Here is a 115,343-nt window from a genome sequence, read left to right as displayed (position 1 = left end):
CAACGCCCATCGCTTGACGTTGCATTCACCTGCGAGACGAATATTGCCCTGAATAGGTACTTCGTTTATTGACCTGCCTCAATTTATGTGGTGTTTTTATGTTCAATTTTTGTTAAAAACGTTAATTTTTACAGCCAGTTACTGCGCCGCAACCACCAGGTTACACCACCGATAAGAACGACCAACATGATACAAAAGAGAGAGAAGCCCAGGTGCCAGCCGCCACCGGGGATGCCGCCGAGGTTGACACCAAACAGGCCGGTCAAAAATGTGCTGGGCAAAAAGACCATCGCCATCAGCGACATGGTGTAGGTTCTGCGCGCCAGCGACTCCTGCATCACCTGCGTGATTTCATCGGTCATCACCGCCGTGCGGGCAATACAGGAGTCGATTTCATCCAGCCCGCGCCCGAGCCTGTCGGCAATATCCTGCATCCGTCTGCGCTGGTCATCAGTCATCCAGGGCAATCTTTCGCTGGCAAGACGGGCAAACACATCGCGCTGCGGCGCCATATAGCGGCGCATAACGATAAGCTGTTTACGCAGCAGCGCCAGAGTGCCGCGCGGGGGGATTTGCTGATCGAGCAGGTTGTCTTCCAGATCGATAATCTTGTCATGCAATGATTCGATAAATTCGCTGGCGTGATCGGTCAGCGCATCGCACACATCCACCAGCCAGCTCCCGCTATCGACCGGGCCGCTGCCCTCTTCCAGTTCGCTGACCACATCATCAAGCGCCAGTACCTTGCGCTGCCGGGTGGTGACAATCATGCGCTCATTCATATATAAGCGCACCGCTACCAGTTGATCCGGGCGCTCATCGGTGCTGCCGTTGATACAGCGTAACGTAATGAATGTCCCCTCACCCAGGCGGCTGACGCGCGGGCGCAGGCTCTCGCCTGCAAGGGCGTTACGCACGCTATTGGGCAATACGGGCGTGGAGGACAACCACTGCGCGCTCTCCTGATTTGCATAGTTAAGATGCACCCAGCAAGGTGTTTGTTGCGTGATAACATCACTGTCTTCCAGCGGCTTGACGCCCCCTTTACCATCCAGAAGCCACGCAAATACCGCGTCCGGTACATTGACGTCCGTTCCTTTAATTGCTTCCACAGCGCCTCCACAATCTGTTTTTCTCCTGGTCAGTCTAGCTGTATAGAAGCGTTAATCAATCATCGCGCTGAATTGGTTAAAAAAAAGGCCCGTTTCCGGGCCTGAAAAATTCGAAGAAGAGGATCAAAACGAGTGCCAGTAATTCTCCTGATTGCGCAAACCGGGGCGCGGCGCACGTTCGCGCACTCTGCCTGGTTGCCCTTCCGCCAGCGGCCCTCTGGCAACACTCCTTTCTGCCAGGCGAAACTTGATGGTACGTTTTTGCAACTCTTCAACCTGATGCTTCAGGATATCTGAAGAGCCAGCCAGTTCATCTACCGTCGTCACGTTGCTCTGGGTCACTTTCTCCAGCTCTGCCAGCGCGAGCGTTATCTGTGAGATCCCTTTCTCTTGCTGCAGGGTGGCAACGGCGATTTCATCCATTAATTTACTCATTACGCTGGCGCCCGAAACGATATCGTGCATGTTTTGCTCCGCTTCGCTAACCACCGTCGCGCCCTGATTCACATTGTCGGTGGTGACGGCTATCAGCGTTTTGATATTTTTAGCCGCTTCCGCGCTGCGATGCGCAAGGTTTCTCACCTCTCCGGCAACCACAGAAAACCCTTTGCCGTGCTCGCCTGCGCGCGCTGCTTCTACCGCTGCGTTGAGTGCAAGAATGTTGGTCTGAAAAGCGATGCCATCAATGATTGAGATAATCTCAGTCATCTTGTTCGCACACTCGGTGATGGACACCATGTTCTGCGCCACCTGCCCCATTAAATCGCCACCTTTACGCGCACAGACGGTGGCATCGCTGGCTCGGCTACTGGCCAGGCGTGTATTGTCGGCATTGTTTTTCGTACTTGCCGCCATCTGTTCCATGCTCGATGCGGTCTGTACCAGCGCAGCAGATTGCTCTTCGGTTTTGAGCGACAGGTCAGCGCTACGTTCGGCCAGCTGTGCGGAGAGGTCAAGCGCGGTATCTGAAGATGCGCGGATCTCGCGCACCAGCGTGGCGATACTGCCTGATAAACTGTTAATACCCGGGATCAAACGCCCAGCACAGTTGTTACCAAACTCCGGGATAACGATGGATAAATTTCCCGCAGTGACATCTTCAATACTTTTTTTCACCGTGTTGATAGGCGTCACTAAATAGTGAGTCATATATAACCAGAGCAGCCCCAGCGAGATAACACAAACAATCGCCGTCGAGGCAATCAACACATTATTTTGCGAAAGTACGCTAACCATACCTTGCAAAATAATAAAGGTGATTAACAGGAAAAAAGTAATAAATGTACGAACGCTTGTATTTCTAAACATAAAGACACCAACAGCAGGCAGGAATATCCTGAAGTTTATAGCATCCGAAATACATTTTTACACGGCTAAAATCACAGACAAAAATATTTATCGTTAAACGCTGTTGATTTACATTAGGTCAGATGATAAGTGCTGATATGGCGCATAAAACCAGTGCTTATCGCTATTTTCTGCTGAAAAAAGTTATATCTTGCATTTAATATATCATATAAAGAAAGCAGAGTAATCTTTCCGGACGTTAATACCCTGTTTTTAATAAAATGCACTTAAGTATAACTTAAGTATTCAGGCTTTTTTTAACTAACCCGACAGAATCGTTTATTTCTTCGTTGATCAAAAAGCCTGTGATATATTCTATTTCCGCCTGTTAATTAAATAATCGTAGCAACAAAAGAAAAACCACAATATATTATGCATTGCTCAATTAACAGGCATTTTTTAGCCATTTAACAATGCTGATCGGTAATATATCCGCAAACAGAGCAAAAAAAACGCCCGTGATTAACGGGCGTGGGAGTCAGTAGTGATGCGCCGGGTTAATGGATACCCAGCCGCCAGGCAAAATCGATCTCTTCTTTCAGCTCAGCGTGTGAAAGCGTCAACAAATCAGCAAACTCCAGCCTGAGTTGTCGGAATTTTTTTAAGTACTCGGCAGGCGTCAGCTCACTCTTATCACGACGCAGAAATTCGATTGCCAGTTGAGTCGGGTCTAAGTCACGCTCCATAACATCCTCTTCGCTGATTAAAACATCACCATAATAACACAAAAAACTGGTTAGTTTTTGACCATTCGCAGAAAAGCGGGCTTTTTTGTTAGCATCGTGATCGATGAAGTTACAGAAACCGCGACGACGCCGGAAAAAATGTTGCATGGGCAAATGAGACGTATTACCTTTTTCCTTGCTGAGTAGTTGAGTGAATCAGTCAACTATTTGGTATGACATTGCTCACATTGCTTCCAGTATTTATGCCCGCTCACGCAGCGGGCTTTTTTTGCTTTATGAACAAGCCGTTGAGGAGCGTCTCCTCAATTCCTCCATTGTCTCTGCACATTCCTTAAGTAAAATTCTCCCACTCCTGCTGAGACAGGAACTATCCCGTAATCAATGAGTTGCCCCTTACTACCCGTGTGGTAAGGGGATTTTTTGCGTTCTATTCAATGCTTAAGCAAATACATGGTGCGGGTATAGGCCACATCTTCCGGGTTATTAATGGGGTAACCTTTTAACCACGGTTTGATCAGGCGTCCGTTCGTGTACTGATAAATAGGCGCTATCGGCGCTTTCTCGGCAATAATATGCTCCGCTTCGTTATAATCAGCGTTACGCGCTTTTGCACTGGTTTCAAGCGTGGCCTGATTAATCACTTTGTCGTATGCATCATCCTTAAACCGCGCAATATTTCCGCTATGCGAGGAGCCAAGCAAGGACAGGAAAGTGGACGGTTCATTGTAATCCCCTACCCATGACGCGCGGATCACATCAAAATTGCCGCTGTTTCGGCTGTCGATATACGTTTTCCATTCCTGATTTTGCAGCTTAACGTCCACGCCAAGATTTTTCTTCCACATGGATGCCACGGCGATAGCGATTTTTTGATGGTTTTCCGACGTGTTGTACAACAAGGTCAGTTTGAGCGGGCGCTGCGGACCGTATCCTGCCGCCTGCAGCAGTGTTTTCGCCTGCGCATTCAGCTCTGCCTGGCTCATCTGTTCCATTTGCGAAGGCTGCGGTTCAAAACCTGCGGTAACGTCCGGCGTAAAACGCCATGCGGGTTTCTCCCCGGTGCCCAGCACTTTTTCGGCGATCACGCGACGATCGATGGTCATGCTGAGTGCCTGACGTACACGCGTATCCGCCGTTGGCCCTTTTTGCGTATTGAACGCGTAGTAATAGGTTCCCAGCTGGGGCGGTGTGTACACCTGGCCCGGAATATCTTTCAGTAACTTTTGATAGAGGTTTTTCGGGAAGGATTCAGTGATATCAATATTATTTGCCAGATAACGTTTGGTTGCGGCCGACTCCTGATTGATTGGCACAAACGTGACCTTGTTAATAACCGTTTTGCCATTGTCCCAGTAGTGCTTATTACGTTCCAGAACCAGTTTTTCATTCACTACTCGCCCGGTCAGAACATACGCCCCGTTACCGACGAGGTTGCCTGGCCGCGTCCACAGATCGCCGCTTTCGGCATTTTTCTGCGAAACCGGATAGAACGCAAAACTGGCCGCCAGACTCGGGAACCACGGCAACGGTTTGTCCAGCTGCACGCGCAGCGTACGGGCATCGACCGCACTGACGCCAAGTTTTTCCGGCGCGAGTTTGCCATCCACGATTTGCTGCGCATTGGTTATCCCTGCGAGTGCGGCAAAATTTGCGAAAGGTGACGTGGTTTTCGGCGACACCAGGCGCTGCCAGCTGTACACGAAATCCTGTGCCGTCACCGGGCTGCCATCAGACCATTTTGCGTTATCACGCAGGCTAAATGTCCACACACGGTTATCGCTGCTCTGCCATTTCGTCGCCACACCCGGCACAATTTCACCCTTCTCGTTCTGGTTGACCAGCCCTTCGAAGAGATCGCGGATCACCTGAATTTCCGGTAAACCCACGGCTTTGGCCGGATCTAAGGTTGCCGGTTCATCTTTAATATGACGGACAAGCTCCTGTTTTTCAGCCAGCGCGGTTCCCGGCGGCACTTCTGCGGCAAACGCAGCAGAGGAGACTCCGCACAGCCAAAGCGCGCAGCAAAGGCGTGACACTCGACGTTCCATAGGTTTCCCTCAAGAAATAAATATTTTGCATAATTCTGCGTTAATTATTTGTTTTGCATGCAAGGAATGCAAACACCGGCTGGTGGAAAATTGACGTGCATGGCATGATTTGTGACGCCCTGCTTTACTTACTACAAACAACAAATAAGGAAGCATATGCCTTTCTCACGTCCACGCGCGCAACGGGGCGCATTTTCTGCCGCTTATGAAGAGTTTGGCCGTTCAGCACTGGGCGCGCCGCTGCTCTGGTTTCCGGCAACAAACGCCACGCGCGACAGTGGCCTGGTGCTGGCGGGCACACATGGCGATGAGAACGCCTCTGTCGTCACCCTTTCCTGCGCGCTGCGCACACTGACCGCTTCGCTGCGTCGCCACCACGTCGTGCTGGCGTTAAATCCGGACGGTTGCCAGCTTGGTTTACGCGCGAATGCCAACGGAGTCGATCTCAACCGAAACTTTCCCGCCGCAAACTGGAAATCAGGCGACTCGGTGTATCGCTGGAACAGTGCCGCAACCGCACGCGATGTGGTGCTGCAAACCGGTGACGCGCCGGGTTCAGAACCAGAAACCCAGGCGCTGTGTCAGTTGATCCATCGTATTCGCCCGGCCTGGGTGGTCAGTTTTCACGATCCGCTCGCCTGCGTGGAAGACCCGCGTGAAAGCGAGCTTGGGCAGTGGTTGGCAGACGCGTTTTTGCTACCGCGGGTGAAAAGTGTCGGCTATGAGACGCCAGGCTCTTTTGGCAGCTGGTGCGCAGATCTCGACCTGCACTGTATTACCGTCGAGTTTCCGCCCATATCCGCTGATGAAGCGAGCGAAAAATACCTTGCGGCGATGACCGACCTGCTGCGTCGTGACACTCAAAGGTGAAGCGTACCGCTGGTAAACTGTAAAGGCGGCTCGACATCAACAGCAAGCCAGGTCGGGCCATCAAGATCGGCAAATCGGGCGCTGTTAACCAACGGCAGCGCCGCCGCAATCCCCCGCGATGTGCAGATCATACAGCCCAGCATCACCTCAAAGCCTTGCTCACGGGCGTCCTGCGCCAGCGCGAGCGCCTCCGTCAACCCGCCGGTTTTATCCAGCTTGATATTGACCATTTCGTAGCGCCCACGCAGTGTGGCAAGATCGGCCCGCGTGTGGCAGCTCTCATCGGCACAAATCGGCAGCGGATGGATAAAGTTTTCCAGCCCTTCATCTGCGCTTGCCGGCAAAGGCTGTTCCAGCATCACAACGCCTAAATCCGCCAGCAGCTGGCAGCGCGCGGCCAGTCCTTCGATATGCCATGATTCGTTGGCATCGACAATCAGTGTCGCATCCGGCACGGCGCTGCGAATAGCGACCAGACGCTCGCTAATCAGATGGTCGTCGAGTTTCACTTTCAACAACCTTGCCCCGCTGGCATAAAGCGCTGCGGCGCTGAGCGCCATTTGTTCCGGTGTGCCAATCACCAGCGTTTGCGCTGTTGTTACGGTTTCCGGTAACGTCACCCCGACATAGTGCGCCAGCGTCATGCCAACTTTACGGGCGGCCAGATCCCACAATGCGCTGTCCACCGCATTGCGCGCTGCGCCTGCCGGTAGCAAGGTTTGTAGCGTTTCGCGGGAGAGACGGTTTTCCAGTTGCGGCGCGACAGTCATTATCTGCGCGATGACGGATGCTTCGCTTTCGCCATAGCGCGGGTACGGCGTGCACTCCCCCACGCCTTTGATGCCGTCTTCTTCCAGCTCAACGACCACGACCCGCGCTTCGTTACGCGAGCCACGCGCGATGACAAACGGCGTGTGCAGCGGCCAGGTTTCCTCATAGACTTTGACGCTTCGCATGCTTTTCTCCTCTGCCGCGTTGTTACCAGTATAGATTCGAAAATTGTTTTGCCGCTTTAAAGCTGAATGGCATACACTAGCGGCGACGTTAACTATATGTAAACAGGAAGATATACATGTCACAACTCGTTCATTTCCAGGGCAACCCGGTCGCCGTCGCAGGCACGATTGCACAGGTTGGCAGCAAAGCTAAGCCGTTCACGCTGGTCGCCAAAGATCTCTCTGACGTCACGCTGGCGCAGTTCGCAGGCAAACGTAAAGTACTGAACATTTTTCCAAGCGTTGATACCGGCGTTTGCGCTGCATCCGTGCGCAAATTTAACCAGCTGGCAACCGAACTGAATAACACGGTCGTGCTGTGTATCTCTGCGGACCTGCCGTTTGCCCAGTCGCGCTTTTGCGGTGCAGAAGGTCTGAGCAATGTGATTACGCTTTCCACGCTGCGCAACGCTGATTTTCTGGAAAACTACGGCGTCGCGATTGCAGACGGCGCGCTGAAAGGGTTAGCCGCCCGTGCAGTGGTCGTAATTGATGAAAACGACAACGTTGTATTCGGTGAGCTGGTGAATGAAATCACTAACGAGCCGGATTACACTGCCGCGCTGGACGCGCTGAAAGGCTAAGCCTCCTACGAAAAGCCTCCATGTCGGAGGCTTTTTGCACTATTCCTCACCTTTTCGCTGACTCAACCCGTATTCACGCAATTTATTTGCAATCGCCGTGTGCGACACGCCCAGGCGTTTCGCCAGCTTGCGCGTGCTGGGATAGCTGCGATAAAGCTGCGTCAGCACCGAACGCTCAAAACGGCTGGTGATATCATCCAGCGATCCTTGCATCGCGTCTTCGCCAACCGGCAGCGTTGCGGCGTCATAATCCGGCAACTGGATATCCTGCGCCCGCAGCTCGTAACCTTCCAGCTGAGTCAATGCGCGATAGATTGCGTTTTTAAGCTGACGCACGTTACCTGGCCAGCTATAGCGGCTCAACAACTGATGAACGTCATGGGTCAGTTTCGGGCGCGGTATGCCCTGCTCATCAGCAAAGCGGGCGACAAAAAGTTCGGTCAGGGGAATAATATCTTGCGGGCGTTCACGTAGCGGAGGAAGGTTCAGCGTCAGCACATTCAGGCGATAATAGAGATCTTCACGAAATAGCCCTTTTTGCACCAGCTCCACCAGATTGCGCTGCGTTGCGCAAATCACGCGCACATCGACATGCACTTCACTGTCTTCACCGACGCGGCGAAACGTCCCGTCGTTAAGAAAACGTAGCAGTTTAACCTGCATACGCGGCGACATTTCACCGATTTCATCCAGCAAAACCGAGCCGCCATTGGCCTGCTCGAAAAACCCTTTTTTCCCTTCCGGCGCATGTCCAAAAAGTTCGCTTTCGACGGATTCTTCCGGAATAGATGCGCAGTTCAGCGCAAGGTAAGGTTTTGCCGCACGAGGGCTGGCAAGGTGGCAGGCATGTGCCAGCAGATCTTTGCCGGTACCGGTATCGCCGGTGATCAGCAGCGGAGCCGTCAGGGTTGCCAGTTTACGCGCCTGCTCAAGCAGATGGCGCATTTTCGGGCTTACGGCAACAATCTGGCTAAAGGCGCTGACATCCTGCTGGCTGAGGTTCTGCAATTGCCGCCCCATACGCACGGTTGAGCGCAACATAACCACTGCGCCGGTCAGCATCGGTTCGCCGGTTTCGCCTTCAATATGCACCGGAGTGATTTCCATCAGGAAATCCTGCCCGTTAATGACGACGTGCTCATTGTGTGAATTTTGCGGGTTGCTCTCCAGCCAGCGCTGGAAATTAAAACCCGTGATAAGCTGCAACGCCTGGCTGTTACGTAACTTTTCCACGCTCTGGGCGAAAAGCTGGCAGCTTGCCGGGTTCGCCAGCTCGATTTTGCTCTTCATATCCAGCGACAGCACAGGTTCCGGAAGCGCTTCAAGCAGCGCACTCATTGCCCGGTGCTCGCGCTCGGATGGCATCCACAGCACGGTGCGGACGTCAGTAACGCCAGGGATACGCCGGATTTCAGCCATCAAATTGCTGAATGTGTCGAACTCCAGCGCGGCAAAATTAAGGTAAATCCGCCCGATGGGGTCAATCTCGATGCCGCGTAAATCGATACTGCGTAAGACCAGGAGATCGAGTAATTCGCGAGTCAGACCAAGCCGGTCTTCACAAAAAACTTCAAGACGCATGGGATTATCAACCTTATTCATCCACGTAATACAAGGATAATAAGCCACTTCAGCGCTGGCAGGAAGATGTCTGTCAACAAATATTGACAGCATGGCGGAAAAACAGGCGCTGCGGCGTAAAGTTAACCGCGCAGCGCCTGGTGATTACCCGACGGGGCGTGATGATTTATTGCGTTGCAGCGTCTCTTTAAGCTGGCCAATCAGCTGGCGGCGGAAATCTCCCAGCCGTGGCTTGTCATCCTCCAGCCACGGAAGCGGCCGGCACAGCTCCATCGCCTTGATGCCGAGCCTGGCGGTTAATAACCCGGCACCGATGCCCTGCGCTGCACGGGTTGAAAGCCGGGCGGCCAGATCCTGCGACACCCAATCCATGCCGACTTCCCGCACCAGCTCGCTGGCACCGGCGAAGGCGATATTGAGCAGCACGAGGCGAAACAGACGCAGGCGACTGTAATAACCAAGCTCAATACCATACAGCGCAGCAATTCGGTTAATCAGCCGCAGATTGCGCCAGGCGATAAACGCCATGTCCACTAACGCCAGCGGACTGACGGCAATCATTAAGGTCGATTCGGCGGCCGAGCGGCTAATTTCACGCCGCGCCTGGGTATCCAGCACGGGCTGGACCAGGTGGGCGTAGAGGCTCACGACTTCACGATCGTTATGGGTTTCGTGAATGGCCGCATACCAGCGTTGCAGCGCCGGGTGCGCCTTATCAAGCCCCGCCTGGCTGGCCAGCTTTTCGCAAAACGCCCGCCCTTTTCCGGTGCCGTGGCTATGCAACAACTCGCGCGCTTCATCACGCTCATGCGCCCGCTGGCGCAAGCGCCACAAACGCCGCCACTCGCTGGCAACCGACCCCACGCCCGCGCCGATAATGAGCGCACCGGCGGCACACCCGCCAAGCGCGACCCAGTCCTGAGCCTGCCATGCGCTGGCAGCCCACTGCCCCCCCTGACCCACCACGCTAATGCCAAACAGCGCCAGCCCGGCACCGACCATTTTACGCCACAGGCTGCGTTTCGGGCGCAGCGCCGCTTCAACCGCACCCTCAGCGGCCCCTTCCTCCAGTACCTCGTCGGTAAGTGCCGGGGCGAATGTTTCCGCCTGCGAATCATCAAAAGTTTGCGCGCGTTTAAACTGCACGCTGCTTTCTTCTTCCAGCGGCCCGGCGAAATCTATTCTGGGTTTTAGCGGCTCGGTCATCGCAATTTATCTCCTATTAAAAACTCCAGGGCGGCATCCAGCCGGATATGCGGAAGCGGTGTATCTACATCTAACTGCTGCGGGCGGAAATCTTCAAAGCTGAACCCTTGCTTATCCCAGAACGCCTGCCCCGGCAGTCGCGCCGGAACTTCGCCCGGATAAAACGTGAGCGGCGCGCCATCGCTTAAGCGATGCCCGCGTAACGCCGGAATTTTTTCACCATTGACCTCAATCAAGCCGCTCTGCGTCGCCTGCACCGAGGCCAGACCCATGCAATCCATGCTGATGCCTTCAAACGCCGCGTTTTGCCATGCATCCTGAATCAATTGTTGCAGCAAGGAGACCATATTGGCGTGCTGGTCGGTGGTGATATGGTCAGCTTTGGTGGCAGCAAAAAGCAGCTTGTCGATGACGGGAGAAAAGAGGCGGCGAAAAAGCGTACGCTGCCCGTAGTGGAAGCTTTGCATCAGTTGCGTCAATGCCAGGCGCATATCGTTAAATGCCTGCGGCCCGCTGTTGAGCGGTTGCAGGCAGTCGACCAGCACAATTTGCCGGTCAAACTTTAAAAAATGGTGCTTATAAAAGCCCTGCACAACATGTTCGCAATAGTAGTTATAGCGCTCGCGCAACATCCCGGCATTGGTCTGTTTGCCCGCCTGCGCCAGTTTCGCTTCGCCAATGCTGTCCACATCCGGCCAGGGGAAGAATTGCAGCGCTGGCGCACCAGCCATGTCGCCTGGCAGTACAAACCGCCCCGGCTGGATAAAATGCAGCCCTTCGCGCTTGCATTGATGCAGGTATTGCGTCCATGCGCTGGCTATCTCCGCCAGCCGGTTTTCATCTGCGGGCGCCAGCGGATCAAGGCCCGCGCACAGCTCGCGCCATGCTGCGGACCACTGGTGGCGCGCCCCTTGCAGCAGACCGGTCATCTGCCGCGACCAGCTCAGGTAATCCTGCGCCAGCATCGGTAAATCGAGCAGCCATTCACCAGGGTAATCAACAATTTCGAGATATAAAGTAGATGTATCTTTGAAGTGACGCAGCAGCGAGTCGTTCGAGCGAAAGCGCAGCGCCAGGCGAATTTCACTCACGCCGCGCGTCGGCGTTGGCCACACCGGAGGCGTGCCGTAAAGTTGCGCCAGACCTTCGTCGTAAGTAAAGCGTGGGATGCCGAAATCACGCTGCGGCACGCGCTTCACGCCGAGCAGACGCTCTTCGCGAACCGCGCTCAGTAACGGCAAGCGCGCACCGGCGTGAAGATTAAGAAGTTGATTGACCAGCGCGGTGATGAATGCTGTCTTCCCGCTGCGGCTAAGCCCGGTGACCGCGAGGCGTAAGTGCCGATCCATACCACGGTTCACCAGGGCATTGAGTTCATTTTTAAATCGATCCATCGCCATTCTGTTTCGCCCTGAAAATAATTTATAGCGGTGAGACTAGCGTTTTCCTGGATGTTGAGCCATAAAACGGCGGGAAAACTTCGAAGCCGCCCGCCGCAGTAACGGTTCCAGCGCAAAAGCCAGCAACAGTTTAACCGGTCGCCGGGTCACGGATTTTACCGCCCAACCAGCCACGCCTGCCGGGCCATAGTTTAACGCACCGAGCAAAACCATTTTCCCCGCGAATTTAAGACCCGGTTTCACTTTACGACCTGCCTGTTGCCAGTGACGATTCATACATTACCTCTTAAAGCTGACGAAAACGGCTGCGCAGCGAGAATGTGTCGGACGTAACGTAACGCTCCATCTGGCGCAGGCGGGTTTCCCCTTCGGCCAGTTGCGCATCAACAGCATCCAGCAGCTCACTGCTGCTCGGGACATCGGCCCCGTGTTCGTAATTCTCCGGCAAAGGGTCCAGCACGAAGAACAGTACAATATAGGCGGCGACGACCAGGAAAAAGAGGCCAAAACACATCGCCAGGATGGTCAGTATGCGGACATACTTAACGCGGATGTCCAGATATTCAGCAATACCCGCGCAGACGCCGCCAAGTTTACCGCGCTGGGGAATGCGCCAGAGTTTTTTGTTCAAATTAAGCGTAGCCATCAGCTTTCTCTCCAGTTCGGGTGCTCAGCGTCAAGGATTGCTTCCAGCGCCTGGATCCGTTCGCGCATGCGCGCCGCATCTTCTGAAAGCTGAGCTAAACGTTGCTGTTCGCTCTGATTAAGCTCACCGCGCGCAGTCCGGTTGTTGTAATGCAGCCATAACCAGACAGGCAGAACGAATAAAATAAACAGTGTCAGGGGAATAGCCAAAAAAAGCGTGCTCATGTGTACTCCTTACAGGGATGACGAGCGGCATCTTCTGATGCCGCTACTTATTATTGAATGTCCTGTTTCATTTTGGCTTTCAATTGCGCCAGTTGCTCGCTGATTTCGTCATCCGCTTGCAGGTCGGCAAACTGCTGATCCAGCGTTTTCTGTTTACCGAAACCGTGGCTTTCCGCTTCTGCTTCCATCTGATCAATACGGCGCTCAAAGGATTCAAAACGCGCCATTGCTTCATCAATTTTGCCGCTATCAAGCTGGCGACGCACATCGCGTGAAGAGCTGGCCGCCTGGTGACGCAAGGTCAGCGCCTGCTGGCGAGCGCGGGTTTCGCTGAGTTTATTCTCCAGCTCACCAATCTCTTTTTTCATCCGCGCCAGACTCTCGTCAACCAGCGTCACTTCCTGCTCAAGGGTCTCGATAACCGTTGTCACTTTTTGTTTTTCAATCAGCGCAGCACGGGCCAGATCGTCTTTATCTTTACGCAGCGCCAGTTCGGCTTTTTCCTGCCATTCGGCCTGCTGAGCCGTTGCCTGTTCAATGCGACGCGACAACTGTTTCTTTTCAGCCAGCGCCCGCGCACTTGTAGAGCGCACCTCAACCAGCGTATCTTCCATCTCCTGAATCATCAGACGCACCAGCTTTTGCGGATCTTCTGCTTTCTCCAGCAGTGAGTTGATGTTGGCGTTCACGATGTCGGCAAAACGAGAAAAAATACCCATAATCTGTTCCTCTTAAGTTCTGTAATCGGGCGTTGCCCTGCTGAACGAATAATACAATCTTCGTGCCAACTTTTTATCTGATTGATTTTATGAGAAATCATTAATTTTACCACCGCGCCGTTTTGGTCTAGAGTGGTTAAACACACCAACGAGTGGCGAATTTCATCATGGCAGAATATAAGGATAATCTGCTCGGCGAAGCAGAAAGTTTTATCGAGGTACTGGAACAAGTCTCCCGCCTTGCGCCAATTGATAAACCGGTGCTGATTATCGGCGAACGCGGCACCGGCAAGGAGCTTATCGCTAACCGCCTGCACTATCTCTCCAGCCGCTGGCAAGGGCCGTTTATCTCGCTTAATTGTGCGGCGCTGAATGAAAACTTGCTTGATACCGAGCTGTTTGGTCATGAGGCTGGCGCGTTTACCGGCGCGCAAAGGCGCCATCCCGGGCGTTTTGAGCGCGCGGATGGCGGCACGCTGTTCCTTGATGAGCTGGCAACCGCGCCGATGCTGGTGCAGGAAAAATTGCTGCGGGTGATTGAATACGGCGAACTGGAACGCGTCGGCGGCAGTCAGCCGCTACAGGTGAATGTCCGGCTGGTGTGCGCCACCAATGCCGACCTGCCGCAAATGGTGCGCGACGGTACGTTTCGCGCCGACTTACTCGACCGGCTGGCGTTTGACGTGGTGCTGTTGCCGCCGTTGCGCCGCCGCCAGAGCGATATCATGCTGATGGCCGATCATTTTGCTATCCAGATGTGTCGCGAACTCAAACTGCCGCTGTTTCCTGGTTTTACCGAACGCGCACGCGACACGCTAATGTCGTACGCCTGGCCGGGCAATATTCGTGAGCTAAAGAATGTCGTTGAGCGTTCAGTTTACCGCCACGCCAGCAGTGAAACGCCACTGGATGATATTATCATCGACCCTTTCAGGCGTGACACTGTCACAGAAACGCCCGCTGAAACCACACCGCCAGCTCTGCCTGCGTTGCCGCTGGATTTACGCCAGTTTCAATACAACCAGGAGAGAGAATTGCTACAGGCGAGTCTGCAACAGGCAAAATTCAACCAGAAGCGGGCCGCTGAGTTTCTAGGTTTAACCTATCATCAGCTGCGCGCCCTGATGAAAAAGCATCAAATTAGCTAAAATCGCCGACAATAACAGCAGTCGCGTGCAGACATTTGTACGAAGCCATAGCAAGTGCGATACACTTTATCCATGTTTGTAAAATCGTTGATAAACACATGCGTCAGGTTTTCTCTTCCCTGTTATTGACTGCGAGCCTGGCAACAGGCGCTGCGCAGGCGGCCACCACGCCGCCTTTGCCTGCGGATATCCGCGACAGCGGCTTTGTTTACTGCGTTAATGGCCAGGTGAGCACTTTTAACCCGCAAAAAGCCAGCAGCGGCCTGATAGTTGATACGCTGGCCGCGCAGCTCTACGATCGCCTGCTCGATGTTGACCCCTATACCTATCGCCTGGTGCCGGAACTGGCTGAAAGCTGGGAAGTTCTGGATAATGGCGCGACCTACCGCTTCCATCTGCGCAGCGGCGTCGCTTTTCAGAAAACACCGTGGTTCACCCCTGGCCGCCCGTTAAATGCAGACGATGTGGTCTTTACTTTTCAGCGCATCTTCAACCGCAACCATCCCTGGCATAACGTAAACGGTGACAGTTTCCCTTATTTCGACAGCCTGCAATTTGCCGACTCTGTTGAGAGCGTGCGCAAAATTGATAACCGTACCGTTGAGTTTCGCCTGAACAAACCGGACGCCTCATTTTTATGGCATCTCGCCACCCATTATGCCTCGGTGATGTCTGCCGAGTACGCCGCGCAACTGGAAAAGAGCGGGCATCAGGAGCGGCTTGACAGGCAGCCCGTCGGCACCGGGCCTTATCAACTCAATGAGTACCGCGCCGGGCAATATGTTCGGTTACAACGTCACGATAAGTTCTGGCGGGGCAATCCGCTAACCCAGCAGGTGGTTGTGGATTTAGGTTCCGGCGGAACCGGGCGTCTGTCCAAGTTACTGACCGGCGAGTGTGACGTGCTGGCGTGGCCAGCGGCCAGCCAGCTGACTATTTTGCGCGACGACCCGCGCCTGCGGCTGACACTGCGTCCGGGCATGAATATCGCCTACCTGGCTTTTAATACCGACAAACCGCCGCTCAATAACCCGGAGGTTCGCCACGCGCTGGCGCTCGCTATCAATAATCAGCGTCTGATGCAGTCTATTTATTACGGCACAGCCGAGACGGCGGCTTCTATTCTGCCGCGCGCGTCGTGGGCCTATGACCGTGACGCGAAAATTACCGAATACAATCCAGAAAAAGCCCGTGAGCGCTTAAAGGCGCTGGGACTGGAAAATTTAACCCTGCACCTGTGGGTGCCGACCAGCTCGCAGGCCTGGAACCCAAGCCCGCTTAAAACGGCGGAACTGATCCAGGCGGATATGGCGCAGGTTGGCGTGAAAGTCGTGATCGTGCCGGTTGAAGGTCGCTTTCAGGAAGCCCGGTTGATGGATATGAACCATGACCTGACGCTGGCGGGCTGGGCCACGGACAGTAACGATCCGGACAGCTTCTTTCGCCCGTTGCTGAGCTGTGCTGCCATCAATTCGCAAACGAATTTTGCCCACTGGTGCAACCGGGAGTTTGATGACGTGCTGCAAAAAGCGCTCGCCTCGCAACAACTTGCCGCACGCATTGACGCTTACGATGAAGCGCAACAGATCCTCGCCCGCGAATTACCGGTCTTACCGCTGGCCTCCTCCCTGCGCTTGCAGGCTTATCGTTACGATATTAAAGGGCTGGTGCTAAGCCCGTTCGGCAGTGCCTCATTTGCCGGTGTCTCGCGGGAAAAACAAGAGGTATCGCCGCCATGATAATCTTTACGTTACGACGCCTGTTGCTGCTGATTGTGACCCTTTTTCTGTTAACCTTTGTCGGCTTCAGCCTGAGCTATTTCACCCCGCACGCTCCACTCCAGGGGGCATCGTTATGGAACGCCTGGGTGTTCTGGTTTAACGGCCTGCTGCACTGGGATTTTGGCGTTTCCAGTATTAACGGCCAGCTGATTTCCGAGCAGTTGAAAGAAGTCTTTCCGGCCACGATGGAGCTGTGCATCCTTGCCTTTGGCTTCGCGCTGATTATTGGTATCCCGGTGGGTATGCTGGCGGGCGTGATGCGTAACAAATGGCAGGATTCGCTCATCAGCGCGATCGCCCTGCTCGGCTTCTCCATTCCGGTGTTCTGGCTGGCGTTGCTGCTGACACTCTTTTTCTCGCTGAATATCGGCTGGCTGCCGGTTTCCGGGCGTTTTGATTTGCTCTATGAAGTCAAAACTGTGACCGGTTTTGCCTTGATTGATGCCTGGCTTTCCGATGCCAATGGCAGCGATGCGATGATGGTAAGCGCGTTGCGGCATATTGTGCTGCCTGTACTGACGCTCTGCGTCGCGCCGACCACAGAGGTTATCCGCCTGATGCGCCAGAGCACGATTGATGTGTTTGATAAAAACTACATCAAAGCGGCGGCGACGCGCGGCCTGTCGAAGTTCACGATCCTGCGCCGCCATGTGCTGCATAACGCGCTACCGCCGGTGATCCCGCGCCTCGGGCTGCAGTTTTCTACCATGTTAACGCTGGCGATGATCACCGAGATGGTGTTTAGCTGGCCGGGGCTTGGCCGCTGGCTTATCAATGCTATTCGCCAACAGGATTACGCGGCCATCTCTGCGGGCGTCATGGTCGTTGGCTCGCTGGTCATTATTGTTAATGTGTTGTCTGATATCCTGGGCGCGCTGGCGAACCCACTGAAACATAAGGAATGGTATGCCTTACGATAGCGTCTACAGCGAAAAACGCCTGCCCGGCGCGCTGCGTAACGTCTGGCGCAAGTTCTACAGCGATACCACGGCGATGATTGGCCTGTACGGCTGCGCCGCGCTGTTGCTGCTGTGTGTTTTTGGTAATTTGTTTGCGCCTTATGGCATCAATCAGCAATTTCTGGGCTTCCAGTTGCTGCCGCCGTCATGGTCGCGCTATGGCGAGGTTTCATTTTTCCTCGGCACCGATGATCTTGGCCGCGATGTGTTAAGCCGCCTGCTCAGCGGCGCGGCACCAACCGTTGGCGGCGCTTTTGTTGTGACGCTGGCCGCTACGCTGTTCGGCCTTGGGCTGGGCGTGTTTGCCGGGGCGACTCACGGTCTGCGTTCAGCGGTGCTCAATCATATCCTCGATACGCTGCTCTCTTTGCCCTCGCTGTTGCTGGCTATCATCGTGGTCGCCTTTGCTGGCCCCGGTCTTTTTCATGCGATGTTTGCAGTCTGGCTGGCGCTTCTCCCGCGTATGGTTCGCTCGGTCTACAGCCTGGTGCATGACGAACTGGAAAAAGAGTATGTCATTGCAGCTCGTCTTGATGGCGCATCCACAGGCAATATTTTATGGTTTGCCGTGTTGCCAAACATCACTTCCGGTATGGTGACCGAAGTGACCCGCGCCCTGTCGATGGCCATTCTGGATATTGCCGCGCTCGGTTTTCTCGACCTCGGCGCACAGCTTCCCTCCCCGGAATGGGGCGCGATGCTCGGCGATGCGCTGGAGCTGATTTATGTTGCGCCGTGGACAGTGATGCTCCCTGGCGCCGCCATCATGATCAGCGTGTTGCTGATTAATCTGTTAGGCGACGGTGTCCGCCGCGCAATCAATGCGGTGGTGGAGTAATGCCGCTGCTGGATATCCGTAATCTCACCATCGAAGTGAAAGCCGGCGACGAGTGGGTTAAAGCGGTCGATCGCGTCAGTCTGACGCTCGCCGAAGGTGAAATCCGCGGCCTGGTGGGCGAGTCCGGGTCGGGAAAAAGCCTGATTGCCAAAGCTATTTGCGGTGTGTCAAAAGATAACTGGCGCGTGACGGCCGACCGTATGCGTTTTGATGATATCGACCTGATGCGCTTGTCGGCGCGGGAGCGGCGTAAACTGCTGGGTCATAACGTATCAATGATTTTTCAGGAACCGCAATCCTGTCTCGATCCATCCGAGCGCGTCGGCAAGCAACTGATGCAAAATATCCCCGGCTGGACGTGGAAAGGCGTGTGGTGGCAACGCATCGGCTGGCGCAAACGCCGCGCCATAGAGTTGCTGCACCGCGTCGGGATCAAAGATCATAAAGACGCCATGCGCAGCTTCCCTTATGAGCTGACGGAGGGCGAATGCCAGAAAGTGATGATTGCGATTGCGCTGGCGAACCAGCCGCGCCTGTTGATTGCAGACGAGCCAACCAACGCAATGGAACCCACCACGCAGGCGCAAATTTTCCGCCTGCTCAGTCGGCTTAATCAAAACAACAACACCACCATTATGCTTATCAGCCACGATTTACAAATGTTGAGCAAATGGGCCGATCGTATTGATGTCATGTATTGCGGCCAGACCGTCGAAACCGCACCCAGCGAGGAACTTATCAGCACGCCGCATCATCCTTATACCCAGGCGCTGATCCGTGCTATCCCGGACTTTGGCAGCGCGATGCCGCATAAAAGCCGGCTGAACACGCTCCCCGGCGCAATCCCGCTGCTGGAACAGCTGCCGATTGGCTGCCGGCTGGGGCCGCGCTGCCCTTATGCACAACGTAAGTGCATTGAAACACCGCGCCTGACCGGTGGCAAAAATCATCAGTTTGCCTGCCATTTCCCGTTAAATATGGAGAGAGAGTGAAATGGTCGAGACGTTGCTGGAAGTGCGTAACCTGAGCAAAACGTTCCGCTATCGCACCGGCTGGTTCCGCCGCCAGACCGTGGATGCGGTGAAACCGTTGAGCTTTACCCTGCGGGAAAGGCAGACGCTGGCGATTATTGGCGAGAACGGCTCGGGCAAATCGACGCTGGCGAAAATGCTGGCGGGGATGGTTGAGCCAAGCTCAGGAGAGCTGCTGATTGACGATCAGCCGCTGCATTACGGCGATTACACCTTTCGCAGTCAGCATATCCGCATGATTTTTCAGGACCCCTCAACCTCCCTGAACCCACGCCAGCGAATCTCGCAGATTCTCGATTTCCCGCTGCGACTAAACACTGACCTGGAACCCCAGGCTCGCCGCAAACGGGTGCTGGAAACTCTGCGGATGGTTGGATTGCTGCCAGATCATGTCAGTTACTACCCGCATATGCTGGCACCGGGGCAAAAACAGCGTCTGGCGCTGGCGCGTGCGCTGATTTTACGCCCAAAGGTCATTATTGCTGACGAAGCGCTGGCCTCGCTGGACATGTCGATGCGCTCACAATTGATAAACCTGATGCTGGAATTACAGGAAAAACAGGGTATCGCTTATATTTATGTCACACAGCATATTGGCATGATGAAACATATCAGCGATCAGGTGCTGGTGATGCATCAGGGAGAAGTCGTTGAGCGTGGCAGTACAGCCGATGTGCTGGCTTCTCCGCTGCATGAGTTAACAAAACGTCTGATTGCCGGTCATTTTGGTGAAGCGTTAACGGCTGATGCCTGGCGAAAAGATCGCTGAACCAATAGTTTCAGTGGTCGGATTAACGGATTCGGCGACTCATGATAGAATCGCCGCGTTTTAACGACGGTCGTTACATAAAGATGACGATCGCCACAACAATGAATATAAGGATTAGAGCTATGGGTTTTCTTTCCGGTAAGCGCATTCTGGTGACTGGCGTTGCCAGCAAACTGTCTATCGCCTACGGCATCGCACAGGCTATGCATCGCGAAGGCGCTGAGCTGGCATTCACCTATCAGAACGACAAGCTGAAAGGCCGCGTAGAAGAATTTGCTGCGCAGCTGGGTTCCAGCATTGTTCTGGAATGCGACGTTGCTAAAGATGAAAGCATCGATGCCCTGTTCACCGACCTGGCGAAAGTCTGGCCAAAATTTGACGGTTTCGTTCACTCCATCGGCTTCGCACCGGGCGATCAGCTCGATGGCGACTATGTTAACGCCGTAACCCGTGATGGCTTCAAAATCGCCCACGACATTAGCTCTTACAGCTTTGTGGCGCTGGCGAAAGCCTGCCGCGAAATGCTGAACCCGGATTCTGCGCTGCTGACCCTCTCCTACCTGGGCGCTGAGCGTGCTATTCCGAACTACAACGTAATGGGCCTGGCAAAAGCCTCTCTGGAAGCCAACGTGCGCTACATGGCGAACGCGATGGGTCCGGAAGGCGTGCGTGTTAACGCTATCTCCGCAGGCCCCATCCGTACGCTTGCTGCGTCCGGTATCAAAGATTTCCGTAAAATGCTGGCGCATTGCGAAGCAGTTACCCCGATCCGTCGCACTGTCACCATCGAAGATGTCGGTAACACCGCGGCTTTCCTGTGCTCTAACCTCTCTGCCGGTATCTCTGGCGAAGTGGTTCACGTTGACGGTGGTTTCAACATCGCTGCGATGAACGAGCTGGAAATTAAATAATTCCCGCCGCCCCTTCTTCAGCCGAAGGGGCGTTTCACATATGCCATTCTGATATTTATTATCACTTAACAATCTTTTATCCCTTTCCTTCCTTGCGCCAGGATAAAGCTGCAAAACAGATCCGGCGTTCAGACCTTACGTCGTATCCGGATCGCAACTTTCTGACCAAGGAACGACTATGGAACAACGCCGTTTTTCTGGCAAAAGTCACTGGTACCATGAGACCCAGTCGAGTGCCAGCCGCTCGCCTGCGCTACCGTTAGTTCCCGAAGCGGCGACCGTCAATAACCCCTTTCTGCTCGACCTCAGTTTACCGGATGAACTGCTCTGTGATATTGACGATATTGTCACGCCTGCGCGTAAGTTCTACGCCCTTTTGTTTCCGCAACGCGTTACCCTCAATCGGTTACATACTTTTAGTGCCTACGATCGACTGAGCACCGCACTCACCGCCGCCCAGGTTTTTGGCGTACAACGCCTGTGTAACCATTACGCCGCCAGGCTGGCGCCTCTGCCAGGCCCGGACTCGTCGCGGGAAAGCAACCACCGGCTGGCACAGATAACCCAGTACGCCAGGCAGCTTGCTGCATCGCCATCAGTCATCGATGCGCGCGCCCGTCAGCAACTGGAAGATGTGGGTCTGACATTGTTTGATTTGATAGTGATCAATCAGATAATTGGCTTTATCGCTTTTCAGGCGCGTGTGATGGCGTCACTTCAGGCCTTGCTTGCGCTCCCGGTGCGTATTGTTCCCGGTCTGGATACGCAACAAGAGGCTGACGCCGCGCGCTTTACAAGCCAGGCAACGCCCTGGCAGCCAGGCTTTGATGGCGTGGATATCCGTAGCGCCAGCACACCTCAACTGGCGTCGCTCGCGCACTGGCAGATATTACCTGAGCTGCGCCTCCTTGCTCCGCAACTGGCGCATGAGCATCTGCTGCTGAATACGCTGGGGGAGATTGTCATGCAACTGACTAATGTTGGCGCCGAGTCGCTACATACTCGCCTGGTTGCACTTTATACGGCGCGAATTAACGGCAGCTATCACTGCTTTGCGGAGCAACAGTTGCGCTGGCGTGGCGATATGGCTCTGTTACACGCCGTGCGTGGCGGTGGGCGGGAATTGATTCGTTTGGCGCAGGCAAAAGAAAATGCCGTGGTGCAGGCGGTACATTTACTGACCTGCGCGCCGGACAGGTTCAGCGCTCTGCAATTTACACAATTGACAGAGACGGGTTTTAATGTGCCGCAAGCGCTACGGCTGCTGTTTGATTGCGCCCTGCACGGCTGGCTAAATCGCCTGAAGATAGGTCTGGGGCAAAGCGTATAAAAAACGCCTGGCCATGCGGTAACGTCTTCTGATTTGCGCAAACAGCGCTTGCCGCAAATGGCAGAATCGCGTAAAACTGTCAGCCGCTCTTTTAGCCACGAAAAAACTTAACTATGTTCCAGGACAACCCGCTGCTTGCGCAGCTTAAACAGCAACTTCATTCCCAGACGCCACGTGCGGAAGGTGTCGTTAAAGGCACTGAAAAAGGCTTCGGATTTCTGGAAGTCGACGCGCAAAAAAGTTACTTCATTCCGCCACCGCAAATGAAGAAAGTGATGCATGGCGACCGTATTGTTGCCGTGATCCACAGCGATAAAGACCGCGAAAGCGCAGAGCCGGAAGAGCTGGTTGAGCCATTTCTGAGCCGTTTTGTCGGCCGAGTGCAGAAAAAAGATGACCGCCTCTCTATCGTGCCGGACCATCCGTTGCTGAAAGATGCTATTCCCTGCCGCGCGGCGCGTGGCGTGGAGCATGATTTTAAAGAGGGTGACTGGGCTGTCGCCGAGATGCGCCGCCACCCGCTGAAAGGCGACCGCGGTTTCTATGCTGAGCTGACAACATTTATCACTTTCGGTGATGATCACTTTGTCCCCTGGTGGGTCACGCTCGCACGCCATAATCTTGAAAAAGAAGCGCCGAACGGCGTCGTCACTGAAATGCTGGACGACGGCTTAACGCGCATTGATTTAACCGCGCTGGATTTCGTCACCATCGACAGCGCCAGCACCGAAGATATGGATGATGCGCTGTACGTTGAAAAAACCGCCGAAGGTAAACTTCAACTGACGGTGGCGATTGCCGATCCGACCGCATGGATTGCTGAAGGCAGCAAGCTGGATGATATTGCTCGTGTTCGCGCGTTCACCAACTACCTGCCGGGCTTTAACATCCCCATGTTGCCGCGCGAACTGTCTGACGATCTTTGCTCCCTGCGCGCCAGGGAAGTCCGTCCGGCGCTGGTGTGCCGCATGACGCTGGATGACGAAGGCGCAATTGAAGAGAATATTGAGTTCTTCGCCGCGACCATCGAATCCAAAGCGAAGCTGGCTTATGACGAGGTTTCTGACTGGCTGGAAGGCACCGGTGAGTGGACGCCTGATAACGAGGCCATTGCCGCGCAGATTCGTCTGCTGCATCGCGTCAGCCTGCTGCGCGCCCGGTGGCGTGAAACCCATGCGCTGGTGTTTAAAGACCGTCCGGATTACCGCTTCGTGCTTGGCGAAAAAGGCGAAGTGCTGGATATCGTCGCCGAGCCGCGTCGCACCGCAAACCGTATCGTGGAAGAGTCCATGATTGCCGCTAACATCTGCGCCGCCCGCGTGCTGCGCGACAAGCTTGGTTTCGGTATTTATAACGTGCATATGGGCTTTGATCCGGCAAATAGCGAGCAGCTGGCCGCGATGCTGAAAACGCATGGTATGCACGTAGACGCCGAAGAAGTGCTGACGCTTGAAGGCTTTTGTAAGCTGCGTCGTGAGCTGGATGCGCAGCCTTCCGGTTTCCTCGACAGTCGCATCCGCCGCTTCCAGTCTTTTGCTGAAATCAGTGTTGATCCGGGTCCGCATTTTGGTCTGGGTCTCGAAGCGTATGCGACCTGGACATCGCCTATCCGTAAGTATGGCGATATGGTTAACCACCGTTTACTGAAAGCAATCATCAAAGGCGAGACGCCGCAGCGCCCGCAAACCGATACGACCGAGCAGATGGCTGAACGCCGTCGCCTCAACCGTATGGCCGAACGCGATGTTGGCGACTGGCTGTATGCGCGCTTCCTGCAAAACAAAGCGGGCAGCGATACCCGTTTTGCGGCAGAAGTTATTGATGTCAGCCGCGGCGGTATGCGCGTACGTCTGGTGGACAACGGCGCAGTGGCCTTTATCCCGGCACCGTTTATTCATGCCGTGCGTGATGAACTGGCATGCAGCCAGGAGAATGGCACAGTGCAGATTAAAGGCGAGACCGCCTTTAAAGTCACAGATGTGATTGACGTGACTATTGCGGAAGTCCGTATGGAAACCCGCAGTATTATTGCCCGCCCCGCTCTCTGATTGACTTTATTTATGGCTCCTTCTGCCGGAGGAGCCATTTTCCTTCGGCTTCGCCTGTCATTTTTTTGTAATTCCTCCCATATTGCTGCAAAAAAGACCACAATATAAAATCATACAACTGCTTATTTAACTCAGGCTTATGCAAAGCGATTTGCAGGGTCGGGAGAGAGCATGAAAGAGGCGCTGGAAATTAACCCGCTGTACCGTCACCTGGGCTGCAACAGCTCATTCTGGCGTCTTTCTGCCGACAGCGATGCACTCTGTTTTTCCCCGGAAGAAGACTCCGATGTTTGCCAGCCAGTTCCTTTAACGGCGGAACAGGCGGCTTCTATTCGCACAATGACGGTCATCACCTCCAGCCTGACCCTGCAAGTCACACTGGGTGAGGAAGAAGCGACCATCCATCTTGTCGGACGAAAAGTTAACCGCAAAGAGTGGGCTGGCACTGCATCTGCCTGGCATGATACACAGTCCGTCGCCCGTGACCTGATGCAGGGCCTTTCCTTCGCCGAGCAGGTCGTTTCCGAAGCCAATTCAGTCATAGTAATTTTGGATCGCCACGGAAATATTCAGCGGTTTAATCGTTTGAGTGAAGAATATACCGGCATGAGCGAGCAGGAAGTGATCGGGCAAAATGTTTTTTCCCTGTTTATGAGCCGTAGCGAAGCCGCCGCATCAAAACGCAACATTGAAAACCTGTTTCGCGGTGGTACGCCGTATGAAGTCGAGCGCTGGATCAAAACCTGCAAAGGGCAGCGTTTGTTTTTATTTCGCAACCGATTCGTCCACAGCGGTAGCGGTAAAAATGAAATATTTCTTATTTGCTCCGGCACAGATATTACTGAAGAGCGCCACGCGCAGGAGCGTTTACGCGTGCTGGCCAATACGGATACGGTGACAGGTTTTCCGAATCGCAATGCTATTCATGAAGCCATTAGCAACGCCATCTCCCGGCGCGGTAACACACAAGTGGGCGTGGTTTACCTTGATCTGGACAATTTTAAAAAAATAAACGATGCCTATGGCCATATGTTTGGCGATCAGCTACTGCAAGCGGTGTCGCTGGCGATTGTGAGCTGTCTTGAAGAAGGCCAGATTTTGGCACGACTCGGCGGCGATGAATTTATGGTCTTAGCAACGGACACCTCGCAAAGCCAGCTCGAAGCTATGGCCTCCCGGATCCTGACACGCCTGCGCCAGCCTTTTCGAATCGGTTTAATCGAAATTTATACCGGCTGCTCGCTCGGTATTTCTCTCGCGCCGCAGCATGGACTGGATCGGGAAAGTTTGATCCGTAATGCCGACACCGCCATGTATACCGCCAAAGAGAATGGCCGCGGAACCTTTTGCGTATTTTCCCCCGAAATGAATCAACGCGTTTTCGAGTATTTATGGCTCGATACTAACCTGCGTAAGGCGCTCGATAATAACCAACTGCTTATTCATTATCAGCCCAAAGTGACCTGGCGCGGTGAAGTGCGTAGCCTGGAAGCGCTGGTGCGCTGGCAGTCCCCAGAACGTGGGCTTATCTCACCGGCTGATTTTATCTCTTATGCCGAAGAGTCCGGGTTGATTGTTCCGCTGGGGCGCTGGGTGATGCTGGACGTGATGCGCCAGGTGGCAAAGTGGCGCACGAAAGGCATTAATTTGCGTGTTGCGGTGAACGTCTCCGCGCGTCAGCTCGCAGACCAGACGCTGCTCAGTTGCCTGAAACAAGCGCTGGATGATTTACATTTTGAATATTGCCCGATTGATGTCGAGCTGACAGAGAGCTGCCTGATAGAAAATGCGGCGCTGTCGCTGTCCGTTATCCAGCAGTTCAGCGCCCTCGGCGCACAAGTCCATCTTGATGATTTTGGTACGGGTTATTCATCATTATCACAACTGGCGCGCTTTCCCCTGGATGCCATCAAACTCGATCAGAGTTTTGTGCGCAACATCCATAAACAGCCGGTGTCGCAATCGCTGGTACGCGCAATTGTTGCCGTTGCACAGGCGCTAAATTTGCAGGTTATCGCTGAAGGGGTGGAGAGCGCGAAAGAGGATGCTTTTCTCACCAAAAATGGCGTCACCGAGCGTCAGGGGTATTTATTCGCCAAACCAATGCCTGCGGCGGCATTCGAGAGCTGGTTTAAGCGCTACCAGGCGCGCAGAGCCCGGTAATTCTGCGGAAATCACCGCTTCGTTCAGAATAAATGGCCGATATCCGGAGGATGCAATCATTATTCGAATTTATATAAATTTGAGATTTCGTTTTTGCTCTGATTTTTATTAAACTGTTTTTTATAATTTTGAATCCATTTTTCGACAAGCAGGTGAAGATATGGCAGATATCGATGTAAAGGAGCTTGCCAGCCGAATTGATACCGTAGTGGATATTCTGGTTGCAGGAGACGTACAGTCTGCCCTGCGTAACCTGGAAATTCTGAAAGCGGAATTATTAGCTCCCGAACACAGTGACAAGGTGTCTTCTTCCGGCGTATCCAAAACGCCCTGGGAAATTTAATCAATAAAACAGCAGGCTATGAATTCCCGACAACAACTTATTTTACAGACGGTCATTGATAAAGGCCGCATGAGCGTTGCAGATCTTGCACGCATGACTGGCGTTTCTGAAGTCACTATCCGCCAGGATCTAAATACCCTGGAAAAGCACAGCTATTTACACCGAATGCATGGTTTCGCAGTGCCGCTGGACAGCGACGACGTTGAAACACGGATGATGAACAATTACACCGTAAAGCGCTCGCTGGCAGAATTTGCCGCAGGTCTCGTCAATCCCGGTGAAACGGTATTTATTGAAAATGGCAGCAGTAATGCCCTGCTGGCACGCAAACTGGGCGAACAGCGGGAAATTACCATCATCACCGTGAGTAGCTATATCGCCCATCTGCTTAAAGACGCGCAGTGTGAGGTTATCCTGCTTGGCGGTGTGTATCAGAAAAAAAGCGAAAGCATGGTCGGGCCGCTAACCCATAAGTGCATTCAGCAGGTGGATTTTAGTAAAGCATTTATCGGTATCGATGGCTGGCAGCCAGAAACCGGGTTTACCGGGCGCGACAAACTGCGCACCGACGTGGTTAAAGCGGTCCTGGAGAAAGGCAGCGAAGCTATCGTCCTGACGGACAGTAGCAAGTTTGGCGTGGCACACCCGTGGTCGCTTGGCCCTGCTGAACGTTTTCAGCGCGTAATTACGGACAGTAACCTTAGCGCCGAAGCCCATCTCCAGTTGCAACATGCCGGTACGCTTGTCGACATCGTCGACGCTGGATCGATTCGTTAACGTCACACTCTTCTGCATTGCCCGTGGCCACGGGCATCCTGACCGCTATCTGAGATTTTTCCTGGCTTTGTATTAAGACAATTTACCTGTCGAATAACGAACCGCGGGATACACTAAATAATAGCGTTATAACAGGAAGTGACTATCACCTACGTGCGTGATTGCATGACACCTGTGCAGCATGGTTTCACGGAAATTCTTTGAGGCGGCACGTAGAGGCTATACTTAAAAGGAACATCTTTCCGTGAATCAATTATTCAGGAGAAAGTATAATGATGTTAACAACGAAGAAAACAGCTGCGGCCCTGCTGGCAGTAACCATCGCAATGTCTCTGAGTGCATGTGGTCACTGGGATAAACGTGACCGTAACACAGCCATTGGTGCGGGCGCGGGTGCGCTAGGTGGCGCAGTATTAACAGATGGTAGCGGTCTGGGCACCCTCGGCGGTGCAGCAGTCGGTGGTATTATTGGCCATCAGGTTGGTAAATAAAACGGCGACGACAATAAAGTAATATTTTACTTTCTTACCAGGTCCAGTCTAAGCAAGGCCGCAGATATCTGCGGCCTTTCTGCTTTTTAACCGCCAGCAAGTTTGACCTTCATGCCTTTGGCCTCAAGCAATGACTTGAGGAGATCGCGCTTATCGCCCTGGATTTCGATAACGCCCTCTTTAACCGACCCGCCGCAGCCACACTTTTTCTTCAGCTCTGCCGCGAGTTTTGCCAGCGTTTCATCATCTTCGTCAATACCCGAAATCAGACATACGCCCTTCCCTTTACGACCGCTGGTCTGACGCTGGATACGCACTATGCCATCGCCTTTTGGCCGCTGTGCGACGGCTTTCGGCTCGTCTATGCGCCCGGTCCCGGTAGAGTAAACCAGGCGACTGTTATCATCAGCCATTACGCCCCCTTGTGCAGTGATGCATTAATTGCTTTCAGCGTCTGTGCCGGGTCAGCGGATTGCGTCACCGGACGTCCTATCACCATATAGTCTACACCGGCCGCCAGCGCCTGCTCAGGCCTCATAATACGGCGCTGATCACCCGCATCGCTTCCGGCAGGACGGATACCCGGCGTGACCAGTCGGAAATCTGCCCCGAGCTCACGTTTAAAATGCACGGCTTCCTGAGCCGAGCAAACCACCCCATCCAGCCCGCACTGCTGCGTCAGTCGGGCAAGACGCTCAGCATGTTCGGCGGGCGTGGCGGTAATCCCGAGATCGAGTAAGTCGCTGGCCTCCATACTGGTCAGCACAGTGACGGCAATCAACAACGGTGCGTCTTTACCAAAACTGTGCAGAGCTTCTTTTGCCGCAACCATCATGCGGGCACCACCGGACGCGTGCACATTGACCATCCACACGCCGAGATCTGCGGCAGCCTTCACTGCATGCGCCGTGGTGTTAGGAATGTCGTGGAATTTCAGATCGAGGAAGATATCGAAACCTCGCTGTTGCAGGTCGCGCACAAACTGCGGGCCAAACAGCGTGAACATCTCTTTGCCCACTTTCAGGCGGCATTCGCGCGGATCGATGCGGTCGACAAACGACAAGGCTTTATCACGGTTATCGTAATCAAGTGCAACAACCACAGGGGAAGAAGTAACGGCGCGGGAAGTCGTTAATGCAGTAGACGTCATGATCAGACCTTCTGAAATGAGGCTCGTGAATAAACGGCGAGCATTCTACCTGCCAGCGCAGGGAAATAACAGACTGCATTTCTTTTCTGCCAGGCGATGTAGTGGCGCAGATTCCGCATTCTGAATGCAAAAATCTATAAGTATGTTGTAACTAAAATAAAGGCTTTTTTAAAAATTACTCGCCGTCCAGACCACGGATTGGTTTAACCGTTGACCAGGCGCGGCAGGAAGGACAGTGCCAGTAGAGCGTAAAGGCCGTAAAACCACACTTATGGCAACGATAGCGCGGTTTGCTGCGCATCTGCTCCCCCACCATCTCGCGCAGCGCCATCAGGCTCTCTTTCGCGCGCCCTTCTTCTGCTTCATTGAGATGGTAATCCATCAGCTTATGAAACACACGCATTGTCGGATGCCGCTGGAGCTGGCGCGTAACATAAGTTTGCGCAACGTCCGGCCCATCCCGCTGCTCAATAATTTCTGCCAGCATTAGCTCGGCTGTTGCGCCGGTATTCTCTTCCACACAACGTTGCAGAAAAGCGGCCCACTCTTGGTTTTTACCGAGTTGCTGATAGCAGATTTGCAGCATGCTCAGCGTTTCGCTGACCAGCTCACGATCCTGATCGATAACGCGCAGCAAGGACTCTGCCGCTTTTGCATAATCACCTTTGGCCATATAAACACGGCCCATCATAATTGAGATGCGAGGGCTGTCACGATCGACGGCTGCGCCTTTTTTCAACAGCGCCATCGCCTTGTCCATCTCTTCATTGCTCATATGCTGTAATGCAAGCTCGCAATAAAAATGGGCAATCTCACCGCGCTGCTTGTCTTTACCAAGTTTTACTAGCCGTTCGGCCACATCGATGGCTTTTTGCCAGTCACTCGTCGCCTGATAGATTTGCAACAACTGTTGCAAAGCGCCGACGCGGAAATCCGTTTCGTCGACCAGCTGGCTGAACATATCTTCCGCCCGGTCGTACATACCGGCGGCCATATAGTCACGCCCAAGCTGCTGAACCGCGAGCAAGCGCTGATCGTACGATAAGGAGGCGCTTTCCATTAGCGTCTGATGAATACGAATGGCGCGGTCAACCTCGCCGCGCGAGCGGAACAGGTTACCCAGCGTAAGATGTGCCTCAACGGTACCGGTGTCCTCTTTTAACATCTCAAGGAACAGGTCAACCGCCTTGTCCTGCTGGTTACTCAGGAGCAGGTTTACCCCGGCAACGTAATCACGTGACAGCCGGTTAGCCTCTTCCTGCTTTGTCTGTTGAGCATTTCTGCGCCCCATATACCAGCCGTAGGCAGCCGCAACGGGCAACAACAGAAACAACAACTCCAGCATAGAATATTATTCCTTCACCATCGGCGTACCGGGCGTAGCAGGAACCTCTGCGGCAGGTGCGAGTTGATGCTCAAGGCGTTTGATTTTACGCTCTGCGCGTACCAGAGAAACACGCACACGCAGCCAGAAAAGACCGCAAATCAGCCAGCCGATAAGGAAACCGGCGGCAAACAGCACGGCTAACAGCGTAGAGATACGAAACTCACCCTGCGCGAGCAGATAATTGAACGTTACTTGCTGATCGTTTTGCGCGCCAAGGGTAATCGACACCACAAATATCGCTAACACCAGTAAGAAAATGAGTAAATATTTCACATTACATCCCGTTATGTGGTTCTGCGCGATGAAATTATACGCAACTGCCTGTATCCAGTCTTATAACCTACCATTTTAGCGCCCCACGTGAAATCTAAATACATGCAGTTAGTCTCTGATTTGAGGGCGAAACGGTGAAAATCAAGTTTCATGCTCACGTTCCGTTATCTCTTTACGCTCGGCAACGGGCGGCGCTAACGAACCGCAAAGACGTTGCGCCAGCCAACACGCCAGCGTGACCAGCACCCAGGAGATCAATGTCGCGACGACCAAATCGCGCGGCCAGTGCATCCCCAGCAGCAACCGGCTGCCCATCACGCCGGTCGCCCAGACCAGCAAAATAGCAATTGTCCAGCTACGACGGCGTGGCCATAACAGGCCGACACCCAGCAATGCCCAGCTGGCAGCAAACATGGTATGCCCGGACGGAAAGGCAAAACCGGTCTCATGCTGCCAGTGCTTGCGCAAAAACAGCGGGATATCCTGCTGGCGAGTCAGCGTGTCTGCAACCAGTTCGCCGCGCGCCTTACGCTTTAAAGTGTAGAACTCATCCGCCTGAATATGGTGCGTTTTTTCCAGCCACAAAACATAGGGGCGCGGTTCCTGCACATGTTCCTTCACCAGCGATTTGACGACCTGCCCGCCAATGATAGCGCAACCCAGGATAGCAAAAAGCATTAAGGCAGGCTTCAGGCGAAAGCGCAGGCACCAGAGGAACCACCCACACAGCACGACGTGAGTAATAATCCCCCAGGGTTGGGTCACCGTTTCGGTTAACCAGAATAGTGCATGCAACCACCAGGATGTGTGCCCCGGTTCCCAGCTCCAGCCGGAAACCCAGACAGAAAGCGGCATAATCAGTAAAATCGCCGCGCCAGCGGTAGTTCGTTTTGCGATCGACAGCATGTCTTCTCCTTCCAGATACGCGACACAATGATAACTGAAAAAACAGTTTCTCGCGCAAAGGCGCAATTTTGTGCGTTTAACCCGCAGAGCGTTGGCGATGATTAGGCGATGCAAAGTGCATTGTGGCAAAATAGACTTATTCTTGCGGCCAATGAGCCAAAGTGCGCAATGCGCAACGATAAATCCGGAGATTCACATGCAGCTTAAACGTGTGGCAGAAGCCAAACTGCCAACGCCATGGGGCGACTTCCTGATGGTGGGTTTTGAAGAACTGGCGACCGGGCAGGATCATGTTGCCCTTGTTTTTGGTGATATTTCCGGGCAGCTACCCGTGCTGGCACGCGTGCATTCCGAGTGTTTGACGGGCGATGCCCTTTTTAGCCTGCGTTGTGACTGTGGTTTTCAGCTTGAAGCGGCTCTGAATCATATTGCCGAAGAAGGCCGTGGCGTATTGCTTTATCATCGCCAGGAGGGGCGAAACATAGGCCTGCTAAATAAGATTCGTGCCTATGCGCTTCAGGACCAGGGGTATGACACGGTCGAAGCCAACCATCAGCTCGGTTTTGCCGCCGATGAGCGCGACTTCACTCTCTGCGCCGATATGTTTAAATTACTGGGTATCGATGAAGTTCGCTTGTTAACCAATAACCCGAAAAAAGTCGAAATTCTGACGGAAGCCGGGATCAATATCGTTGAGCGCGTGCCGTTAATTGTCGGACGTAATCCGAACAATGCACACTATCTTGATACCAAAGCCGAAAAGATGGGGCATTTGCTGAAGTGAAAAAAGGCCTGCGATTGCAGGCCTTGTTGTTTAGTTAAGCATGTTGCGGATAACGTAATGCAATATGCCATCGTTGCGGTAGTAGGTTAGCTCTGTTGCGGTATCGATACGGCAGCGGCATTGCAGGATCTCCTGCGTGCCATCTGCGCGCGTGAGCATTACCGGCAGGACACCGCCAGGTTTAATCGTTTCAAGCCCTGTCACATCCAGCCTCTCCACACCTGTCAGCCCTAAGGTTTTACGCGTCACGCCTTGTGGAAATTCCAGCGGCAGGATCCCCATCCCAATCAGATTGGAGCGGTGAATACGTTCGAAGGATTCAGCAATCACCACACGCACGCCCAGTAAACGCGGTCCTTTCGCCGCCCAGTCGCGGCTGGAGCCGGAACCGTACTCTTTACCGGCGACAACCGCCAGCGGCGTGCCTTCCTGCTGGTAGCGCATTGCAGCATCGTAAATTGAGATAACTTCAGTGCCCGGCAGATGGCGAGTCATTCCGCCTTCAATACCTGGTACCATCTCATTACGTATACGAATGTTGGCAAAGGTCCCACGCATCATCACTTCATGGTTACCGCGCCGCGAACCGTAGGAGTTAAAGTCGCGACGCTCCACGCCGTGGCTTTGCAGGTAACGCCCTGCCGGACTGTCGGCCTTGATACTCCCTGCCGGTGAGATATGGTCCGTTGTGACCGAATCACCCAGCATCGCCAGGATCCGCGCGCCGTGAATATCCTCGACCGCTTTCGGTTCGGTTTCCATATCTTCGAAGAATGGAGAAAGGCGAATATAGGTAGAATCATTCTGCCAGCTGTATGTATCGGAACGCTCGACCTGAATCGACTTCCACTCCTCGGTGCCTTCGAACACCTCGGCATACTCCTTACGGAACATATCTGTCGAGACTTGCTCGACCGCGCGCGCGATTTCCGCGCTGGACGGCCAGATATCTTTCAGATACACCGGATCGCCTTTACGATCGTGACCGAGCGGATCGGTGGCAAGGTTAATATTCATGTTCCCTGCCAGCGCATAAGCCACAACCAGCGGCGGCGATGCCAGCCAGTTTGTTTTCACCAGCGGGTGGATGCGCCCTTCAAAGTTACGGTTACCGGAAAGCACCGCACCAACGGTGAGATCGCCCTGGCGGATAGCCTGCTCAATCGGCTCAGGAAGCGGCCCGGAGTTACCGATACAGGTGGTACAACCGTAACCCACAAGATTGAAACCCAGCTCATCGAGAAACGGCGTCAGGCGAGCCTGAGCCAGGTAGTCTGAAACCACCTTCGAGCCCGGTGCCAGCGAAGCTTTTACCCACGGCTGGCGTTTAAGCCCCTTCTCCACTGCTTTTTTGGCCAGCAACCCGGCAGCCATGAGCACGCTCGGATTGGAGGTGTTAGTACAGGAAGTGATGGCGGAGATAACCACCGCGCCGTCAGGTAGCTGATACTGCTGCCCTTTGAGCGTGTAATCGACCGGTTTGCGATCTTTTTGTGCGGTGTTCAGTTCGAGTTCAGTACTTGCGGCGAATGCTTTTGGTACATCGCTGAGCGCAACGCGATCCTGCGGGCGCTTCGGCCCGGCGATACTGGCTTCGACCTCGTCCATATTCAGCGCAAGCGTACTGGTAAAGACCGGCTCATCGCCAGGATTACGCCACATACCTTGTGCTTTCACGTAAGCTTCAACCAGCGCCACCTGCTCTTCGCTGCGACCACTCAGACGCATATAGTCCAGCGTTACTGCATCGATCGGGAAAAAGCCGCAGGTCGCGCCATATTCCGGCGCCATATTGGCGATGGTCGCGCGATCGGCAAGCGGTAACGAATCCAGACCGTCACCATAGAATTCAACGAATTTTCCGACAACGCCATGTTTACGCAGCATCTGCGTCACGGTCAACACCAGGTCGGTCGCGGTGATACCTTCCCGCAGCTTACCGCTGAGCCTGAAGCCCACCACATCCGGGATCAGCATCGATACCGGCTGCCCCAGCATCGCGGCTTCTGCTTCGATACCGCCGACGCCCCACCCCAGCACACCGAGGCCGTTTATCATTGTGGTATGTGAATCGGTTCCCACCAGCGTGTCCGGGTAAGCGACCCACTCTTTGCCTTGCAGTTCGCTCCATACCGCTTTGCCGAGGTATTCAAGGTTTACCTGGTGACAGATCCCCGTACCCGGCGGCACAACGCTAAAGCGGCTGAAAGCCTGCTGGCCCCAGCGTAAAAACGCATAACGCTCGTGGTTACGTTCCATTTCGAGGCGGACGTTCTCTTCAAAAGCGTCGTCGTCGCCAAAATGGTCGACGGTTACCGAGTGGTCGATAACTAAATCTACAGGGGAAAGGGGGTTAACTTTTGCGGTGTCTCCGCCAAGGCGTTTTACCGCTTCGCGCATCGCCGCCAAATCGACGACGGCGGGAACACCGGTAAAATCCTGCATCAGCACCCTGGCCGGGCGATAGGCTATTTCACGGTCGGCATGGGCTTTTTCCAGCCAGCCCGCCAGCGCGCGAATATCTTCTTCGGTAACGGAGTCTCCATCCTGCCAGCGCAGCAGATTCTCCAGTAAAACTTTTAGCGACTTGGGTAAACGCCCGATATCCCCAAGTTCCTTTGCGGCCAGCGGCAGACTGTAATAATGGTAGGTTTTGTTCTCAGCCTGCAACGTGTCCTTACTGGCTTCGCGTAGGGTCGACGACATATGCTCCTCCTTAATGACAAAGCTTGCGATACCCTGATTGACTTCAGGGTCTGTATTAAAGATAACACAAACATATGATAACGTTTTGATAACAACCCAAATTGCTACAAGAGGTGAAACCAGAGGGAGAGCAGAAAATAAAAAACCTTGCACAGGCAAGGTTTTTCAGCACGTTACCGGAGCAACATCCAGACCAGTTGTCCCCAGAACAGGATAGAAACAGTAAAAGCTCCCATCCACGACCAATATTTCATTCCACAATCGTTAATCATAATTATTACCAGAAAGCTTATTCATAAAAACTGAGTCTTTACTCAATTCATTTATGCCGTGTATTAATTAAAGAGTACAAAAGACCAAATCAATGAATAGCGCACAAAATTGCCCGCAATTATTCTGATGATAAATTTATTGTTTCTTTACGCCGTCTTCTGCGAATGCATCAATAAAAGCGCGCTGCTGCGGCGTCAGATTCCAGGAGGCCGGAATCACGGTCTGCGCGCGCTTTTTTGCTTTGAGGTGGGTGTCATGAGGCTGACACACACTCTTTGCCGGTTCAAACCTGCCCGCTGTTGCCATTTTTAACCCCAGAATGTCCAGATCAATAACGCAACCACTGCCCAAAACACGGCAGAGCCAAGAAAAACTGCCAGCCAGGCTTTACGCTTGAGCTCAGGATCCCTTTGTGGCTCTTCACTTCCTGATGGCATTGCTAACCTCGTACAATCGACATCACTTATCATTTTAGGCACCATCAATCGGTACAAATAATCATGCGTTGAGACAAATCCTAAAATAACTTTAGCCTAAAATCCAGTGAATTTACTCATACTGAAGTAAGAAATATTTAATCTTTTGACCAGAAATAAATTATTGAAGGGAGAAATTTGCGATAAAGCATTTTATTTTCTATTTTGCTCACAAAATATGAGCGTCGGGCGGGAAAACTGTGAGTGCAATCACTTCCGGTGGGCGGTCTGAATTTAGATGATGATAATTCTAATTTAGGTTTAGGGTGATTTCAGGGTATCTTTTCACGGGCAAAGATACCCTGCTGCTATTATTTCTGCGGCAATTTAATATCTTTAAACATGGCCTCAATATCGTCGTTCGAGCGTAATGCCACGGCGGCATCGACCACATCACGAGTCAAATGCGGCGCAAAGCGCTGAATAAAATCATACATATAGCTGCGCAAAAACGTGCTACGGCGAAAACCGATTTTGGTGGTGCTGTGGCTGAAAACCCCATCGGCATCCAGCTTCACCAGGTCCGGATCGGAGACCGGATCGACCGCCATACTGGCAATCACTCCCACGCCTAACCCCAGTCTGACATAGGTTTTTATTACGTCTGCATCGGTTGCGGTAAAAACAATGCGCGGCGTTAACCCGGCGCGGTTAAAGGCGGTGTCCAGCTCAGAACGGCCGGTAAAACCGAAGGTATACGTCACCAGCGGGTACTGAGCCAGTTCTTCGATAGTGACCGACTGTTTGGCCGCTAATGGATGATCGGGCGTCACAACGATGGAGCGGTTCCAGTGGTAGCAGGGTAACATCACCAAATCGTCGTACAGATGCAGCGCTTCGGTTGCAATAGCAAAGTCCGCATTGCCTTTCGATACGGCCTCAGCAATTTGCGTAGGCGACCCCTGATGCATATGCAACGAAACGCGTGGATAGCGTTCGATAAATCCTTTGATAACGTTTGGCAGCGCATAGCGTGCCTGGGTGTGCGTGGTTGCCACGTACAGCGAGCCTTTGTCCGGCCAGGTATGCTCGCCGGCTACCGATTTGATGGCGTCGACTTTCGACAGCACTTCGCGGGCGATACGAATAATCTCCTGCCCTGCTGGCGTCACTTGCGTCAGATGCTTGCCGCTACGGGCGAAAATTTGTACGCCAAGTTCATCTTCCAGCATACGAACTTGCTTACTGATGCCAGGCTGAGAGGTGTAAAGTCCTTCCGCAGTGGAGGAGACGTTGAGATTATGATTAACCACCTCAACGATATAGCGAAGCTGCTGTAGTTTCATGACAGACCATCCGAGTACGCATACGGGTAATTGCTAATACGATTTCATAATAAAAAAGCCAGTAGCTATAACCACTATATCATTTATAGCTTCTGTGTATAGCTTTGAACAAAGAATAATAACGCGGCAAGAAAAAGGGCCGGAAGTCCGGCCCTGAGGTATTACGTTACTGAATAGCTTACTTTTTAGACTCGACCCACTGGTTATCGACATAAAAAGCCGACCAGCCTGTGGCTTTGCCGTCTTTCTCTGAAGCAACGTACTGTTGCTTCGTTTTCCGGCTAAAGCGCACGATGGTTTTATTGCCCTGAGGATCCTGCTGCGGGGCATCAGCCAGGTAGCGCAGTTTCTCCGGCAGCCTTTCGCGGAAGCGGTACAGCTCTTCCACCAGCGGCGCACGTGTTTCGCGTGATTTCGGGAAAGTATTGGCTGCGAGGAACACCCCGGCAGCACCATCGCGCAGTACAAAATACGCATCCGATTTTTCACAAGGCAGCTCCGGCAGCGGTACCGGATCTTCCTTCGGCGGCGCGACTTCCCCGTTACGCAGGATCTTACGGGTGTTTTTGCACTCATCGTTAGTACAAGCCATGTACTTACCGAAACGCCCCATTTTCAGGTGCATTTCAGAACCACACTTCTCGCACTCAACAACAGGGCCGTCGTAACCTTTGATGCGGAACTCACCCTCTTCGATTTCATAGCCATCGCAGGTCGGGTTGTTACCACAAACGTGCAGTTTACGCTTCGGATCGATCAGATAGCTGTCCATCGCCGTGCCGCATTTCTGGCAACGACGTTTTGCGCGCAGCGCATTGGTTTCAGCGTCGTCACCTTCCAGCACGTTCAGCACTTCATTTTCCGGCACCAGATTGATGGTGGTTTTGCAGCGCTCTTTTGGCGGCAATGCATAACCGGAACAGCCAAGGAACACGCCGGTGCTGGCGGTACGAATGCCCATCTTACGGCCACAGGTCGGGCAGTCGATACTGGTCAGTACCATCTGGTTCGGGCGCATGCCGCCCTCTTCCGGGTCCTGCTCCGCCTGTTCAAGCTGGCGGGAAAAATCACCAAAGAAGCTGTCCAGCACCTTCTTCCACTCGGCTTCATGGTTTGCCACCCGATCGAGTGTGTCTTCCATTTGCGCGGTAAAATCGTAATTCATCAACTCGCGGAAATTCTCTTCCAGACGATCGGTAACGATTTCACCCATTTTTTCTGCGTAGAAACGGCGGTTTTCTACCCGCACATAGCCACGATCCTGAATGGTCGAAATAATTGATGCGTAGGTAGACGGACGACCGATACCGCGTTTTTCCAGCTCTTTAACCAGCGATGCTTCGCTAAAACGCGCGGGCGGTTTGGTAAAGTGTTGCGCCGGAGTCAGTTCAATAAGGGTGAGGTCATCACCTTTGTTGACCGCCGGTAGCGTGCGGTCTTCATCGCCCTTACGCAGCGCGGGCATCACTTTGGTCCAGCCGTCGAAACGCAAAATACGGCCACGGGCTTTCAGACGGAAATCCCCTGCGCCCACGGTCAGCGTCGTTGAATCGTACTGCGCAGGCGTCATCTGACAGGCAACAAACTGGCGCCAGATCAGCTGATAGAGTTTTTGCGCGTCCGCTTCCATATCTTTGAGCGACTCCGCCAGCACATTTACATCAGAAGGACGAATCGCTTCGTGCGCTTCCTGAGAGTTTTCTTTGCTGGCATATTGATTGGCATCTTTCGGCAGGTATTTGTTGCCGAACTTATCGGTAATATAGTCGCGAACCATATTCACCGCGTCCTGGCTCAGGTTGGTCGAGTCGGTACGCATGTAAGTGATATAACCCGCTTCGTACAGCCGCTGAGCCATCATCATGGTCTTTTTCACGCCAAAGCCGAGGCGCGTGCTGGCAGCCTGTTGCAGCGTAGAGGTAATAAAAGGCGCGCCGGGTTTGCTGCTGGTCGGCTTATCTTCGCGCTCAAGCACGGTGTAGCGCGCTTTCTCAAGCAGGCTAACCGCGGCCATCGTCTGCTCACGATTAACCGGACGGAACGGTTTATCACCCTGATGCGTTACCTGCAACGGCAGAGAATCGCCGCCCGGCGTCGCGGTTGCCGCGTCAATCTCCCAGTACTCTTCCGGGACAAATGCTTTGATTTCGCGCTCGCGCTCAACCACCAGACGCACAGCAACGGACTGGACACGCCCGGCGGAAAGACCGCGGGCGATTTTTTTCCACAACAGCGGAGAGACCATATAGCCCACAACGCGGTCCATAAAACGACGCGCCTGCTGGGCATTAACACGGTCAATATTCAGCTCGCCAGGCTGTTCAAACGCCTGACGAATCGCATTTTTGGTTATTTCGTTGAACACGACACGGCTGTAGCGATTTTCATCGCCGCCAATGACTTCCCGCAGGTGCCAGGCGATGGCTTCCCCTTCGCGGTCAAGGTCGGTTGCGAGATAGATGTGGTCGGCTTTTTCCGCGAGCGATTTAAGCTCGGAGACGACCTTTTCTTTACCGGGCAGCACTTCATAATGCGCTTTCCAGTTATGCCACGGGTCAATGCCCATGCGGTTGACAAGAGCGCCACGTTCATCCTTTTTAGGCTTCTTAGCCGTTTTGGCGGAAGAGGCGTCTGCGCTCTTTTTCGATGCTGATCCACTGGTCGGCAAATCACGGATGTGCCCTACGCTGGATTTCACCACGTAGTCACTACCCAGATATTTATTGATCGTTTTGGCTTTTGCCGGGGACTCAACGATAACGAGAGCTTTGCCCATATTCACCTTTACCTATTAAATTCTTCCAGGAATACGCCGCACTTTGCTGCCTGCTCCAGGACGACCAGCCTTCTATATTGCAGTAGTGCCCGGGGATATGAACCCTTTATTCAGCAAGGCGCGACGAATTCAACGCTCAGGTGACTGATTTTACAGGCTCAATCGTGTCAGGTTGATAGTGTGCGACGTTGTTACGGTCGAATGTCAAGCAATTCTGTTGCCAGATTGACGAAAGCGTCACACTGTACCTGATAAAATTTGTTACGCAACTTTATTAGCATGCATTAGCAAATCTCGCCAGCATAACCACGGCCCAAAACCTTGCTGCGGGCAGGGAAAATTTGCCCCTGCGCAGTACCCGGCGTAGACTAAAGCAATTTTTAAGGAGTGGTAAAATGCAAGCGACATCTCAGCCTATCGATCGCCAGTCTTTGCTTGAGCTGGCTAATAAACTGATCCGCGAACATGATGACACGCTGGCCGGTATTGAAGCCACGGATGTGACCCAGCGTAACGGCGTGCTGGTGTTCAGCGGTGACTACTTTTTAGATGAGCAAGGTCTGCCGACACCGAAAAGCACTGCGGTGTTCAATATGTTCAAATACCTTGCCCATCATTTATCAGAGAAATACCATCTGATTGACTAAACAAAAACGCGAGGCTCTGGCCTCGCGTCATGTTTACATCAGCGGTTTCTGCCCACGCTGCCACCAGCGCATCAGCAAATGATCAACGCTCTCGGTCGCGCTACCGGTAAAGCGTTCAATCAGTTTTTTACGCCGCTGATAACGTATTCCGATGACTTCATTCTCTTCTATCAGCCCGAGTAATAACTCATCGCTGGTGCCGATCGCATCAACCAGCCCTTTTTCCAGCGCCTGGGTACCGTACCAGTATTCACCGGTAGCGACTTTTTCGATATCCAGCGCGGGACGCATCTCGCTGACAAAGCCTTTAAACAGGTCGTGGGTTTCGTTCAGGCTTTCGCGAAACTTCTGTCGCCCCTCTTCGGTGTTTTCACCAAGCAATGTCAGCGTGCGTTTAAACTGACCGGCAGTATGCAGCTCGATATCGATGTCTTTGCTTTTCAGGAAGCGGTTAAAGTTAGGCAACTGGGCAACCACCCCGATCGAGCCAACAATCGCAAACGGCGCGGCAACAATTTTATTGGCAACGCAAGCCATCATGTAACCGCCGCTGGCGGCAACTTTATCCACCGCGATGGTCAGCGGAATATTGCGTGCGCGCAGACGCTGCAACTGTGACGCAGCAAGACCGTAGCCCGGTACGATTCCGCCAGGGCTTTCAAGGCGCACGACAACCTGGTCTTCCGGTTTCGCCACGGCCAGTACCGCGGTCACTTCTTCTCGCAGAGAGCTTACTTCACCGGCATCCATGCTGCCTTTAAAGTCCAGCACATAAACACGCGGCTTGCCCGTTGGCTCCAGCGCACCAGACTTCGCTTTCGCTTTGGCAGCTTTAGCCTCCTGTTTATGCTTTTTCTTTTGCGCCTTGTGCCACTGTTTTTGCTGATGACTGTCTAATAAAGAAACCGCCATCTCTTCTTTCAGCTCTTTATACTGCTCGCTCAGACGGGAGATTTTCAGCTCTCCGCGCTGGCGCTTACGCTGTGACAGATTAACGATAAGTACCGCGACAATGATTATCGCCACCACAACGGTGGCTATTTTGGCTAAAAAAAGACCATATTCAGACAGTAATTCCACGCATACCACCCTGATTTAATGAATAAACAATCACTCCAGTGTACATGAGCCGCCGGGGCGCGTCTCGCGCAAGCCGTGCGCCGTGCGAGCCACGCCGTAATTTTTGTGCCTGACGGCGAGTCTCTGACCAACTCTCCAGTTGGCCGATTGAAATAGCCCGCGGTTTGAGGCATAAACCCCTTATGTAAAGCGAAATACAGGCCGGGCCTGAGGAGACAGTGTGCACTACCAGCCGCAGCGCAATCTTTTAGATAACCATATAATCCTTGTCACCGGTGCCAGCGATGGCATCGGTAAAGAAGCCGCCCTGACCTATGCCCGCTATGGTGCGCGCGTGATTTTGCTGGGGCGCAATGAGGAAAAATTGCGTCAGGTATCACAAGCGATCCTTGAGGAACATGGCGAGGCGGCTCAATGGTTCACGCTTGACCTGGCAACCTGCACCCCGCAGGATTGCCGACAGCTTGCCGATGCCATTGCCGCCACGACTCCGCGCCTTGACGGCGTGTTGCACAATGCCGGGTTGCTGGGAGATGTTGTGCCGATGAGCGAACAGAACCCTGCGACCTGGGATGCGGTAATGCAGGTGAACGTCAACGCCACATTTTATCTGACTCAGGCGCTTCTTCCTTTATTACTCAAGTCGGATTGCGGCTCGCTGGTCTTTACCTCATCGAGCGTCGGGCGTGAAGGCCGGGCGAACTGGGGAGCGTATGCCACCTCGAAGTTCGCAACCGAAGGGATGATGCAGGTCCTGGCGCAAGAGTATCAAAATCGCCTGCGGGTAAACTGCATCAATCCGGGCGGTACGCGCACCAAAATGCGCGCCAGCGCCTTCCCCGACGAAGATCCGGCAAAACTGAAAACGCCGGAAGATATTATGCCACTCTATTTATGGCTGATGGGCGACGACAGCCGTCGCAAAACGGGTATGACATTTGATGCGCAGCCAGGGCGTAAACCGGGGATTGCACAATGAGCGAAGAGCGTCACCAGCAGCGCCAGCAGCGCGTAAAAGAGCGCGTCGATGCGCGAGTGGCCGCCGCCCAGGACGAGCGCGGGATAGTGATTGTATTCACCGGCAATGGTAAAGGAAAAACGACCGCCGCCTTTGGAACAGCAACCCGCGCCGTGGGCCACGGCAAAAAGGTGGGTGTTATCCAGTTTATTAAAGGCACCTGGCCAAATGGCGAGCGCAACTTGCTCGAACCGCTGGGGGTTGAGTTTCAGGTGATGGCGACCGGTTTTACCTGGGAGACCCAAAACCGTGAGACAGATACGGCGGCCTGCGTGGAGGTGTGGCAGTATGCACAGCGAATGCTTCGCGATCCATCGCTTGATATGGTGTTGCTCGATGAGCTGACCTATATGGTGGCTTACGATTATCTGCCGCTGGCGAGCGTGCTGGAAGCGTTACGCAACCGTCCGGTTTCGCAAACGGTAATCATCACCGGTCGGGGCTGCCACCGGGATATTATGGAACTGGCGGATACGGTCAGCGAGCTTAGGCCGGTTAAACATGCATTTGAAGCAGGGGTAAAAGCCCAGATGGGTATCGACTACTGATGCGCAGAAAAGCCAGAGACGACAAAGGGGCTTGCGCCCCTTTTTGTTAATCGTTTTTACCGCGGCTACCGGCTGCGCGGCGATTACCGGCAGGCTGGCTATGGCGTTTTACGGCCCGGCGGATTTGATTCGCTTTCAGGCGGCGGCGATCTTTCTCAACCGCGACTTTTGACTGCGTTTCCGGTTTCAGGCCCACCAGCTCACGCAGGTAGTTAGTTTGCGACAGATCAAGCTCCGTCCAGCCACCGCGCGGCAGCCCTTTCGGCAGTGGAATATCACCGTAGCGCACGCGGATCAGTCGGCTCACCTGCACGCCAACGGCTTCCCACAGGCGACGCACTTCGCGGTTACGCCCTTCGGTCAGGGTGACGTTATACCACTGGTTGATCCCTTCACCACCGCTGAATTTAATGGTTTTGAATGCCGCCGGGCCATCTTCCAGCTGCACGCCGCGCGCCAGTTCACGCAGTTTGGCGTCATCCACTTCGCCAAACACGCGTACCGCGTACTCACGCTCAACTTCACGGCTCGGATGCATCAACCGGTTAGCCAGCTCGCCATCGGTCGTGAACAGCAGCAGACCGCAAGTATTTACGTCAAGACGGCCAACCGCAATCCAGCGCGCGCCGCGCAGTTTCGGCAAGCGGTCAAACACCGTCGGGCGGCCTTCCGGGTCGTTACGGGTGCATAGCTCGCCCTCAGGTTTGTAATACGCCAGCACGCGGCAGATCTGCTCAACGGACTCTTTCACCGAGATAAGATGACCGTCGATACGGATCCGAAGCCCAGGCGTAACCTCAACACGGTCGCCCAGTTTGGCTATTTTGCCGTCCACACTTACGCGGCCAGCTTCAATAATCGTTTCGATTTCACGGCGTGAACCGTGGCCAGCTCGTGCCAGCACTTTCTGTAATTTCTCGCTCATAGAGCTTCCTTAGCTGTCGCCTTCACAGACGTCATTGTATTCATGTACAACAAACGCAAAGTTAATGCCTTGTTATACGTAAATTTTTTAACCACAGATGCCGGTGCTCGTATGGCAATCCCGGCGCACCTGTTTATGTGGCCGGCAATGGTACACTAATTTCAAATTAATTGCCTCTGCTACTGACGCGCGAAACGGCGTTGCGAATGCAACGCGTATTGAGGCAGGACGCGGGAACTTTACGCTCAGGGCCATGCAGTGCATGCAGGCCCTTTTACACCGTTATAAAAAAGGCGTAACGTCGCCGACGCCTTCGCGGATAACGTTCGGCGAATCATCGGTTAAATCAACGACCGTTGTCGGTTGCTGACCCAGATAGCCACCGTGAATAATCAAATCCACCAGCTTTTCCAGCCGGTCTTTGATTTCATCCGGGTCGGACTCGGTAAAATCGCTGCCTGGCAGCATCAACGATGTTGAGAGCATTGGCTCACCCAGAGTTTCTAGCAAAGCTAGCGCAATCGGGTTCGAAGGCACCCGCAGGCCAATGGTTTTGCGCTTCTCCTGAAGCAAACGGCGCGGCACCTCTTTGGTGCCCTTGAGGATAAACGTGTAGTTGCCCGGCGTGTTGTTTTTGATAAGACGAAAGGCAATGTTATCCACATAAGCGTAAGTCGACAGCTCCGACAGATCGCGGCACATTAGCGTAAAGTTATGGCCATCAGGCAGGTGGCGAATGCGGCAAATACGCTCCATCGCGCCTTTATCTTCGATTTTACATCCCAACGCATAACCAGAGTCGGTGGGATAAACAATCACCCCGCCCTTACGCACAATTTCCACCGCCTGGTTAATCAGACGCGGCTGAGGATTATCCGGATGTATATAAAAAAATTGACTCATGCTTCCCTCTCTGTTTGATTCCGCGGCTGCTCCCACTGAAGCCACACCCCCTCGACACCTGCCGGAAGCCAGAGTTTGCGCCCCAGTTCAATCCATGGACAAGGCTGATGGAAATCCGATCCTTGTGAGGCCAGCAAACCATAGTGCTGCGCATACGCGGCAAGCTGCGTACGTTCATTGGGAGCCTGCTGGCACTGGGCGACTTCCATCGCCTCGCCGCCGCTTTGAGCAAAATGCGCCAGCAATCTTTTTAGCCATTTCGCGGACAGGTTATAGCGCCCCGGATGGGCCAGCACCGCCGCTCCGCCAGAATGATGAATCACATCAATGGCTTGTTCTATTGTACACCACTGTGGCGGAACATAACCTGTTTTGCCGCGCGCAAGGTACTTTTTAAAGACATCCGCCATATTGCTGGCTTTACCTTGTTCAACCAGAAAACGGGCAAAATGACCACGGGTGATCATCGCGCCGTTTGCATGCCGCAGCGCCCCTTCCCACGCGCCGGTGATATGCGCTTTTTCCAGCCGCTCTGCAATCAGTCGCGCACGCGCCATACGCCTTTCACTTTGCTGCTGTAAAAACGCGCGCATCGCCGGGTGGTCGATATCAATATTCAGGCCAACAATATGGATTTCATGGTTTTCCCAGAGCGTAGAGATTTCCACGCCAGGGATCAGTTTCAGGGTCAGCCCTGCTTTGTCGATTTCCGCCTGCGCCGCCGGGATAGCATCGGTTGTGTCGTGATCGGTGATAGCCAGCGTCCCTACGCGCATTTCCAGCGCGCGGTGAACCAGTTGTTCCGGGGTAAGAAGACCGTCAGAAGCCGTGGTATGGCTGTGCAGGTCGTAAATTGTGGCGTAATTCGTGTCGCTCAAAGCGGCTCCGCTCATTTAACTGAAATATCCAGCGCATAGCCTAACACACCGCAGAGTTAACATTTTCTAAATTAGCGTGTTGACTTTTTATCAACGAACCAGTTAACTAGTACACAAGTTCACACAAGAAAGGTATCGAAAAATGCACGCTTCTGCTCATCTCATCCGCTGGTGGCGCACTCCCTTAGCCGGGCTGTGATCACATGCGTATTCAGCATACCGATACCAGGCCCGCTTAAAACGCGGGCTTTTTTATGAACATAATAATGAGAATCTCCATGCAAACGCAAAAACCAGCACTCGAACTTCTTACCTGCAACGCCAGCTACCGGGGTAGCCCGACGGCGCTGTTTCACCAATTATGCAGCGACAGACCCGCCACGCTGCTGCTTGAGTCAGCGGATATCGACAGCAAAAATGATTTAAAAAGCCTGCTGCTGATTGATAGCGCGTTGCGTATTACCGCTCTCGGTGACACTGTCACGATAAAAGCACTCACTGCAAACGGCGCGTCGCTGCTGGCATTACTGGATGCCGCGCTGCCCGCCGGAGTCGAAAACACACGGCTTGAAAATGGCCGCATGCTGCGTTTCCCTGCGGTGAGCGCGCTGCTGGATGAAGACGCCCGCCTCTGTTCATTATCTGTTTTTGATGCGTTTCGTCTGTTGCAGGGTCTGCTGGATGTGCCCGCTGATGAGCGCGAAGCGATGTTTTTCGGCGGCCTGTTTGCCTATGACCTGGTCGCGGGTTTTGAAGCGCTTCCGCCGCTTGAGCAAGATCGCCGTTGCCCGGATTACTGCTTTTATCTCGCCGAAACGCTTTTAGTTATCGATCATCAGAAACAGCAAACCCGCATTCAGGCGAGCCTGTTTAGCGACGACGCCGAAGAAAAAGCCCGCCTGCTGGCGCGTATCGATTCGTTACAGCATGAGATGGAAAACGACGCCCCCCCACTGCCTGTGCAGAGCGTGCCGCATATGCGCTGTGAATGTAATCAGAGCGATGAAGAGTTTGGCGCCGTGGTGCGTGAGATGCAAAAAGCCATCCGCGCCGGGGAAATTTTCCAGGTTGTACCTTCGCGCCGCTTTACCTTGCCCTGCCCCTCGCCGCTCGCCGCTTACGATGTGCTGAAAAAGAGCAATCCCAGCCCGTATATGTTCTTTATGCAGGATGAAGATTTCACGCTGTTCGGCGCATCGCCGGAAAGTTCGCTGAAGTATGACGCCTGCAGCCGCCAGATTGAGATCTACCCGATTGCTGGCACCCGCCCGCGCGGTCGCCGCCCTGATGGTTCGCTCGACAGAGATCTCGACAGCCGCATAGAGCTTGATATGCGTACCGATCACAAAGAGCTGTCTGAGCACCTGATGCTGGTGGATCTGGCGCGTAACGACCTGGCGCGCATCTGCACGCCGGGCAGCCGTTATGTCGCGGATTTAACAAAAGTCGATCGTTATTCCTACGTGATGCACCTGGTGTCCCGCGTCGTTGGCGAGCTGCGCCAGGATCTGGACGTTCTGCACGCTTACCGCGCTTGCATGAACATGGGCACACTCAGCGGTGCGCCGAAAGTGCGCGCCATGCAGCTTATTGCCAGCGCCGAAGGAACGCGGCGCGGCAGCTATGGCGGCGCAGTGGGTTACTTCACCGCCAGCGGCGATCTGGATACCTGCATCGTTATTCGCTCAGCCTGGGTGGAGGACGGCATTGCCACCGTTCAGGCCGGCGCGGGGATCGTGCTGGATTCTGTGCCGCAATCCGAAGCGGATGAAACACGCAACAAAGCCCGCGCAGTTCTGCGCGCTATCGCGACCGCACATCACGCACAGGAGACTTTCTGATGGCTGACATTCTGCTGCTCGATAATATCGATTCCTTTACTTATAACCTGGCGGATCAGCTGCGTACGGGCGGGCACAATGTGGTGATTTATCGCAACCATGTTCCGGCACAAACCTTAATTGACCGTCTGGCAACGATGCAAAACCCGGTGCTGATGCTCTCCCCTGGTCCCGGTGCGCCTTCCGAAGCTGGCTGCATGCCGGAGCTGTTGACGCGGATGCGCGGCAAGTTGCCGATTATTGGTATCTGTCTTGGTCATCAGGCCATTGTTGAAGCCTATGGCGGCTACGTAGGCCAGGGGGGTGAAATCCTGCACGGCAAGGCCTCCAGCATTGAGCACGACGGCCAGGCCATGTTTGCGGGGTTAAGCAATCCGCTACCGGTCGCGCGCTATCATTCACTGGTTGGCAGCAATATCCCGGCGGGTCTGACGATTAACGCACACTTCGACGGGATGGTGATGGCGGTGCGCCACGACGCCGACCGGGTGTGCGGCTTCCAGTTTCATCCTGAGTCTATTCTTACCACCCAGGGCGCTCGCCTGCTGGAGCAAACGCTGGCATGGGCGCTGCAAAAACTGGAGCAAACCAACACCCTGCAACCGATTCTGGAAAAACTCTATCAAGCGCAAACCCTGACGCAGCAGGAGAGCCACCAGCTTTTTTCCGCCGTTGTGCGCGGCGAAATAAAACCCGAACAACTGGCCGCAGCACTGGTGAGCATGAAAATCCGTGGCGAGCACCCGAACGAGATAGCGGGCGCGGCCACTGCGCTACTGGAAAATGCCGCGCCGTTCCCGCGCCCGGAGTACGCCTTCGCTGATATCGTGGGAACCGGGGGAGATGGCAGCAACAGTATTAATATCTCCACCGCCAGCGCCTTTGTCGCGGCAGCGTGCGGACTGAAAGTCGCCAAACACGGCAATCGCAGCGTATCGAGCCGTTCAGGCTCATCTGACCTGCTGGCCGCGTTCGGCATCAACCTGGACATGAGTGCCGACAAGTCGCGCGCTGCGCTGGATGACCTGGGCGTGTGTTTTCTGTTCGCCCCGAAATACCACACCGGTTTTCGCCATGCGATGCCGGTCCGCCAGCAGCTGAAGACCCGCACGCTGTTTAACGTGCTGGGGCCGCTTATCAACCCGGCGCATCCTCCGCTGGCGCTGATTGGTGTCTATAGTTCAGAACTGGTGCTGCCGATTGCGGAAACCCTGCGCGTGCTCGGTTATCAGCGCGCGGCGGTGGTGCACAGCGGCGGTATGGATGAAGTGTCGCTGCATGCACCGACGCTGGTCGCAGAGCTGCACGACGGCGAAATCAAAAGCTACCAACTGACGGCGGCAGATTTTGGCCTGACGCCCTACCATCAGGAGGCGCTGGCAGGCGGCACGCCGGAAGAAAACCGTGACATTTTGACACGCTTGCTCCAGGGTAAAGGTGAGCCTGCCCATGAAGCCGCAGTGGCCGCCAACGTCGCCATGTTGATGCGTCTGCATGGCGAAGAGGATTTACAGGTTAACGCGCAAAAAGTTATTGATGTGCTGCGCAGTGGTGCAGCTTATGACAAAGTCACCGCGCTCGCGGCAAGAGGGTAAACATGCAGACCGTTTTAGCAAAAATTGTTGCCGATAAAGCCTTATGGGTAACCGCGCGCAAAGCGCAACAGCCGCTGGCTGATTTCCAGAATGAGGTGGTTCCCAGCACCCGGCGTTTTTATGATGCGCTGCAAGGAACGCGCACCGCATTTATCCTGGAGTGTAAAAAAGCCTCACCCTCTAAAGGTGTCATTCGCGACGATTTTGACCCGGCGCGCATCGCCGGTGTGTATAAGCATCACGCCTCCGCTATCTCGGTACTGACCGATGAGAAATACTTTCAGGGCAGCTTTGACTTTTTGCCGGTGGTCAGTGCTATCGCGCCGCAGCCGATATTGTGCAAAGACTTTATTATCGACGCTTACCAGATCTGGCTTGCGCGCTATTATCAGGCCGATGCCTGCCTGTTAATGCTTTCCGTACTTAACGACGAGCAGTACCGCCAGCTCGCCGCGGTTGCGCATAGCCTGGACATGGGGGTGCTGACCGAGGTCAGTAACGAAGCAGAACTTGAGCGGGCGATTGCGCTGGAGGCAAAAGTCGTCGGCATCAATAACCGCGATCTGCGCGATCTCTCCATCGATCTGAACCGGACCCGCCAGCTTGCGCCTCGTCTCGGCGCGGGCGTAACGGTTATCAGCGAGTCGGGGATCAATACCTATGCTCAGGTGCGAGAACTGAGCCACTTTGCCAATGGGTTTTTGATTGGCTCAGCGCTGATGGCGCACGACGATCTGGACTTAGCGGTGAAGCGCGTGCTGCTGGGCGAGAACAAAGTGTGCGGACTAACCCGCCCCGAAGATGCCCGCGCCGCTTACGATGCAGGTGCTATTTACGGTGGGCTGATTTTTGTCCCCACATCGCCTCGTGTCGTTGATGAAACACAGGCCCGCGAGGTGATGAAGGGTGCGCCGCTGCACTATGTCGGCGTCTTTCGCGATGCCCCGCCTGAAGAGGTAGCGGCAATCGCTGAGAAACTGTCGCTGCATGCCGTGCAGTTGCACGGGGAGGAAGATCAGACCTATATCGATGCGTTGCGCGAGCAGCTTGGCGCGACAACACAAATCTGGAAAGCGCTCAGCGTTGGCGAAAGCCTGCCGCCGCGTAATCTTCAGCAGGTGGATAAATACGTGCTTGATAACGGCCAGGGCGGTAGCGGCCAGCGTTTCGACTGGTCATTGCTGGCGGGAGAAGCTCTGGATAATGTGCTGCTCGCTGGTGGTCTTGGGGCAGATAATTGCGTGCAGGCGGCAGTGTCCGGCTGCGCCGGTCTTGATTTTAATTCTGGCGTCGAGTCGCAACCGGGTATTAAAGACGCCAGCAAACTGGCCTCGGTGTTTCGCACGCTACGAGCTTATTAAGGAAACCAAATGACAACACTACTGAACCCTTATTTCGGCGAATTTGGCGGCATGTATGTTCCGCAGATCCTGATGCCCGCCCTGCGCCAGCTGGAAGAAGCGTTTGTAAGCGCGCAAAGTGATAGCGAATTTCAGCACCAGTTTAACGATCTGCTGAAAAATTACGCCGGGCGTCCGACCGCCCTGACCCGCTGTCAGAATATCACTGCGGGTACCCGTACCACGCTCTATCTGAAACGTGAAGATCTGTTGCACGGTGGCGCGCACAAGACGAACCAGGTTCTTGGCCAGGCGTTGCTCGCTAAACGAATGGGTAAAACAGAGATAATCGCTGAAACCGGCGCAGGCCAGCACGGTGTTGCCTCTGCGCTCGCCAGCGCCCTGCTCGGGCTGAAATGCCGCATCTATATGGGCGCGAAAGATGTGGAGCGCCAGTCGCCAAACGTCTTTCGTATGCGTCTTATGGGCGCGGAAGTTATCCCGGTACACAGCGGGTCGGCGACCCTGAAAGATGCCTGTAACGAAGCGTTGCGCGACTGGTCTGGCAGTTACGAAAAAGCGCACTATATGCTGGGCACCGCGGCTGGCCCTCATCCGTTCCCGACTATCGTGCGTGAGTTCCAGCGCATGATTGGCGAAGAGACCAAAGCGCAAATTCTCGAAAAAGAAGGTCGTCTGCCGGATGCGGTGATCGCCTGTGTCGGCGGCGGTTCTAACGCTATCGGTATGTTTGCTGATTTTATTGATGAGGCCGGGGTCGGTTTGATTGGCGTAGAGCCTGCCGGGCACGGTATCGAAACCGGCGAGCACGGCGCGCCGCTGAAACATGGTCGCGTTGGCATCTATTTCGGCATGAAATCGCCGATGATGCAGACCGATGATGGCCAGATTGAAGAATCTTACTCCATTTCTGCCGGGCTGGATTTCCCGTCCGTAGGGCCGCAACATGCATGGCTCAACAGCACCGGCCGCGCGGAGTATGTCTCAATTACGGATGATGAAGCGCTGGATGCGTTTAAAACGCTGTGTCGGCACGAAGGGATTATCCCGGCGCTGGAATCATCGCATGCCCTCGCCCACGCGCTTAAAATGATGCGCGAGTACCCGGAAAAAGAACAACTGCTGGTGGTGAATCTCTCCGGGCGTGGCGACAAAGATATTTTTACCGTACATGATATTCTGAAAGCGCGAGGGGAAATCTAATGGAACGCTATGAGACGCTGTTTAAGACGCTGCATGCTCGCAAGGAAGGTGCTTTCGTCCCCTTTGTTACGCTTGGCGATCCGTCGCCCGCGCAGTCGCTGAAAATTATTGATACGCTTATCGAAGCCGGCGCGGATGCGCTGGAGCTGGGCATCCCGTTTTCCGATCCGCTGGCGGATGGCCCGACTATCCAGAACGCGACGCTGCGTGCTTTTGCCGCTGGCGTTACGCCTGACCAGTGCTTCGAAATGCTCGCCGCTATCCGCCAGAAGCATCCGACTATCCCGATTGGTCTGCTGATGTATGCCAATCTTGTATTCAGCAGGGGTATTGATGAGTTTTACGCACGCTGCGCGCAAGCCGGGGTTGATTCGGTACTGGTCGCGGATGTGCCGGTAGAAGAGTCGGCGCCGTTTCGCCAGGCCGCGATGCGCCACAATATCGCGCCGATATTTATCTGCCCGCCGAATGCCGACGATGAGTTGCTGCGCCAGATAGCCTCGTATGGCCGTGGCTACACTTATTTGTTATCGCGCGCAGGCGTGACCGGCGCGGAAAACCGGGCTGCGCTGCCGCTGCATCATCTGGTGGAAAAGCTGACCGAATACCACGCGGCACCACCGCTGCAGGGCTTTGGCATTTCAGCGCCCGAGCAGGTCACCGCGGCTATCGACGCCGGGGCTGCCGGGGCGATTTCAGGCTCAGCGATTGTAAAAATTATCGAGAAAAACCTGGAGAAGCCCGAGGCGATGCTGGCAGAGCTTAAACGTTTCGTGCAGGGACTAAAAGCGGCAACGCTGGCGCGTTAAGTGAAAACGCCGCCTGAAAAAGGCGGCGTTGGTTTAACCTTTGGGCACGGTTATAGCGATGCCACCGCCATTAGGTGCCTGCAGACCCGTCGGACCATAAAACCGAATTCTTATATACCGCCGGAAAAGCGGGATATTTCTATATTATTCTCCGTTACCCGCAGGCAAGACGAAAGCATAGGCGTAATTTGATGCTTCCAGGCCTGTCGGTCCATAAAACCGAAGGTAACCTATCCCTGCATAATTTTCCGGCGCATCGCTGCTTAACGTTGCAGTGATCGTCCTGTTTCTTTCCCAGGGGCCGTCGCCCTCGACGGCTATCACATCTGCGCTTCTGCCATCGGCTGCAATAGATAGTACTTCATAGTCACTGTGGGACATGTCCACAATTCTTACATATTCCGGAACGGTAATATGAATTCTTGAACCCGGTGTTGCAGGATTATCTGAAGTAATCAACCCAACTGTCATGGTACTGGTTCCCCCCGGATCCATTAAAAAGGCTGGGGTTCCGCTATCTGCTTCAACAAAACCTTCTGAGGCAGTATGCAAGGTCACTATATCCGAGTCCCCTGCACTACCATTAACAGGGATATGGGTAACGTACACCGGCAGCTCTACGTCCATCGGCGCATCATTCTCTACTTTTATTAGCACCAGGGCATTGAAATACACACCTTCAATCCAGGCTTGCAGCGTTAATGTTGTTGCACCCCACGGGAAGCTGGCCAAAATAAAATTGTCGGAGGCAATAACATCCGCAATGGTTGTATGGGGTGGCAATTCTAATGTAACCCTGGTTTTTGCCGGCGGGGAAACGTTGGTTGGCTCCAGGCTGACTTCAAGCTGGACCGTATCGCCCGGCATTACTTTAAAATACGTTTGTGAGAGGCTGAGCGTATGGGACAGTGTGGCGACGCTCAGTTCACACTGTGCACCCGGAACCCCTTCGGCGGTAAAGTACTGAATGGATCCCGTTAATAGTTTGCCCACATCCGCGTCACTGTGTACAGCCAAAACAACCGAACGATCCGCTGTCCAGGAAGTATTATCGTCCGGGGCATACACATCCGCCGTCTTACCATCGCCGGAAATCGTCAGCCGTTCCGGTGGCTGGTAAGAGACCGCATAAATATGTGTGCCCGGAGGGGCCACGAAATGCAGCCGTGAGTCCGGCACCGCACCTCGATTATCCGTGGTAAAGGTAAAGTTTATCGTGACGGTGCTGGGCGTGCCCACCCGCGGGATTTTTTTCTGCCTGAGCGAATAAAAGTTTTCATTTACCAGCCGGAAGTTCGAATTAATAATGACCTGTATAGCCCCACCCGTACGGTTGGGGAAATCCATTGCAATAATGCCGATACCTATGGCAACCGGTGCTTTCTTTTCACCCAATAACGTCAGAAAGGCCGGGTTTAATTTCGAGGCGGCCTGATTAATTGTCTGTACCAGCGGCTCGCCCTGCTTACTGATAAAGTTTAGATACAGCCTGTCACCACCTTTAGAATGATCGGTGATGGCGGCAGAGAGGTTGTCTGAAATAGAATCTCTCTTCTCAGCGATACCGCCAGACGGGTTATAATTGTCCTGCACCACCATGGAATTCCACTGTATGCCGGGCAGCCCCCCGACATTAGAAATAATAACGTTTTTTTTCCTTACCTCGCCCAGCGTGGGCACCTGTGATCCGGTATATAAATAACCTGAGTACGAAGAATGGTAGTTATCAAAAATAGCGTTAAATTCTGCATTGCTGGCTGTGGAATATTCCTGCTTAATTCGCATCAGTATGGTTTCGGATGGATGCGCCGACAAAAAACCCACGCAGGCATTCAGCACATCCCCAAAGTTTATATTCTGATAGACGAGGTCATGATGAATGGTAAATACGCCGTTTACCACCCGGCAGCGGATATCCAGAAAGCGAATACCGCTGTTTAATTGCTGGGTGATGGTTTGATCCTGAGCAATAATAACGCCAATAATATCGCCGTCCGGCGAGTAGGTTGCTCCGGAGTCATGCGTTCCGGGGATGGATAAATTGCCTAATGATCGGCTGTCCTCGATGCCTTTCATCCATGAGGAAGCGCTCCATTGTTGCACCTTCTCATAGACACTGTAGACCACACTGGAGGCGTTTCCGGCTGTGCCTGCATCCGATATGCTCCAGACCTCTGCATTACCATTTTTCATTGTACTGCCGTAGGAGTTCGACCCCACCGCCGGATTATTCCAGTACAGTTCAAACTCCGTGATGCCGTCTTCCGGCACATACCATGTGTAGCCTTCTGTTCCGGTTGCAAAACCTGCTGACTCGGCCTGCCAGCTCGCCGAGGTGCCTGCATAAATCGTTTCCGGCGGGCCTGGATTAAAGATACCGTGCGATACACTGGAACCACGCAGATGTAATACTGAGCTGGAAAAGTTATTTAGCGTAATGGAAACCTGCCGCGCCGCAGCAGGAGCCGGTGGTGCAGGTTGCTGGCCCGTATCGGGAGTTTCATAATCTGATTCGCTCATTATATTATCCTTCCGGCAAGATTGAATATCAGCAAATATTTTCGCTGCCGTGCTTAACGGTATAGCAAAGTCCTGTCACTGATATTTCCGAAAAGGATGTTTATTAATAAAAAACAAAATTTAACTCTACGCAATTCAATGCACATTTATGATCTTGATAATGAATAATAATATTTATTAATTACTTTTTAAAAGACGCAATCAGAATATTAAAATAACCATGCCGGAATAAAAAACTGGCCGCAAGCGACCAGTTTAATTGAAATTATATATTTTAAATCAGAAACGATAACCTGCGGAAAACATAAACACCCAGGGATCAAGACGGACATTATTACTGTAACTGCCCGCCGCCAGTACCGTACCATCAGATTTAAATTTCGTTTTGCTGTCAATATCCATATACCAGACGGACATATTCAGCAGCCAGTCACGGTTGATGAGATAATCAAGGCCAACCTGCCCGGCAGCACCCCAGGAAGATTTCATGCTCAAATCTGAAAGCCCGGCGGATTTACCGGTATCGTTGAATTTCTCGTCAAAGAACGTGGTGTAGTTAACCCCAACACCAACATAGGGACGCGCTTTACTGTTGGCATCACCAAAATACCACTGTGCCATCAGGGTTGGCGGCAAATGATGCACGGTCGCGATATCGCCGGTCTTTTCTGTTCCAACGCGATGGCGGAACGGTGTCGCTGCCAGTAGCTCAATACCGACGTTTTCGGTCGCCATATACGTCATCGTCAAGCCTAACTGCGTATTGTTGCTGACATTCACACCCAGACTGCCAAGAACGCCATCGGAGCCTTCTGTAGGACGTACGGTGGCGCTCCCCGCGCGGAGGAAAAATTCGCCAGCATCATGCGCATAAGCACCACCGGAGAAACTACCCAGGATCAACGCTGCCACAGCTAATTTCTTCATATCCACTCCATCGTTAAGTTTTTTATGTTTATCGCGCCGTGAATATACCCACAACTAAGTACAAAGTGATCCAGCAGAGATCACACTTAATGCGGTAATTTAACATTCATTGATCTGAGATAATTTTTACTCGCGAGTGCGATTTTTATATTTTGGACTTACATCAATTTTCAGGCCGTGAGCAATATAAAAAATTCCCACACTGGCCACTTGCGCACCACCCCCGGCAGGGATAGTTTAGTGACCTTATTATTCGTGTTGATACGTAATGAATTGCAGGTGCACTATGAGCGATCTCAATCCGTGCATGTCGTGCGGAGCCTGTTGTGCTTATTTTCGTGTCTCTTTCTACTGGGCCGAAGCCGATGATGCGGGCGGTCCTGTTCCTGCTCATCTTACCGAGCAGCTCAGCCCTTTTTTGCGCTGTATGTCCGGCACCAACCAAAAACAGTGCCGCTGCGAGGCGCTCGAAGGTACGCCGGGTGAATCGGCTCGCTGCACTATCTACACAAATCGCCCGTCGCCCTGCCGGGAATTTCCGATGTCGGGTGAGAACGGGCAAATCAACGAAGCCTGCGATCGCGCCCGCGCCCGTTACGGTTTAGCGCCTCTTTACAAAGATATGCTTTTCCATACAAGCACGGATGCTGCCACTGGGGATGTATCCAGGGTACAATTACCTGATATTTAACATCGCAATACTCAAGGAGAGTGCATGTCTATCACGGCGAAGTCCGTTTACCGTGACACGGGAAATTTTTTTCGTAATCAGTTTATAACGATTTTGCTGATCGCGCTTTTGTGTGCCTTTATTACGGCTGTACTTGGGCACGCCTTTTCACCCGGTAAAGAGCAGCTTGCCATCCTGAGCGAAGGAGACAATCTGACCGCAAGCGTTGGCCTGTTCGAGCTGGTACAGAACATGACACCGGAGCAGCAACGTGTTCTGTTGCGCGCATCGGCAGCCTCTACCTTTTCCGGGCTTATTGGTAACGCGATTCTGGTTGGCGGCGTGCTGTTATTGATCCAGATGGTTTCTGCAGGCCATCGCGTCAGCGCCCTGCGTGCAATTGGCGCCAGCGCCCCACTGCTGCCAAAACTGCTGCTGTTGATTTTGCTAAGTACCTTTATCGTGCAGATAGGCATTATGTTTATTATTGTGCCCGGCGTTATTATGGCCATTCTGCTCGCGTTCGCCCCGGTGATGCTGGTGCAAGGCAAGATGGGTATTTTCGCCGCTATGCGCAACAGTATGCGCATGGGCTGGTCTAATATGCGTGTCGTTGCCCCGGCTGTGATGGGCTGGCTGCTGGCGAAAACACTGCTTTTGATGTCTGCGCATCATCTGGCTGTTTTTACCCCGGAAGTTGGCGCAGTTATCGCGAATACCATCAGTAACTTAATCTCGGCGGCGCTGCTTATTTATATGTATCGCCTTTATATGCTGATGCGCCCATGAACATTCCGGCTGCCCCGCACGGGCGGCCCTCTTTTGATGGAATCGTAGAATGAAGCAGTTTCTTGATTTTCTCCCGCTGGTCATTTTTTTCGCTTTTTACAAACTGTATGACATTTATGCGGCCACCTCTGCCCTGATAGTGGCAACGGCTGTCGTGCTGATTTACAGCTGGGTGCGCTATCGCAAAGTGGAAAAAATGGCGCTGATTACCTTTGTCCTGGTCGCCGTTTTCGGTGGGCTGACTATTTTCTTCCATAATGATGAGTTTATTAAATGGAAGGTAACGGTGATTTATGGTTTGTTTGCTGGCGCTCTGCTGTTCAGCCAGTGGATCATGAAAAAACCGTTGATCCAGCGGATGCTCGGTAAAGAGCTGACGCTGCCTGATGCCGTCTGGTCGAAGCTGAATATTGCGTGGGCGCTGTTTTTCATCCTTTGCGGGCTGGCTAATATCTATATCGCGTTTTGGTTACCGCAAAATATCTGGGTGAATTTTAAAGTCTTCGGCTTAACCGCATTGACACTTATCTTTACGCTGCTGAGCGGTGTTTATATCTACCGCCATATGCCACAACAGGAAGACAAATCCTGATCGTGAAGCCAGGCCGCACAGCCTGGCTTTTTTCTTCCCGCCTGTGCAGTTTCGTAGTAGCATCCCGCTAAAATCCCTCATCACAGAAGAGATAGAAATGAGCACCATTCAGGAGACTCCTCAGGGAGAGCTTGTTTTACGCACATTAGCAATGCCTGCGGACACTAACGCTAACGGCGATATTTTTGGCGGCTGGTTGATGTCGCAAATGGATATCGGTGGCGCAATCCAGGCCAAAGAAATTGCACATGGCCGCGTGGTCACGGTTCGCGTTGATGGTATGACCTTTCTGCGCCCTGTCGCGGTTGGTGATGTGGTGTGCTGTTACGCACGCTGCGTAAAGCGTGGCAATACGTCAATGACCATTAATGTCGAAGTATGGGTCAAAAAAGTGATGTCTGAACCCATTGGTCAGCGTTATAAAGCAACCGAAGCGCTATTTATTTATGTGGCGGTTGATAACGAAGGTAAACCACGCCCTTTGCCTGCCCAACAGGCATAATATTAAATAATGTTTGTCGGCGATGCGCATTTACCCGCCGCCGACTCTCCAGCTATTTCTCGTACAAGTCATAAAAATTTTATTCCCTAAAAAAGCAGACTCTGGTAGCAACCAATATTGTTGTGATGGCACAGAAGCGTAACGCAGGGGATTCAGGTAAAAAAAACGGGCCTTTCGGCCCGCTTTGTTATTCCATCGACGCCCCGCCATTAAGGCGGAAGACAATATTTACCACCAGGCCTGAACCCGGCTTACCCGCTTCATAGCGCCATCTGCGCATCGCGGCTTTTACTTCGCGCTCAAACATATTTGCTGGCTGAGCGGAGAGGATCTGCACATTCTCAACGCGGCCATCAGACGTCACGTCAAATTTCACTCTTACACGACCTTCAATGCGCAATGCCTGCGCCCGCGCCGGGTATTGCGGCTGGTTACGGCTCAGAGCGCGAGGCCCCGCCGGAACAGACGGTGCCGGTTTGCTGGCAGCTGATGATGTCGGCGTCGCTGCCGGGCGGGCCGGTGCGTTGCTCTCAAAAGGCGATGCCGGACGCGGCTGCGCCGGTTTCGCTTCCCGCTTCGGCTGCTCGACCTTTTTCTCCGGTTTGGGCTTCGGTTTAGGCTTCGGCTTGGGCTTTTCTATCACCACCGGCGCTTCTTTGGGTGGTTCCGGAAGCGTTTCTGGTTCCGGCTCTGGTTCAGGCTCCACCACGGGCGCAGGCGGTTCGACGGCCTTCGGTGGTTCCAGTTCAGCCGGTGCCACCATTGTCACAGAGATAGGCTGCGCCGGGGCGGGCAATTCAACAACCTGATGTACCGAGGTATAAAGCAGCCCTGCCACAACAGCTCCATGAATACCAACTGACAACAGCGTTGGCCAGGGAAAGCGGCGGGGAAAATCAAGGGTCATTGAAGTCATAATCGTGTCAGTTAAAAAACCAGGCCCCGATTTTAAATGCAAATAGCAATCATATTCAACAACGCATCACCTTTGTGGATAATTTAATCGTTTGAACGGATAAAAAAACCGCATACTTCGCAGGGCTTTCAGCGAAGAGCACATCTTTACATTGCAGTCAGCACACCTTTCACATACCGTTAAAGCTTTCCGACTGGCAAGGAGTATTCTGTGCTTTACGTTATTTTTGCTGAAGATAATGCTGACTCTCTCGAAAAACGCACGTCAGTGCGCCCTGCACATCTGGCTCGCCTGCAATTGCTGCGTGATGAAGGTCGCCTGCTGACCGCCGGGCCTATGCCCGCTGTTGACAGTAACGATCCGGGTGCCGCAGGTTTTACCGGCTCCACGGTGATTGCTGAGTTTGAGTCGCTGGATGCCGCCAAAGCCTGGGCAGAAGCAGACCCGTACGTTGCAGCAGGCGTTTACGCAAATGTTATTGTGAAGCCGTTCAAGAAAGTTTTCTGAGGATAATAAGGCCCGCCAGGCTGGACGCGGGCCTTTCAAAACAGCAGCAAAGGTTAATGGGCCACGCTTTTTGAAAACAGATTAATGATGAGTACGCCAGCAATAATAAGCCCGATGCCCGCAATCGCCGCGATATCCAGCTTCTGCCCCTGCAGTAACCAGGCCACCGCCGCAATCAGCACAATACCCGCACCAGACCAAATCGCATAAATAACGCCTGTCGGCATAGTGCGCATAGGGATAGTCAGGCACCAGAACGCCACGCAATAACCTGCCACGCTGACCGCCGCCGGAAGCAGGCGCGTAAAACTCTCCGACGCTTTCAGCGCCGTGGTCGCAATGACTTCACTGATAATCGCAATGCCGAGAAAAATTAGCGCTTCTTTATTCATGTTAGTCATTCCCCGTAGACACCAGGCGCAGCACCGACTCCCAAAGCGCCCTCACGCTTTATAAAGTCGCGAGCGCCCAAAATAACAGTGGGCACCTTAAAAGGTGCCCAGAGAGATCAGAAATCATAGATGGCGAACAGTAACACATTGCGGTGGCGGTTCAATCCACATTTTCTGATGGCGTGGATGCGCATATTGCGACGCGACTGAGCTTCCAGCCAGCGTGCTTTACGGCGGCCCGCCTGGCGAACCATGCGCCAGCGCCCCACTTCCGTACGACTACGCTTCATTTTTACAACTCTATTCTGAAGAGAGCGCTCATTATAGATCGTCCCTTACGGCAAACCAGCGCTTTTCGGCGTTTTTATTTGCCAGATGGAACCGTATGCGTAAACTCATTGCACGAAGTTTTAAAAAGGATTTTTTGTCTATGAGCACCTTCTATGCCGTGCTAAGTTGGCTAATCGTTCTGGGATACTGGCTGTTGATTGCCGGCGTCACCCTGCGCATCCTGATGAAACGTCGGGCGGTGACCTCCTCCATGGCGTGGCTACTGGTCATTTATATCCTGCCGCTGGTGGGGATTATTGCCTATCTCTCGCTGGGAGAACTGCACCTGGGCAAGCGCCGGGCCGAGCGCGCACGCGCCATGTGGCCATCGACGGCAAAATGGCTAAAAGATTTAAAAAATTTCAAACGCATTTTTGCTGAAGAAAACAGCAGCGTCGCCTCTTCATTATTTCGCCTGTGCGAGCGCCGCCAGGGCATTGCCGGTGTCAAAGGAAATCAGCTACAGCTGCTCACCTCGTCTGATGATGTTATGCAGGCATTGATTCGTGATATTCAGCTTGCCCGTCACAATATCGAGATGGTGTTTTATATCTGGCAGCCCGGCGGTATGGCGGATCAGGTGGCGGAGTCGTTAATGGCCGCAGCACGACGTGGCGTCCACTGTCGCCTGCTGCTGGACTCCGCCGGTAGCGTGGCGTTTTTTCGTAGCCCCTGGGCTGGCATGATGCGCAACGCCGGAATCGAAGTGGTGGAAGCGCTGAAAGTGAATCTGATGCGTGTATTCCTGCGCCGTATGGATTTACGCCAGCATCGCAAAATCGTGCTGATTGATAACTATATTGCCTACACCGGCAGCATGAATATGGTCGATCCGCGCTATTTCAAACAGGACGCGGGGGTCGGGCAATGGGTGGATTTGATGGCGCGCATGGAAGGCCCTGTCGCGACCTCAATGGGTATTGTCTACTCCTGCGACTGGGAAATCGAAACCGGTAAACGCATCCTGCCGCCGCCGCCGGATGTGAACGTTATGCCTTTCGAGGAAGCCAGCGGCCACACTATTCACACCATCGCCTCAGGGCCGGGCTTCCCGGAAGATCTTATTCATCAGGCGCTGTTGACCGCCGTTTATGCCTCGCGTGAATACTTGATCATGACGACGCCCTATTTCGTGCCCAGTGACGATCTGCTGCACGCAATTTGTACCGCTGCCCAGCGAGGCGTGGATGTCAGCATTATTCTGCCGAGGAAAAATGATTCCGTGCTCGTTGGCTGGGCGAGCCGGGCCTTCTTTACCGAGCTGCTGGCCGCTGGCGTGAAGATTTACCAGTTCGAAGGCGGGCTTTTGCACACCAAAAGCGTGCTGGTCGATGGCGAGCTGAGTTTAATCGGAACAGTCAATCTTGATATGCGCAGTTTGTGGCTAAACTTTGAGATAACGTTAGTTATCGATGATGCCGGTTTTGGTGGTGATCTGGCGGCAGTGCAGGATGATTACATCTCCCGCTCCCGCTTACTGGACGCGCGGTTGTGGGTAAAACGGCCTTTCTGGCACCGTATTGCTGAACGACTGTTTTACTTCTTTAGCCCGTTGCTGTAAAACGTGCCCATCAAGTGAAGAGGTAATCATGGAAATGGATCTGAATAACCGCCTGACTGAAGATGAAACGCTCGAACAGGCTTACGATATCTTCCTCGAACTGGCAGCGGACAATCTCGACCCGGCAGACATCATTCTGTTTAATTTGCAGTTTGAAGAACGTGGCGGCGCAGAGCTGTTTGATCCCGGCGAAGACTGGCAGGAACATGTGGATTACGATTTAAATCCGGACTTCTTCGCCGAAGTGGTGATTGGGCTTGCGGATACTGATGGCGGCGAAATCAATGATGTGTTTGCCCGCGTGTTACTGTGTCGGGAAAAAGACCACAAACTTTGCCATATTCTCTGGCGCGAATAATCGCCGAAAACAGCAAGGGCTGACCGTTGTCAGCCCTTTTTTTATGTCTGAATCAGAGCGGGTCAACCTTCAGGCAGGAAACCGCATGGCGGAAACTGCCTTCCAGTACTGGCCTGGTTTTCGCGCATTCCGGCCCAGCGATGGGGCAACGGGTGCGAAAAACGCAACCTGACGGCGGATTGATTGGCGAGGGTAGCTCCCCTTCCAGCAACTGTATGGTCTTATTTTTCTCCAGATCAGGGTCCGGTACCGGCACCGCTGACATCAGCGCTTTGGTGTACGGATGTAACGGGTTCTGATACACCTCATCATAGGTGCCCAGTTCCACCGCGTGGCCGAGATACATCACCAGCACGCGGTCGGAGATATGCTTCACCACCGCCAGGTCATGGGCGATAAAGATCAGCGACAGCCCCATTTCACGCTGTAATTTTTGCAGCAGGTTCACCACCTGCGCCTGGATAGAAACATCCAGTGCCGAAACCGGCTCGTCGCAAATAATCAGTTTCGGCTCAAGGATCAGCGCACGGGCAATACCAATTCGCTGGCACTGCCCGCCGGAGAACTCATGCGGGTAGCGGTTAATCAGGTTTGGCAACAGACCGACTTTCATCATCATCGCTTTGACACGGTCGCGTACTTCCTGGCGCGCCATTTTCGGATGATAAGTACGCAGCGGCTCGGCAATAATTTCCCCAATCGTCATGCGCGGGTTCAGCGATGCCAGCGGGTCCTGGAAAATCATCTGGATATCGCTGCGCACATCGCGCCACTCGTCAGGTTTCATCCCCAGAAGATCTTTACCCAGCCACGCCACTTTACCGTCGGTGGCTTTTACAAGACCGATAATTGCCCGTGCAAACGTGGACTTCCCGCAGCCGGATTCCCCCACCACGCCCAGGGTTTCGCCCTCGTACAAACGCAGGGTCACGCCATCGACCGCTTTCAAGGTTTTAGGCGGCTGCCAGAACCACTGTTTACCGTCTTTGATGTCAAAATGCACTTTGAGATCGGCAATTTCCAGCAGGACTTTTCTCTCTTCGATTATGGCGTTCATACTAACTCCTCCACCGGCTTAAAGCAGGCGCGCAAGCGGCCCGGGGCAAACTCCTCCAGCGGTGGAGCATTGGTACAAATATCCATGGCATGCGGGCAGCGCGGCTGAAACGGGCAGCCTTTTGGCAGACGCAGCAGGTTCGGCGGGTTGCCAGGAATGGTCAGCAGCGCTTCGCCCTCCGCGTCCAGGCGCGGCACCGCGTTGAGCAGGCCGATGGAGTACGGGTGCGCTGGCTGGTAAAACACATCACGCGCCTTGCCGTATTCCATCGTGCGTCCGGCATACATCACCAGCACTTTATCGCAGATCCCCGCCACCACGCCGAGGTCATGGGTGATCATGATAATGGCGGTGTTAAATTCACGCTTCAGTTCATTAAGTAACGTCATGATCTGCGCCTGAACCGTCACGTCGAGCGCCGTGGTTGGCTCATCAGCAATCAGCAGTTTTGGTCGACACAAAAGCGCCATGGCAATCATCACACGCTGGCGCATCCCGCCGGAAAATTCATGCGGATACATGCGCATACGCTTTCGCGCTTCGGGCATTTTTACCGCATCCAGCATGCGCACTGACTCTTCGAACGCTTCGGCTTTATTCATGCCTTTATGCAGCATCAGCACTTCCATTAGCTGCTCGCCAACGCGCATATACGGGTTAAGCGACGTCATCGGATCCTGAAAGATCATCGAAATCTGTTCCGCGCGCAGCGTGTTAAGCTTCGACTCCGGCAGATTCAGGATCTCTTTACCGTTAAAGGTTGCGGAGCCGCCAATGCGCCCGTTGGAGGCTAAAAGCCCCATCAGCGCAAAAGCGGTCTGGGATTTGCCCGACCCGGACTCCCCCACAATACCCAACGTTTCACCGGCGCGCAGGGAGAAATTCAAATCATTCACCGCGGTGACATCACCGTCCGGCGTCTGGAAAGTCACGCGTAAATCTTTAACATCCAGCAGAAGATTCGATTGCTGGGGCGCCGTTGACGCTAATGAGGATTCAGTCATGCTCATAACAGCGCTCCTTAACGATCTTTCGGGTCGAGGGCATCACGCAGGCCATCGCCGATAAAGTTGAAACAAAACAGGGTGACCACGAGGAAACCCGCCGGGAAAAGCAGCAGCCACGGGGAGACTTCCATCGAATTGGCACCATCGCTGAGCAGCGCCCCCCAGCTACTGAGCGGCTCCTGTGTCCCCAGGCCAAGGAAGCTCAGAAAGGACTCAAACAGGATCATGCTCGGCACCAGCAGCGATGCATACACCACCACCACGCCCAGCACGTTCGGTACAATGTGGCGCACCACAATGTTCGCCGTGGAGACCCCGCCCACCTGTGCAGCTTCAATAAACTCTTTGCGCTTCAGACTCAGCGTCTGGCCACGCACAATACGCGCCATGTCCAGCCAGGACACCATCCCGATCGCCACAAAAATAAGCAGGATGTTTTGCCCAAAAAAGGTGACCAGCAGGATCACGAAAAACATAAACGGGAACGAGTTGAGGATTTCTAAAAGGCGCATCATCACCGAGTCGGTTTTGCCGCCCAGGTAACCTGAGAGCGAACCGTAAAGCGTGCCGACGATAACCGCAACCAGCGCAGCGGCAATCCCCACCATCAAAGAAATACGCCCGCCAATTGCGACACGCACCAGCAGGTCGCGCCCGGATGAGTCGGTACCAAAATAGTGACCGGACTCGGTATCCGGCGCGCTGGACATCATGCCCCAGTCGGTGTCGAAATAGGCAAACGGCGACAGCATCGGTGCCAGCGTCACAAACAGGGCAATCAGCACCAGAACCGCAAGGCTTGCGACCGCAGCGCGGTTATGCATAAAGCGACGGCGCGCGTCCTGCCACAGGCTGCGCCCTTCGACGTCGAGTTTCTCACTGAAGTTCTCCAGCGCCTCGCTGTTTTTCTTACTTAACATCATGGCGTGCTCCAGTGTTAATAACGGATCTTCGGATCGATAACGGCATACAGCACATCAACGATCGCGTTAAACATAATGGTCAGTGCGCCGACCAGGATGGTCAGGCTCAGCACCAGCGAATAGTCACGGTTAAGCGCACCGTTAACGAACAGCTGGCCGATCCCCGGCAAACCATAGATAGTTTCGATAACCATTGACCCGGTAATAATGCCGACAAATGCAGGGCCGAGATAAGAGAGCACCGGCAGCAGCGCGGGTTTCAGCGCGTGGCGGAAAATAATCCGCCGCATCGGCAGCCCTTTTGCACGGGCGGTACGGATAAAATTCGAATGGAGAATTTCAATCATCGAGCCGCGGGTAATACGCGCGATACTGGCGATATAGGCCAGTGACAGCGCAACCATGGGCAGGATCATAAATTTCAACGCCCCGCCGTTCCAGCCGCCTGCGGGTAACCATTTAAGTATAATGGCGAAGATCATTACCAGTAATGGCGCCACGACAAAGCTCGGAATGACCACGCCGGTCATCGCCAGCCCCATCACCGAATAGTCCCATTTGGTGTTTTGGTTGAGTGCCGCGACCACGCCGGCCGTCACACCACAAATCACGGCCAGTAAGAATGCCGCCGCGCCTAATTTCGCAGAAACCGGGAAGCTCGCCGCCACCAGGTCGTTCACCGTATAGTCTTTGTATTTAAAGGACGGCCCGAAATCAAAATGCGCCAGCTGTTTTAAATAGCTGAAATACTGCGTCAGGATAGGATCATTTAAGTGGTATTTCGCTTCGATATTCGCCATCACCTCTGGCGAAAGCGCACGCTCACCGGTAAAAGGGCTTCCCGGCGCAAGGCGCATCATAAAAAACGAAATCGTAATCAGAATAAAAAGTGTTGGGATCGCTTCAAGACAGCGACGTAGGATAAATTTCAACATTGCCCGTACCTTCTGGCCTGTGCCTTTTACACATCTTCTACCGGGCGGCGCTGCGCCAACCCGCAAAGAGTGTTTACTGGTGCGAAAAAATAAGACACTGTGGGGCGAGACAACCCGCCCCACTGATTGCCATTAATGCTTGATAATATATAGGTTTTTAACGTAGATATTATCCATAGGGTCTTTACCGGTATAACCACCCACCCACGGTTTAACCAGACGGGCGTTCACGTAGTAGTAAACCGGAACAATCGCCGAGTCTTTATCCAGCTGCTGCTCTGCTTTGGAATAAAGTTCGCTGCGCTGTGCTTCGTCAGTCACCTGCAACGTATCAGCAATGATCTTATCGAATGCCGGGCTCTTATAATGCGGGGTATTGTTTGAGCTGTCGGACAGCATCATGTTCAGGAAGGACGTCGGTTCGTTGTAGTCCGCACACCAGCCCGCACGGGAAACGTCATAGTTACCCTGATGACGCGTGTCGAGGAAGGTTTTCCACTCCTGGTTTTCAAGCTTAACGTTCACACCGAGGTTTTTCTTCCAGATGGAAGAAGCTGCGATCGCCAGTTTTTTGTGCAGATCGGAGGTGTTATACAGCAGGTTAAAGGTCAGCGGTTTGTCCGCAGTATACCCTGCTTCTGCCAGCAGCTTTTTCGCTTCGGCGTTACGCTGTTCCTGGGTCATTTTGAACCATTCTGGTTCGGTCAGTTTTGCACCATCCGCGTACGGAGGGGTAAAGCTATATGCCGGGAGATCGCCCTGGTTTTTCACTTTATTAACGATGATGTCGCGATCGAGCGCCAGCTTCAGCGCAGTACGCACGCGCACATCCGTAAACGGCGCTTTTTGGTTGTTGATTTCGTAATAGTAAGTGCACAGATACGGGTCAACGTGAACTTCTTTCGGGATCTCTTTTTTCAGCTTCTGGAACAATTCAATCGGCATATTGTTATACGTCATGTCGATTTCTCCGCTGCGATAGCGGTTCACATCGGTGACTTCAGATGCGATTGGCAGATACGTAACCTGGTTAATAACAGTTTTCGCGTTATCCCAGTAGTTAGTATTACGCTCCAGAACGATACGCTCGTTCACTACCCAGTCTTTCAGTTTGTAAGCACCGTTGGTGATAATGTTCGCAGGCTGCGTCCATTTTTCGCCGAATTTTTCAATCGCGGCTTTTGGTACCGGAGAGACTGACGGGTGAACCAGCAGTTTATAGAAATACGGAACCGGCTCGCTCAGAGTGACTTCAAACGTATTGTCATCGATGGCTTTTACGCCCAGCTCGCTGGTCGGTTTTTTTCCACCGATAATGTCATCGATGTTAGCAATATGACCGTATTGCAGATAGCTTGCATACGGAGAGGCCGTCTTCGGATCGGCCAGGCGCTGCCAGCTGTAAACGAAATCCTGAGCGGTCACAGGCGTGCCGTCGGACCATTTGGCGTCTTTACGCAGATGGAACGTCCAGACTTTAAAATCTTTGTTTTCCCACTTCTCGGCAACACCGGCAGACGGGTGGCCGTCAACGTCGGAAATTAACAAACCTTCGAACAGATCGCGGTTAACGTTAGATTCCGGTACACCCTCAATTTTATGCGGGTCGAGCGATTGCACTTCTGAGGCATTGTTACGAACCAGCGTTTGCTTCTCTGCCAGTTGAACTCCCGCCGGAACGTCAGCTGCTATAGCCGCGTTACCGGTAATTAGCGCCGTCAGAATACCCGCAGCGACCAGACTTTTTTTTGTGATGATGGACATTGTGTTGATACTCCACTCATTATAATTACTGACGAAACCGCCAGCGTGTTTCATCCCCTGATGGGGGTCCGTAAAGCGCAGGAGCTTTGGCGCTTTCAGACTTCTTTTTTTACTGCTGCTATCACCGACTTTTTTATTACTGATTGCTCATGCGGCAATCTTGCGTCGATTAGTTAACCCGCCTCCCCTGTCGAGGCGCGTTTTATTTCTGTTGATGGTCATTATTATTGAAAATGATTCTCATCAACGCTGTTTATCCTGCAACACTCAGGCTGTAAAGATAATGGCCGGAAAGTATCAAATGGCTGGTCGTGCCGCCAATACATTTTGCAAATTTGTTAACCGTTTCTCTTTTACAGCCAAAAGAATCCTGCGAAGAACTGTCTTCACAGTCTCCCTGAAAATGCTTATACCTATTATTTTCAATAAGATAAATGCACATTACGGCCATGTAATGCGTTTTTGCAGACGGTGTGTTAATTTGCACAAAAAAGCAACAATTGACTACTTTTTAGCACATTCATCTGCGATAAGAATGAAAATACTAATATCATCTCAATTATGTCACGGCAAGCCCAATAGTATTATGTGAGAGAAATAACAGCGCCGATCGCGCAAAATAGCGCCGTCAGTAATTCACAAAACTTATAATTATCTGATGCGCAACAGATTTCCTGATGATGTGAATTTATTATACCTGCAGCCATTTTCTGTATTTATCATATGTTTTGCTAATTTTTGCGCGAACAATCACACCCCGCACCACCGTTGAGTATGTATCAGGTTTAACCATTCGTTATATAACCAGGAATTTGCATAAACAAATGCGGGTAATAAGCAAAAATAATTAATGCATCAGTCCGGGGAAAAGCGATTTCACGCCAGCCACGATAAATTCGATCCCAAGCGCCATCAGTAACAGACCCATAATACGCGTGACCACATTGATACCGGTCTGCTTAAGCAAGCGAACCAGCCAGGGTGCGATCCGAAATAGTCCCCATGAACAAAGCGCAAACAGCGCGATCGCCACCGAAAAGCCAATAAAATATTCAATGCTGTGATAACGCGTACCCCAGACAATTGTCGAACTGATAGCACCAGGCCCGGCCATCAACGGCAGCGCCAGCGGCACAACGCCAATACTTTCCCGGATAGCGGTTTCTGACTGCTCCTGCTTATTCTGCTTATCTTCGCCCAGTTTCCCGCTGATCATTGACATGGCGATGGTGACCACCAGGATGCCCCCGGCAATGCGAAATGAATCAATGGAGATACCGAAGAGTTGCAGGATGGTGTTGCCTAAAAACAGCGAGGTCCAGAGGATAATGGCAACGGACAGATTGGCCGTCAGGTTGGTTTTATTGCGCGCTCCCGCCGTCTGGTTGCTGGTCATGCTAATAAAGACGGGAATGATCCCGACAGGGTTCACCAGCGCGAATAAGCCAATAAAAAACTTAAACCAGGTGGGAAAATCAAACAGTGTCAGCACCGCTATAGGCTCCTGAATTATCGGACGAAATCTCAACCATTATTGACAAAAAAATCCATGCAGAAGATACGTGTTTTCCCCGCGCACTGCACCTTTATTTCATGCCACATGGGACATGCTGCAGTATGTTATTCACTTGTGGGAATTGTGATAATCTTAGAGGACGCTTAGTCAGATGCCATTAACATTTGCTACAAATGCCCTAATTACGGGGTGCTGAATGGAGTCAGCCTCGCTGAAATTTGACACGGATCACGTAATTGCTACTCAGAAGTAGGTAACCTTGAAGTCATTAAAAGAGAGCAATAAACCTGAATCATGTATAGCTATCCGTTGAGGCTCTTTCAGTAAATCAGTGGCATGTACTTTGACGTAACTCTTTGTATTAATGATGTTTACGCAAGCAACAGCTGGTCTGTCTATACTGTCGTACTGGGCAGCTGGTTTACTAAAAGAGTTTAACTTTATCAGGAGAGCATTATGGCTGTTACTAATGTCGCTGAACTTAACGCACTCGTAGAACGCGTGAAAAAAGCTCAGCGTGAATATGCCAACTTTACTCAAGAGCAAGTCGATAAAATCTTCCGTGCTGCCGCTCTGGCCGCCGCTGATGCCCGAATCCCTCTCGCCAAAATGGCGGTTGCTGAATCCGGTATGGGTATTGTTGAAGATAAAGTGATTAAAAACCACTTTGCTTCTGAATATATTTACAATGCCTATAAAGATGAAAAAACCTGCGGAATTCTCGAAGAAGATGACACCTTCGGCACCATCACTATTGCTGAGCCAACCGGTATTATCTGCGGGATTGTTCCTACCACCAACCCGACTTCAACCGCAATTTTTAAAGCCTTAATTAGCCTTAAAACCCGCAACGGTATTATTTTCTCCCCACACCCACGTGCGAAAAACGCAACCAATAAGGCAGCGGATATTGTGCTGCAGGCGGCTATCGCTGCCGGTGCGCCGCGCGACATTATTGGCTGGATTGACGAGCCGTCTGTTGAGCTTTCTAACCAGTTGATGCATCACCCGGATATCAACCTGATCCTCGCCACCGGCGGGCCGGGAATGGTGAAAGCCGCTTACAGCTCCGGTAAACCGGCAATCGGCGTGGGTGCAGGTAACACGCCTGTAGTTATTGACGAAACGGCGGATATCAAACGCGCTGTCGCTTCTATCCTGATGTCCAAAACCTTCGATAACGGGGTTATCTGTGCTTCTGAACAGTCTGTCGTGGTGGTTGATTCCGCTTATGAGGCTGTACGCGAGCGCTTTGCCACCCACGGGGGCTACCTGTTACAGGGCCAGGAATTGAAAGCCGTCCAGGATATCATCCTGAAAAATGGCGCGCTGAATGCGGCTATCGTCGGTCAACCGGCAACCAAAATTGCCGAAATGGCAGGTATTTCTGTTCCGGCAAATACCAAGATACTGATCGGCGAAGTGAAAAACGTGGATGAGAGCGAGCCGTTTGCCCACGAAAAACTCTCTCCGACGCTGGCAATGTACCGCGCGAAAGATTTTGAAGATGCCGTGGTCAAAGCCGAAAAACTGGTGGCGATGGGTGGTATCGGTCATACCTCCTGCCTCTATACGGACCAGGACAACCAGCAGGATCGCGTTGCCTTCTTCGGCGATAAGATGAAAACCGCGCGTATTCTTATCAATACGCCGGCTTCTCAGGGTGGTATCGGCGACCTGTATAACTTCAAGCTTGCACCTTCCCTGACGCTGGGTTGTGGTTCCTGGGGTGGTAACTCCATCTCCGAAAACGTTGGTCCGAAACACCTGATCAACAAGAAAACCGTTGCTAAGCGAGCTGAGAACATGTTGTGGCATAAACTTCCTAAGTCTATCTACTTCCGTCGTGGTTCTCTGCCAATCGCGCTGGATGAAGTGATTACCGATGGTCACAAACGCGCCATGATCGTGACTGACCGCTTCCTGTTCAACAATGGTTATGCCGACCAGATAACGTCTGTGCTGAAGGCTGCCGGTGTGGAAACTGAAGTCTTCTTTGAAGTCGAAGCGGACCCGACCCTGAGCATCGTGCGCAAAGGTGCTGAACTGGCAAACTCCTTTAAACCGGACGTTATCATCGCTCTCGGCGGTGGTTCTCCAATGGACGCCGCGAAAATCATGTGGGTGATGTATGAGCATCCGGAAACCCACTTCGAAGAACTGGCGCTGCGCTTTATGGATATCCGTAAACGTATCTACAAGTTCCCGAAAATGGGCGTGAAAGCGAAAATGATCGCGGTCACCACAACCTCCGGTACCGGTTCTGAAGTCACACCGTTTGCGGTCGTAACCGATGACGCAACCGGCCAGAAATACCCGCTGGCGGATTATGCCCTGACCCCGGATATGGCGATTGTTGATGCCAACCTGGTGATGGATATGCCGAAGTCACTGTGCGCCTTCGGTGGTCTGGATGCGGTAACCCACGCGCTGGAAGCCTACGTATCTGTGCTGGCATCTGAGTTCTCTGACGGCCAGGCACTGCAGGCGCTGAAACTGCTGAAAGAAAACCTGCCGGCCTCCTATAATGAAGGCGCGAAAAACCCGGTTGCCCGTGAGCGCGTGCACAGTGCAGCGACCATCGCCGGTATCGCGTTTGCGAACGCCTTCCTCGGCGTGTGTCACTCCATGGCGCACAAACTGGGTTCCCAGTTCCATATTCCGCACGGTCTGGCGAACGCCCTGCTTATTTGTAACGTTATTCGCTACAACGCGAACGACAACCCGACTAAGCAAACTGCGTTCAGCCAGTATGACCGTCCGCAGGCGCGCCGTCGTTATGCTGAAATCGCCGATCACCTCGGCCTGACAGCACCTGGCGATCGCACTGCCGCGAAAATCGAGAAGTTACTGGCATGGCTGGAAACCCTGAAAGCTGAGCTGGGTATTCCGAAGTCTATTCGCGAAGCGGGCGTGCAGGAAGCTGACTTCCTGGCGCATGTTGATAAACTGTCTGAAGATGCGTTTGATGACCAGTGCACCGGTGCTAACCCACGTTACCCGCTGATCTCCGAACTGAAACAGATCCTGATGGATACCTACTACGGCCGTGAGTTCAAAGAAGGTGAAGTGGCTGTTGCTAAAGTCGAAACGCCGGTAAAAGCAGAGAAGAAAGCGAAGAAAACCGCTTAATTCTTTAACCGCTAAAAAGCCCGTCAGATTTCTGGCGGGCTTTCTTTTTGCATTGAGCTAAACGCTTATCCCCGTAAACGTGCCTGTATCGCGCTCAGTGAGCCTTCTGCCAGCGCTTCTTTATAATGCTTACGGCAGACTGACACATAGCGCTCATTGCCCCCTATCACCACCTGCTCACCCTCGTTATAAGGTCGCCCGGCCTGATCAAGACGCAAAACCATGCTGGCTTTGCGGCCGCAAAAACAGACAGTTTTCAATTCAACCAGTTTATCTGACCATGCCAATAAATATTGGCTACCAACAAATAACTCGCCACGAAAGTCGGTACGCAGGCCATAACAGAGCACCGGAATATCCAGACTGTCGACAACTTCAGAAAGTGCATAGACCTGTTCACGTGTTAAAAACTGGCACTCATCTATCAGCACACAATCTATGTTTTCCCGGCTGTGCTGAGCTTTTATTTCATCCAATAATGATGTGTTCGTATTAAACAGTCGCGCGGGCGAGGATAAACCAATACGGGAAGTGACCTTGCCCGTGCCAAAACGATCGTCAATTTCTGCGGTGTAAACAACGGTCCGCATACCTCTTTCCTGGTAATTGTAAGAGGATTGTAGTAAAGCCGTAGATTTCCCTGCATTCATTGCAGAATAGTAGAAATAAAGTTGTGCCATTGCGCGCAAAACCTCAATCAAAGTGTGATATTACTGCGCAGATAGTATCATATTTTATCCGTATCACCTGATTGTCGCTGCCGCGTTGTGCATTTCCCGCTAACCTAAACCCCTTCTGATATATCACTTGCTAATCAATAACGGTCGTTACCGCATAAGAAACAGCAATAAGAAATCCATCATTTTAGTAAAGTTTCTAATCAGAACATTCTCATCAACCGATTCTGAAATTATTAATAATTCCTGCTTTACCCCTCACTTTACGAAGAATCTTGCAAGGTCGTTATTTATCCAGCGTGACTATATCCATAGCTGGATTAATCGGACGGACACGCGTAAAACGCTGCAACGGTGAGGATCTCAAATTTGCGTATTAGTGCTTTTTTGCAGCCGTAATCACGAGAAATTTAAGTTAGCGATATTTAAAAATCGACAAAATAAAGCTGAATTTTTTGTTTCCTTACATTCACAGCTATTGCGCTGGATAAATTAACGCTCTATTATTAGCTCAACAAACCACCCCAATATAAGTTTGAGATTACTACAATGAGCGAAGCACTTAAAATTCTGAACAACATCCGTACTCTTCGTGCGCAAGCAAGAGAATGCACTCTGGAAACGCTTGAAGAAATGCTGGAAAAATTAGAAGTAGTGGTTAACGAGCGTCGTGAGGAAGAAAACGCTGCCGCTGCTGAAGTTGAAGAGCGTACTCGTAAACTGCAGCAATACCGTGAAATGTTAATTGCTGACGGTATTGATCCGAATGAACTGCTGAACAGCATGGTTGCTTCTAAGTCTGGCGCCAAAGCGAAACGCGCAGCTCGTCCGGCTAAATATAGCTACGTTGATGAGAACGGCGAAACTAAAACCTGGACCGGTCAGGGTCGTACTCCGGCTGTTATCAAAAAAGCAATGGACGAACAAGGTAAACAACTCGACGATTTCCTTATCGAAGAGTAATTGAGACCTCTTTCTGAAAATCCCGCTTCTGGCGGGATTTTTTTTGATAAGCCACATAATTTCTCCATAATATAGACTTTTTCATCCGTCTGATTCCCGAACTCACCCTTTATTGCTCAAAACTGCAGCACGATATTTATTCGATTATGTGGTCCGATCTCTTTCACTTTTGTTACTGACTCGCCTTTAACCGGAAACAATCAGAAATAAAAATCACCCTCACCGAAGGCCGCGTTGATTTCGCCCTGTGAGGTGCACTGACGCTTTAAAGTGAAGCGTCCACCCATTGGGGTTAATAAAGTCTTAAAACCTGTTGCCGGTCGCGCTCGCAGCCGGGATTTTCTGTAAGCAATAAAAAAAGCCGGAGAGAATCTACACAGGCATGATTGTCTCCGGCTTAATTGCACCAGCAAAAAGCGTTATGCTTTGGCGGTACCTACGGTCTGTTCAAGCCAGGCTTTAAATTCTTCGCCAAGGGTATTATGGCGAATACCATATTCCACGAATGCTTCCATATATCCAAGCTTATTACCGCAGTCATGGCTTTTGCCTTTCATGTGATAAGCTTCAACAGTTTCTTTCTCAATAAGCATATCAATGGCGTCGGTAAGCTGGATTTCGTCCCCTGCTCCCGGAGGCGTTTTCGCCAACAGAGGCCAGATTTCAGCGCTAAGCACATACCGGCCAACAACCGCAAGGTTAGACGGCGCGACATCCGCTTTCGGTTTTTCAACCACGCCCACCATCGGTACGCTGTCGCCAGGCTGCAGGTCTGCGCCTTTACAATCAACCACACCATACGCCGTCACATCAGCAACCGGCTCTACCATTATCTGGCTGGCACCGGTCTCATCAAAGCGCTTAATCATCTCGGCCAGATTATCCTGCGAAAGATCGGATTCGTACTCATCAAGAATAACGTCCGGCAGAATAACGGCGACAGGTTCGTTACCCACAACCGGATGCGCGCACAGAACCGCATGGCCTAAGCCCTTCGCCAGCCCCTGACGCACCTGCATAATGGTAACGTGCGGCGGGCAAATAGACTGGACTTCTTCCAGCAGCTGGCGTTTAACACGTTTTTCCAGCATTGCTTCCAGCTCAAAGCTGGTATCGAAATGGTTTTCGATTGAGTTTTTTGATGAATGGGTGACCAGTACGATCTCAGTAATACCCGCAGCGATACATTCATTAACGACGTACTGAATTAATGGCTTATCAACCAGCGGCAACATTTCTTTCGGAATTGCTTTGGTTGCTGGCAACATCCTCGTTCCCAATCCCGCTACCGGAATTACTGCTTTAGTCACTTTTGAATTTATTGCAGCCATCGAAAATCTCCTGGACTGTCCATGCATTGAACATATTCATTAATTAACTCGCGTCTGAGTATATCAGCACCAACACATCGACCAGTCTGAAAAGGACGCGTTAACATCTATTTAGGACAAATACGCATAATCCGTGGCGATACTACCACTCGTTTTCAAACGCGTGTAAATCTATCTGCAATGCACGGATTGATTGCTCATTCTGCGCTCAACATTAAGCGTAGACGACCTCCACTGCCCCATATCTGACATTGCCAGGAATCGCATCGATGGCTCAGTTGATTAAGGTAAGTATTACCAAGCGTGCCGAGAGGAACACCGCTACTAATTTGAATCTGATGATCGCCGGTATTTAACGTTGCGTTTAAACCCGCCGAAACTAATATCAGGTTTTTTAATTCGCTATGGTAATAGCCAACCAGTAAGGGAAACTGCCCAGGCAAATTCGCCTGGCGCAGTAATTGATTGACCTGCTTAAGCAAGGCACCCATCTCCGGTAAACGCTGGCGCTGGTGAGACAACTGTTCCTGCAGCAGACCATTAAATAACGCACGTAATAACAGCGCTGCGAGCACGCCATTATTTCCGGCCCGGGTCACATCAAGACAGTAAAATGCTAAATCATTCTCGGAAATCGGTGCAATATCCAGCACAAGGCCAGGGCTTTCCGCTGAGACCAGCTGGCGATAATTCACCCGGCAGCCGGAAATAACCTGCTGTACCGGTGGTTGTAATTCCTGTAACAGATTGGCTGCAGCCGCCGGGTTTCCTACCAGCGCATCCCAGTCCTGGAATAAGCGCTCTTCTTCCTCAACCCGGGAATTGAACATATTAGGATAGATGCAGGCAAATATCGTTTCTTTTAAACGGTTCAGGTCTTTGACCGGTTTTAGCACTACGTCCTGCACACCAAGGCGCAGCGCTTTGGCAATTTCTGACATGTTTTCGGTCGCGGAGATTACCAGGATAGGCGTTTCATTGCCGTGGTTACGCATATGCTCTATCAGCGCAAGGCCATTCATGCGCGGCATATCAAGATCGCAAATCATCAGGTCGAAACTGGTTGTCGCCATATGCTCAAGGGCGTCAAGTCCATCATCCGCCAGGCCGGTGTCTGCCCCCAACGACGCCAACCAGGAATCCAGAAGCGAGCGAAACACGGGCTCGTCCTCAACAATCAATATCTGTTTTCCGGCTAACGGCTGCGTCATCTTCTCTCCCCTGCCTGACAATAGAACAATAGTGGCATGTTTCACCAATAATCGCCTGTCAGATTTTGCTGAAGTCTTTGAAAAAAGTGCTCACGACTGCGTTCGCACTAAAGGTAACAGTTCATCCATTTTCTTTTCTACCGCCAGTTTCCCTGCGGCGATAGCTGCTTTTGCCCGATGAAAATCGAGCGTAGAGATTTGTGGGCACACGGGTTGCACTAAAATATCTGGCGGGTCTCCGGCCATACGATTGCGTTTTAATCGATTTTCCAGCACCTGTATCGACGTGCTCATGATCTCCATTGCTGTTGGCGCAACCGGGCGCCTGGGAGTTAACTGCCCAAGCCGCTCCCGCAGTCGTTGATGCCAACGCAGCACATCTGTACCGTCATTATCGGCATCGGTCGCGCTTAAGTTTACCGACATAAGATCTTGCTGCAATAAATGCGCATCATGTTGTAAATCAACCGCAATGACCACATCCGCCCCTAAAGCGCGGGTGAGCGAGATTGGAACCGGGTTGACCACGGCACCGTCAACCAGCCAGTAACCATTATGCGGCACCGGTGACATCAGGCCTGGCATACTGCAGGATGCACGCACCGCATGATGAAGATCGCCCTCGGTAAACCAGAGCTCGCGGCCCGTGCTGAGATTAGTGGCCACCGCACCAAATCGCGCGTGGCATTGAGAGAAGTCGCTGGCAGGTACTATCTGGCGGTATTGATTGAACACGCGTTCCCCGCGCAACAGGCCGCCGCGCTGCCATGAAAAATCCATCAGGCGGAGCACGTCCCAGTAGTTGAAGGAACAAACCCATTTTTCCAGCTCTGACAAACGCCCACAGGCCCAGGCTGCACCGACTAACGAACCGATAGAGCAGCCTGCAACAATATCAATTTCGATACCGGCATGTTCGAGCGCATTTATCACACCGATATGTGACCATCCTCTGGCGGCTCCTGACCCCAACGCCAGTCCTATTTTTACTGTTCTCATTCTGGTGCCTGGCTTCCCCCGGCTTACTGTAGCCACAACGCGACGGCTCAGTTAACATATTGCTATCCGGGCGCGTGTGCGCCGTTATTTATTCCAGGATTACTGTTTTGTCTCAAACTTGTCCTTGTGGTAGCGCTCTGGAGTATAGCGTATGTTGCCAGCCTTATCTGGCAGGCGTTCAGTTTGCGCCGGATCCATCACGACTTATGCGATCGCGCTATACGGCTTTTGTCTTACACCAGGCGGATTACCTGATAAAAACGTGGCATCCTTCATGTGGCGCGCAGGCTTTTCGCCAGCAGATTGAAGACGGCTTTCGCGCAACAACCTGGCTCGGCCTGACCCTATTTGAACATGCTTACGGTGAAAATGGTAACGAAGGTTACGTCAGTTTTGTCGCGCGGTTTAGCGAGAATGGCAAGAACGGCGCTATCATCGAGCGTTCACGGTTCTTAAAAGAGAACGGTCAGTGGTATTATATTGATGGCACACATCCGCAATTTGGCCGTAATGACCCCTGCCCATGCGGGTCTGGTAAAAAATTTAAAAAGTGCTGCGGGCAATAAAAATGCAGCACTTCTAAACACATATCAACAGGATTCACCCTGCAATGCACTCATTACAACGTAAAGTTCTGCGTACTATTTGTCCTGATCAGAAAGGCCTTATCGCACGCATCACCAATATTTGTTACAAGCATGAACTCAATATTGTTCAGAATAATGAATTTGTGGATCACCGCACCGGGCGCTTTTTTATGCGTACCGAACTTGAGGGGATTTTTAACGACGCGACGTTATTAGCCGATCTGGATAGCGCGCTACCGGAAGGTTCTGTGCGTGAACTGAACCCGGCAGGCCGCCGACGCATCGTAATTTTAGTGACCAAAGAGGCGCACTGCCTTGGCGATCTGCTGATGAAAGCGAATTACGGCGGCCTGGATGTTGAAATTGCTGCGGTGATTGGCAACCACGATACGCTGCGTTCGCTGGTTGAGCGTTTTGATATTCCCTTTGAGCTGGTAAGTCATGAAGGGTTGACGCGCGAAGCGCATGATAAATTGATGGCGCAAGCCATTGAAGCGCATCAGCCGGATTATGTGGTGCTGGCAAAATATATGCGCGTGTTAACACCTGAATTTGTGAGCCGCTTTCCGAATAAGATTATCAATATTCACCACTCCTTCCTGCCAGCGTTTATTGGCGCCCGCCCCTATCATCAGGCTTATGAGCGCGGGGTGAAGATAATCGGTGCAACGGCGCACTATGTAAATGATAACCTGGACGAAGGCCCTATCATTATGCAGGACGTGATTCATGTCGATCATACCTATACTGCGGAAGATATGATGCGAGCGGGCCGGGATGTGGAAAAGAACGTGCTGAGCCGGGCATTGTATCAGGTGCTGGCGCAGCGAGTATTTGTTTACGGTAACAGAACGATTATTCTGTAATCACTTTTAAAATGAATTGGTTGTCTTTAAGGCACTGCGTGCAAAAAGCATGCAACCGATTCATTTTTATCACCGGAAACCTTTACAGCGGCGTGTCATTTGATATGATGCGCCGCGCTTCCCGAGACGGAAGCGGCCAGTAAATGTTTTACCCCGTGGTGGGTTCCCGAGTGTTCACAAGGGCGTTGACTGTAAATCTGCCGTCATCGACTTAAGGTTCGACTCGAGCGCCAGCGAAAGAACGTTGCCAGAGGCAACGGCCCGGAGGGTGAGGAGCTTTAGCTCCGAATAATCCTTCCCTTGCAACATCACTAAAATGCAATACCCCGTGGTGGGGTTCCCGAGCGGCCAAAGGGAGCAGACTGTAAATCTGCCGTCATCGACTTCGAAGGTTCGAATCCTTCCCCCACCACCACCGTTTTTTATGCAGTGCATTAAACAGATAAGTGAGCGACACATAAGCGCTACGTTTATCGGGGAAGGACGAGAACCTTCGATTAAGGTTCGACTCGAGCGAAAGCGAGAGAACGTTGCCAAAGGCAACGGCCCGAAGGGTGAGGAGCTTTAGCTCCGAATAATCCTTCCCCCACCACCATCGTTTTTATGCAATGCATTAAACAGATAAGTGAGCGACGCATAAGCGCGACATTTATCAGGGAAAGTTGTTAGCCACTTTTTCCTTTTCAGCATCGCAATTATGCAATACCCCTGGTGGGGTTCCCGAGCGGCCAAAGGGAGCAGACTGTAAATCTGCCGTCATCGACTTCGAAGGTTCGAATCCTTCCCCCACCACCATCTCTTTATAATTCCTCACTCTCTCAGTGTTACCTTCGCGCGCACATTTTCCGCAACACGGAGAAGGACGAAAACCGAGGCTATATCGGCGGTAGCCGGCGTTTGACAGGTGAGCTTTTAACAATTGAAGTATTGCACTGCGCATACTCTGCAAGCCCATCAAGCAACGTATCCAGTTGCGCTATCGTCTGCACCACCAGCCGCATCACAAAGCAATCTTCTCCCGTCACTTTGTCGCACTCAATGCACTCCGGCAGATTCTGGATCATTTTATCCACTTTTTGCAGCATCCCCGGCATCGGTTTAACGCGCACCAGCGCCTGCAGGCTGTAATTCAGTGCAGCCAGATTCACGCGCGCGCCATATCCCTGAATAACCCCGCGCTCCTCCAGCCGTTTTACGCGCTCCGCCGTACTCGGCGACGTAAGCCCCACCCGCACGCTGAGCACTTTTAATGACAGCCGGGCATCCTGCGCAAGACAAGAGAGGATCGCGCGATCGATATCATCAATAAGGTATTCCATCGATATTACCTAATTTATAAAGGTTATCTTCGCTTACCACCTTACATCAGCCATAGAAGAGTTGCCTGAAGTTTTCGACAATATTGCTTTCAAGATGAGGAGAAAAAAATGCGCAACCTACAAAGCGGTGTCTGGCAGATGAGCCTGGCGATGCTGATTTCCGGCTCGATTGGCGTCTTTGTGCTATTGAGCGGATTACCTGTTATTGATGTGGTATTCTGGCGCTGCGTGATAGGTGCTGGCACGCTGCTGGTTGTCATTCGCTATACCCGTCAGCCGCTCGGTGGCATTGCGCGTAAACGCCTACTGCTGGCCATTGCTGGCGGCGTCGCGCTGGTACTGAACTGGCTTTTACTTTTTGCCGCCTACAGTCGTCTCTCCATCGGGCTGGCGACCGTGGTATATAACACGCAGCCTTTTATGCTGGTGCTGATGAGTATGCTGCTTGGCGAATCAGTTTCACGAATGAAATGGGGATGGTTACTGCTCTCATTCAGCGGTATCGTGCTGCTACTGCTGAGTGATATCAAGGCAAGCAGCGCCGGGATAACCGGTATTGCGATGGCGCTCGGCGCCGCGTTTTTCTACGCGCTGACAGCGCTGATTGCCCGCCGCCTGACATCGCTCACACCGTTGCATATTGCGTTTATTCAGGTGCTCACCGGGGTGGTTATGCTGCTCCCGCTGGCACATCTTCCTGCGTTCGACACCGCATTTCCCTGGGGCATGTTATTGACGCTGGGTATTGTTCACACCGGCATCATGTATCAGTTGCTCTACAGTGCGCTGCAAAAGCTCCCGACACCGGTCATCGGCTCTCTGTCATTTATCTATCCGCTGGTCGCCGTGGTGCTCGATGCGCTTCTCTTTGGCCACACATTAAGTCCCCTGCAAATGATGGGCGGGATAGTTATTCTGCTCGCTGCGGCGGGGAATAATCTCGGCTGGGGAGAGCGAACGAAAGCGGCAAGCGTTGTGTCCCGCTGCCAGTAGAAAAAACCCCGCGGCGCGGGGTTTGCGTTGCTTAGCGACGGGCGCGGACGAGCTGGTATTTGCGCGTCAGGTATTCCACCGGCGCGCTCCAGATATGCACCAGACGTGAGAAAGGAAACAGCAGGAACAGCGTCATCCCCAGCACCAGGTGCACACGGAAAATAAACGCCACGCCGTCGAGATGCTGCGCCGCGCCGCCGCGGAACGTCACCACGGATTGCGCCCAGCCCACCAGTTTCATCATCTCGCTACCGTCCATATGTTGCATCGAGAACGGAATGGTCAGCAGACCCAGCGCGCACTGCACCACCAGCAACGTCAGGATCAGGATATCCGCACCCGTCGTCGTCGCACGCACACGCGGGCTAAAGAGACGGCGCTTGAGCAACAGAATGCCGCCGATAAGCGTCAGCACACCGCAAGCACCGCCGCCAATCATCGCCATCTTCTGTTTTACGTCGATGGGTAAAAAGGCCTCGTACATCCAGTGCGGCGTCAGCATACCGAGCAGATGACCGGCAAAAATACCCAGAATCCCGATATGGAACAAATTAGACGCCAGGTTCATCCCTTTGCGATCCAGCATCTGGCTGGAGGCAGCGCGCCAGCTGTACTGACCATAGTCATAACGCAGCCAGCTGCCAATAAGGAATACCGCACCGCAAATATACGGATAGATGTTAAAGAAGAACTGATTAAGGAAGTGCATTAGCGCTCTCCTCCATTTGAGATATTCAGATAAACCGGTGCGACTGCGCCCGCAAAACGACGCTGGTGAGCCGTGATATCAGAATCACCACATCCCTGCTCCGCGAAGAATTTAACTTGCTCCTCTTCCCAGACAGCATCCAGCGCCTGCGGCGTATCATCACGCGCTTCCCCGGCAATCTTTTGCGCCACCTGCGCAGTATCCACCTCAGTGCTGGCAAGTCTCAGCAGCGCATCAAACAGCACGGCGTAATGGCTTTCACGCTGCGCCAGGCGCGCTTTTAATAAAGCAAGAATGGGCGCAATATCCTGCAGCCCGCCAATCGCCCCGGCGACCGGTAGCTGCGCCAGATACTCCAGATAGAGCGGCAGATGATCCGGCAGCTCGCGGGTATCGAGCTGCAAACCGTGGCGTTCGTACTGCGCCAGCAAATCCACCATCGCCTGACCACGATCCCGCGATTCGCCGTGCACGTGTTCAAACAGCAACAGCGAGGTCGCACGCCCACGGTCAAACAGCTCGCTATAGGCGGACTGCGCGTCCAGCAGATCCTGCGACGTGAGATCGCGTAAGAACGTGCCAACATGATGGGCCTGTTCTTTATCCAGATGGTTCCCGGAGTCCAGCGCGGCAAAAAGCTCCTGCTGATGCCGCCACAGGGCAGCATCCGGATACTCCAGCAAACGAGAAATAACCAGCAGTTCAATCATGGGTGCGGCTCCGTTTTCACTGTCACATCAACCGCATCAATACGACGGCTGTTGAACAGGTTGAATTTGCTGTCCGAACCGTGGCAACCGTCGCCGAAACTGAAGCCGCAGCCGCCTTTTTCCGGGAAGGCTTCACGCGCCAGCTCGCGATGGCTGGACGGCACCACAAACCTGTCTTCGTAGTTCGCAATCGCCAGATAACGGTACATCTCCTGCGCCTGCGCCTGCGTCAGGCCGACCTCTTCCAGCGCGCGGGTATCTTCCACGCCGTCAACCGTTTCTGCACGTTTGTAGTGGCGCATTGCCAGCATGCGTTTGAGTGCCCGCAATACCGGCGCGGTATCACCTGCGGTCAGCAGGTTTGCCAGGTACTGCACCGGGATACGCAAACTTTCAACGTCCGGCAAAATACCGTTGCTGCCCAGCTCGCCCGCATCCGCAACCGACTGGATAGGAGACAGCGGCGGCACATACCAGACCATCGGCAGCGTGCGGTATTCCGGGTGCAGCGGCAGCGCCAGCTTCCACTCCATCGCCATTTTGTACACCGGCGATTTCTGCGCCGCATCAATAACACTTTGTGGCACGCCATCTACCAGCGCCTGGGCAATCACCACCGGATCGTTCGGGTCGAGGAACACATCCAGCTGGCGCTGATAGAGATCTTTCTCGCTCTCGGTGCTGGCTGCCTGCTCGATGGCGTCAGCGTCATACAGCAGTACCCCGAGGTAGCGAATACGACCCACGCAGGTTTCGGAACAGACCGTCGGCATACCCGCTTCGATACGTGGGTAGCAGAAAATGCATTTCTCAGATTTGCCGCTCTTCCAGTTAAAGTAGATTTTCTTATACGGGCAGCCGGTGATGCACATGCGCCAGCCGCGGCATTTATCCTGATCGATAAGAACAATACCGTCTTCTTCACGCTTGTAGATGGCGCCGCTTGGGCAGGTCGCGACACAAGCCGGGTTCAGACAGTGTTCGCACAGGCGCGGCAGATACATCATAAAGGTGTTTTCGAACTGGCCGTACATCGCCTTCTGCATGTTTTCAAAGTTTTTATCTTTGCTCAGCTTGTCGAACTCACCACCGAGATCGTCTTCCCAGTTCGGCCCGGCGGTGATTTTGCTCATCCGCTGGCCGGTTATCAGCGAGCGCGGGCGGGCAATCGGCTGATGCTTGCCTTCCGGCGCGTTATGCAAACGCTGATAGTCAAAATCAAACGGCTCGTAGTAATCATCAATACCCGGCAGATGCGGGTTAGCAAAAATTTTACCCAGCAGCATCGGGCGATTGCCCATGCGCGGCTGAAGTTTTCCGTTGATTTTGCGGATCCAGCCGCCTTTCCATTTTTCCTGATTTTCCCAGTCGGTCGGGAAACCGGTGCCCGGTTTGGTTTCGACATTATTGAACCAGGCGTATTCCATGCCTTCGCGGCTGGTCCAGACATTTTTACAGGTGACTGAACAGGTGTGGCAGCCGATGCATTTGTCGAGATTCAGCACCATGCCGACTTGTGAACGAATTTTCATTTAGCGCTCTCCTGTACCTGGTCATTGCCTTCGCCATCCAACCAGTTAATGTTCTTCATCTTACGCACCACCACGAACTCATCGCGGTTCGACCCCACGGTGCCGTAGTAGTTAAAGCCATAAGCCAGCTGCGCGTAGCCGCCAATCATATGCGTGGGTTTTGGCGTAATACGCGTCACCGAGTTGTGAATACCGCCGCGCTGGCCGGTGATTTCAGAGCCAGGCAGGTTCACAATTCGCTCCTGCGCGTGATACATCATCGTCATGCCGGACGGCACACGCTGGCTGACGATGGCGCGCGCGGTCAGCGCACCGTTGCTGTTAAAGACTTCGATCCAGTCGTTATCTTCAACGCCTATCTCTTTGGCATCGACATCGCTTAACCACACCACCGGGCCACCGCGCCCCAGCGTCAGCATCAGCAGGTTGTCGCTATAGGTCGAGTGAATGCCCCACTTCTGGTGCGGCGTCAGGAAGTTGAGCGCTTTTTCTTTGTAGCCATTGGCTTTCACGCCCAGCACTTCTTTCACTGACCGGGTATCAATCGGCGGACGGTAAACCAGCAAACTTTCACCGAAATCACGCATCCATTGATGATCCTGATACAGCTGCTGGCGACCAGAGAGCGTACGCCAGGGGATCAGCTCATGAACGTTGGTGTAGCCTGCGTTATAAGAGACGTGCTCATCCTCAAGCCCGGACCAGGTTGGGCTGGAGATAATTTTGCGCGGCTGCGCCTGGATATCGCGGAAGCGGATTTTTTCCTCTTCTTTCGGTTCGGCCAGGTGCGTATGGTCGCGCCCGGTAAACTCGCTGAGCGCCGCCCAGGCTTTTACCGCCACCTGACCGTTGGTTTCCGGCGCAAGCGTCAGGATCATCTCCGCCGCATCGATGGCCGTATTCAGCATCGGCTGCCCTTTCGCCGGGCCTTCTGCTTTGGTGTAATTCAGCTTACGCAGCAGATCCATCTCGCTCTGGGTGTTCCAGGCGATACCTTTGCCGCCGTTACCGATTTTCTCCATCAGCGGGCCAATAGAGGTAAAGCGCTCGTAAGTAGCCGGGTAGTCACGCTCCACCGGAATAATGTGTGGGGCAGTTTTGCCAGGAATCAGGTCGCACTCGCCTTTTTTCCAGTCTTTCACATCCAGCGGCTGCGCCAGTTCGGCAGCGGAATCGTGCTGGATTGGCAGCGTCACCACGTCGGTTTCTTTCCCCAGATGACCCGGGCAGAGTGCCGAGAAAGCTTTGGCGATCCCTTTGTAAATTTCCCAGTCGCTTTTGGATTCCCAGGCCGGATCGACGGCGGCAGAAAGCGGATGAATAAACGGATGCATATCCGAAGTATTCATATCGTCTTTCTCATACCAGGTTGCGGTCGGCAGCACGATGTCCGAATAGAGGCAGGTGCTGGAAAGACGGAAGTCCAGCGTGACCACCAGGTCCAGCTTGCCGTCGAGACCGTTATCGCGCCACTCCACTTCTTCCGGTTTCACGCCGCCCTGTTTGCCAAGATCTTTGCCCTGAATACCGTGCTCGGTACCCAACAGATATTTCAGCATGTACTCGTGACCTTTACCGGACGAACCGAGCAGGTTAGAGCGCCAGATAAACAGGTTGCGCGGGTGGTTTTTACCGTTTTCCGGCTGCTCAGCGGCAAAGCGCAGAGTGCCCTCTTTCAGTGCTTTTACGGTGTAATCCACCGGTGACATGCCCGCTTTTTCCGCTTCAGCAGCAATACGCAGCGGGTTGGTGCCAAGCTGTGGCGCGGATGGCAGCCAGCCCATACGCTCTGCGCGCACGTTAAAGTCAATCAGATGACCGCTGTAGCGGGACTTGTCCGCCATCGGCGAGAGCAACTCTTGCGCCGTCACCGTTTCGTAGCGCCACTGGCTGGAGTGATTATAAAAATAGGAGGTGCTGTTCATGTGGCGCGGCGGGCGCTGCCAGTCAAGCGCAAACGCTAGTGGCATCCAGCCTGTTTGTGGGCGCAGTTTTTCCTGGCCCACATAGTGCGCCCAGCCGCCGCCGCTTTGCCCGACGCAACCGCAGAACACCAGCATATTGATAAGCCCGCGATAGTTCATATCGAGGTGATACCAGTGGTTCATCCCGGCCCCGACGATTATCATCGAACGACCATGGGTTTTGTCGGCGTTATCGGCAAATTCCCGCGCGATACGGATGATTTGCGCCTGCGGCACGCCAGTAATTTTTTCTGCCCATGCCGGGGTATATGCTTTGATTTCGTCGTAACGAGTGGCGCAGTTTTCATCATTCAGACCACGATCCAGGCCGTAGTTCGCCATGGTCAGGTCATAAACCGTGGTCACCAGCGCCGTGCTGCCGTCGGCAAGCCTCAGGCGTTTAACCGGCAGTTTATGCAGCAGAATGTTATCCAGTTCTACGCGGGCAAAATGTTCCGTGGCATCACCGCCAAAATACGGGAAACCTACCTGCGCGACGTCGTCATGTTTGCCAAGCAGGCTCAGCGACAGTTCAACGTCCGCACCGCTGGTGCCATCGCGTTGTTCCAGGTTCCATTTGCCTTTTTCGCCCCAGCGGAAACCGATGGAACCGTTCGGTGCCACCATATTGCCTTCGCCATCAAGCGCGACGGTTTTCCATTCCGGGTTATTTTCCTGGCCCAGCGCATCCACAAGGTCTGCCGCGCGCAGCATACGCCCGGCAGCGTAATAACCGTCACGCTCTTCCAGCATGACCAGCATCGGCATATCGGTATAGCGACGCACATAATCGGTGAAATACTGGCTCGGTTTGTCGAGATGGAACTCGCGCAGCATCACATGACCCATCGCCAGCGCCATTGCCGCATCGGTACCCTGCTTCGGTGCCAGCCACAAGTCGCACAGTTTGGCGATTTCTGCATAATCAGGCGTGATAGCGACGGTTTTGGTGCCTTTATAGCGCACTTCCGTGAAGAAGTGTGCGTCCGGTGTACGGGTCTGCGGAACGTTTGAACCCCAGGCGATGATATAGCTGGAGTTATACCAGTCGGCGGATTCCGGAACGTCTGTCTGCTCACCCCAGGTTTGCGGCGATGCAGGCGGTAAGTCGCAATACCAGTCATAGAAGCTCAGGCAGGTGCCGCCAATCAGCGACAGATAACGCGCGCCGGATGCGTAAGAAACCATCGACATTGCCGGGATGGGCGAGAAGCCCGCCACGCGGTCCGGGCCGTAAGTTTTCACGGTATAAACGTTAGAGGCAGCAATCAGTTCATTGACTTCCTGCCAGGAGGAACGCACAAAGCCACCGCGACCGCGCGCCTGTTTGAAGCTTTTCGCTTTGTCAGCATCTTCAATAATGGATGCCCATGCTTCGACCGGATCGCTGTGCTGCGCTTTGGCTTCACGCCACAGTTTGATCAGACGCTTACGCATCAGCGGGTATTTCAGGCGGTTAGCGCTGTAGAGATACCAGGAGTAGCTGGCGCCACGCGGGCAGCCGCGCGGTTCATGGTTTGGCATATCCGGGCGCGTGCGCGGATAATCGGTCTGCTGGGTTTCCCAGGTAACCAGGCCATTTTTGACGAAGATTTGCCAGCTGCAAGACCCGGTGCAGTTCACACCGTGTGTGGAGCGTACGACTTTGTCATGCTGCCAACGACCGCGATATCCATCCTCCCAGTCCCGGTTGGTGTTGATAAGCTGGCCGTGCCCATCGGCAAAGGTTTCGCCCTTCTGTTTGAAGTAGCGAAACCGGTCCAGGAATTTACTCATCGGGTGTTCTCCTGTTGGAGCCTTGAAGGCTCTCTGCTAAATCGACATTGCTGGATTTGCAGCGAAGGTAACCCTCACAAACACAAAGAGAATTGATGGCGATCAACCCGCCCCGGCATCCTTTTTGCTGCCAGATGACGAAGTACTACCAAAGGGTTAGCATTTTCTATTTTTTATCCCATTGAAAAATAATGTTTTTATTGATTCCCTTGCGAAATCATCCTCTGTTTTTGCGTCATTGAGGTATTAAGGGGTAGAAGACGTGCAAAGCGGTTGCAACTACGGCGTTTTCGCAGCACGCTGCTTTGTCGCCCTTTAAGTATGTTGTAACTAATAAGCAGATAAAAAAAGCGCGGCATAACACCGCGCAAGGATAATCAACATTTACTCAGTGTTATTGTTTTTTACGCCCGTATATCGCCCAGGTAATCACTACGCAGGCAATATAGAACACGAGGAATACTTTCATTGCCCCCGCCGGAGAGCCGGTCAACGCCAGCGAGGTGCCAAAGGCTTTCGGAATAAAAAATCCGCCAATGGCGCCGATTGCCGAGATAAACCCAAGCGCCGCTGCAGTTTCAGTACCTGCTTCACGCATGGCTTCCGCTTCGCTACGCCCTTCTTTTTTAACGCGCTCCATCGTCATTTTACGGAAAATAACTGAAATCATCTGGAACGTTGAGCCACTGCCCAGCCCGGCGGTCAGGAACAGCACCAAAAAGACGCCAAAGAAAGCGATAAAATTACCGTCTGAACCTTCGCCAGGCAGGGTGAGGAACAGCAGTGCGCTAAAAATAGCCATCACCACAAAGTTCACCAGCGTAACGCGCGTGCCGCCCAGGCGATCGGAGATAGCGCCGCCAGCCGAACGAGCAAGCGCCCCCACCAGCGGGCCACAGAAAGCAAATTGCAGGATCTGGACGTCAGGAAACTGGGTTTTCGATAACATGGCGAACCCCGCCGAAAAGCCAATGAATGAGCCGAATGTTGCCAGATACAAAAAGCTCATGATCCACATATGCGGGCGTTTAAGCACCGGTAACTGATCGCGCAAAGAAGCCTTCGACGCCGCCAGTTCATTCATGCCAAACCAGGCCGCCAGGGTAAAGACAACCAGCAGCGGAACCCACACCCATGCGGCATTTTCCAGATACAGCATGGAGCCGTCCGGTTGCTCAACACCGCTGGCGCCGAAGATGGCAAACATTGAAACAGAAACGGCCAGCGGCGCGACCAGCTGCATCACGCTGACGCCGAGGTTTCCCAGGCCGCCGTTAATCCCCAGTGCGCCGCCCTGCTTCTGCTTAGGAAAGAAGAAGCTGATGTTCGCCATGCTGGAGGCAAAGTTTGCTCCGGCAAAACCGCAAAGCAGCGAAATAATGATAAATGTGCTGTACGGCGTGGTCGGGTCCTGCACCGCAAAACCCAGCCAGACACAGGGCACTATCATGATGCCGGTACTGAAGGCCGTCCAGCGACGACCGCCGAACACCGGTACCATAAATGAGTAAGGAACGCGTAACAGCGCGCCGGAGACAGACGGCAGCGCCGTCAGTAAGAACAGCTGGTCAGTCGTAAACTGAAATCCCACCTTAGGTAAATTCACCGCCACTGCACTAAACAACATCCACACGCAAAAAGCCAAAAGCAGGCAAGGCACGGAAATCCACAGGTTGCGGCTGGCAACGCGATGGCCCTGCTGCTGCCAGAAAGCCGGATCTTCAGGACGCCAGTCGGTGATGACATGACTGGATGAACTTTTTTCCGGTACGGTTGAGTGATGCATATACACCTCTGCTGATCGATTTGATGCCTGCCACCTTAATTTGTGCTGTGCCGGTTAAGTTGATATAAATCAAAGGAAAAGCTGCCCTCCCGGCGGTCAAAAAAACGCCATGCTCATTTGTGAGTAGCGCGTAGTGACAAAAAAGGTGTGGTTTTTCACGCGTCAAAGTCTCACAGAGCAAATCGCGAGTGCAAACCGCAGAACACTGGCAATAAAGGAGTAACCCTTTTGGGGTATGGGTATACCCCGGTCGATAGCCGACAATATCGCCAACCGCACAGTTCGCGGGCCAGGAGTCATTAACATCTATGCTAAAACGCCTTTTCTCACCGCTTACGCTGGTCAATCAACTGGCGTTGATTATGTTGCTTTCCACCGTTACCGGTATCGCCGGAATGGCCATTTCCGGCTGGCTGGTTCAGGGGGTTCAGGGCAGTGCTCACGCGATAAATAAGGCCGGTTCACTGCGGATGCAAAGCTACCGTTTGCTGGCGGCGGTTCCCCTGCAAGAAGATGAATACCACCTGTTTACCGAGATGGAACAGACCGCTTTTAGCAACGAACTTGCCCAGGCCGCGATGCGGGACAACCAGCTTGCACAGCTGCATGCGCTGCAAAACTACTGGCGCAATGAGGTGGTGCCTGCTATTAAGGCGGCGCAAAAAACGGAGGACGTTGCCCCAACCATTGCCCTCTTTGTCAGCCAGATAGATAGCCTGGTCAGCGCATTTGAAAGCGGCACCGAGCAGCGTATTGAACAGGTCGTGATTTTGCATCGGATGCTGGCGTTATTGATGGGGCTGCTGCTGCTGTTTACGGTTATCTGGCTGCGGGCGCGGCTGCTGCGTCCCTGGCAGCAGTTATTACAAATGGCGCGGGCGGTCAGCCAGCGTGATTTCACCCAGCGGGCGCATATCAGCGGGCGCAATGAGATGGCTATCCTTGGCGAGGCGCTAAACAACATGTCCGGCGAGCTGGCGGAAAGTTACGCGGTGCTGGAGCAGCGGGTGCAGGAGAAAACGGCCGGGCTTGAGCAAAAAAACCAGATCCTGTCGTTTTTGTGGCAGGCTAACCATCGCCTGCACTCACGCATTCCTTTGTGCGAGCGGTTGTCGCCAGTGCTTAACGGTTTGCAAAATCTGACGCTGCTCCATGATATTGAACTGCGCGTGTACGATACGGATGACGAAGAGAACCATCAGGAGTTTACCTGCCAGTCGACGGAAAGCTGCGATGATAAAGGTTGCCATTTATGCCCACGCGGCGTTGCGCCGGAGCCTTCCAGCGGGGGTACCGCGCTGAAATGGCGGCTGGCAGATGCGCACATGCAGTATGGTTTACTGCTGGCAACACTCCCGGCGGGCCGCCATTTAAGTCACGACCAGCAGCAGCTGGTTGATACACTGGTGGAGCAAATCACCGCGACGCTTGCGCTTGACCGCCATCAGGACAGGCAGCAGCAGATGATGGTGATGGAAGAGCGTACCACCATTGCCCGCGAACTGCACGACTCGATTGCCCAGTCTCTTTCCTGCATGAAGATGCAGGTCAGCTGCCTGCAAATGCAGGGAGAGGCACTGCCGCAAAGCAGCCAGCAGCTACTGGGTCAGATACGTAATGAGCTGAATACGTCGTGGGCGCAACTGCGTGAACTGCTCACCACCTTCCGCTTACAATTAACGGAAGCGGGTCTGCGCCCGGCGCTGGAGTCCAGCTGCCGGGAGTACAGCGAACGCCTGGGGTTTGAGGTGATGCTGGATTACCAGCTGCCGCCGCGCCTGGTGCCTTCGCATCAGGCCATTCATCTGCTGCAAATTGCCCGCGAGGCGCTGAGCAATGTATTAAAACATGCTGGCGCGACTGCGGTCAGCGTGGCGGTGAAACAGCAGGAAAACCGGGTCATACTGCGCATCAGTGATAACGGCAGCGGCATCCCGGTCAATGCAGAACGAACCAACCATTACGGGTTGATAATTATGCGAGATCGCGCGCAAAGTTTGCGCGGCGACTGCCAGGTCAGACCGGGAGAAACCGGCGGTACTGAGGTTGTCGTGTCATTTATTCCAGAGAAATTTTTCTCATCCATGCAAGGAGATACCCATGAGTAATCAGGAACCGGCTACTATCCTCCTGATCGACGACCATCCGATGCTGCGAACCGGCGTGAAGCAGTTGATTAGCATGGCGCCCGATATCACCGTGGTCGGCGAAGCCAGCAACGGAGAACAAGGCATTGAACTGGCGGAGTCACTGGACCCGGATCTGATTATGCTGGATCTCAATATGCCAGGGATGAACGGCCTGGAAACCCTCGATAAGCTGCGCGAAAAAGCCCTCTCCGGGCGCGTGGTGGTGTTCAGCGTCTCCAACCATGAAGAAGACGTAGTGACAGCGCTGAAGCGCGGGGCTGACGGCTATCTGTTAAAAGATATGGAGCCGGAAGACTTGCTCAAAGCCTTACAGCAGGCGGCCGCCGGTGAGATGGTGCTCAGCGAAGCTTTAACACCGGTACTGGCCGCCAGCCTGCGCGCTAACCGCGCGACCTCCGATCGGGATGTCAGCCAGCTTACGCCGCGTGAGCGCGATATCCTGAAGCTGATTGCCCAGGGATTGCCGAACAAAATGATTGCTCGCAGGCTGGATATCACCGAAAGCACGGTTAAAGTGCACGTAAAACATATGCTGAAAAAGATGAAACTGAAATCCCGCGTCGAAGCGGCGGTGTGGGTGCACCAGGAGCGTATCTTCTGATTATTGCGCCGCAGGCATCATCCAGTCAGTTACCCCTTCTGCCGCCGGAGCGATAACCGGCGGCGTCAGTTTCAGCTCGATGGTGTTAGATTCCACGCGCTGCCCTTTCTCATCTTCCACCAGCGCACTCAGCACCCAACGGTTTGTTGCGCCTTCGCTATTATCCCAGCGCGGCATAATTAGCGTCCAGCCGTTGCTGCTGCGGGCATCGGGCGGCGGCGTCAGGCTAAGGGCTTGCGTATCGCCCTGCCAGCTAATGGCGCGAATTCCGTGAGTACTGTTGACCTGCAATTTTAGCGCCACGGTTTCTCCTGGCTGAAGATCCCAGGGCGGCGTGGCGAGGAAAACGGAGAGTGTTTTACGCTGGCGGAATTCAAACACCGGCAGCGAGTTGCGCGTCGGGCTGTCGTAGCGGCTACCGCGAAGCGACGTACTGGCGGCCACTTCACTGGCAGAGAGTTGCTTGCGCAACGGCACGCCAAAACGGTAATTGAGCTTCAGCCCCAGATCGTTCTGGCTCACCCCGCTCTCTCCCTGGCGGTGCTCGGCTGTGAACGTGACCAACGGCACCGGGGTATAATTTACCCCCAGCTTGACGGCCACCGGGTTGTGATAACCGGTCCCGGTATTAAACAGATCCACGTTTTCGCCAAAGTACTGTTCAAGGCTGACGCTGGTATTGAGCTGGCGATAAAATGGCAGCCTTGCCTGGGCCGTGACATCGTAACCACGCGCCATACGCTGTTGCTGCGTGGCATCCTGCCAGCCCCAGCTCGTTACCGGCTGGTAATAGTTGGCGGAAAAGCGTAAGTTTTCCCCCCACGCTTCTGCTCCCAGCCCGGCGCGCCCGAGGTTATCTTCCAGTTGCGTATCGTAAAAGGTGTTATAGCCAAGCAGCCAGTCACCGGCTATCCAGCGCTGACCAATACCCACATTCCCCACCAGGGCGTCATCCTGCTGGGTTAGCCCGAGCATACTCCAGCTCAGATAACGATCGTTATCCTGCAAAGGTACGAACCAATCGCCATGACTGCCGCTAAAACCGCCCTCATTATCAACCTTCACATCAACCGTGGCATTTCCCCAGGGCGACAGCCAGGATTCGACATGCTGATTAACCTCACCGCTCACCACATCGCGCAACTGGCCAAAAGCGAACTGGCGAGCCTGCTCCCCGGCGGTCAGACCGTTATCCACCATGCTGGCTTCACCAAAGGCTTTGGCCATCTCTGCGAAGTGTTTTTCCTGGGCATCAGTTTCCGCCGCCATACCAAGATCCGGTAGGCCATCGCCATTGTTATCGAAGGGATTTTCCGCCTGCTGTACAAAACGGTTTTGCTGCGCGCTGGCGACACCTCCTGCCAGGGACAAGAGTAGAAAATAGCGTAGATAAGGTGTAACTCGTCGTATCACGTTGTTAATGCCAGTCAGCCCTTTTTTGCACGAAGACTCTTTAAGGTTACCGTTTTTTTGCTTGTCAGTGCAGTCAGCGCGTTTTTTTCAGGAAAATCCTTACCTCCCGCGCTTCGTCAGAACTACAGTTAATGCATCATCTTTGCAAAGAGAGTGGCTATGAACAAACGTCTTAAATGGGCCTTATGGAGCGCGATGATGTTTTACGGCGCGCAGGCAAGCGCCAATACGCTGTTTAACCTGCAATCTCCTGCCTTCGCGGATAATGCTCTGATGGAGAAAAAATTCGCCGGCAACGCCAGCAATAACCCTAATTGCACTGGCGAAAATCAGTCGCCTGCGCTGGTCTGGAGCAATCCACCAACCGGAACGCAAAGTTTTGCCCTGATTGTCCACGATCCTGAAGGGGCTTCCGGCCTCGGCGTCACCCATCTGGTTGCTTATAATATCCCGCCTTCCGCCACCGGCTTTGCGCAAAATGCGCTGCGCGACGGAAAAGGTTTTACCGGCGGCAAAAACACGCCTGGCAACCTGCGCTGGCATGGCCCCTGCCCGCCACCGGGAAGCGGCGCACATCACTATACCTTCACGCTTATCGCCACCTCGCTGCCGCCAACGCTACCCGAAGGGCTGACCCGCGATGCGCTGTTCGGCAAACTCAAAGGCCACACGCTGGCGGCAACCGGCCTGATTGGCCGCTTCGGGCAGTAATTTTTGCATGCCCCCAAAGGGCGCAGTAGCATAAGCCGTTAAAATGCAAATCCAGCGAAGGAGTGAAGATGCAAAAGTTAGTGATTATCGCCAACGGTGCCGCCTACGGCAGCGAATCGCTGTTTAATAGCCTGCGCCTGGCGATTGCTCTGCGCGAGCAAGATGCCAACATCGACCTGCGCCTTTTTTTAATGTCTGATGCGGTGACGGCGGGACTGCGCGGGCAAAAACCGGCTGAAGGCTACAATATTCAGCAAATGCTGGAGATCCTGACTGCACAGCAGGTACCGGTGAAGCTGTGTAAAACCTGTACTGACGGGCGTGGGATCACCGGGTTGACGCTGGTTGACGGGGTGGAAATCGGCACGCTGGTCGAACTTGCTCAGTGGACGCTGGCTGCGGATAAGGTATTAACCTTCTGATCCCGAATTTAATCTTTTTTCGGCGCGTTTTACGCACGGTTTAACGCGCCGCTTCCTGCCCCTGCCGCACAATGTCATTTTTGTTTAATCGTTGCGCCATTTTTTGATCAAAATCAGCATCCGTACCCCTGCCGTTTGGTGTTATTTCCTGAGTGAATTGTGAACAAAATCACGCAGAGGATTTTCCCGCAAGGAGCGCGCTGTTAAACACGACGGGGTTGAAAATGGCATTGGTAAAGGCAAGTTTGAAGTTATTTGGCGGAGACACGGTGGTCGTTCGCTGTTCGGAGAGTTGTCATATCCATCTGATGAGCGAAAAAAGCCGCACGCATCCTCAGAGCGATATTTTAAGTGTTCAGAACCGCGCCAACGCTTATCTGGCGGTGCCTTACAGCGGCGTCTGGAATGTGCTGATTGATAGCCATAGCCAGTCGCTGGAGCACTCAATCAGCTACGTTACCGCCTGACAGGCCATCAGGCAAAGCCAGGCTTCATCTCCGGGCCTGGTTTTTCCCCCGCAAGAAGATCGCGCACTCGTCTCACCAGCTCGTTCAGGCAGTCGTCCTGCATGCCAAGCTTGCAAAGCTCTTGCTCAAGCGAGAAAAGATATTGTGCGTTGGTACCGAGCGGGCCGCTGGCTTCGGCAATCAGCGGCGCGATTATCTGCGCGCGGGTGTCAGATTCGTAAAGCGCGTGGCGAGGGTCCATGATAAACACCAGCGCGTAGATTTCGCGACCATCTTCCAGACGCAGTTTGCACCAGCTCGGCAGATAGCAACCGGTGATCATCTCCCGCTTCCAGAGCAGGGTCAGCTCCTCTTCCAGTATCGCCTCCGGCAGGCGATAAGCAACACCCGTGGTGCAACCACCCTCTTTTAGTGCAAGCATCCGCCCCGGTTTGCAGGCCGTGCCGCGACCGGCGGTCAGGCGCAAACAGAACGCTCTGTGCCAGCCAGCAAGCGTTGCTGTGCAGGATTCCTCATACTCCAGCGCCGGGTTCCACATCAGCGAACCATAACCGAAAATCCACACCGGTCCGCTTGATGGCCGCCCGGCGAGCGTGGCTGCAAGCGAGGCAGCACGCTGTTGCGACGACCACAGCAACGACTCTTCAATATCACCAAACGCCGTTTTACAATCGGCCTTCATCAGGAAATCACGCGTTAACACTTTTACCTCCGCCACCGCATGCTTCCTTGCAACGACTTTACTGCTGCCTTCCCGACACGTGCTGCTTTAAGCGCAGCTTACGATGAACATATGCAATTCGCGGGCCGGTTGCAAGCCTCTGGCAAGGCGATGGCGGATTCGCCGCTATTTCTTTTTATGCCACTTATCATCGTCGCCTTTTTCGTACTCATTTTTAACCGCGGCCCAGGCGACACGGTGCGCGGTTTCTTCACGGCTGGCATCACCGCGCCGGTCTTCTTTGTCCTTGTACTGATCCCAGGCACTGTTAAAAGCTTCTTTATAAATATCCTGCGCGTGGGCAGGCAGAACGTGTTGTACGCTATCCGGCAGGTCAGATTTTGATTTATAAGGCATCTTCTGGCTCCTTTTGGTGTTAAAGCGTTAAGTCTGGACGATAAAAGCGCGTTGCGCCAGCTTGCGTCTTTATATGCCACAGCGAGTTTTTATCTAACTGTTATATAAACATAATTAAAACAAAATCGATAAATTCAGCCACTTTAAAGGTAAATACGCTGCTTGCGGTAAAATTACGTAAAAAACCGACGAAAAAACACGTCTTTTGCTATTTTAAGGCGTATTTCATTTTAATTTTTTGGCAAACACCTGCATGACCTTTGGAGAATAATATGACAACAACACACGAGGCGGTGAAGACCCGCCACAAGGAGACCACCCTTATTTTCCCGGTGCTGGCACTGGCAGTGCTGCTCTTCTGGGGAAGCTCGCAGTCGCTGCCAGTGGTTGTCGGGATAAATATTCTGGCGCTGGTGGGTATTTTATCCAGCGCATTTAGCGTGGTTCGCCACGCCGATGTCCTGGCGCACCGTCTTGGTGAACCCTATGGCTCGCTGATCCTGAGCCTTTCGGTGGTCATTCTGGAAGTCAGCCTGATTTCCGCCCTGATGGCAACCGGAGACGCCGCACCGACGCTGATGCGCGACACGCTCTACTCCATCATTATGATTGTGACCGGCGGGCTGGTGGGCTTCTCGCTGCTGCTGGGTGGGCAAAAATTTGCCACACAATATATGAATCTGTTTGGCATCAAACAGTATCTGATAGCGCTCTTTCCGCTGGCCATTATTGTGCTGGTGTTTCCGATGGCGCTGCCGCTGGGCAATTTTAGCGTCGCCCAGTCTCTGCTGGTCGCGCTGATTTCTGCGGCCATGTACGGGGTGTTTTTGCTTATTCAGACAAAAACGCATCAAAGCCTGTTTATCTATGAGCATGAAGATGAAAGCGACGACGACGACCCGCATCACGGAAAACCGTCTGCGCATAGCAGCCTGTGGCATACGGTATGGCTGATCGTACATCTTATTGCGGTGATTGCCGTCACTAAAATGAACGCGAAACCGCTGGAAGCGCTGCTTGGCGAAATGAACGCCCCTGTCGCCTTTACCGGTTTCCTTGTCGCGCTGTTGATTCTCTCGCCGGAAGGATTAGGCGCGTTGAAAGCGGTGCTGAACAATCAGGTACAGCGCGCAATGAACCTCTTTTTCGGTTCCGTGCTGGCAACTATCTCGTTAACGGTACCGGTGGTAACGCTTATTGCCTGGTTCACCGGCAACGAGTTGCTGTTCGCTCTTGATGCGCCGGAAATGATTGTTATGGTCGCATCGCTGTTGCTGTGCCAGCTGTCGTTCTCCACCGGGCGAACCAATGTTCTGAACGGCGCGGCGCATATGGCGCTGTTTGCCGCCTACCTGATGACCATTTTTGTCTGATAGCCGCAGGCGCAATAAAAACCCCGTGGGTCAACACGGGGTTTTAACCAACCAAACCTGCCTTCGCAGGTTTTTTTACGGCTGTTCGGTATCGAGCTCGTCGAAGCTTTTCACCAGATCGTCAATGGCTTTGATCTGCTTGAGGAATGGCTCCAGTTTTGACAGCGGCAGCGCGGACGGGCCATCGCATTTCGCGTTGTCCGGGTCCGGGTGCGCTTCGATAAACAGACCCGCCAGCCCGGTTGCCATACCCGCGCGCGCCAGCTCGGCTACCTGCCCACGGCGACCGCCGGAGGCCGCGCCAAACGGGTCACGGCATTGCAGCGCGTGGGTCACGTCGAAAATCACCGGTGAATTGCCGGAGACTTTTTTCATTACGCTAAATCCAAGCATATCGACGACCAGATTATCGTAGCCAAAATTCGCGCCGCGATCGCAAAGGATAACCTTGTCGTTACCGCCTTCGTGGAACTTATCAACGATATTGCCCATCTGGCCGGGGCTGACAAACTGCGGTTTTTTCACGTTAATCACAGCGCCCGTTTTCGCCATCGCTTCCACCAGATCGGTCTGGCGGGCAAGAAACGCCGGAAGCTGAATCACATCGACCACGTCGGCCACCGGCTGCGCCTGGCTTGCTTCGTGCACGTCGGTGATGATTTTCACGCCAAACTGCTGCTTCAGCTCCTGAAAGATTTTCATCCCTTCTTCGAGGCCTGGCCCACGATAGGATTTAATGGAAGAGCGGTTGGCTTTATCAAAAGAGGCTTTGAACACATACGGAATGCCCAGTTTCTGGGTCACGGTGACATAGTGTTCGCAAATGCGCATCGCCAGATCGCGTGATTCCAGCACGTTCATACCACCAAACAGTACAAACGGCAGGTCGTTCGCGACCTTAATGTCGCCAATGCTAACCACTTTTTGTTTCATAAAATCGCCTTATCGAGTGTGAATCGGAACAAATTCTTAATGCAGGGTGATCTGTTTGTGTGCAATTGTATTGATTTGCGCGCGGATCATCTCACTGATGGGATCTTCCGGGCACTGCTCGACGAAATAACTCAGATCGTTGAGCGCCACATGATCGCAATCCAGCTGTGCGTAAATCAGCCCGCGGTCGCGGATTTCATACGGGTCTTCAGGGTTGAATTGCAGCAGCGCTTCGCTGGCGCGCAGGGCCAGTTCCATCTGCTGCTCCTCCATCAGCGCTGATTTCAGCGTATCGAGCAGCTTGCGGATAACCTCCGCGTTATCGGCTTCATCCAGATCTTCATTGAACAGCTCGGCCACCGGGCTGATATTGCCTTTCAGCCACACTTCCAGCGTGTGCTCATCCAGCGTGTCGCCGTTAAACGGATTAATAAGCCACATTTCGCCGTCCAGCCACTCTGCCCGCAGAATAAGCTGCGTCGGGAAAATGACCGGCATTAGCGGAATATTCAGCCGCCCGGCAACCCACAGCAAAATCGCCCCCAGCGCGACCGCGCTGCCCTGGCGGTTTTGCAGGACTTTATCGAGCCACAATGCGTCCGAAAGCCGGTACACGCCGCGCGTATCTTTAAAGCCCCATTCGCCATAAAACAGCTCGACGAGTTTCTCCAGTTGCCAGTCCTGAGGTTTCGCCATATTGATTTCTTCGCGTGCAAGACTGAGCAGACGTTCCAGCTCGTCATGCACGTACTGTGAAGGAAAATCATCACGGATCAGCTCGGAAACCAGCATCATTCCGTCGCATAACGGCGCTTTGTTAAATTCGAAATCGGCTAACGACCTCATGTCTTACCCCAGTATCGGTACTTTTGTGGCGGCGAGTTTAATGATGATGTACAGCACCACCAGTCCCAGCATAAAGGCAACAAAACCCGTTTGCTGGCTGCGCGGACGGTGTCGTCCAAGCGCAATAAAACCCAAAACGATGTAGATGATAACGCCAAACAACTTTTCAGTCAGCCATGCGCCTTTAACAGTAAAAGGGAAATAGCCTGTCACCCACATTAAACCCGCCCCACTGAACAACAACACGCTGTCCACAATATGCGGCACAACGCGCACCCAGCGTGCCTGTAACCGTGGATCGCCGAACCAGCGCCACCAATAGCGTAAGACAAACAGGCTGATGGTCAACACCACCGAGGCCAAATGCAGAAAAATCAGGAAATTAAAGGTGTCCATTATCCTGTTACTCCTGTTGTGGTCGTTTCCCCACCGTCAGGCGCTCGTTACCGCCATAGTCGCGGCAGGTTTCCACCTGCTGCCAGCCATAATCGTTAAATAGCGCCCGCACCGCCTCGCCCTGCTGCCAGCCATGCTCCAGCAACAGCCAGCCGCCTGGCAGAATAAACTGCCGCGCATCGCGAATAATGGTTTGTAAATCAGCCAGCCCGTTATCTGCCGCCACCAGCGCGCTGAGCGGTTCGAAACGGACATCCCCCTGCGCAAGATGCGGGTCTTGCTCATCAATATAGGGAGGATTGCTGACTATCATGGCATAGTGCTCGCCGCCAAGCGCGCTAAACCAGTGGCTTTGCCGGAACGTAACATTATCTATGCCTAACTGCGCCGCGTTACGCTGCGCCAGCGCGACCGCTTGCGGGATAAAATCGACGCCGGTGACGGTGCAGTCCGGGCGCTCGCTGGCCAGCGCCAGCGCAATCGCGCCGGTGCCTGTGCCCAAATCCAGCACCTGGCAGGGTGTTGCCGGAAGACGGGCTAACGCCTGCTCAACCAGGCACTCGGTGTCCGGGCGCGGAATTAAGGTATCAGAGGAAACAAACAGCGGAAGCGACCAGAACTCGCGCACGCCAACCAGATGGGCCACCGGCTCGCCGCGCACGCGCCGGTCCAGCAGCGCCGCGAGCTGGTGTTGCTGCAAATCGGTGAGCTGCGTTTCGCCGAATGCCAGAATAAAGGTGCGCGCTTTACCCGTAACGAAGCCAAGCAGAATTTCCGCATCACGCCGCGGGCTTTCGCTTGCCGCAAGCTGGCTTATCGCCTCACGCAACCACTGTTGATAATCCATTAATCCTGCCCGGCGAGGGCCGCCAGCTGGTCGGCCTGGTATTCCTGTACAATCGGTTCGATAAGCATATCCAGCTTCCCTTCCATCACTTCATCCAGACGATACAGCGTCAGGTTAATACGGTGATCGGTCACCCTCCCTTGCGGGAAGTTATACGTCCGGTTGCGATCGCTGCGGTCACCGCTACCTAACAGGTTACGACGGGTCGAGGCTTCCGCCTGCTGGCGCTTCGCCATTTCCGCCGCGTGGATACGCGCGCCGAGCACCGCCAGCGCCTTGGCTTTGTTTTTATGCTGAGAACGCTCGTCCTGGCACTCTACAACAATACCGGTCGGCAAGTGGGTGATACGAATCGCAGAATCCGTGGTGTTAACGTGCTGACCGCCCGCGCCTGAAGAGCGGAAGGTGTCGATACGTAAATCTGCCGGGTTGATGTCCGGCAGTTCGGCCTCGGGAAGTTCAGGCATCACCGCGACGGTACAGGCAGAGGTATGAATTCGCCCCTGAGATTCCGTGGCCGGAACACGCTGCACGCGATGGCCGCCGGACTCGAACTTGAGACGCCCGTAAACGCCGTCGCCGATGATTTTGGCGATCACTTCTTTATACCCGCCATGCTCGCCCTCGTTGGCGCTCATGATTTCTACGCGCCAGCGGCGGGACTCAGCATAACGGCTGTACATGCGAAACAAATCCCCGGCGAACAGCGCTGCTTCATCGCCGCCGGTTCCGGCGCGCACTTCAACAAACGCGTTGCGTTCATCATCCGGGTCTTTAGGCAGCAACAAGACCTGCAACTGCTGCTCCAGCTGCTCGCTTTTCTCTTTTGCTTCACGCAGTTCTTCCTGCGCCATATCGCGCATTTCCGGGTCGTCGAGCAGCATTTGCGCGGTTTCGATATCTTCCTGAATTTGTTGCCAGTCAGTAAAGCAGCGCGACACATCGCTCAGCTGCGCATATTCTCGCGACAAGGCGCGAAAACGCTCCTGATCGGCGATGGTTTGCGCATCACCCAGCAGCGCCTGAACTTCTTCATGGCGTTCATGCAGGGCTTCCAGTTTGGCAACGATAGAAGGCTTCATAGGCGTAAGTGCACCTTTAATATGTGTATGTTGTGCTAATCCAGCCCGAGGCTGTTGCGCAGAATATGCAGGCGGTCGTCGTCCCCGTCACGGGCGGCCTGCTGAAGAGATTTGGTTGGGGCATGAATCAGGCGGTTAGTCAGTTTCCACGCCAGATCCTGCATAATGGCTTGCGGATCGCCACCCTGCTCCAGCGCAGCAATAGCTTTCGCCGTCAGCTCATCGCGAACAGCTTCAGACTGACTACGGTAGTCGCGGATAGTCTCGCTGGCGCTTTGCGCGCGCAGCCAAGCCATAAATTCACTGGTTTCCTGCGCAACGATAGACTCAGCCTGCACGGCTGCGGCCTTACGTTGTTCAAGATTATGCTGGATGATACTTTGCAAGTCGTCAACGCTATAAAGGTAGGCGTTGGCGACTTTACCGACTTCCGGCTCGACATCGCGCGGTACGGCGATATCCACCAGCAGCATGGGCTGATTACGGCGGGCTTTCATCGCCCGCTCCATCATCCCTTTGCCAATGATAGGCAGCGGGCTGGCGGTGGAGCTGATCACGATATCGGCGTCTTTCAGGCGCTCATCGATATCGCTTAGGGAAATCACCTCTGCGCCGACTTCATCGGCCAGCAACTGCGCGCGCTCGCGCGTACGGTTGGCGATAATCATCCGCTGAACTTTGTGCTCGCGCAGATGGCGCGCCACCAGTTCAATGGTTTCTCCGGCACCGACTAACAGCACGCTAACGCTTGAGAGAGATTCAAAAATTTGCCGGGCCAGGGTACAGGCGGCAAAGGCCACCGAGACCGCGCTGGCGCCGATGTCCGTTTCCGTGCGCACACGCTTGGCAACGGAAAACGACTTCTGGAACATGCGCTCCAGATCGCTGGCATTGCCGTGACCGCGACGGGAATCCGCGTAGGCTTTTTTCACCTGACCGAGAATTTGCGGCTCGCCCAGCACCAGCGAATCCAGCCCGCTCGCGACGCGCATTAAATGGCGGACCGCGTCGTTATCCTCGTGCCAGTAAAGGCTCTGGCGCACTTCTTCTTCACGCAGATGGTGATAGTCGCACAGCCAGCGCACTAACGCTTCGCGCAGGTTATCCTGCTCTTCCACGCTCAGATAAAGCTCAGTGCGGTTACAGGTTGACAGCACTACTCCGCCCTGCACCATCGGCTGGGACAGCAGGCTCTCCAGAGCCTGGTCAAGCGTTTGCGGCGAAAATGCAATGCGTTCTCGCAACGAAACGGGTGCCGTTTTGTGGTTGATGCCTAGTGCTAAAAGGGTCATGGGCGCGGGAATAGTACCAACGTTGATAAGGTTAGACTGCACGCATCATACAGGATGAGCGAGGTCAATAAAAGAGTGACTACCCTTTTGGAGTAATTGGTAATTTTATGATTTAGGACAATCAGAACGTAGACGCTGTTTCGCTGCGGCGCTAGCATTAAGCTTAATAATTCAAACGCCTCTCAAGGATTTGTCATCATTATGACTCTGTCGAATCATCGTCTCATCCGTCTGTTGCCGCTGGCAAGCCTCGTGCTTACCGCCTGTACGCTTAACGCGCCGAAAGGCCCGGGCAAAAGCCCCGACTCGCCGCAGTGGCGCCAGCATCAGCAAGAGGTGCGTAATCTCAGCCAGTACCAGACGCGCGGCGCGTTTGCGTATATCTCTGATGAGCAAAAAGTGTATGCGCGTTTTTTCTGGCAGCAAACCGGCCAGGATAAATATCGCCTGTTGCTGACCAATCCGCTTGGCAGCACCGAGCTTGAACTGAATGCGCAACCAGGCGCGGTGCAACTGGTGGACAATAAAGGCCAGCGCTACACGGATGATGACGCAGAAGAGATGATCGGTAAACTCACCGGTATGCCTATTCCGCTAAACAGCCTGCGCCAGTGGATCCTTGGCCTGCCGGGGGACGCGACGGATTATAAACTGGATAATCAGTATCGCCTGAGCGAACTAAACTACAGTCAGGGAGGCAAGAACTGGAAGGTCGTCTACGGCGGATATGACAGCAAAACCCAGCCAGCTTTGCCTGCGAATATGGAACTGAACGACGGCAGCCAGCGTATTAAGCTCAAAATGGATAACTGGATTGTCAAATGATGACGTGGCCCGCTCCGGCGAAACTTAACCTTTTTTTGTATATCACCGGACGGCGTGCTGACGGTTATCATACGTTACAAACGCTGTTTCAGTTTCTCGACTATGGCGACACGCTGCGCATTGAACCACGCAGCGACGGTAAAATCCGCCTGCTGACGCCGGTCCCGGGCGTCCCCGATGAGGAAAACCTGATCGTGCGCGCGGCGCATTTATTGATGCAGCGCGCGGGCGCGACCGGCTGTTTGCCCGCTGGCAGCGGTGCGGATATTGCCGTCGATAAACGCCTGCCGATGGGCGGCGGGCTGGGCGGCGGTTCGTCTGACGCCGCCACGGTGTTGGTTGCACTCAACCATCTCTGGCGCTGTGGTTTAAGCGTGGACGAGCTGGCAGCGCTGGGCCTGACGCTGGGTGCTGATGTGCCTGTATTTGTGCGCGGCCATGCGGCGTTCGCAGAAGGGGTTGGCGAGGTATTAACCCCCGTCGATCCGCCTGAGAAGTGGTATCTGGTGGCGCATCCTGGAGTGAGTATTCCCACGCCGGTCATTTTTAACGATCCGGACCTGCCGAGAAATACTCCTTCCCGGTCAATCAATACGTTATTAAAATGTGAATTCGCCAACGATTGCGAGGTTATCGCAAGAAAACGTTTTCGCGAGGTTGATGCCGCGCTTTCCTGGCTGTTAGAATACGCGCCGTCGCGCCTGACTGGCACAGGAGCCTGTGTCTTTGCCGAATTTGATACCGAATCCGCCGCTCGTCAGGTGCTTGAGCAAGCCCCGGAATGGCTGCATGGTTTTGTCGCGCGAGGCGTTAACCTCTCGCCGCTTGCGCAAGCCATCGCCGGGCAAGCTGAGCTACGGTGACAACGTCACTTCTGTTCCAGACGTTGCATCGCGCTCTTTAATACACCGCATGGATAGTTTTACGCCCTGACCGCACATTCTGGCGTATGCTATCCACCACTGGACGCATGCCTGAGGTTCTTCTCGTGCCTGATATGAAGCTTTTTGCTGGTAACGCTACCCCGGAACTAGCACAACGTATTGCCAACCGCCTGTACACTTCTCTCGGCGACGCCGCTGTAGGTCGCTTTAGCGACGGCGAAGTCAGCGTACAAATTAACGAAAATGTACGCGGTGGTGATATTTTCATCATCCAGTCCACTTGTGCCCCTACTAACGACAACCTGATGGAACTGGTTGTGATGGTTGATGCCCTGCGCCGTGCTTCCGCAGGCCGTATCACCGCGGTCATTCCCTACTTTGGCTATGCCCGTCAGGACCGTCGCGTGCGTTCTGCACGTGTACCGATTACCGCAAAAGTGGTTGCCGATTTCCTCTCAAGCGTTGGCGTTGACCGTGTTCTGACGGTTGACCTGCATGCTGAACAGATTCAGGGCTTTTTTGATGTACCGGTAGATAACGTGTTTGGCAGCCCGATCCTGCTGGAGGATATGCTGCAACTGAATCTGGATAACCCGATTGTGGTCTCTCCGGATATCGGTGGCGTGGTGCGCGCGCGCGCGATTGCGAAATTGCTTAACGATACCGATATGGCAATCATTGATAAGCGCCGTCCGCGCGCTAACGTTTCTCAGGTGATGCATATTATTGGTGATGTGGCGAACCGCGACTGCGTGCTGGTTGACGATATGATAGACACCGGCGGCACCCTGTGCAAAGCCGCAGAAGCGCTGAAAGAGCGCGGCGCGAAACGCGTCTTTGCTTACGCGACTCACCCGATTTTCTCCGGTAATGCGGTGAACAACCTGCGCAATTCCGTCATTGATGAAGTCGTGGTTTGCGACACGATCCCGTTAAGTGATGAGATCAAAGCGCTGCCAAACGTACGTACACTGACGCTGTCAGGCATGCTGGCCGAAGCCATTCGTCGTATCAGTAACGAAGAATCGATCTCTGCCATGTTTGAACATTGATCGACGATAAAGTTATCCAGCATCTTTTGGTGCTAAAATAAAAGACCCGCTACGGCGGGTTTTTTTGTAGTCTGGTGCTATTTGTATGATTTATCAATAACGTCTGCCGTACTCACGGATGATTAACCATTGTGAATAAATTTTTCTCACCCCATGTCATGCCTTTTCAGGCGCTGATTGATGCGTGCTGGAAAGAAAAATACACCGCGGCCCGATTTACCCGCGATCTGATTGCCGGGATAACCGTCGGGATTATTGCTATTCCGCTGGCGATGGCGCTGGCCATTGGTAGTGGCGTTGCGCCGCAGTATGGCCTCTATACGGCAGCGGTGGCGGGTATCGTTATCGCGCTGAGCGGCGGTTCCCGCTACAGTGTTTCCGGCCCGACCGCCGCCTTTGTCGTCATTCTTTACCCGGTTTCCCAGCAATTTGGCCTGGCGGGTCTGCTGGTGGCGACCCTGATGTCCGGCGTATTTCTTGTTCTTTTTGGCCTGGCGCGGTTTGGTCGTTTGATTGAGTATATTCCGCTGTCGGTCACGCTCGGCTTTACCTCCGGCATTGGTATCACCATCGCTACCATGCAAATTAAGGATTTCCTGGGTTTGCAGATGACCCACGTACCGGAGCATTATCTGCCAAAAGTCGGGGCGCTGGTGATGGCGCTACCCACCATCAATATCGGTGATGCCGCTATTGGCGTGGTCACGCTGGCAACGCTGATTTTCTGGCCACGACTGGGCTTACGCTTGCCTGGCCACCTGCCTGCACTGCTGGCGGGTTGCGCCGTAATGCTGGTGGTCAATTTGCTCGGTGGTCATGTAGCCACTATCGGCTCACAGTTTCATTATGTGCTGGCTGACGGTTCGCAGGGTAATGGTATTCCTCAACTTCTGCCGCAGCTGGTGCTGCCCTGGGATATGCCGGGTTCCACTTTTACCCTGAGCTGGGACGCGTTGCGCGCGCTGGTACCGGCGGCGTTTTCAATGGCGATGCTGGGCGCTATCGAGTCGTTGCTGTGCGCCGTGGTGCTGGATGGGATGACCGGAACCAAGCACAAAGCCAGTAGCGAACTGGTAGGTCAGGGGCTGGGCAACATGATTGCGCCGTTCTTCGGCGGGATAACCGCCACCGCCGCCATCGCCCGCTCCGCTGCGAACGTTCGCGCTGGCGCAACCTCGCCGGTCTCTGCGGTGATCCACTCCTTACTGGTTATCATGGCGCTGCTGGTGCTGGCTCCCCTGCTCTCCTGGCTGCCTTTGTCGGCGATGGCCGCACTGCTGTTGATGGTGGCATGGAATATGAGCGAGGCGCATAAAGTCATTGATCTGCTGCGCCGCGCGCCAGCCGATGACATCGTGGTGATGCTGCTGTGTCTGTCACTGACGGTGCTGTTTGATATGGTGATCGCCATCAGCGTCGGCATCGTGCTGGCGTCGCTGCTGTTTATGCGCCGTATCGCGCGGATGACGCACCTGGCGGCGGTCAATGTGAACGTGCCGGAAGACGTGCTGGTGCTGCGCGTGATTGGCCCGCTGTTTTTCGCTGCCGCAGAGGGTGTTTTTGCCGATCTGGAGACGCGTCTTGCAGGCAAACGCATTGTGCTGCTGAAGTGTGACGCAGTGCCGGTGCTCGACGCCGGTGGGCTTGATGCTTTTCAGCGTTTCGTGAAACGTCTGCCGCAAGGCGTTGAGTTGCGTGTCAGTAACCTGGAGTTCCAGCCATTACGCACGCTGGCACGCGCAGGTGTGCAGCCGATCCCCGGGAAACTGGCGTTTTTCCCTAATCGTGAAGCGGCGCTGGCTGACTTATAAACGCTCCGTCACTTTTTGCCCGGTGAGTTTCACCGGGCGGGAAACTCCGTCATAAAAACAAAAAACGGTTCCCGCAGGAACCGTTTCTGAAATCATAAGCAGATGTTATAAGCCAGGTTTGCGCGGATCGCGGCGGCAGCGTCTGTCGTAGTGGCGCACCCACCAGTATTTATCGCAAACCTGCTCATGCCCGCCTACGCGCGCACCTGCAAGCCAGAGAATGGCACCCAGGAAAATGCTGAATACGGCACCGTGCGCGAAAAATTGTGGCAGGTTAAGCTGCGGCAGCTGGTTTAAAATAGAATAGCCAACGCCGACAACCATCACCACTAACCCCAACCCCATGAGCGCATTACCGAGTAACGAAGCGTTTTTGCGTTTCATTTGTCACCTCCGGAACGATGGGTTGACGGGGAAAAACCCCAATCCATGTAAAAAAAGTATAGTCAGCGCATCTGTTAGCCGTTGCGTGTGCGATCACAATTACACACCTTAGACAAACATAAATTTACAAATAAGCCCCTGAGCTAATTGAAATTCTAATTATTAAGATAAGTTATTATTAGCACATCGCGTTTCGCTGTGAGAATTTTGTCATCGCGCGCTGCACAACGTAAACTACGCGCCGGACATTATCCTGGTCAGGAAGAAAAAGTGACGATTAAACTGATTGTCGGGCTGGCGAACCCTGGCGCTGAATACGCCGCGACACGCCATAATGCAGGTGCCTGGTATGTTGATTTACTGGCGCAAAGATGCCGCTCTCCCCTGCGGGAAGAGGCGAAGTTCTTTGGGTTTACCGCGCGCATCAATCTGGCAGGCGAAGACGTTCGCTTGCTGGTGCCTACCACCTTTATGAATCTGAGCGGTAAAGCTGTGGCGGCTATGGCGACCTTTTATCGCATCAACCCGGACGAAATCCTGGTGGCGCATGACGAGCTTGACCTTCCGCCTGGCGTGGCGAAGTTTAAACTTGGCGGTGGTCATGGCGGGCATAACGGCCTGAAAGATATCATCAGTAAGCTCGGTAATAACCCTAACTTTCACCGCTTGCGTGTCGGAATTGGTCATCCGGGCGATAAAAATAAAGTTGTCGGGTTTGTGCTGGGCAAACCGCCGCTGTCAGAGCAGAAGCTTATCGACGAAGCCGTAGACGAAGCGGCGCGTTGCACAGAAATCTGGCTGAAAGAAGGCCTGACGAAAGCCACGAACCGTCTGCATGCCTTTAAGGCGCAATAAGCGGCTGCGGCGGCTTTTTTACCGCGCGTAACGACGGTTACGTGTATAATAGGCAAAGTTATTCACTTTTCTGCAATCCGTTTTCGCTAACGGGTTGATTATCAAGTTATTAAGGTAATTACATCATGGGATTCAAATGCGGTATCGTTGGTCTGCCCAACGTAGGTAAATCCACCCTGTTCAACGCGCTCACCAAAGCAGGTATTGAAGCGGCTAACTTCCCGTTTTGTACTATTGAGCCGAACACCGGGGTCGTACCGATGCCCGATCCGCGTCTGGATAAGCTCGCAGAAATTGTTAAACCACAGCGCGTTCTGCCGACCACGATGGAGTTTGTTGATATCGCCGGTCTGGTAAAAGGCGCATCCAAAGGTGAAGGCCTGGGTAACCAGTTCCTGATGAATATTCGTGAAACCGAAGCCATTGGTCATGTGGTGCGTTGCTTTGAAAACGACAATATCATTCACGTTTCCGGCAAAGTCGATCCGGCGGAAGATATTGACGTTATCAATACCGAGCTGGCACTGGCGGACCTGGATACCTGCGAGCGTGCCATTCATCGCGTGTCTAAAAAAGCCAAAGGCGGCGATAAAGACGCAAAAGCTGAGCTGGCGGTGCTGGAAAAATGCCTGCCGCAGCTGGAAAATGCCGGTATGCTGCGCGCGCTGGATTTGAGCAAAGAAGAAAAAGAGCTGGTTCGTTATCTGAGCTTCCTGACGCTCAAGCCGACGATGTATATTGCCAACGTGAACGAAGACGGTTTTGAAAACAATCCGTATCTTGATAAGGTTCGCGAAATCGCCGCCAATGAAGGCTCTGTCGTGGTGCCGGTCTGTGCCGCTGTAGAAGCTGACATCGCCGAGCTGGATGATGAAGAGCGCGATGAGTTTATGCAGGAGCTGGGCCTTGAAGAGCCGGGCCTGAACCGCGTGATCCGCGCAGGCTATTCTCTGCTCAATCTGCAAACGTACTTCACAGCCGGTGTGAAAGAAGTCCGCGCCTGGACCATCCCTGTCGGTGCCACAGCGCCGCAGGCGGCAGGTAAAATCCATACCGATTTTGAAAAAGGCTTTATTCGCGCCCAGACGATTGGCTATGACGATTTTATTACCTATAAAGGCGAGCAAGGCGCGAAAGAAGCCGGCAAAATGCGCGCAGAAGGTAAAGATTACATCGTTAAAGATGGCGACGTAATGAACTTCCTGTTTAACGTCTAAATAAAATTTGTTGCCTCATGAGGTTTTGCTGAATCTCACAAGAGTCGTAAAAAATATAAAATCCACGCAATTGCGTGGATTTTTGTTTTCATAAAATCTCAACTCATCTCGTAACAACGCAGTCAAAAATGAGTACATTGATGAGTACAATATAATTGCGTGGGTTTTCTCGCTACAGGCAAACGGCTAAATATCGTCAGTCGTATGGTGGACGACAATTTCCAGCGTATGGCGAATAATATCGCTTTTCACCACATCATTGGTGGTTTCAATCATTTTTATCAGCTCAAGAATCAGCGCCTTGTGAGTAACAGGACAACCCTGAGCATGTACGCGACGAATAACGGCACCCAGAGTAGCCGACTCTTCTGCCAGCGTTTGTCCGCCGCTGCGAAAATAGTCAGCAAGCGTAATATCCGGCAGATTTTCATATTCGGCTGTTGGTTCGAGCATTGCCTGGCTCATCATTTACCCCGTTTTCAATTTATAATTACTGTGTATCAGTGTTTTTTGGTACTTTCTGGCTGTTTTTTGCCAAATAACTGATAGACGTTATCCCCGCCCTCTTCATTCCATTCATTGCGTTTGCTTCCTGCATCGCGCCGCAGAGAGGAGAGATTATCGTTGCTGATTTCAGCAATAACCTGCCCCAGCAACTTACGCCGCTGACTGTCTGGCTCATTTGCCTCCATCGACCGAAGCCGCGTAATAAGCGCCCGGGTGCTGATGGGGGAGTTATCTCTCAGGAGCGACAACACTGCCACTCCGATAAGTTCGTCTGTCAGTTGCTCAATGTCACTACTATTCATAACTACATCTCGGGTTGCCGCTACTTGCCGAACTGCAATTGCGGCATGAAGCCAGTTCTCCTTTACGGACGATTAACTCAACACGCGGTATAACCACATCATCCTGCGAGAATTGGCTCAAAAGCCAAATGTTTTGCTGGTCTGCGAAAATTAACGATCGAACAACAGACCAATCAACGCATGATAGTGGCTCTCCTCTTCCGGGCTGGAAGCCTGCTCAAGACGGCGCAGCAGTTTAGTACAGATTGCCTTACGACTAAGGTTGCGCCCTTCGCTCAGAACTTCTACTGCAATTTGCCCCAGTGTTTGCTGCTGAGTCGGGAGACTTGCCTTATTAAAATAGCGGGTAATGGCATTAGCTGTGCTCGGAAAATAACCGTTTTGCTGCATATGTCACTCCTCCAGAATTTTTAGAAACAGTTAAATTACTGTTAAAGTTATACAAAAAATTCTTATATGTACATAAAATTTGTACAAGATTGTTTGCATCTTCCAGAATGCGTAATAATTTTCTTATATATCAATTGATTATAGAAGTGTAAATTTCAGCCAGCGCGATGAATGTTGTACAAGAAAAATCTTAAACCTGTTCACCCCCTCTCTTGCGACTCATCAAAGAATAGGTAATGTAATCAAGCAAGACGTCCTTGCCCGTATCTGCTACTGTGAGGACTCATTCACCCCCAGTTGGAACCTCTATGCTCACCACCATTATTTACCGTAGCCATCTGTGCGACGAGGTATCGTACGCGATGCTTGAAGAGATGGTCGCCGCAGCAACCCTTAAAAATGGCAAGGCAAATGTCACCGGGATCCTGCTTTTCAACGGTACGCATTTCTTCCAGCTACTGGAGGGCCCCGAAGAGTCTGTGGTGCCTATTTATGACGCTATCTGCGCCGATCCTCGCCACTATAATGTGGTGGAATTGCTGCGCGATTACGGCCCTTCACGGCGATTTGGCAAAGTCGGCATGGAACTGTTTGATTTGCGCGATCAACATCGCGATGAGGTCTTACAAACCGTGCTGGATAAAGGCACATCGAAGTACCAGCTGGCGTATGAAGATCGCGCGCTGCAGTTTTTTCAGACCTTCGTTGAAGAAGGGGAAAAAGAGAACTACTTCGAAATCCCCACGGGTGACGCGTGGGAATTTATTTCTGATGGCAATGCCGTCGCCCTGCCGATAACGGCAAGCGCCAGCGACGCCGATTGCCGGTTTGCGTTTCAACCGCTTATCGACCCGTTTGCCCGTAAAGTTGTCGCTATCGAAGCGCTGCTGCGCACGCCCTCAGGCGACTCGCCGCAGGCCTGGTTCGAGGGTCTTTCTGGCGATGCGCTCTATGCCGCAGATTTGCAGAGCAAAAAAGTGGCGTTTGCCCAGGCGGGCGCGTTAAACCTCGGTGCCCTGACGCTTTCAGTCAACTTGTTACCGATGACGCTGGTCGAAATTCCGGACGCGGTTGATTTTATTTTGCAGGAAATCGCGGCAAACGGACTGGTGCCGGAGCAGGTCATCGTCGAATTTACTGAACGCGAAGTGATTTCACGGCTGGATGAATTTACCCGCGCCGTGAAAATGTTAAAAGGCGCCGGGATCCGCGTGGCGATTGATCATTTTGGCGCAGGCTTTGCGGGATTATTGCTGCTGGCGCAGTTCCAGCCAGACCGCATCAAAATTAACCGCGATATGATCAAAGATGTGCATAAGAGCGGTTCACGCCAGGCAATTATCCACGCCATTATCAAATGTTGTACATCTCTTGAAATCCAGATCGCTGCGGTGGGTGTCGAGAAGGCGCAAGAGTGGATGTGGCTTGAGTCTGCGGGGATCTCGCAATTCCAGGGCTATCTCTTTGCTCGCCCCAGTCTTACGGGTATTCCGGCAGTGTCCTGGCCCGAAATGCGCGATAACGCATAATAAAAAGATAAGTAAAACTGTACAAAATACTTGTACACCCTGTCAGGGTTGATTAGTCTTTTCACGAACATATCGGCGTTACGAGTATGAGGGAGTCATGGCTTTTTATAGCATCGGCGAGGTTGCTGAACGGTGCGGAATAAACCCGGTTACGCTACGCGCATGGCAACGTCGTTACGGATTGCTTAAACCTCAGCGTAGCGAAGGCGGGCACCGTCAATTTGATGAGTCTGATATTGAGCGTATTGAGGCGATAAAACTCTGGATAGAGAGCGGCGTGTCGGTGAGCAAGGTAAAAGCCTTACTTGATGCGACGCTGGTTACAGAGGAAGCTGGCTGGGCAACTGTTCAGGAAGAGATGATGTCGCTGCTGCGCCAGGCAAGCCCTGCCCGGCTGCGGGAAACCATTACGGTTCTGGGCCGCAAGCATACGGCAGATCAATTAATAGACGAGGTGCTCACCCCCGTGCGCCAGCGACTCGGGCGCGATCTTAAGACCGGGCGGGCAATTCTGAGTCTGCTCGACGGTGTACTGATTGACTATGCCGTGTCGCGTATCACCGCCGCACGCAGGGATGCACGAAAAAACGCGCTGCTGGCCTCCTGGGGAAATGACGATCGCACCCATTTATGGCTGGAAGGCTGGCGTCTTTCTCAACAGGGGTGGCGCGTTGACGTATTTGCCGAACCGCTCGACTCCCCGCATCCTGAATTTTTTCCCGGCCAACAGTTTTTTGTCTGGACAGGCAAACCGCTGACGCAGCGCCAGGCGCAACTGTTAGCACAATGGCAGGAGCAAGGTTTCGCCATCACCTTTCACGGCGAAGCCTGATAGTTTGCCGTTCGTTTTATATCAATCGAACAAGCCTGACTAAATAAAGTCTAACCGACGCGATAATATGACCGCGCCATGTCTCCTTCGTTAAAAGTCAGGCGAACCATGGACTCTATTTCGCCTGACAAACACTCATAACACTCTGCCCGCCAGCGCTATTTTTTTACGTACAGATTATGCTCAGCTTTGTATTCGCTACCGTATCCTTCATCGCGCCATATTTTAATGGCGAGCTCGCTCCAGTCTTTAGAAACTTTATCTAATTCGTTAGCGTATTTAAAGTAACTGTCCGAACCATCATGCTGTGGCTGCGCATGACAGGAATTAATATGGTCGCGAAACTTTTCCGGATTATCAATAATCGGACATGGCTGCATCAAATTATCATTGAATAGGATCTGTTGTTTATAACCTTCAAAGAAGGGGCTTTTGAGTATATCGACAATTTTCTTCTCCCGGACATTATCTGTCGCATAGGGCTGAAAGAC

111 protein-coding genes, 2 tRNA genes, 2 other RNA genes, 1 pseudogene and 1 other annotated feature (1 of these 117 only partly in view) are annotated in these 115,343 nt (G+C 53.3%); of the genes and pseudogenes, 54 read left to right on the top strand and 62 right to left on the bottom strand.

What is annotated here, in order from left to right:
• Positions 1-128: 128 nt before the first annotated feature.
• The 4 genes from zntB to ACTU3N_RS09710 all read right to left on the bottom strand — a co-directional run bounded on the left by zntB (position 129) and on the right by ACTU3N_RS09710 (position 5,193).
• A complete protein-coding gene (gene zntB, locus ACTU3N_RS09725) occupies positions 129-1,112 on the bottom strand; it encodes a zinc transporter ZntB (protein ID WP_443085920.1) in 984 nt (327 codons plus the stop codon).
• Positions 1,113-1,235: 123 nt separating this feature from the next.
• Positions 1,236-2,420 (bottom strand): methyl-accepting chemotaxis protein, encoded by a 1,185-nt coding sequence (locus tag ACTU3N_RS09720; RefSeq protein ID WP_443085919.1) that lies wholly within the window; start codon positions 2,418-2,420, stop codon positions 1,236-1,238.
• 536 nt (positions 2,421-2,956) lie between these two features.
• A complete protein-coding gene (locus ACTU3N_RS09715; protein ID WP_443085918.1) occupies positions 2,957-3,145 on the bottom strand; it encodes a YdiH family protein in 189 nt (62 codons plus the stop codon).
• 431 nt (positions 3,146-3,576) lie between these two features.
• Entirely contained in the window at positions 3,577-5,193 is a 1,617-nt protein-coding gene (locus tag ACTU3N_RS09710; RefSeq protein WP_443085917.1) for a peptide ABC transporter substrate-binding protein, read from the bottom strand.
• Positions 5,194-5,349: 156 nt separating this feature from the next.
• Here ACTU3N_RS09710 and mpaA point away from each other — a divergent pair, with 156 nt between their 5' ends.
• A complete protein-coding gene (gene mpaA / locus ACTU3N_RS09705) occupies positions 5,350-6,063 on the top strand; it encodes a murein tripeptide amidase MpaA (RefSeq protein ID WP_443085916.1) in 714 nt (237 codons plus the stop codon).
• Here the strand turns inward: mpaA and ycjG are convergent.
• On the bottom strand, positions 6,054-7,019 hold the full coding sequence (ycjG, locus tag ACTU3N_RS09700; RefSeq protein ID WP_443085915.1) for an L-Ala-D/L-Glu epimerase: 966 nt from the start codon (positions 7,017-7,019) through the stop codon (positions 6,054-6,056). The genes mpaA and ycjG overlap by 10 nt on opposite strands.
• Before the next feature lie 116 nt (positions 7,020-7,135).
• Between ycjG and tpx the strand changes: the two genes are divergently transcribed.
• Positions 7,136-7,642, top strand: coding sequence for a thiol peroxidase (gene tpx, locus ACTU3N_RS09695; RefSeq protein WP_443085914.1), 507 nt, complete (start codon positions 7,136-7,138; stop codon positions 7,640-7,642).
• A 39-nt stretch (positions 7,643-7,681) separates the two neighbouring features.
• On the opposite strand, the gene tyrR is transcribed toward tpx, so the two are convergent.
• The 7 genes from tyrR to pspA form a co-directional block, all read right to left on the bottom strand.
• A complete protein-coding gene (gene tyrR / locus ACTU3N_RS09690) occupies positions 7,682-9,223 on the bottom strand; it encodes a transcriptional regulator TyrR (RefSeq protein ID WP_443085913.1) in 1,542 nt (513 codons plus the stop codon).
• Positions 9,224-9,367: 144 nt separating this feature from the next.
• Entirely contained in the window at positions 9,368-10,429 is a 1,062-nt protein-coding gene (locus tag ACTU3N_RS09685) for a TIGR01620 family protein (RefSeq protein WP_443085912.1), read from the bottom strand.
• Entirely contained in the window at positions 10,426-11,829 is a 1,404-nt protein-coding gene (locus tag ACTU3N_RS09680; protein ID WP_443085911.1) for a YcjX family protein, read from the bottom strand. The genes ACTU3N_RS09685 and ACTU3N_RS09680 overlap by 4 nt, the downstream gene beginning before the upstream one ends.
• A 36-nt stretch (positions 11,830-11,865) precedes the next feature.
• Positions 11,866-12,105 (bottom strand): phage shock protein PspD, encoded by a 240-nt coding sequence (gene pspD, locus ACTU3N_RS09675; protein WP_443085910.1) that lies wholly within the window; start codon positions 12,103-12,105, stop codon positions 11,866-11,868.
• A 10-nt stretch (positions 12,106-12,115) separates the two neighbouring features.
• Positions 12,116-12,475 (bottom strand): envelope stress response membrane protein PspC, encoded by a 360-nt coding sequence (gene pspC / locus ACTU3N_RS09670; RefSeq protein WP_443085909.1) that lies wholly within the window; start codon positions 12,473-12,475, stop codon positions 12,116-12,118.
• Complete coding sequence (pspB, locus tag ACTU3N_RS09665; RefSeq protein ID WP_443085908.1) at positions 12,475-12,699, bottom strand: envelope stress response membrane protein PspB; 225 nt, start codon at positions 12,697-12,699, stop codon at positions 12,475-12,477. The genes pspC and pspB overlap by 1 nt, the downstream gene beginning before the upstream one ends.
• 50 nt (positions 12,700-12,749) lie before the next feature.
• Positions 12,750-13,418 carry a phage shock protein PspA gene (gene pspA / locus ACTU3N_RS09660; protein ID WP_443085907.1) on the bottom strand — a complete coding sequence of 223 codons (669 nt, stop codon included), beginning with the start codon at positions 13,416-13,418 and terminating at the stop codon, positions 12,750-12,752.
• Positions 13,419-13,585: 167 nt separating this feature from the next.
• Here pspA and pspF point away from each other — a divergent pair, with 167 nt between their 5' ends.
• From pspF to osmB, 13 genes are all read left to right on the top strand, one after another.
• Positions 13,586-14,566, top strand: a complete 981-nt coding sequence (gene pspF, locus ACTU3N_RS09655) for a phage shock protein operon transcriptional activator (RefSeq protein WP_443085906.1) — start codon at positions 13,586-13,588, stop codon at positions 14,564-14,566.
• A gap of 98 nt (positions 14,567-14,664) precedes the next feature.
• Complete coding sequence (sapA, locus tag ACTU3N_RS09650) at positions 14,665-16,305, top strand: ABC transporter substrate-binding protein SapA (protein ID WP_443085905.1); 1,641 nt, start codon at positions 14,665-14,667, stop codon at positions 16,303-16,305.
• Positions 16,302-17,267, top strand: coding sequence for a putrescine export ABC transporter permease SapB (sapB, locus tag ACTU3N_RS09645; protein WP_443085904.1), 966 nt, complete (start codon positions 16,302-16,304; stop codon positions 17,265-17,267). Before sapA ends, sapB begins: the two co-directional genes overlap by 4 nt.
• The gene (gene sapC, locus ACTU3N_RS09640; protein WP_443085903.1) at positions 17,254-18,144 is read left to right on the top strand and encodes a putrescine export ABC transporter permease SapC; all 891 of its coding nucleotides are present in this window, start codon (positions 17,254-17,256) and stop codon (positions 18,142-18,144) included. The genes sapB and sapC overlap by 14 nt, the downstream gene beginning before the upstream one ends.
• Positions 18,144-19,136, top strand: coding sequence for a putrescine export ABC transporter ATP-binding protein SapD (sapD, locus tag ACTU3N_RS09635; RefSeq protein ID WP_443085902.1), 993 nt, complete (start codon positions 18,144-18,146; stop codon positions 19,134-19,136). Before sapC ends, sapD begins: the two co-directional genes overlap by 1 nt.
• Position 19,137: 1 nt before the next feature.
• The gene (gene sapF / locus ACTU3N_RS09630) at positions 19,138-19,944 is read left to right on the top strand and encodes a peptide ABC transporter ATP-binding protein SapF (RefSeq protein ID WP_443085901.1); all 807 of its coding nucleotides are present in this window, start codon (positions 19,138-19,140) and stop codon (positions 19,942-19,944) included.
• Positions 19,945-20,066: 122 nt separating this feature from the next.
• Complete coding sequence (gene fabI / locus ACTU3N_RS09625; RefSeq protein ID WP_443085900.1) at positions 20,067-20,855, top strand: enoyl-ACP reductase FabI; 789 nt, start codon at positions 20,067-20,069, stop codon at positions 20,853-20,855.
• A 178-nt stretch (positions 20,856-21,033) separates the two neighbouring features.
• On the top strand, positions 21,034-22,185 hold the full coding sequence (locus ACTU3N_RS09620; protein ID WP_443085899.1) for a hypothetical protein: 1,152 nt from the start codon (positions 21,034-21,036) through the stop codon (positions 22,183-22,185).
• 113 nt (positions 22,186-22,298) lie between these two features.
• Positions 22,299-24,233 carry an exoribonuclease II gene (locus ACTU3N_RS09615; RefSeq protein ID WP_443085898.1) on the top strand — a complete coding sequence of 645 codons (1,935 nt, stop codon included), beginning with the start codon at positions 22,299-22,301 and terminating at the stop codon, positions 24,231-24,233.
• 171 nt (positions 24,234-24,404) lie between these two features.
• Positions 24,405-26,396, top strand: a complete 1,992-nt coding sequence (gene pdeR, locus ACTU3N_RS09610; protein ID WP_443085897.1) for a cyclic di-GMP phosphodiesterase — start codon at positions 24,405-24,407, stop codon at positions 26,394-26,396.
• Positions 26,397-26,556: 160 nt separating this feature from the next.
• Positions 26,557-26,739, top strand: a complete 183-nt coding sequence (gene yciZ / locus ACTU3N_RS09605; RefSeq protein WP_443085896.1) for a protein YciZ/DeoL — start codon at positions 26,557-26,559, stop codon at positions 26,737-26,739.
• A gap of 18 nt (positions 26,740-26,757) precedes the next feature.
• Positions 26,758-27,516, top strand: a complete 759-nt coding sequence (yciT, locus tag ACTU3N_RS09600) for a DNA-binding transcriptional regulator YciT (protein WP_443085895.1) — start codon at positions 26,758-26,760, stop codon at positions 27,514-27,516.
• A 272-nt stretch (positions 27,517-27,788) separates the two neighbouring features.
• Complete coding sequence (osmB, locus tag ACTU3N_RS09595) at positions 27,789-28,007, top strand: osmotically-inducible lipoprotein OsmB (protein WP_443085894.1); 219 nt, start codon at positions 27,789-27,791, stop codon at positions 28,005-28,007.
• 86 nt (positions 28,008-28,093) lie between these two features.
• Here the strand turns inward: osmB and yciH are convergent, their stop codons facing one another.
• From yciH to pgpB, 5 genes are all read right to left on the bottom strand, one after another.
• Positions 28,094-28,420: a stress response translation initiation inhibitor YciH gene (gene yciH / locus ACTU3N_RS09590; RefSeq protein WP_443085893.1), complete on the bottom strand. Its 327-nt coding sequence runs from the start codon at positions 28,418-28,420 to the stop codon at positions 28,094-28,096.
• Positions 28,420-29,157, bottom strand: coding sequence for an orotidine-5'-phosphate decarboxylase (pyrF, locus tag ACTU3N_RS09585; RefSeq protein ID WP_443085892.1), 738 nt, complete (start codon positions 29,155-29,157; stop codon positions 28,420-28,422). The genes yciH and pyrF overlap by 1 nt, the downstream gene beginning before the upstream one ends.
• Before the next feature lie 175 nt (positions 29,158-29,332).
• Complete coding sequence (gene lapB, locus ACTU3N_RS09580) at positions 29,333-30,502, bottom strand: lipopolysaccharide assembly protein LapB (protein WP_443085891.1); 1,170 nt, start codon at positions 30,500-30,502, stop codon at positions 29,333-29,335.
• 6 nt (positions 30,503-30,508) lie between these two features.
• A complete protein-coding gene (locus ACTU3N_RS09575; RefSeq protein WP_443085890.1) occupies positions 30,509-30,817 on the bottom strand; it encodes a LapA family protein in 309 nt (102 codons plus the stop codon).
• Positions 30,818-30,958: 141 nt separating this feature from the next.
• Positions 30,959-31,723: a phosphatidylglycerophosphatase B gene (gene pgpB / locus ACTU3N_RS09570; protein WP_443085889.1), complete on the bottom strand. Its 765-nt coding sequence runs from the start codon at positions 31,721-31,723 to the stop codon at positions 30,959-30,961.
• Between the two features lie 196 nt (positions 31,724-31,919).
• On the opposite strand from pgpB, the gene ribA reads away from it, so the two are divergent.
• The gene (gene ribA, locus ACTU3N_RS09565; RefSeq protein ID WP_443085888.1) at positions 31,920-32,507 is read left to right on the top strand and encodes a GTP cyclohydrolase II; all 588 of its coding nucleotides are present in this window, start codon (positions 31,920-31,922) and stop codon (positions 32,505-32,507) included.
• A 30-nt stretch (positions 32,508-32,537) separates the two neighbouring features.
• Here ribA and acnA read toward each other — a convergent pair whose 3' ends face one another.
• From acnA to topA, 6 genes are all read right to left on the bottom strand, one after another.
• Positions 32,538-35,213 (bottom strand): aconitate hydratase AcnA, encoded by a 2,676-nt coding sequence (gene acnA / locus ACTU3N_RS09560; protein ID WP_443085887.1) that lies wholly within the window; start codon positions 35,211-35,213, stop codon positions 32,538-32,540.
• 173 nt (positions 35,214-35,386) lie between these two features.
• Positions 35,387-35,485: a small membrane protein YmiC gene (gene ymiC / locus ACTU3N_RS09555; RefSeq protein WP_443085886.1), complete on the bottom strand. Its 99-nt coding sequence runs from the start codon at positions 35,483-35,485 to the stop codon at positions 35,387-35,389.
• A gap of 136 nt (positions 35,486-35,621) precedes the next feature.
• Positions 35,622-35,792 carry a hypothetical protein gene (locus ACTU3N_RS09550; protein WP_443085885.1) on the bottom strand — a complete coding sequence of 57 codons (171 nt, stop codon included), beginning with the start codon at positions 35,790-35,792 and terminating at the stop codon, positions 35,622-35,624.
• 2 nt (positions 35,793-35,794) lie between these two features.
• Complete coding sequence (locus ACTU3N_RS09545; protein WP_443086178.1) at positions 35,795-35,923, bottom strand: YmiA family putative membrane protein; 129 nt, start codon at positions 35,921-35,923, stop codon at positions 35,795-35,797.
• Positions 35,924-36,273: 350 nt separating this feature from the next.
• On the bottom strand, positions 36,274-37,248 hold the full coding sequence (cysB, locus tag ACTU3N_RS09540; RefSeq protein ID WP_443085884.1) for an HTH-type transcriptional regulator CysB: 975 nt from the start codon (positions 37,246-37,248) through the stop codon (positions 36,274-36,276).
• 178 nt (positions 37,249-37,426) lie between these two features.
• The gene (topA, locus tag ACTU3N_RS09535; RefSeq protein ID WP_443085883.1) at positions 37,427-40,024 is read right to left on the bottom strand and encodes a type I DNA topoisomerase; all 2,598 of its coding nucleotides are present in this window, start codon (positions 40,022-40,024) and stop codon (positions 37,427-37,429) included.
• A gap of 395 nt (positions 40,025-40,419) precedes the next feature.
• Between topA and ACTU3N_RS09530 the strand changes: the two genes are divergently transcribed.
• Positions 40,420-40,671 (top strand): YciN family protein, encoded by a 252-nt coding sequence (locus tag ACTU3N_RS09530; RefSeq protein ID WP_443085882.1) that lies wholly within the window; start codon positions 40,420-40,422, stop codon positions 40,669-40,671.
• 33 nt (positions 40,672-40,704) lie between these two features.
• On the opposite strand, the gene sohB is transcribed toward ACTU3N_RS09530, so the two are convergent.
• Positions 40,705-41,751, bottom strand: coding sequence for a protease SohB (gene sohB, locus ACTU3N_RS09525; RefSeq protein WP_443085881.1), 1,047 nt, complete (start codon positions 41,749-41,751; stop codon positions 40,705-40,707).
• Between the two features lie 220 nt (positions 41,752-41,971).
• On the opposite strand from sohB, the gene ACTU3N_RS09520 reads away from it, so the two are divergent.
• Both ACTU3N_RS09520 and cobO read left to right on the top strand, forming a co-directional pair.
• Positions 41,972-42,730, top strand: a complete 759-nt coding sequence (locus ACTU3N_RS09520) for a YciK family oxidoreductase (RefSeq protein WP_443085880.1) — start codon at positions 41,972-41,974, stop codon at positions 42,728-42,730.
• Positions 42,727-43,317: a cob(I)yrinic acid a,c-diamide adenosyltransferase gene (gene cobO / locus ACTU3N_RS09515; RefSeq protein ID WP_443085879.1), complete on the top strand. Its 591-nt coding sequence runs from the start codon at positions 42,727-42,729 to the stop codon at positions 43,315-43,317. Before ACTU3N_RS09520 ends, cobO begins: the two co-directional genes overlap by 4 nt.
• 46 nt (positions 43,318-43,363) lie before the next feature.
• On the opposite strand, the gene rluB is transcribed toward cobO, so the two are convergent.
• The 3 genes from rluB to rnm all read right to left on the bottom strand — a co-directional run bounded on the left by rluB (position 43,364) and on the right by rnm (position 46,023).
• Positions 43,364-44,242, bottom strand: a complete 879-nt coding sequence (rluB, locus tag ACTU3N_RS09510) for a 23S rRNA pseudouridine(2605) synthase RluB (RefSeq protein ID WP_443085878.1) — start codon at positions 44,240-44,242, stop codon at positions 43,364-43,366.
• Between the two features lie 282 nt (positions 44,243-44,524).
• Complete coding sequence (locus ACTU3N_RS09505) at positions 44,525-45,145, bottom strand: L-threonylcarbamoyladenylate synthase (protein WP_443085877.1); 621 nt, start codon at positions 45,143-45,145, stop codon at positions 44,525-44,527.
• Positions 45,142-46,023 (bottom strand): RNase RNM, encoded by an 882-nt coding sequence (gene rnm / locus ACTU3N_RS09500; RefSeq protein ID WP_443085876.1) that lies wholly within the window; start codon positions 46,021-46,023, stop codon positions 45,142-45,144. The genes ACTU3N_RS09505 and rnm overlap by 4 nt, the downstream gene beginning before the upstream one ends.
• A 163-nt stretch (positions 46,024-46,186) precedes the next feature.
• Positions 46,187-46,279: a sequence feature (Trp leader region), on the top strand.
• Between the two features lie 22 nt (positions 46,280-46,301).
• Here rnm and ACTU3N_RS09495 point away from each other — a divergent pair.
• From ACTU3N_RS09495 to trpA, 5 genes are read left to right on the top strand one after another with little or no spacing between them, the layout of a single operon-like run.
• Positions 46,302-47,864 (top strand): anthranilate synthase component 1, encoded by a 1,563-nt coding sequence (locus ACTU3N_RS09495; protein WP_443085875.1) that lies wholly within the window; start codon positions 46,302-46,304, stop codon positions 47,862-47,864.
• Positions 47,864-49,459: a bifunctional anthranilate synthase glutamate amidotransferase component TrpG/anthranilate phosphoribosyltransferase TrpD gene (gene trpD, locus ACTU3N_RS09490; RefSeq protein WP_443085874.1), complete on the top strand. Its 1,596-nt coding sequence runs from the start codon at positions 47,864-47,866 to the stop codon at positions 49,457-49,459. Before ACTU3N_RS09495 ends, trpD begins: the two co-directional genes overlap by 1 nt.
• Before the next feature lie 2 nt (positions 49,460-49,461).
• Positions 49,462-50,820 carry a bifunctional indole-3-glycerol-phosphate synthase TrpC/phosphoribosylanthranilate isomerase TrpF gene (gene trpCF / locus ACTU3N_RS09485; protein ID WP_443085873.1) on the top strand — a complete coding sequence of 453 codons (1,359 nt, stop codon included), beginning with the start codon at positions 49,462-49,464 and terminating at the stop codon, positions 50,818-50,820.
• 9 nt (positions 50,821-50,829) lie between these two features.
• Positions 50,830-52,023 (top strand): tryptophan synthase subunit beta, encoded by a 1,194-nt coding sequence (gene trpB / locus ACTU3N_RS09480; RefSeq protein ID WP_443085872.1) that lies wholly within the window; start codon positions 50,830-50,832, stop codon positions 52,021-52,023.
• Entirely contained in the window at positions 52,023-52,832 is an 810-nt protein-coding gene (gene trpA / locus ACTU3N_RS09475; protein WP_443085871.1) for a tryptophan synthase subunit alpha, read from the top strand. Before trpB ends, trpA begins: the two co-directional genes overlap by 1 nt.
• Before the next feature lie 144 nt (positions 52,833-52,976).
• Here trpA and ACTU3N_RS09470 read toward each other — a convergent pair whose 3' ends face one another.
• Both ACTU3N_RS09470 and ompW read right to left on the bottom strand, forming a co-directional pair.
• On the bottom strand, positions 52,977-55,352 hold the full coding sequence (locus ACTU3N_RS09470; protein WP_443085870.1) for a phosphatidylinositol-specific phospholipase C: 2,376 nt from the start codon (positions 55,350-55,352) through the stop codon (positions 52,977-52,979).
• Positions 55,353-55,631: 279 nt separating this feature from the next.
• Positions 55,632-56,279, bottom strand: a complete 648-nt coding sequence (ompW, locus tag ACTU3N_RS09465) for an outer membrane protein OmpW (protein WP_443085869.1) — start codon at positions 56,277-56,279, stop codon at positions 55,632-55,634.
• A 286-nt stretch (positions 56,280-56,565) separates the two neighbouring features.
• Here ompW and ACTU3N_RS09460 point away from each other — a divergent pair, with 286 nt between their 5' ends.
• The 4 genes from ACTU3N_RS09460 to yciA all read left to right on the top strand — a co-directional run bounded on the left by ACTU3N_RS09460 (position 56,566) and on the right by yciA (position 58,832).
• Positions 56,566-56,970 carry a YkgJ family cysteine cluster protein gene (locus tag ACTU3N_RS09460; RefSeq protein WP_443085868.1) on the top strand — a complete coding sequence of 135 codons (405 nt, stop codon included), beginning with the start codon at positions 56,566-56,568 and terminating at the stop codon, positions 56,968-56,970.
• Between the two features lie 24 nt (positions 56,971-56,994).
• Complete coding sequence (locus ACTU3N_RS09455; protein ID WP_443085867.1) at positions 56,995-57,738, top strand: YciC family protein; 744 nt, start codon at positions 56,995-56,997, stop codon at positions 57,736-57,738.
• Positions 57,739-57,787: 49 nt separating this feature from the next.
• Positions 57,788-58,330 (top strand): septation protein A, encoded by a 543-nt coding sequence (locus tag ACTU3N_RS09450; RefSeq protein ID WP_443085866.1) that lies wholly within the window; start codon positions 57,788-57,790, stop codon positions 58,328-58,330.
• A gap of 97 nt (positions 58,331-58,427) precedes the next feature.
• Positions 58,428-58,832, top strand: coding sequence for an acyl-CoA thioester hydrolase YciA (gene yciA, locus ACTU3N_RS09445; RefSeq protein ID WP_443085865.1), 405 nt, complete (start codon positions 58,428-58,430; stop codon positions 58,830-58,832).
• A 187-nt stretch (positions 58,833-59,019) separates the two neighbouring features.
• Here yciA and tonB read toward each other — a convergent pair whose 3' ends face one another.
• On the bottom strand, positions 59,020-59,748 hold the full coding sequence (gene tonB / locus ACTU3N_RS09440) for a TonB system transport protein TonB (RefSeq protein WP_443085864.1): 729 nt from the start codon (positions 59,746-59,748) through the stop codon (positions 59,020-59,022).
• 210 nt (positions 59,749-59,958) lie between these two features.
• On the opposite strand from tonB, the gene ACTU3N_RS09435 reads away from it, so the two are divergent.
• Positions 59,959-60,255, top strand: coding sequence for a YciI family protein (locus ACTU3N_RS09435; RefSeq protein ID WP_443085863.1), 297 nt, complete (start codon positions 59,959-59,961; stop codon positions 60,253-60,255).
• Between the two features lie 53 nt (positions 60,256-60,308).
• On the opposite strand, the gene ACTU3N_RS09430 is transcribed toward ACTU3N_RS09435, so the two are convergent.
• On the bottom strand, positions 60,309-60,647 hold the full coding sequence (locus tag ACTU3N_RS09430; RefSeq protein WP_443086177.1) for an SMR family transporter: 339 nt from the start codon (positions 60,645-60,647) through the stop codon (positions 60,309-60,311).
• Between the two features lie 116 nt (positions 60,648-60,763).
• Entirely contained in the window at positions 60,764-60,937 is a 174-nt protein-coding gene (locus tag ACTU3N_RS09425) for a YciY family protein (protein WP_443085862.1), read from the bottom strand.
• 140 nt (positions 60,938-61,077) lie between these two features.
• On the opposite strand from ACTU3N_RS09425, the gene cls reads away from it, so the two are divergent.
• Together cls and ACTU3N_RS09415 are read left to right on the top strand one after the other, a co-directional pair.
• Entirely contained in the window at positions 61,078-62,538 is a 1,461-nt protein-coding gene (gene cls, locus ACTU3N_RS09420) for a cardiolipin synthase (protein ID WP_443085861.1), read from the top strand.
• Between the two features lie 28 nt (positions 62,539-62,566).
• Entirely contained in the window at positions 62,567-62,896 is a 330-nt protein-coding gene (locus tag ACTU3N_RS09415; RefSeq protein WP_443085860.1) for an HI1450 family dsDNA-mimic protein, read from the top strand.
• Between the two features lie 52 nt (positions 62,897-62,948).
• Here ACTU3N_RS09415 and oppF read toward each other — a convergent pair whose 3' ends face one another.
• From oppF to ACTU3N_RS09385, 6 genes are all read right to left on the bottom strand, one after another.
• Positions 62,949-63,953: a murein tripeptide/oligopeptide ABC transporter ATP-binding protein OppF gene (oppF, locus tag ACTU3N_RS09410; RefSeq protein ID WP_443085859.1), complete on the bottom strand. Its 1,005-nt coding sequence runs from the start codon at positions 63,951-63,953 to the stop codon at positions 62,949-62,951.
• Positions 63,950-64,963, bottom strand: coding sequence for an ABC transporter ATP-binding protein (locus ACTU3N_RS09405; protein WP_443085858.1), 1,014 nt, complete (start codon positions 64,961-64,963; stop codon positions 63,950-63,952). The genes oppF and ACTU3N_RS09405 overlap by 4 nt, the downstream gene beginning before the upstream one ends.
• Before the next feature lie 11 nt (positions 64,964-64,974).
• The gene (oppC, locus tag ACTU3N_RS09400; protein ID WP_443085857.1) at positions 64,975-65,883 is read right to left on the bottom strand and encodes an oligopeptide ABC transporter permease OppC; all 909 of its coding nucleotides are present in this window, start codon (positions 65,881-65,883) and stop codon (positions 64,975-64,977) included.
• A 14-nt stretch (positions 65,884-65,897) separates the two neighbouring features.
• A complete protein-coding gene (gene oppB, locus ACTU3N_RS09395; RefSeq protein WP_443085856.1) occupies positions 65,898-66,818 on the bottom strand; it encodes an oligopeptide ABC transporter permease OppB in 921 nt (306 codons plus the stop codon).
• A gap of 132 nt (positions 66,819-66,950) precedes the next feature.
• Entirely contained in the window at positions 66,951-68,582 is a 1,632-nt protein-coding gene (oppA, locus tag ACTU3N_RS09390; protein ID WP_443085855.1) for an oligopeptide ABC transporter substrate-binding protein OppA, read from the bottom strand.
• A gap of 847 nt (positions 68,583-69,429) precedes the next feature.
• Positions 69,430-70,074: a YchE family NAAT transporter gene (locus ACTU3N_RS09385; protein WP_443085854.1), complete on the bottom strand. Its 645-nt coding sequence runs from the start codon at positions 70,072-70,074 to the stop codon at positions 69,430-69,432.
• A gap of 480 nt (positions 70,075-70,554) precedes the next feature.
• Here ACTU3N_RS09385 and adhE point away from each other — a divergent pair.
• Positions 70,555-73,149: pseudogene (gene adhE / locus ACTU3N_RS09380) on the top strand (bifunctional acetaldehyde-CoA/alcohol dehydrogenase); the annotation flags it as partial.
• 146 nt (positions 73,150-73,295) lie between these two features.
• On the opposite strand, the gene tdk reads toward adhE, so the two are convergent.
• Entirely contained in the window at positions 73,296-73,910 is a 615-nt protein-coding gene (tdk, locus tag ACTU3N_RS09375; RefSeq protein ID WP_443085853.1) for a thymidine kinase, read from the bottom strand.
• A gap of 546 nt (positions 73,911-74,456) precedes the next feature.
• Between tdk and hns the strand changes: the two genes are divergently transcribed.
• On the top strand, positions 74,457-74,870 hold the full coding sequence (gene hns, locus ACTU3N_RS09370) for a histone-like nucleoid-structuring protein H-NS (RefSeq protein WP_443085852.1): 414 nt from the start codon (positions 74,457-74,459) through the stop codon (positions 74,868-74,870).
• A gap of 419 nt (positions 74,871-75,289) precedes the next feature.
• Here hns and galU read toward each other — a convergent pair whose 3' ends face one another.
• The 3 genes from galU to rssA form a co-directional block, all read right to left on the bottom strand.
• Entirely contained in the window at positions 75,290-76,201 is a 912-nt protein-coding gene (gene galU / locus ACTU3N_RS09365) for a UTP--glucose-1-phosphate uridylyltransferase GalU (RefSeq protein WP_443085851.1), read from the bottom strand.
• Between the two features lie 197 nt (positions 76,202-76,398).
• On the bottom strand, positions 76,399-77,412 hold the full coding sequence (gene rssB, locus ACTU3N_RS09360) for a two-component system response regulator RssB (protein WP_443085850.1): 1,014 nt from the start codon (positions 77,410-77,412) through the stop codon (positions 76,399-76,401).
• 90 nt (positions 77,413-77,502) lie between these two features.
• Positions 77,503-78,411, bottom strand: coding sequence for a patatin-like phospholipase RssA (rssA, locus tag ACTU3N_RS09355; RefSeq protein WP_443085849.1), 909 nt, complete (start codon positions 78,409-78,411; stop codon positions 77,503-77,505).
• A 107-nt stretch (positions 78,412-78,518) separates the two neighbouring features.
• Here rssA and ACTU3N_RS09350 point away from each other — a divergent pair, with 107 nt between their 5' ends.
• From ACTU3N_RS09350 to ACTU3N_RS09325, 6 genes are all read left to right on the top strand, one after another.
• Positions 78,519-78,977 carry a YchJ family protein gene (locus ACTU3N_RS09350; RefSeq protein ID WP_443085848.1) on the top strand — a complete coding sequence of 153 codons (459 nt, stop codon included), beginning with the start codon at positions 78,519-78,521 and terminating at the stop codon, positions 78,975-78,977.
• A 44-nt stretch (positions 78,978-79,021) separates the two neighbouring features.
• Entirely contained in the window at positions 79,022-79,864 is an 843-nt protein-coding gene (gene purU, locus ACTU3N_RS09345) for a formyltetrahydrofolate deformylase (protein ID WP_443085847.1), read from the top strand.
• A 168-nt stretch (positions 79,865-80,032) separates the two neighbouring features.
• A non-coding RNA gene (locus ACTU3N_RS09340) (RtT sRNA) lies at positions 80,033-80,173 on the top strand.
• 21 nt (positions 80,174-80,194) lie between these two features.
• Positions 80,195-80,279 (top strand) — tRNA-Tyr (locus tag ACTU3N_RS09335).
• A gap of 47 nt (positions 80,280-80,326) precedes the next feature.
• Positions 80,327-80,459, top strand: a non-coding RNA gene (locus tag ACTU3N_RS09330) — RtT sRNA.
• A gap of 115 nt (positions 80,460-80,574) precedes the next feature.
• Positions 80,575-80,659 (top strand) — tRNA-Tyr (locus tag ACTU3N_RS09325).
• An 80-nt stretch (positions 80,660-80,739) separates the two neighbouring features.
• Here the strand turns inward: ACTU3N_RS09325 and ACTU3N_RS09320 are convergent.
• Entirely contained in the window at positions 80,740-81,183 is a 444-nt protein-coding gene (locus tag ACTU3N_RS09320; protein ID WP_443085846.1) for an Lrp/AsnC family transcriptional regulator, read from the bottom strand.
• A 108-nt stretch (positions 81,184-81,291) separates the two neighbouring features.
• Between ACTU3N_RS09320 and ACTU3N_RS09315 the strand changes: the two genes are divergently transcribed.
• A complete protein-coding gene (locus ACTU3N_RS09315; RefSeq protein WP_443085845.1) occupies positions 81,292-82,176 on the top strand; it encodes a DMT family transporter in 885 nt (294 codons plus the stop codon).
• Between the two features lie 31 nt (positions 82,177-82,207).
• On the opposite strand, the gene narI is transcribed toward ACTU3N_RS09315, so the two are convergent.
• The 5 genes from narI to ACTU3N_RS09290 form a co-directional block, all read right to left on the bottom strand.
• Complete coding sequence (narI, locus tag ACTU3N_RS09310) at positions 82,208-82,885, bottom strand: respiratory nitrate reductase subunit gamma (RefSeq protein ID WP_443085844.1); 678 nt, start codon at positions 82,883-82,885, stop codon at positions 82,208-82,210.
• Positions 82,885-83,595, bottom strand: a complete 711-nt coding sequence (gene narJ, locus ACTU3N_RS09305; protein ID WP_443085843.1) for a nitrate reductase molybdenum cofactor assembly chaperone — start codon at positions 83,593-83,595, stop codon at positions 82,885-82,887. Before narJ ends, narI begins: the two co-directional genes overlap by 1 nt.
• Positions 83,592-85,127 carry a nitrate reductase subunit beta gene (narH, locus tag ACTU3N_RS09300; protein ID WP_443085842.1) on the bottom strand — a complete coding sequence of 512 codons (1,536 nt, stop codon included), beginning with the start codon at positions 85,125-85,127 and terminating at the stop codon, positions 83,592-83,594. Before narH ends, narJ begins: the two co-directional genes overlap by 4 nt.
• Positions 85,124-88,867, bottom strand: coding sequence for a nitrate reductase subunit alpha (locus ACTU3N_RS09295; protein WP_443085841.1), 3,744 nt, complete (start codon positions 88,865-88,867; stop codon positions 85,124-85,126). Before ACTU3N_RS09295 ends, narH begins: the two co-directional genes overlap by 4 nt.
• 394 nt (positions 88,868-89,261) lie before the next feature.
• Complete coding sequence (locus tag ACTU3N_RS09290; protein ID WP_443085840.1) at positions 89,262-90,653, bottom strand: NarK family nitrate/nitrite MFS transporter; 1,392 nt, start codon at positions 90,651-90,653, stop codon at positions 89,262-89,264.
• A 308-nt stretch (positions 90,654-90,961) separates the two neighbouring features.
• Between ACTU3N_RS09290 and narX the strand changes: the two genes are divergently transcribed.
• Both narX and narL read left to right on the top strand, forming a co-directional pair.
• A complete protein-coding gene (gene narX, locus ACTU3N_RS09285) occupies positions 90,962-92,761 on the top strand; it encodes a nitrate/nitrite two-component system sensor histidine kinase NarX (RefSeq protein WP_443085839.1) in 1,800 nt (599 codons plus the stop codon).
• Positions 92,754-93,404, top strand: a complete 651-nt coding sequence (gene narL, locus ACTU3N_RS09280; RefSeq protein WP_443085838.1) for a two-component system response regulator NarL — start codon at positions 92,754-92,756, stop codon at positions 93,402-93,404. Before narX ends, narL begins: the two co-directional genes overlap by 8 nt.
• Here narL and ACTU3N_RS09275 read toward each other — a convergent pair whose 3' ends face one another.
• The gene (locus ACTU3N_RS09275; protein WP_443085837.1) at positions 93,405-94,817 is read right to left on the bottom strand and encodes a YchO/YchP family invasin; all 1,413 of its coding nucleotides are present in this window, start codon (positions 94,815-94,817) and stop codon (positions 93,405-93,407) included.
• Positions 94,818-94,976: 159 nt separating this feature from the next.
• Here ACTU3N_RS09275 and ACTU3N_RS09270 point away from each other — a divergent pair, with 159 nt between their 5' ends.
• The 3 genes from ACTU3N_RS09270 to ACTU3N_RS09260 all read left to right on the top strand — a co-directional run bounded on the left by ACTU3N_RS09270 (position 94,977) and on the right by ACTU3N_RS09260 (position 96,417).
• Positions 94,977-95,528 (top strand): YbhB/YbcL family Raf kinase inhibitor-like protein, encoded by a 552-nt coding sequence (locus ACTU3N_RS09270; protein WP_443085836.1) that lies wholly within the window; start codon positions 94,977-94,979, stop codon positions 95,526-95,528.
• A gap of 68 nt (positions 95,529-95,596) precedes the next feature.
• Positions 95,597-95,950 (top strand): DsrE/DsrF/TusD sulfur relay family protein, encoded by a 354-nt coding sequence (locus ACTU3N_RS09265; protein WP_443085835.1) that lies wholly within the window; start codon positions 95,597-95,599, stop codon positions 95,948-95,950.
• 224 nt (positions 95,951-96,174) lie between these two features.
• On the top strand, positions 96,175-96,417 hold the full coding sequence (locus tag ACTU3N_RS09260; protein ID WP_443085834.1) for a hypothetical protein: 243 nt from the start codon (positions 96,175-96,177) through the stop codon (positions 96,415-96,417).
• Between the two features lie 7 nt (positions 96,418-96,424).
• Here the strand turns inward: ACTU3N_RS09260 and ACTU3N_RS09255 are convergent, their stop codons facing one another.
• The gene (locus ACTU3N_RS09255) at positions 96,425-97,135 is read right to left on the bottom strand and encodes a gamma-glutamylcyclotransferase (protein WP_443085833.1); all 711 of its coding nucleotides are present in this window, start codon (positions 97,133-97,135) and stop codon (positions 96,425-96,427) included.
• A 129-nt stretch (positions 97,136-97,264) separates the two neighbouring features.
• Positions 97,265-97,495 (bottom strand): putative cation transport regulator ChaB, encoded by a 231-nt coding sequence (chaB, locus tag ACTU3N_RS09250; RefSeq protein WP_443085832.1) that lies wholly within the window; start codon positions 97,493-97,495, stop codon positions 97,265-97,267.
• 272 nt (positions 97,496-97,767) lie between these two features.
• Here chaB and chaA point away from each other — a divergent pair, with 272 nt between their 5' ends.
• Complete coding sequence (gene chaA / locus ACTU3N_RS09245; protein ID WP_443085831.1) at positions 97,768-98,868, top strand: sodium-potassium/proton antiporter ChaA; 1,101 nt, start codon at positions 97,768-97,770, stop codon at positions 98,866-98,868.
• Positions 98,869-98,943: 75 nt separating this feature from the next.
• Here the strand turns inward: chaA and kdsA are convergent, their stop codons facing one another.
• From kdsA to hemA, 6 genes are read right to left on the bottom strand one after another with little or no spacing between them, the layout of a single operon-like run.
• Complete coding sequence (gene kdsA / locus ACTU3N_RS09240) at positions 98,944-99,801, bottom strand: 3-deoxy-8-phosphooctulonate synthase (protein WP_443085830.1); 858 nt, start codon at positions 99,799-99,801, stop codon at positions 98,944-98,946.
• A 36-nt stretch (positions 99,802-99,837) separates the two neighbouring features.
• Entirely contained in the window at positions 99,838-100,647 is an 810-nt protein-coding gene (gene sirB1, locus ACTU3N_RS09235) for an invasion regulator SirB1 (protein WP_443085829.1), read from the bottom strand.
• A 3-nt stretch (positions 100,648-100,650) separates the two neighbouring features.
• On the bottom strand, positions 100,651-101,043 hold the full coding sequence (gene sirB2 / locus ACTU3N_RS09230; RefSeq protein WP_443085828.1) for an invasion regulator SirB2: 393 nt from the start codon (positions 101,041-101,043) through the stop codon (positions 100,651-100,653).
• 7 nt (positions 101,044-101,050) lie between these two features.
• Positions 101,051-101,890, bottom strand: coding sequence for a peptide chain release factor N(5)-glutamine methyltransferase (gene prmC, locus ACTU3N_RS09225; RefSeq protein WP_443085827.1), 840 nt, complete (start codon positions 101,888-101,890; stop codon positions 101,051-101,053).
• On the bottom strand, positions 101,890-102,972 hold the full coding sequence (prfA, locus tag ACTU3N_RS09220) for a peptide chain release factor 1 (RefSeq protein WP_443085826.1): 1,083 nt from the start codon (positions 102,970-102,972) through the stop codon (positions 101,890-101,892). Before prfA ends, prmC begins: the two co-directional genes overlap by 1 nt.
• Before the next feature lie 35 nt (positions 102,973-103,007).
• Positions 103,008-104,306 (bottom strand): glutamyl-tRNA reductase, encoded by a 1,299-nt coding sequence (hemA, locus tag ACTU3N_RS09215; protein WP_443085825.1) that lies wholly within the window; start codon positions 104,304-104,306, stop codon positions 103,008-103,010.
• Positions 104,307-104,465: 159 nt separating this feature from the next.
• Here hemA and lolB point away from each other — a divergent pair, with 159 nt between their 5' ends.
• From lolB to dauA, 4 genes are all read left to right on the top strand, one after another.
• A complete protein-coding gene (gene lolB / locus ACTU3N_RS09210; protein ID WP_443085824.1) occupies positions 104,466-105,089 on the top strand; it encodes a lipoprotein insertase outer membrane protein LolB in 624 nt (207 codons plus the stop codon).
• Positions 105,086-105,952, top strand: coding sequence for a 4-(cytidine 5'-diphospho)-2-C-methyl-D-erythritol kinase (ispE, locus tag ACTU3N_RS09205; protein ID WP_443085823.1), 867 nt, complete (start codon positions 105,086-105,088; stop codon positions 105,950-105,952). The genes lolB and ispE overlap by 4 nt, the downstream gene beginning before the upstream one ends.
• Positions 105,953-106,077: 125 nt before the next feature.
• Positions 106,078-107,025, top strand: coding sequence for a ribose-phosphate diphosphokinase (gene prs, locus ACTU3N_RS09200; protein WP_017457137.1), 948 nt, complete (start codon positions 106,078-106,080; stop codon positions 107,023-107,025).
• A 131-nt stretch (positions 107,026-107,156) separates the two neighbouring features.
• Complete coding sequence (gene dauA / locus ACTU3N_RS09195) at positions 107,157-108,836, top strand: C4-dicarboxylic acid transporter DauA (protein WP_443085822.1); 1,680 nt, start codon at positions 107,157-107,159, stop codon at positions 108,834-108,836.
• Positions 108,837-108,941: 105 nt separating this feature from the next.
• On the opposite strand, the gene ychH is transcribed toward dauA, so the two are convergent.
• Positions 108,942-109,220: a stress-induced protein YchH gene (ychH, locus tag ACTU3N_RS09190; RefSeq protein WP_443085821.1), complete on the bottom strand. Its 279-nt coding sequence runs from the start codon at positions 109,218-109,220 to the stop codon at positions 108,942-108,944.
• Between the two features lie 270 nt (positions 109,221-109,490).
• On the opposite strand from ychH, the gene pth reads away from it, so the two are divergent.
• Together pth and ychF are read left to right on the top strand one after the other, a co-directional pair.
• Positions 109,491-110,075: an aminoacyl-tRNA hydrolase gene (gene pth / locus ACTU3N_RS09185; protein WP_443085820.1), complete on the top strand. Its 585-nt coding sequence runs from the start codon at positions 109,491-109,493 to the stop codon at positions 110,073-110,075.
• Positions 110,076-110,200: 125 nt separating this feature from the next.
• Positions 110,201-111,292 (top strand): redox-regulated ATPase YchF, encoded by a 1,092-nt coding sequence (gene ychF, locus ACTU3N_RS09180; protein ID WP_443085819.1) that lies wholly within the window; start codon positions 110,201-110,203, stop codon positions 111,290-111,292.
• A gap of 186 nt (positions 111,293-111,478) precedes the next feature.
• Here ychF and ACTU3N_RS09175 read toward each other — a convergent pair whose 3' ends face one another.
• The 3 genes from ACTU3N_RS09175 to ycgZ form a co-directional block, all read right to left on the bottom strand.
• Positions 111,479-111,745 carry a biofilm development regulator YmgB/AriR family protein gene (locus ACTU3N_RS09175; protein WP_443085818.1) on the bottom strand — a complete coding sequence of 89 codons (267 nt, stop codon included), beginning with the start codon at positions 111,743-111,745 and terminating at the stop codon, positions 111,479-111,481.
• Positions 111,746-111,792: 47 nt separating this feature from the next.
• Positions 111,793-112,101, bottom strand: a complete 309-nt coding sequence (locus ACTU3N_RS09170; protein ID WP_443085817.1) for a hypothetical protein — start codon at positions 112,099-112,101, stop codon at positions 111,793-111,795.
• 150 nt (positions 112,102-112,251) lie between these two features.
• Positions 112,252-112,491, bottom strand: coding sequence for a regulatory protein YcgZ (ycgZ, locus tag ACTU3N_RS09165; protein WP_443085816.1), 240 nt, complete (start codon positions 112,489-112,491; stop codon positions 112,252-112,254).
• A 308-nt stretch (positions 112,492-112,799) separates the two neighbouring features.
• On the opposite strand from ycgZ, the gene ACTU3N_RS09160 reads away from it, so the two are divergent.
• Together ACTU3N_RS09160 and ACTU3N_RS09155 are read left to right on the top strand one after the other, a co-directional pair.
• Positions 112,800-114,020, top strand: a complete 1,221-nt coding sequence (locus tag ACTU3N_RS09160; protein ID WP_443085815.1) for a diguanylate phosphodiesterase — start codon at positions 112,800-112,802, stop codon at positions 114,018-114,020.
• 97 nt (positions 114,021-114,117) lie between these two features.
• Positions 114,118-114,852: a MerR family transcriptional regulator gene (locus tag ACTU3N_RS09155; protein WP_443085814.1), complete on the top strand. Its 735-nt coding sequence runs from the start codon at positions 114,118-114,120 to the stop codon at positions 114,850-114,852.
• A 158-nt stretch (positions 114,853-115,010) separates the two neighbouring features.
• On the opposite strand, the gene ACTU3N_RS09150 is transcribed toward ACTU3N_RS09155, so the two are convergent.
• Positions 115,011-115,343, bottom strand: the 3' end of a protein-coding gene (locus ACTU3N_RS09150) for a radical SAM protein (protein ID WP_443085813.1). The gene runs 1,041 nt beyond the window's last position; the window shows 333 of its 1,374 coding nt (coding positions 1,042-1,374); its start codon lies beyond the right edge, outside the window; its stop codon occupies positions 115,011-115,013.

Origin of the sequence: Vagococcus sp. WN89Y (assembly GCF_052220145.1) — a bacterium.
Taxonomy (GTDB): Bacteria; Pseudomonadota; Gammaproteobacteria; order Enterobacterales; family Enterobacteriaceae; genus Kosakonia.
The sequence above is the reverse complement of the archived record's forward strand: the minus strand, read 5'-3'. Positions and strand labels throughout refer to the sequence as shown.

Coding starts and splice junctions, on each gene's coding strand:
- yciH (WP_443085893.1), bottom strand. CDS start 28,420: ATGGCTGATGATAACAGTCGCCTGGTTTACTCTACCGGGACCGGGCGC.
- chaB (WP_443085832.1), bottom strand. CDS start 97,495: ATGCCTTATAAATCAAAATCTGACCTGCCGGATAGCGTACAACACGTT.
- ACTU3N_RS09720 (WP_443085919.1), bottom strand. CDS start 2,420: ATGTTTAGAAATACAAGCGTTCGTACATTTATTACTTTTTTCCTGTTA.
- trpCF (WP_443085873.1), top strand. CDS start 49,462: ATGCAGACCGTTTTAGCAAAAATTGTTGCCGATAAAGCCTTATGGGTA.
- sirB2 (WP_443085828.1), bottom strand. CDS start 101,043: ATGGACACCTTTAATTTCCTGATTTTTCTGCATTTGGCCTCGGTGGTG.
- pyrF (WP_443085892.1), bottom strand. CDS start 29,157: ATGACGTCTACTGCATTAACGACTTCCCGCGCCGTTACTTCTTCCCCT.
- sirB1 (WP_443085829.1), bottom strand. CDS start 100,647: ATGAGGTCGTTAGCCGATTTCGAATTTAACAAAGCGCCGTTATGCGAC.
- ACTU3N_RS09450 (WP_443085866.1), top strand. CDS start 57,788: ATGAAGCAGTTTCTTGATTTTCTCCCGCTGGTCATTTTTTTCGCTTTT.
- rssB (WP_443085850.1), bottom strand. CDS start 77,412: ATGACGCAGCCGTTAGCCGGAAAACAGATATTGATTGTTGAGGACGAG.
- pspB (WP_443085908.1), bottom strand. CDS start 12,699: ATGAGCACGCTTTTTTTGGCTATTCCCCTGACACTGTTTATTTTATTC.
- sapC (WP_443085903.1), top strand. CDS start 17,254: ATGCCTTACGATAGCGTCTACAGCGAAAAACGCCTGCCCGGCGCGCTG.
- fabI (WP_443085900.1), top strand. CDS start 20,067: ATGGGTTTTCTTTCCGGTAAGCGCATTCTGGTGACTGGCGTTGCCAGC.
- ACTU3N_RS09160 (WP_443085815.1), top strand. CDS start 112,800: ATGCTCACCACCATTATTTACCGTAGCCATCTGTGCGACGAGGTATCG.
- ACTU3N_RS09470 (WP_443085870.1), bottom strand. CDS start 55,352: ATGAGCGAATCAGATTATGAAACTCCCGATACGGGCCAGCAACCTGCA.
- yciT (WP_443085895.1), top strand. CDS start 26,758: ATGAATTCCCGACAACAACTTATTTTACAGACGGTCATTGATAAAGGC.
- trpA (WP_443085871.1), top strand. CDS start 52,023: ATGGAACGCTATGAGACGCTGTTTAAGACGCTGCATGCTCGCAAGGAA.
- ACTU3N_RS09265 (WP_443085835.1), top strand. CDS start 95,597: ATGCAAAAGTTAGTGATTATCGCCAACGGTGCCGCCTACGGCAGCGAA.
- oppF (WP_443085859.1), bottom strand. CDS start 63,953: ATGAACGCCATAATCGAAGAGAGAAAAGTCCTGCTGGAAATTGCCGAT.
- tpx (WP_443085914.1), top strand. CDS start 7,136: ATGTCACAACTCGTTCATTTCCAGGGCAACCCGGTCGCCGTCGCAGGC.
- ACTU3N_RS09495 (WP_443085875.1), top strand. CDS start 46,302: ATGCAAACGCAAAAACCAGCACTCGAACTTCTTACCTGCAACGCCAGC.
- ACTU3N_RS09620 (WP_443085899.1), top strand. CDS start 21,034: ATGGAACAACGCCGTTTTTCTGGCAAAAGTCACTGGTACCATGAGACC.
- ACTU3N_RS09155 (WP_443085814.1), top strand. CDS start 114,118: ATGGCTTTTTATAGCATCGGCGAGGTTGCTGAACGGTGCGGAATAAAC.
- ACTU3N_RS09550 (WP_443085885.1), bottom strand. CDS start 35,792: ATGGCAACAGCGGGCAGGTTTGAACCGGCAAAGAGTGTGTGTCAGCCT.
- ACTU3N_RS09290 (WP_443085840.1), bottom strand. CDS start 90,653: ATGCATCACTCAACCGTACCGGAAAAAAGTTCATCCAGTCATGTCATC.
- cysB (WP_443085884.1), bottom strand. CDS start 37,248: ATGAAACTACAGCAGCTTCGCTATATCGTTGAGGTGGTTAATCATAAT.
- ACTU3N_RS09715 (WP_443085918.1), bottom strand. CDS start 3,145: ATGGAGCGTGACTTAGACCCGACTCAACTGGCAATCGAATTTCTGCGT.
- prmC (WP_443085827.1), bottom strand. CDS start 101,890: ATGGATTATCAACAGTGGTTGCGTGAGGCGATAAGCCAGCTTGCGGCA.
- lapB (WP_443085891.1), bottom strand. CDS start 30,502: ATGCTGGAGTTGTTGTTTCTGTTGTTGCCCGTTGCGGCTGCCTACGGC.
- trpD (WP_443085874.1), top strand. CDS start 47,864: ATGGCTGACATTCTGCTGCTCGATAATATCGATTCCTTTACTTATAAC.
- ACTU3N_RS09545 (WP_443086178.1), bottom strand. CDS start 35,923: ATGCCATCAGGAAGTGAAGAGCCACAAAGGGATCCTGAGCTCAAGCGT.
- ycgZ (WP_443085816.1), bottom strand. CDS start 112,491: ATGCAGCAAAACGGTTATTTTCCGAGCACAGCTAATGCCATTACCCGC.
- cobO (WP_443085879.1), top strand. CDS start 42,727: ATGAGCGAAGAGCGTCACCAGCAGCGCCAGCAGCGCGTAAAAGAGCGC.
- ispE (WP_443085823.1), top strand. CDS start 105,086: ATGATGACGTGGCCCGCTCCGGCGAAACTTAACCTTTTTTTGTATATC.
- kdsA (WP_443085830.1), bottom strand. CDS start 99,801: ATGAAACAAAAAGTGGTTAGCATTGGCGACATTAAGGTCGCGAACGAC.
- tonB (WP_443085864.1), bottom strand. CDS start 59,748: ATGACTTCAATGACCCTTGATTTTCCCCGCCGCTTTCCCTGGCCAACG.
- hns (WP_443085852.1), top strand. CDS start 74,457: ATGAGCGAAGCACTTAAAATTCTGAACAACATCCGTACTCTTCGTGCG.
- osmB (WP_443085894.1), top strand. CDS start 27,789: ATGATGTTAACAACGAAGAAAACAGCTGCGGCCCTGCTGGCAGTAACC.
- ycjG (WP_443085915.1), bottom strand. CDS start 7,019: ATGCGAAGCGTCAAAGTCTATGAGGAAACCTGGCCGCTGCACACGCCG.
- ACTU3N_RS09295 (WP_443085841.1), bottom strand. CDS start 88,867: ATGAGTAAATTCCTGGACCGGTTTCGCTACTTCAAACAGAAGGGCGAA.
- cls (WP_443085861.1), top strand. CDS start 61,078: ATGAGCACCTTCTATGCCGTGCTAAGTTGGCTAATCGTTCTGGGATAC.
- narL (WP_443085838.1), top strand. CDS start 92,754: ATGAGTAATCAGGAACCGGCTACTATCCTCCTGATCGACGACCATCCG.
- chaA (WP_443085831.1), top strand. CDS start 97,768: ATGACAACAACACACGAGGCGGTGAAGACCCGCCACAAGGAGACCACC.
- ACTU3N_RS09320 (WP_443085846.1), bottom strand. CDS start 81,183: ATGGAATACCTTATTGATGATATCGATCGCGCGATCCTCTCTTGTCTT.
- ychF (WP_443085819.1), top strand. CDS start 110,201: ATGGGATTCAAATGCGGTATCGTTGGTCTGCCCAACGTAGGTAAATCC.
- sapD (WP_443085902.1), top strand. CDS start 18,144: ATGCCGCTGCTGGATATCCGTAATCTCACCATCGAAGTGAAAGCCGGC.
- pspC (WP_443085909.1), bottom strand. CDS start 12,475: ATGGCTACGCTTAATTTGAACAAAAAACTCTGGCGCATTCCCCAGCGC.
- ACTU3N_RS09415 (WP_443085860.1), top strand. CDS start 62,567: ATGGAAATGGATCTGAATAACCGCCTGACTGAAGATGAAACGCTCGAA.
- tyrR (WP_443085913.1), bottom strand. CDS start 9,223: ATGCGTCTTGAAGTTTTTTGTGAAGACCGGCTTGGTCTGACTCGCGAA.
- pspD (WP_443085910.1), bottom strand. CDS start 12,105: ATGAATCGTCACTGGCAACAGGCAGGTCGTAAAGTGAAACCGGGTCTT.
- ribA (WP_443085888.1), top strand. CDS start 31,920: ATGCAGCTTAAACGTGTGGCAGAAGCCAAACTGCCAACGCCATGGGGC.
- ACTU3N_RS09710 (WP_443085917.1), bottom strand. CDS start 5,193: ATGGAACGTCGAGTGTCACGCCTTTGCTGCGCGCTTTGGCTGTGCGGA.
- ACTU3N_RS09175 (WP_443085818.1), bottom strand. CDS start 111,745: ATGCTCGAACCAACAGCCGAATATGAAAATCTGCCGGATATTACGCTT.
- trpB (WP_443085872.1), top strand. CDS start 50,830: ATGACAACACTACTGAACCCTTATTTCGGCGAATTTGGCGGCATGTAT.
- ACTU3N_RS09260 (WP_443085834.1), top strand. CDS start 96,175: ATGGCATTGGTAAAGGCAAGTTTGAAGTTATTTGGCGGAGACACGGTG.
- ymiC (WP_443085886.1), bottom strand. CDS start 35,485: ATGATTAACGATTGTGGAATGAAATATTGGTCGTGGATGGGAGCTTTT.
- ACTU3N_RS09430 (WP_443086177.1), bottom strand. CDS start 60,647: ATGAATAAAGAAGCGCTAATTTTTCTCGGCATTGCGATTATCAGTGAA.
- prfA (WP_443085826.1), bottom strand. CDS start 102,972: ATGAAGCCTTCTATCGTTGCCAAACTGGAAGCCCTGCATGAACGCCAT.
- oppC (WP_443085857.1), bottom strand. CDS start 65,883: ATGATGTTAAGTAAGAAAAACAGCGAGGCGCTGGAGAACTTCAGTGAG.
- ompW (WP_443085869.1), bottom strand. CDS start 56,279: ATGAAGAAATTAGCTGTGGCAGCGTTGATCCTGGGTAGTTTCTCCGGT.
- ychH (WP_443085821.1), bottom strand. CDS start 109,220: ATGAAACGCAAAAACGCTTCGTTACTCGGTAATGCGCTCATGGGGTTG.
- rssA (WP_443085849.1), bottom strand. CDS start 78,411: ATGAGAACAGTAAAAATAGGACTGGCGTTGGGGTCAGGAGCCGCCAGA.
- sapB (WP_443085904.1), top strand. CDS start 16,302: ATGATAATCTTTACGTTACGACGCCTGTTGCTGCTGATTGTGACCCTT.
- narJ (WP_443085843.1), bottom strand. CDS start 83,595: ATGATTGAACTGCTGGTTATTTCTCGTTTGCTGGAGTATCCGGATGCT.
- ACTU3N_RS09270 (WP_443085836.1), top strand. CDS start 94,977: ATGAACAAACGTCTTAAATGGGCCTTATGGAGCGCGATGATGTTTTAC.
- mpaA (WP_443085916.1), top strand. CDS start 5,350: ATGCCTTTCTCACGTCCACGCGCGCAACGGGGCGCATTTTCTGCCGCT.
- narX (WP_443085839.1), top strand. CDS start 90,962: ATGCTAAAACGCCTTTTCTCACCGCTTACGCTGGTCAATCAACTGGCG.
- pspA (WP_443085907.1), bottom strand. CDS start 13,418: ATGGGTATTTTTTCTCGTTTTGCCGACATCGTGAACGCCAACATCAAC.
- sapA (WP_443085905.1), top strand. CDS start 14,665: ATGCGTCAGGTTTTCTCTTCCCTGTTATTGACTGCGAGCCTGGCAACA.
- galU (WP_443085851.1), bottom strand. CDS start 76,201: ATGGCTGCAATAAATTCAAAAGTGACTAAAGCAGTAATTCCGGTAGCG.
- lolB (WP_443085824.1), top strand. CDS start 104,466: ATGACTCTGTCGAATCATCGTCTCATCCGTCTGTTGCCGCTGGCAAGC.
- ACTU3N_RS09455 (WP_443085867.1), top strand. CDS start 56,995: ATGTCTATCACGGCGAAGTCCGTTTACCGTGACACGGGAAATTTTTTT.
- ACTU3N_RS09680 (WP_443085911.1), bottom strand. CDS start 11,829: ATGGCGATGGATCGATTTAAAAATGAACTCAATGCCCTGGTGAACCGT.
- tdk (WP_443085853.1), bottom strand. CDS start 73,910: ATGGCACAACTTTATTTCTACTATTCTGCAATGAATGCAGGGAAATCT.
- pgpB (WP_443085889.1), bottom strand. CDS start 31,723: ATGCTGTCGATCGCAAAACGAACTACCGCTGGCGCGGCGATTTTACTG.
- pdeR (WP_443085897.1), top strand. CDS start 24,405: ATGAAAGAGGCGCTGGAAATTAACCCGCTGTACCGTCACCTGGGCTGC.
- ACTU3N_RS09530 (WP_443085882.1), top strand. CDS start 40,420: ATGCAAGCGACATCTCAGCCTATCGATCGCCAGTCTTTGCTTGAGCTG.
- purU (WP_443085847.1), top strand. CDS start 79,022: ATGCACTCATTACAACGTAAAGTTCTGCGTACTATTTGTCCTGATCAG.
- ACTU3N_RS09460 (WP_443085868.1), top strand. CDS start 56,566: ATGAGCGATCTCAATCCGTGCATGTCGTGCGGAGCCTGTTGTGCTTAT.
- ACTU3N_RS09170 (WP_443085817.1), bottom strand. CDS start 112,101: ATGAATAGTAGTGACATTGAGCAACTGACAGACGAACTTATCGGAGTG.
- topA (WP_443085883.1), bottom strand. CDS start 40,024: ATGGGCAAAGCTCTCGTTATCGTTGAGTCCCCGGCAAAAGCCAAAACG.
- acnA (WP_443085887.1), bottom strand. CDS start 35,213: ATGTCGTCGACCCTACGCGAAGCCAGTAAGGACACGTTGCAGGCTGAG.
- narH (WP_443085842.1), bottom strand. CDS start 85,127: ATGAAAATTCGTTCACAAGTCGGCATGGTGCTGAATCTCGACAAATGC.
- yciZ (WP_443085896.1), top strand. CDS start 26,557: ATGGCAGATATCGATGTAAAGGAGCTTGCCAGCCGAATTGATACCGTA.
- sapF (WP_443085901.1), top strand. CDS start 19,138: ATGGTCGAGACGTTGCTGGAAGTGCGTAACCTGAGCAAAACGTTCCGC.
- pspF (WP_443085906.1), top strand. CDS start 13,586: ATGGCAGAATATAAGGATAATCTGCTCGGCGAAGCAGAAAGTTTTATC.
- ACTU3N_RS09425 (WP_443085862.1), bottom strand. CDS start 60,937: ATGAAGCGTAGTCGTACGGAAGTGGGGCGCTGGCGCATGGTTCGCCAG.
- ACTU3N_RS09315 (WP_443085845.1), top strand. CDS start 81,292: ATGCGCAACCTACAAAGCGGTGTCTGGCAGATGAGCCTGGCGATGCTG.
- ACTU3N_RS09505 (WP_443085877.1), bottom strand. CDS start 45,145: ATGAGTCAATTTTTTTATATACATCCGGATAATCCTCAGCCGCGTCTG.
- ACTU3N_RS09685 (WP_443085912.1), bottom strand. CDS start 10,429: ATGACCGAGCCGCTAAAACCCAGAATAGATTTCGCCGGGCCGCTGGAA.
- ACTU3N_RS09615 (WP_443085898.1), top strand. CDS start 22,299: ATGTTCCAGGACAACCCGCTGCTTGCGCAGCTTAAACAGCAACTTCAT.
- oppA (WP_443085855.1), bottom strand. CDS start 68,582: ATGTCCATCATCACAAAAAAAAGTCTGGTCGCTGCGGGTATTCTGACG.
- rluB (WP_443085878.1), bottom strand. CDS start 44,242: ATGAGCGAGAAATTACAGAAAGTGCTGGCACGAGCTGGCCACGGTTCA.
- yciA (WP_443085865.1), top strand. CDS start 58,428: ATGAGCACCATTCAGGAGACTCCTCAGGGAGAGCTTGTTTTACGCACA.
- narI (WP_443085844.1), bottom strand. CDS start 82,885: ATGCACTTCCTTAATCAGTTCTTCTTTAACATCTATCCGTATATTTGC.
- oppB (WP_443085856.1), bottom strand. CDS start 66,818: ATGTTGAAATTTATCCTACGTCGCTGTCTTGAAGCGATCCCAACACTT.
- ACTU3N_RS09405 (WP_443085858.1), bottom strand. CDS start 64,963: ATGAGCATGACTGAATCCTCATTAGCGTCAACGGCGCCCCAGCAATCG.